General features: G+C 56.0%; 105 protein-coding genes, 1 tRNA gene and 3 pseudogenes (1 of these 109 running past the window's edge). 48 read left to right on the forward strand and 61 right to left on the reverse strand.

Annotated elements, in window-relative coordinates; genetic code table 11:
• Window positions 1-885: 885 nt before the first annotated feature.
• The 4 genes from CKW19_RS11185 to CKW19_RS11200 all read right to left on the reverse strand — a co-directional run bounded on the left by CKW19_RS11185 (window position 886) and on the right by CKW19_RS11200 (window position 5912).
• On the reverse strand, window positions 886-2472 hold the full coding sequence (locus tag CKW19_RS11185; protein ID WP_095057940.1) for a GMC family oxidoreductase: 1587 nt from the start codon (window positions 2470-2472) through the stop codon (window positions 886-888).
• A 144-nt stretch (window positions 2473-2616) separates the two neighbouring features.
• Window positions 2617-3501, reverse strand: coding sequence for a sugar phosphate isomerase/epimerase (locus tag CKW19_RS11190; RefSeq protein ID WP_095057941.1), 885 nt, complete (start codon window positions 3499-3501; stop codon window positions 2617-2619).
• 120 nt (window positions 3502-3621) lie between these two features.
• Window positions 3622-4635 carry a glycoside hydrolase family 3 N-terminal domain-containing protein gene (locus tag CKW19_RS11195; protein WP_095057942.1) on the reverse strand — a complete coding sequence of 338 codons (1014 nt, stop codon included), beginning with the start codon at window positions 4633-4635 and terminating at the stop codon, window positions 3622-3624.
• Between the two features lie 107 nt (window positions 4636-4742).
• On the reverse strand, window positions 4743-5912 hold the full coding sequence (locus CKW19_RS11200) for a Gfo/Idh/MocA family protein (RefSeq protein ID WP_095057943.1): 1170 nt from the start codon (window positions 5910-5912) through the stop codon (window positions 4743-4745).
• Between the two features lie 522 nt (window positions 5913-6434).
• Between CKW19_RS11200 and CKW19_RS11205 the strand changes: the two genes are divergently transcribed.
• Entirely contained in the window at window positions 6435-7301 is an 867-nt protein-coding gene (locus tag CKW19_RS11205) for a helix-turn-helix transcriptional regulator (protein ID WP_095057944.1), read from the forward strand.
• A gap of 26 nt (window positions 7302-7327) precedes the next feature.
• Here the strand turns inward: CKW19_RS11205 and CKW19_RS11210 are convergent, their stop codons facing one another.
• Both CKW19_RS11210 and CKW19_RS11215 read right to left on the reverse strand, forming a co-directional pair.
• Window positions 7328-7561, reverse strand: a complete 234-nt coding sequence (locus CKW19_RS11210; protein ID WP_095057945.1) for a twin-arginine translocase TatA/TatE family subunit — start codon at window positions 7559-7561, stop codon at window positions 7328-7330.
• Window positions 7562-7588: 27 nt separating this feature from the next.
• Window positions 7589-8692 carry a thiamine pyrophosphate-dependent enzyme gene (locus CKW19_RS11215; protein WP_095057946.1) on the reverse strand — a complete coding sequence of 368 codons (1104 nt, stop codon included), beginning with the start codon at window positions 8690-8692 and terminating at the stop codon, window positions 7589-7591.
• Between the two features lie 600 nt (window positions 8693-9292).
• Between CKW19_RS11215 and CKW19_RS11220 the strand changes: the two genes are divergently transcribed.
• The 5 genes and pseudogenes from CKW19_RS11220 to CKW19_RS11240 all read left to right on the forward strand — a co-directional run.
• Complete coding sequence (locus tag CKW19_RS11220; RefSeq protein WP_095057947.1) at window positions 9293-10453, forward strand: PotD/PotF family extracellular solute-binding protein; 1161 nt, start codon at window positions 9293-9295, stop codon at window positions 10451-10453.
• A 194-nt stretch (window positions 10454-10647) separates the two neighbouring features.
• Window positions 10648-11583: an ABC transporter permease gene (locus CKW19_RS11225; RefSeq protein ID WP_095057948.1), complete on the forward strand. Its 936-nt coding sequence runs from the start codon at window positions 10648-10650 to the stop codon at window positions 11581-11583.
• Between the two features lie 28 nt (window positions 11584-11611).
• A complete protein-coding gene (locus CKW19_RS11230) occupies window positions 11612-12403 on the forward strand; it encodes an ABC transporter permease (protein ID WP_095057949.1) in 792 nt (263 codons plus the stop codon).
• A gap of 5 nt (window positions 12404-12408) precedes the next feature.
• Window positions 12409-13488 carry an ABC transporter ATP-binding protein gene (locus tag CKW19_RS11235; RefSeq protein WP_095057950.1) on the forward strand — a complete coding sequence of 360 codons (1080 nt, stop codon included), beginning with the start codon at window positions 12409-12411 and terminating at the stop codon, window positions 13486-13488.
• A 146-nt stretch (window positions 13489-13634) separates the two neighbouring features.
• Window positions 13635-14714 (forward strand): annotated as a pseudogene (locus CKW19_RS11240) (GMC family oxidoreductase); the annotation flags it as partial.
• 430 nt (window positions 14715-15144) lie between these two features.
• Here the strand turns inward: CKW19_RS11240 and hisD are convergent.
• A complete protein-coding gene (gene hisD, locus CKW19_RS11250) occupies window positions 15145-16428 on the reverse strand; it encodes a histidinol dehydrogenase (protein WP_095057951.1) in 1284 nt (427 codons plus the stop codon).
• 396 nt (window positions 16429-16824) lie between these two features.
• On the opposite strand from hisD, the gene CKW19_RS11255 reads away from it, so the two are divergent.
• From CKW19_RS11255 to CKW19_RS11265, 3 genes are read left to right on the forward strand one after another with little or no spacing between them, the layout of a single operon-like run.
• Window positions 16825-17541, forward strand: coding sequence for a ThuA domain-containing protein (locus CKW19_RS11255; protein WP_095057952.1), 717 nt, complete (start codon window positions 16825-16827; stop codon window positions 17539-17541).
• Window positions 17538-19325 (forward strand): thiamine pyrophosphate-binding protein, encoded by a 1788-nt coding sequence (locus tag CKW19_RS11260; protein ID WP_095057953.1) that lies wholly within the window; start codon window positions 17538-17540, stop codon window positions 19323-19325. The genes CKW19_RS11255 and CKW19_RS11260 overlap by 4 nt, the downstream gene beginning before the upstream one ends.
• A gap of 17 nt (window positions 19326-19342) precedes the next feature.
• Window positions 19343-20953, forward strand: coding sequence for an FAD-dependent oxidoreductase (locus CKW19_RS11265; protein ID WP_095057954.1), 1611 nt, complete (start codon window positions 19343-19345; stop codon window positions 20951-20953).
• Between the two features lie 54 nt (window positions 20954-21007).
• On the opposite strand, the gene CKW19_RS11270 is transcribed toward CKW19_RS11265, so the two are convergent.
• Both CKW19_RS11270 and CKW19_RS11275 read right to left on the reverse strand, forming a co-directional pair.
• Entirely contained in the window at window positions 21008-22102 is a 1095-nt protein-coding gene (locus CKW19_RS11270; protein WP_095057955.1) for a LacI family DNA-binding transcriptional regulator, read from the reverse strand.
• A gap of 62 nt (window positions 22103-22164) precedes the next feature.
• On the reverse strand, window positions 22165-23292 hold the full coding sequence (locus CKW19_RS11275) for an MFS transporter (protein WP_095057956.1): 1128 nt from the start codon (window positions 23290-23292) through the stop codon (window positions 22165-22167).
• 305 nt (window positions 23293-23597) lie between these two features.
• Here CKW19_RS11275 and CKW19_RS11280 point away from each other — a divergent pair, with 305 nt between their 5' ends.
• A complete protein-coding gene (locus CKW19_RS11280) occupies window positions 23598-24869 on the forward strand; it encodes an MFS transporter (protein WP_095057957.1) in 1272 nt (423 codons plus the stop codon).
• Here CKW19_RS11280 and CKW19_RS11285 read toward each other — a convergent pair.
• Both CKW19_RS11285 and CKW19_RS11290 read right to left on the reverse strand, forming a co-directional pair.
• Entirely contained in the window at window positions 24866-25069 is a 204-nt protein-coding gene (locus CKW19_RS11285; protein WP_143498389.1) for a hypothetical protein, read from the reverse strand. The genes CKW19_RS11280 and CKW19_RS11285 overlap by 4 nt on opposite strands.
• A gap of 16 nt (window positions 25070-25085) precedes the next feature.
• Window positions 25086-26804, reverse strand: a complete 1719-nt coding sequence (locus CKW19_RS11290; protein WP_095057959.1) for a diguanylate cyclase — start codon at window positions 26802-26804, stop codon at window positions 25086-25088.
• 699 nt (window positions 26805-27503) lie between these two features.
• Between CKW19_RS11290 and CKW19_RS11295 the strand changes: the two genes are divergently transcribed.
• The 4 genes from CKW19_RS11295 (at window position 27504) to CKW19_RS11310 (ending at window position 31069) form a co-directional block, all read left to right on the forward strand.
• The gene (locus tag CKW19_RS11295; RefSeq protein WP_095057960.1) at window positions 27504-28409 is read left to right on the forward strand and encodes a LysR substrate-binding domain-containing protein; all 906 of its coding nucleotides are present in this window, start codon (window positions 27504-27506) and stop codon (window positions 28407-28409) included.
• A 247-nt stretch (window positions 28410-28656) separates the two neighbouring features.
• Window positions 28657-29403 carry an SDR family NAD(P)-dependent oxidoreductase gene (locus tag CKW19_RS11300; RefSeq protein ID WP_095057961.1) on the forward strand — a complete coding sequence of 249 codons (747 nt, stop codon included), beginning with the start codon at window positions 28657-28659 and terminating at the stop codon, window positions 29401-29403.
• 11 nt (window positions 29404-29414) lie between these two features.
• On the forward strand, window positions 29415-29708 hold the full coding sequence (locus CKW19_RS29500; RefSeq protein WP_095057962.1) for an antibiotic biosynthesis monooxygenase: 294 nt from the start codon (window positions 29415-29417) through the stop codon (window positions 29706-29708).
• 104 nt (window positions 29709-29812) lie between these two features.
• Complete coding sequence (locus CKW19_RS11310; protein ID WP_095057963.1) at window positions 29813-31069, forward strand: serine hydrolase; 1257 nt, start codon at window positions 29813-29815, stop codon at window positions 31067-31069.
• Window positions 31070-31310: 241 nt separating this feature from the next.
• Here the strand turns inward: CKW19_RS11310 and CKW19_RS11315 are convergent, their stop codons facing one another.
• The gene (locus CKW19_RS11315; protein ID WP_095057964.1) at window positions 31311-32369 is read right to left on the reverse strand and encodes a 3-keto-5-aminohexanoate cleavage protein; all 1059 of its coding nucleotides are present in this window, start codon (window positions 32367-32369) and stop codon (window positions 31311-31313) included.
• Window positions 32370-32686: 317 nt separating this feature from the next.
• Here CKW19_RS11315 and CKW19_RS11320 point away from each other — a divergent pair.
• Window positions 32687-33222 (forward strand): annotated as a pseudogene (locus tag CKW19_RS11320) (transposase); the annotation flags it as partial.
• A 113-nt stretch (window positions 33223-33335) separates the two neighbouring features.
• Here CKW19_RS11320 and CKW19_RS11325 read toward each other — a convergent pair.
• From CKW19_RS11325 to ppk2, 10 genes are all read right to left on the reverse strand, one after another.
• Window positions 33336-34082: a 2-keto-4-pentenoate hydratase gene (locus CKW19_RS11325; RefSeq protein WP_095057965.1), complete on the reverse strand. Its 747-nt coding sequence runs from the start codon at window positions 34080-34082 to the stop codon at window positions 33336-33338.
• Window positions 34079-35515: a dihydropyrimidinase gene (hydA, locus tag CKW19_RS11330; RefSeq protein ID WP_095057966.1), complete on the reverse strand. Its 1437-nt coding sequence runs from the start codon at window positions 35513-35515 to the stop codon at window positions 34079-34081. Before hydA ends, CKW19_RS11325 begins: the two co-directional genes overlap by 4 nt.
• Before the next feature lie 110 nt (window positions 35516-35625).
• The gene (locus CKW19_RS11335; protein WP_095057967.1) at window positions 35626-36759 is read right to left on the reverse strand and encodes an aminotransferase class V-fold PLP-dependent enzyme; all 1134 of its coding nucleotides are present in this window, start codon (window positions 36757-36759) and stop codon (window positions 35626-35628) included.
• A 177-nt stretch (window positions 36760-36936) separates the two neighbouring features.
• Complete coding sequence (locus CKW19_RS11340) at window positions 36937-37833, reverse strand: allantoinase PuuE (protein WP_095057968.1); 897 nt, start codon at window positions 37831-37833, stop codon at window positions 36937-36939.
• A 52-nt stretch (window positions 37834-37885) separates the two neighbouring features.
• A complete protein-coding gene (locus CKW19_RS11345) occupies window positions 37886-38746 on the reverse strand; it encodes a MurR/RpiR family transcriptional regulator (protein ID WP_095057969.1) in 861 nt (286 codons plus the stop codon).
• Between the two features lie 36 nt (window positions 38747-38782).
• Window positions 38783-40018, reverse strand: coding sequence for a cysteine desulfurase-like protein (locus CKW19_RS11350; protein ID WP_095057970.1), 1236 nt, complete (start codon window positions 40016-40018; stop codon window positions 38783-38785).
• Between the two features lie 20 nt (window positions 40019-40038).
• Window positions 40039-40773, reverse strand: a complete 735-nt coding sequence (locus tag CKW19_RS11355; protein ID WP_095057971.1) for an amino acid ABC transporter ATP-binding protein — start codon at window positions 40771-40773, stop codon at window positions 40039-40041.
• A complete protein-coding gene (locus tag CKW19_RS11360; protein ID WP_095057972.1) occupies window positions 40770-41447 on the reverse strand; it encodes an amino acid ABC transporter permease in 678 nt (225 codons plus the stop codon). The genes CKW19_RS11355 and CKW19_RS11360 overlap by 4 nt, the downstream gene beginning before the upstream one ends.
• Before the next feature lie 64 nt (window positions 41448-41511).
• The gene (locus tag CKW19_RS11365) at window positions 41512-42288 is read right to left on the reverse strand and encodes a transporter substrate-binding domain-containing protein (RefSeq protein WP_095057973.1); all 777 of its coding nucleotides are present in this window, start codon (window positions 42286-42288) and stop codon (window positions 41512-41514) included.
• 353 nt (window positions 42289-42641) lie between these two features.
• Window positions 42642-43559 (reverse strand): polyphosphate kinase 2, encoded by a 918-nt coding sequence (gene ppk2, locus CKW19_RS11370; RefSeq protein WP_090454573.1) that lies wholly within the window; start codon window positions 43557-43559, stop codon window positions 42642-42644.
• Between the two features lie 234 nt (window positions 43560-43793).
• On the opposite strand from ppk2, the gene pstS reads away from it, so the two are divergent.
• The 6 genes from pstS (at window position 43794) to CKW19_RS11400 (ending at window position 49025) form a co-directional block, all read left to right on the forward strand.
• Complete coding sequence (gene pstS / locus CKW19_RS11375) at window positions 43794-44825, forward strand: phosphate ABC transporter substrate-binding protein PstS (protein ID WP_090454571.1); 1032 nt, start codon at window positions 43794-43796, stop codon at window positions 44823-44825.
• A 70-nt stretch (window positions 44826-44895) separates the two neighbouring features.
• Complete coding sequence (gene pstC / locus CKW19_RS11380) at window positions 44896-45861, forward strand: phosphate ABC transporter permease subunit PstC (protein WP_090454569.1); 966 nt, start codon at window positions 44896-44898, stop codon at window positions 45859-45861.
• Window positions 45861-46754 carry a phosphate ABC transporter permease PstA gene (gene pstA, locus CKW19_RS11385; RefSeq protein WP_095058097.1) on the forward strand — a complete coding sequence of 298 codons (894 nt, stop codon included), beginning with the start codon at window positions 45861-45863 and terminating at the stop codon, window positions 46752-46754. The genes pstC and pstA overlap by 1 nt, the downstream gene beginning before the upstream one ends.
• 2 nt (window positions 46755-46756) lie before the next feature.
• The gene (gene pstB / locus CKW19_RS11390; RefSeq protein ID WP_371856345.1) at window positions 46757-47590 is read left to right on the forward strand and encodes a phosphate ABC transporter ATP-binding protein PstB; all 834 of its coding nucleotides are present in this window, start codon (window positions 46757-46759) and stop codon (window positions 47588-47590) included.
• Between the two features lie 101 nt (window positions 47591-47691).
• Window positions 47692-48390 (forward strand): hypothetical protein, encoded by a 699-nt coding sequence (locus tag CKW19_RS11395; protein WP_090454566.1) that lies wholly within the window; start codon window positions 47692-47694, stop codon window positions 48388-48390.
• Window positions 48390-49025 (forward strand): hypothetical protein, encoded by a 636-nt coding sequence (locus CKW19_RS11400; protein WP_095057974.1) that lies wholly within the window; start codon window positions 48390-48392, stop codon window positions 49023-49025. Before CKW19_RS11395 ends, CKW19_RS11400 begins: the two co-directional genes overlap by 1 nt.
• A gap of 296 nt (window positions 49026-49321) precedes the next feature.
• Here the strand turns inward: CKW19_RS11400 and CKW19_RS11405 are convergent, their stop codons facing one another.
• The 5 genes from CKW19_RS11405 to CKW19_RS11430 form a co-directional block, all read right to left on the reverse strand.
• On the reverse strand, window positions 49322-50575 hold the full coding sequence (locus CKW19_RS11405) for a saccharopine dehydrogenase family protein (RefSeq protein WP_095057975.1): 1254 nt from the start codon (window positions 50573-50575) through the stop codon (window positions 49322-49324).
• A 29-nt stretch (window positions 50576-50604) separates the two neighbouring features.
• Window positions 50605-51702: a carboxynorspermidine decarboxylase gene (locus tag CKW19_RS11410; RefSeq protein WP_090454561.1), complete on the reverse strand. Its 1098-nt coding sequence runs from the start codon at window positions 51700-51702 to the stop codon at window positions 50605-50607.
• A 204-nt stretch (window positions 51703-51906) separates the two neighbouring features.
• Window positions 51907-52140 carry a hypothetical protein gene (locus CKW19_RS11415; protein WP_095058098.1) on the reverse strand — a complete coding sequence of 78 codons (234 nt, stop codon included), beginning with the start codon at window positions 52138-52140 and terminating at the stop codon, window positions 51907-51909.
• Window positions 52141-52565: 425 nt separating this feature from the next.
• Complete coding sequence (locus tag CKW19_RS11425; protein ID WP_090454558.1) at window positions 52566-52979, reverse strand: arsenate reductase ArsC; 414 nt, start codon at window positions 52977-52979, stop codon at window positions 52566-52568.
• A gap of 142 nt (window positions 52980-53121) precedes the next feature.
• A complete protein-coding gene (locus tag CKW19_RS11430; RefSeq protein ID WP_367316918.1) occupies window positions 53122-53838 on the reverse strand; it encodes a ParA family protein in 717 nt (238 codons plus the stop codon).
• Between the two features lie 982 nt (window positions 53839-54820).
• Here CKW19_RS11430 and CKW19_RS11435 point away from each other — a divergent pair.
• The 16 genes from CKW19_RS11435 to CKW19_RS11515 all read left to right on the forward strand — a co-directional run bounded on the left by CKW19_RS11435 (window position 54821) and on the right by CKW19_RS11515 (window position 79638).
• Complete coding sequence (locus CKW19_RS11435) at window positions 54821-56275, forward strand: site-specific integrase (RefSeq protein ID WP_095057976.1); 1455 nt, start codon at window positions 54821-54823, stop codon at window positions 56273-56275.
• 874 nt (window positions 56276-57149) lie between these two features.
• Window positions 57150-58160, forward strand: coding sequence for a YafY family protein (locus tag CKW19_RS11445; RefSeq protein ID WP_048377502.1), 1011 nt, complete (start codon window positions 57150-57152; stop codon window positions 58158-58160).
• A 185-nt stretch (window positions 58161-58345) separates the two neighbouring features.
• Window positions 58346-59083 carry a VWA domain-containing protein gene (locus tag CKW19_RS11450; protein WP_095057977.1) on the forward strand — a complete coding sequence of 246 codons (738 nt, stop codon included), beginning with the start codon at window positions 58346-58348 and terminating at the stop codon, window positions 59081-59083.
• Window positions 59083-59352 (forward strand): WXG100 family type VII secretion target, encoded by a 270-nt coding sequence (locus tag CKW19_RS11455; RefSeq protein WP_048377498.1) that lies wholly within the window; start codon window positions 59083-59085, stop codon window positions 59350-59352. Before CKW19_RS11450 ends, CKW19_RS11455 begins: the two co-directional genes overlap by 1 nt.
• A gap of 16 nt (window positions 59353-59368) precedes the next feature.
• Window positions 59369-60679: a hypothetical protein gene (locus CKW19_RS11460; RefSeq protein ID WP_095057978.1), complete on the forward strand. Its 1311-nt coding sequence runs from the start codon at window positions 59369-59371 to the stop codon at window positions 60677-60679.
• Window positions 60676-61017: a hypothetical protein gene (locus CKW19_RS11465; RefSeq protein ID WP_095057979.1), complete on the forward strand. Its 342-nt coding sequence runs from the start codon at window positions 60676-60678 to the stop codon at window positions 61015-61017. The genes CKW19_RS11460 and CKW19_RS11465 overlap by 4 nt, the downstream gene beginning before the upstream one ends.
• Entirely contained in the window at window positions 61010-61240 is a 231-nt protein-coding gene (locus CKW19_RS11470) for a hypothetical protein (protein ID WP_048377735.1), read from the forward strand. The genes CKW19_RS11465 and CKW19_RS11470 overlap by 8 nt, the downstream gene beginning before the upstream one ends.
• Window positions 61237-64002 (forward strand): FtsK/SpoIIIE domain-containing protein, encoded by a 2766-nt coding sequence (locus CKW19_RS11475; protein ID WP_095057980.1) that lies wholly within the window; start codon window positions 61237-61239, stop codon window positions 64000-64002. Before CKW19_RS11470 ends, CKW19_RS11475 begins: the two co-directional genes overlap by 4 nt.
• Entirely contained in the window at window positions 63999-65792 is a 1794-nt protein-coding gene (locus CKW19_RS11480; protein WP_177408802.1) for a Card1-like endonuclease domain-containing protein, read from the forward strand. Before CKW19_RS11475 ends, CKW19_RS11480 begins: the two co-directional genes overlap by 4 nt.
• Entirely contained in the window at window positions 65789-66259 is a 471-nt protein-coding gene (locus CKW19_RS11485) for a VWA domain-containing protein (RefSeq protein ID WP_048377044.1), read from the forward strand. Before CKW19_RS11480 ends, CKW19_RS11485 begins: the two co-directional genes overlap by 4 nt.
• Window positions 66256-66975 carry a PP2C family serine/threonine-protein phosphatase gene (locus tag CKW19_RS11490; protein WP_095057982.1) on the forward strand — a complete coding sequence of 240 codons (720 nt, stop codon included), beginning with the start codon at window positions 66256-66258 and terminating at the stop codon, window positions 66973-66975. Before CKW19_RS11485 ends, CKW19_RS11490 begins: the two co-directional genes overlap by 4 nt.
• Window positions 66968-68311, forward strand: a complete 1344-nt coding sequence (locus tag CKW19_RS11495) for a serine/threonine protein kinase (protein WP_048377042.1) — start codon at window positions 66968-66970, stop codon at window positions 68309-68311. Before CKW19_RS11490 ends, CKW19_RS11495 begins: the two co-directional genes overlap by 8 nt.
• Complete coding sequence (locus CKW19_RS11500) at window positions 68308-71766, forward strand: DEAD/DEAH box helicase (protein WP_095057983.1); 3459 nt, start codon at window positions 68308-68310, stop codon at window positions 71764-71766. Before CKW19_RS11495 ends, CKW19_RS11500 begins: the two co-directional genes overlap by 4 nt.
• A complete protein-coding gene (locus tag CKW19_RS11505; protein ID WP_177408803.1) occupies window positions 71760-73715 on the forward strand; it encodes a hypothetical protein in 1956 nt (651 codons plus the stop codon). The genes CKW19_RS11500 and CKW19_RS11505 overlap by 7 nt, the downstream gene beginning before the upstream one ends.
• 3 nt (window positions 73716-73718) lie before the next feature.
• A complete protein-coding gene (locus CKW19_RS11510) occupies window positions 73719-76274 on the forward strand; it encodes a chromosome partitioning protein ParA (RefSeq protein WP_241485576.1) in 2556 nt (851 codons plus the stop codon).
• A complete protein-coding gene (locus tag CKW19_RS11515; RefSeq protein ID WP_256580324.1) occupies window positions 76210-79638 on the forward strand; it encodes a DNA-binding protein in 3429 nt (1142 codons plus the stop codon). The genes CKW19_RS11510 and CKW19_RS11515 overlap by 65 nt, the downstream gene beginning before the upstream one ends.
• Before the next feature lie 147 nt (window positions 79639-79785).
• On the opposite strand, the gene CKW19_RS28720 is transcribed toward CKW19_RS11515, so the two are convergent.
• The 14 genes from CKW19_RS28720 to thrS form a co-directional block, all read right to left on the reverse strand.
• Window positions 79786-79956, reverse strand: a complete 171-nt coding sequence (locus CKW19_RS28720) for a hypothetical protein (RefSeq protein WP_160012833.1) — start codon at window positions 79954-79956, stop codon at window positions 79786-79788.
• Window positions 79946-80281: a hypothetical protein gene (locus CKW19_RS28410; protein ID WP_143500324.1), complete on the reverse strand. Its 336-nt coding sequence runs from the start codon at window positions 80279-80281 to the stop codon at window positions 79946-79948. The genes CKW19_RS28720 and CKW19_RS28410 overlap by 11 nt, the downstream gene beginning before the upstream one ends.
• 42 nt (window positions 80282-80323) lie before the next feature.
• On the reverse strand, window positions 80324-83110 hold the full coding sequence (locus tag CKW19_RS11525; protein ID WP_095057985.1) for a DEAD/DEAH box helicase: 2787 nt from the start codon (window positions 83108-83110) through the stop codon (window positions 80324-80326).
• Window positions 83107-85050, reverse strand: coding sequence for a phospholipase D-like domain-containing protein (locus CKW19_RS11530; protein WP_095057986.1), 1944 nt, complete (start codon window positions 85048-85050; stop codon window positions 83107-83109). The genes CKW19_RS11525 and CKW19_RS11530 overlap by 4 nt, the downstream gene beginning before the upstream one ends.
• Window positions 85047-86429, reverse strand: coding sequence for a hypothetical protein (locus CKW19_RS11535; RefSeq protein WP_095057987.1), 1383 nt, complete (start codon window positions 86427-86429; stop codon window positions 85047-85049). Before CKW19_RS11535 ends, CKW19_RS11530 begins: the two co-directional genes overlap by 4 nt.
• A 921-nt stretch (window positions 86430-87350) precedes the next feature.
• A tRNA-Pro gene (locus tag CKW19_RS11540) sits at window positions 87351-87427 on the reverse strand.
• Between the two features lie 88 nt (window positions 87428-87515).
• On the reverse strand, window positions 87516-87872 hold the full coding sequence (locus CKW19_RS11545; protein WP_003179985.1) for a MerR family transcriptional regulator: 357 nt from the start codon (window positions 87870-87872) through the stop codon (window positions 87516-87518).
• The gene (gene ihfA / locus CKW19_RS11550) at window positions 87853-88155 is read right to left on the reverse strand and encodes an integration host factor subunit alpha (protein ID WP_002553164.1); all 303 of its coding nucleotides are present in this window, start codon (window positions 88153-88155) and stop codon (window positions 87853-87855) included. The genes CKW19_RS11545 and ihfA overlap by 20 nt, the downstream gene beginning before the upstream one ends.
• Before the next feature lie 3 nt (window positions 88156-88158).
• On the reverse strand, window positions 88159-90540 hold the full coding sequence (gene pheT / locus CKW19_RS11555; protein ID WP_095057988.1) for a phenylalanine--tRNA ligase subunit beta: 2382 nt from the start codon (window positions 90538-90540) through the stop codon (window positions 88159-88161).
• 26 nt (window positions 90541-90566) lie between these two features.
• Window positions 90567-91583: a phenylalanine--tRNA ligase subunit alpha gene (pheS, locus tag CKW19_RS11560; RefSeq protein ID WP_007905876.1), complete on the reverse strand. Its 1017-nt coding sequence runs from the start codon at window positions 91581-91583 to the stop codon at window positions 90567-90569.
• A gap of 109 nt (window positions 91584-91692) precedes the next feature.
• Window positions 91693-92049 (reverse strand): 50S ribosomal protein L20, encoded by a 357-nt coding sequence (gene rplT, locus CKW19_RS11565; RefSeq protein ID WP_007905879.1) that lies wholly within the window; start codon window positions 92047-92049, stop codon window positions 91693-91695.
• Between the two features lie 28 nt (window positions 92050-92077).
• Entirely contained in the window at window positions 92078-92272 is a 195-nt protein-coding gene (rpmI, locus tag CKW19_RS11570) for a 50S ribosomal protein L35 (RefSeq protein WP_002553160.1), read from the reverse strand.
• A 60-nt stretch (window positions 92273-92332) separates the two neighbouring features.
• Entirely contained in the window at window positions 92333-92884 is a 552-nt protein-coding gene (gene infC / locus CKW19_RS11575) for a translation initiation factor IF-3 (RefSeq protein ID WP_172435341.1), read from the reverse strand.
• Window positions 92884-94806: a threonine--tRNA ligase gene (thrS, locus tag CKW19_RS11580; protein ID WP_095057989.1), complete on the reverse strand. Its 1923-nt coding sequence runs from the start codon at window positions 94804-94806 to the stop codon at window positions 92884-92886. The genes infC and thrS overlap by 1 nt, the downstream gene beginning before the upstream one ends.
• A 374-nt stretch (window positions 94807-95180) precedes the next feature.
• On the opposite strand from thrS, the gene CKW19_RS11585 reads away from it, so the two are divergent.
• Both CKW19_RS11585 and CKW19_RS11590 read left to right on the forward strand, forming a co-directional pair.
• Window positions 95181-95483 (forward strand): hypothetical protein, encoded by a 303-nt coding sequence (locus tag CKW19_RS11585; RefSeq protein WP_095057990.1) that lies wholly within the window; start codon window positions 95181-95183, stop codon window positions 95481-95483.
• 292 nt (window positions 95484-95775) lie between these two features.
• Window positions 95776-95988, forward strand: coding sequence for a cold-shock protein (locus CKW19_RS11590; RefSeq protein ID WP_003179963.1), 213 nt, complete (start codon window positions 95776-95778; stop codon window positions 95986-95988).
• Between the two features lie 71 nt (window positions 95989-96059).
• Here CKW19_RS11590 and CKW19_RS11595 read toward each other — a convergent pair whose 3' ends face one another.
• Window positions 96060-96380, reverse strand: coding sequence for an I78 family peptidase inhibitor (locus CKW19_RS11595; protein ID WP_095057991.1), 321 nt, complete (start codon window positions 96378-96380; stop codon window positions 96060-96062).
• Window positions 96381-96545: 165 nt separating this feature from the next.
• The gene (locus CKW19_RS11600) at window positions 96546-96851 is read right to left on the reverse strand and encodes a hypothetical protein (protein WP_095057992.1); all 306 of its coding nucleotides are present in this window, start codon (window positions 96849-96851) and stop codon (window positions 96546-96548) included.
• Between the two features lie 131 nt (window positions 96852-96982).
• On the opposite strand from CKW19_RS11600, the gene CKW19_RS11605 reads away from it, so the two are divergent.
• On the forward strand, window positions 96983-97195 hold the full coding sequence (locus CKW19_RS11605) for a hypothetical protein (protein ID WP_095057993.1): 213 nt from the start codon (window positions 96983-96985) through the stop codon (window positions 97193-97195).
• Window positions 97196-97229: 34 nt separating this feature from the next.
• On the opposite strand, the gene CKW19_RS11610 is transcribed toward CKW19_RS11605, so the two are convergent.
• From CKW19_RS11610 to CKW19_RS11640, 7 genes are read right to left on the reverse strand one after another with little or no spacing between them, the layout of a single operon-like run.
• Window positions 97230-98258 (reverse strand): nucleoside hydrolase, encoded by a 1029-nt coding sequence (locus tag CKW19_RS11610; RefSeq protein WP_095057994.1) that lies wholly within the window; start codon window positions 98256-98258, stop codon window positions 97230-97232.
• A 36-nt stretch (window positions 98259-98294) separates the two neighbouring features.
• Complete coding sequence (rbsD, locus tag CKW19_RS11615) at window positions 98295-98699, reverse strand: D-ribose pyranase (RefSeq protein ID WP_095057995.1); 405 nt, start codon at window positions 98697-98699, stop codon at window positions 98295-98297.
• The gene (rbsK, locus tag CKW19_RS11620; RefSeq protein ID WP_095057996.1) at window positions 98696-99613 is read right to left on the reverse strand and encodes a ribokinase; all 918 of its coding nucleotides are present in this window, start codon (window positions 99611-99613) and stop codon (window positions 98696-98698) included. Before rbsK ends, rbsD begins: the two co-directional genes overlap by 4 nt.
• Before the next feature lie 21 nt (window positions 99614-99634).
• Window positions 99635-100654: a LacI family DNA-binding transcriptional regulator gene (locus CKW19_RS11625; protein ID WP_095057997.1), complete on the reverse strand. Its 1020-nt coding sequence runs from the start codon at window positions 100652-100654 to the stop codon at window positions 99635-99637.
• 3 nt (window positions 100655-100657) lie between these two features.
• A complete protein-coding gene (locus CKW19_RS11630; protein WP_095057998.1) occupies window positions 100658-101635 on the reverse strand; it encodes an ABC transporter permease in 978 nt (325 codons plus the stop codon).
• Complete coding sequence (locus tag CKW19_RS11635; RefSeq protein WP_095057999.1) at window positions 101632-103185, reverse strand: sugar ABC transporter ATP-binding protein; 1554 nt, start codon at window positions 103183-103185, stop codon at window positions 101632-101634. The genes CKW19_RS11630 and CKW19_RS11635 overlap by 4 nt, the downstream gene beginning before the upstream one ends.
• Window positions 103186-103239: 54 nt before the next feature.
• Window positions 103240-104196, reverse strand: coding sequence for a sugar ABC transporter substrate-binding protein (locus CKW19_RS11640; RefSeq protein ID WP_095058000.1), 957 nt, complete (start codon window positions 104194-104196; stop codon window positions 103240-103242).
• Between the two features lie 626 nt (window positions 104197-104822).
• Here CKW19_RS11640 and CKW19_RS11645 point away from each other — a divergent pair.
• From CKW19_RS11645 to CKW19_RS11655, 3 genes are all read left to right on the forward strand, one after another.
• Window positions 104823-105911 (forward strand): asparaginase, encoded by a 1089-nt coding sequence (locus CKW19_RS11645; RefSeq protein ID WP_095058001.1) that lies wholly within the window; start codon window positions 104823-104825, stop codon window positions 105909-105911.
• Window positions 105912-106091: 180 nt separating this feature from the next.
• Complete coding sequence (locus tag CKW19_RS11650; protein ID WP_095058002.1) at window positions 106092-106361, forward strand: DUF1654 domain-containing protein; 270 nt, start codon at window positions 106092-106094, stop codon at window positions 106359-106361.
• A gap of 4 nt (window positions 106362-106365) precedes the next feature.
• Window positions 106366-107055: an endonuclease gene (locus CKW19_RS11655; RefSeq protein ID WP_095058003.1), complete on the forward strand. Its 690-nt coding sequence runs from the start codon at window positions 106366-106368 to the stop codon at window positions 107053-107055.
• A gap of 81 nt (window positions 107056-107136) precedes the next feature.
• Here the strand turns inward: CKW19_RS11655 and CKW19_RS11660 are convergent, their stop codons facing one another.
• Window positions 107137-107502, reverse strand: coding sequence for a penicillin-binding protein activator LpoB (locus CKW19_RS11660; RefSeq protein ID WP_095058004.1), 366 nt, complete (start codon window positions 107500-107502; stop codon window positions 107137-107139).
• 250 nt (window positions 107503-107752) lie between these two features.
• Between CKW19_RS11660 and csrA the strand changes: the two genes are divergently transcribed.
• Window positions 107753-107944, forward strand: coding sequence for a carbon storage regulator CsrA (gene csrA / locus CKW19_RS11665; protein ID WP_053161267.1), 192 nt, complete (start codon window positions 107753-107755; stop codon window positions 107942-107944).
• A 166-nt stretch (window positions 107945-108110) separates the two neighbouring features.
• On the opposite strand, the gene CKW19_RS11670 is transcribed toward csrA, so the two are convergent.
• Window positions 108111-108566: a DUF2214 family protein gene (locus CKW19_RS11670; protein WP_095058005.1), complete on the reverse strand. Its 456-nt coding sequence runs from the start codon at window positions 108564-108566 to the stop codon at window positions 108111-108113.
• A 153-nt stretch (window positions 108567-108719) separates the two neighbouring features.
• Window positions 108720-108902: a hypothetical protein gene (locus CKW19_RS11675; protein ID WP_095058006.1), complete on the reverse strand. Its 183-nt coding sequence runs from the start codon at window positions 108900-108902 to the stop codon at window positions 108720-108722.
• Window positions 108903-108956: 54 nt separating this feature from the next.
• On the opposite strand from CKW19_RS11675, the gene CKW19_RS28420 reads away from it, so the two are divergent.
• The 3 genes from CKW19_RS28420 to CKW19_RS11695 all read left to right on the forward strand — a co-directional run bounded on the left by CKW19_RS28420 (window position 108957) and on the right by CKW19_RS11695 (window position 110427).
• A complete protein-coding gene (locus CKW19_RS28420) occupies window positions 108957-109190 on the forward strand; it encodes a hypothetical protein (RefSeq protein WP_143500331.1) in 234 nt (77 codons plus the stop codon).
• Between the two features lie 359 nt (window positions 109191-109549).
• Window positions 109550-109756 (forward strand): hypothetical protein, encoded by a 207-nt coding sequence (locus CKW19_RS11685; RefSeq protein WP_095058008.1) that lies wholly within the window; start codon window positions 109550-109552, stop codon window positions 109754-109756.
• 461 nt (window positions 109757-110217) lie between these two features.
• Window positions 110218-110427 carry a hypothetical protein gene (locus tag CKW19_RS11695; protein ID WP_095058009.1) on the forward strand — a complete coding sequence of 70 codons (210 nt, stop codon included), beginning with the start codon at window positions 110218-110220 and terminating at the stop codon, window positions 110425-110427.
• An 80-nt stretch (window positions 110428-110507) separates the two neighbouring features.
• Here CKW19_RS11695 and CKW19_RS11700 read toward each other — a convergent pair whose 3' ends face one another.
• The 5 genes and pseudogenes from CKW19_RS11700 to CKW19_RS11715 all read right to left on the reverse strand — a co-directional run.
• Window positions 110508-110750 (reverse strand): hypothetical protein, encoded by a 243-nt coding sequence (locus tag CKW19_RS11700; RefSeq protein ID WP_095058010.1) that lies wholly within the window; start codon window positions 110748-110750, stop codon window positions 110508-110510.
• A 207-nt stretch (window positions 110751-110957) separates the two neighbouring features.
• Window positions 110958-111383, reverse strand: coding sequence for a cell wall hydrolase (locus CKW19_RS11705; RefSeq protein ID WP_095058011.1), 426 nt, complete (start codon window positions 111381-111383; stop codon window positions 110958-110960).
• A 75-nt stretch (window positions 111384-111458) separates the two neighbouring features.
• Window positions 111459-113513, reverse strand: coding sequence for a hypothetical protein (locus CKW19_RS11710; RefSeq protein ID WP_143500334.1), 2055 nt, complete (start codon window positions 113511-113513; stop codon window positions 111459-111461).
• Between the two features lie 51 nt (window positions 113514-113564).
• Window positions 113565-113693, reverse strand: a complete 129-nt coding sequence (locus CKW19_RS29055; RefSeq protein WP_256580325.1) for a hypothetical protein — start codon at window positions 113691-113693, stop codon at window positions 113565-113567.
• Between the two features lie 154 nt (window positions 113694-113847).
• A pseudogene (locus CKW19_RS11715) lies at window positions 113848-113940 on the reverse strand (cell wall hydrolase); the annotation flags it as partial.
• A 79-nt stretch (window positions 113941-114019) separates the two neighbouring features.
• Between CKW19_RS11715 and CKW19_RS28425 the strand changes: the two are divergent.
• On the forward strand, window positions 114020-114238 hold the full coding sequence (locus tag CKW19_RS28425; RefSeq protein ID WP_143500337.1) for a hypothetical protein: 219 nt from the start codon (window positions 114020-114022) through the stop codon (window positions 114236-114238).
• Window positions 114239-114363: 125 nt separating this feature from the next.
• On the opposite strand, the gene CKW19_RS11720 is transcribed toward CKW19_RS28425, so the two are convergent.
• The 3 genes in view from CKW19_RS11720 to CKW19_RS29060 are tightly spaced (each overlapping or abutting the next) and all read right to left on the reverse strand, a layout consistent with a single transcriptional unit that may run on beyond the window.
• Window positions 114364-114729 carry a phage tail protein gene (locus tag CKW19_RS11720; protein WP_095058013.1) on the reverse strand — a complete coding sequence of 122 codons (366 nt, stop codon included), beginning with the start codon at window positions 114727-114729 and terminating at the stop codon, window positions 114364-114366.
• Complete coding sequence (locus tag CKW19_RS11725) at window positions 114726-115070, reverse strand: hypothetical protein (protein ID WP_095058014.1); 345 nt, start codon at window positions 115068-115070, stop codon at window positions 114726-114728. Before CKW19_RS11725 ends, CKW19_RS11720 begins: the two co-directional genes overlap by 4 nt.
• Window positions 115070-115343, reverse strand: partial view of a hypothetical protein gene (locus CKW19_RS29060; RefSeq protein WP_256580326.1) — the final stretch only. The gene runs 665 nt beyond the window's last position; only the last 274 of its 939 coding nucleotides appear in the window; the start codon falls outside the window, past its right edge; its stop codon occupies window positions 115070-115072. Before CKW19_RS29060 ends, CKW19_RS11725 begins: the two co-directional genes overlap by 1 nt.

Raw genomic sequence — 115343 nt, forward strand, 5'->3', positions numbered from 1 at the left:
GGAGTAACTTGTGATGCTGATAATCTGTTGACTAGCAGTCTGACTCCACAAGCACCCACACGAATTGCTTGATTCAGTTGTTAAAGAGCGGTTGGTTAAGATCTTTCGTCTCAACCGAGGCGCGCATCTTACAGCGCACCTTTTCAAATTGCAACCTTAAAAGTTTCTGATTTTTCAATAAAATCAACTACTTAAGCCAAGAGCGACATCACGTTGCTCGTTAGCGGGAGGCGAATAGTACAGCATTAAAATACATGGTCAACCCCCCTCTAGAAGTTTTTTCCTTTATCAAAGAGTCAGGTTGCCACTGTGAAAACTTCCAAGGTCTGTACAAAACATCAGGGCAGCAGGCTACCCAGATGTTTGAGTGCCCCGAAGGGATGCTCAACAGTCCGCTTTCGGACTCGCATCATCTCTGGTGCCTTGCTCAGCCGTAGCTGCTCTCCTCCAATACGTCTTCCTGCTACCAGCGTCGAACTCGTCGCTCCGCACTCGGTCGATTGAGCCCTTTACGGCCCCCATTATCTGCTGATTGCGGGGCATCCGGCGCAGACTGAATGGCACGGAGCTTGCCTCGCAGAAACCGGGGGATGTTTTACCCCCCTGATTGAGCAAAAACGACCCGAGGGTATACGCCATGCATAGCCTATTTTATGCAACAGCTCATATGACCAGAATTCGTGTACGCCCCGTCGATTTGCTGGAGAAACCTCGCGTTGCAAGGACATCGCTGCTCAACCTTCAGGCAAGCATTTGCACCGGGATGTTGCTTTTCGCGATGGGGATTTCGTTCTCGCTGTGGTTACTCGACAGCTAGAACCGAACACAAAAAGCGCGGCAGTCAAAGGTTGCCCCCGTTACTGCCACGCCTTTTTACATGGCGACCTAGTGCCCGTGTCTGATCATGTCAGCAGCCTTTTCGCCAATCATGATGCACACCGAGTTAGGGTTGCCTGAAATCAGCGTGGGCATGACCGATGCGTCGGCAACGCGCAGCCCTTCAATACCATGCACACGAAGATCCGGGCCTACGACCGAAAGCTCATCCACCCCGATGCGGCAGGTGCCGGAGGGGTGCAGCGCGGCGTGTGCTTCTTCGTGGCAGAATTTTTTCATCTCTTCCCGGGACCTGACCGCCCCGTCCGGCACATGACGCCTTGCAATGAACGGCTTGAAAGCGGCCTGGGACATGATTTGCTCACCCACCAGACAACCGTCCACCAGGCTTTCAATATCGTATGGGTCAGAGAAATAGTTGGGCACGATCCGTGGAGGTGACATCGGGTCGGCTGAGTAGAGTTCTACATACCCTCTGGACCTTGGACGTATCTGCCCCAGGTTCAACGTGCACCCATTGCCCCCCGGAACAGAGTCAACCCCCTCTTCAATGCCGGCACCCACCACCATGAAGTACTGGATATCCGGATGGGCTGCTGCCTTGTCGCCCCACCAGAAAGCCCCGCCTTCAATGAGGTTCGACGCCGCCGGGCCTTGCCTGAACAACGCGTATTGCAAACCGGCCATCATTTTCCAAAGGGGCTTTTTGTACCTGTCGTAGCTATGCGGTCCCGTCAGCTCATACACCAGCGACACCTCGATATGATCCTGGAGATTCTGGCCGACACCGGGCAAATCCTTGACCACGTTGATGCCATGCTTGGTTAGCTGTGCAGCCGGACCGATGCCGGACAGCATCAACAATCGAGGCGAGTTGATGGCGCCGGACGATAAAATGATTTCCTTGTCGGCGTGCATCACGTGACGCACGCCCTTCTCGATGTATTCCACACCGATGGCTTTGTTGCCTTGGGTCAAGATGCGGATGACGCGACAACCCGTCTTCACCGTCAGGTTCTTGCGCGATTTGGCGGGTGCCAGGTAGGCCACAGCCGCACTGCTGCGAAAGCCGTTTTTGGCGGTGATCTGGTACAGACCGCAACCTTCAGGCGTACCCGAATTGAAATCCTCGTTGTACGGCAGGCCGTATTGCTGGCAGGCGCGCAACCAGACTTTGGTCAACGGATGGACATTGATCGGATCGGAAACCCCCAACGGCCCGCCAACGCCATGGGCGTCGTTGCAGAAGCGTTCGTTGTCTTCGGCTTTTTTGAAGTACGGCAGGACGTCTTTGTAAGACCAGCCGGTCGCACCCTGCTCGGCCCAGCCATCGTAGTCGGCCGGGACACCGCGGATGTAGATCATGGCATTGACCGAGCTTCCGCCCCCCAGCACGCTGGCCTGAACCATCGTGGGCGTCTCGGTCCGGCGTTGATCTTCGGTAGGCTCCCACGCATAGCGTTTGAGCAGCGGGCCTTGCGCCGTTTTGTAGTAGGCGCCGGGAATGTGGATATAGGGGTTGCGATCGCGAGGTCCCTCTTCGAAAAGGACGACAGAGGCCGTAGCGTCTTCGCTCAGTCTTGAAGCCACGGTGCAACCTGTCGATCCACCTCCGATTACGATGAAATCCACCATGACGACCTCAGTTTCTTTTTAGTGTTGAGAACAAGGCTGCCGAGCGATGGCAGCCCATAACCATTGCAAGCATTGACGTAACCCTGCACAAAAAAGCGCAGGACGGAATCAAACTTGAAAACGTGTGCTTGTTGAAGAAGCTGCTTATTGACCCACAAGCCGGGTCAAGAGTGACTTCAGCTCCTTGGCGACTTCGTAGCTGTTTTGCTGTTGCTGCTTCTTGCAAAACAACTCGCAACTCCACCAGCCCTGGTAACCGGTGGCCTTCACCGCAGCCGTCCACTCGGCAAGGTTCAACACCCCACTTCCCGTCGGCACATCCCTGAGAATTTCTTCGTTGGGGATACCCCCTTCAAACGGCAGCGAGTCACACACATGCACGCCGTAGATGAGGTCCTTGTTCATCCTGGCAATGTCTTGCGGCTGCACGCCGGAGGTAAAGCAATGCCAGTAATCGATGACCATCCTGACGTTATCGCGCTCGGTGCGATCGATGAGCTGAAGTTGATGGTCCAGGCTGTTGAGCGGAGTCCAGGACAGCGCTTCGAGATAGAGAAGCACGTTGTACTGCTTCGCCAGATCAGCCAGCAAGGCGAGGTTTTTTGCGGTCAACACGTACTGTGTCGCTTCATCTGAACCCAGCAGACCCGAGTAAAAGGGGCTCTTGCCGTGCTGCTGGAAATCAATCACGGCCTGAACGTTGATGGGTCCGGTGAGCACCTGCACGCCTTTGGCGCCTGCCAGGTTGGCCAACTGGAAAAGTCGCTCGGCCTCCTTGAGCAAGTCATCGCGCTCAGCCCCCTGGCGCTCTATATCCCTCAGGTAACCAATGCCCGTGACCGGCACATCATTGAGCAGGTGTTTCAGTTCCGGTTCGCTATACCCCGCCTGCAGCCAGGCTTCCAGTTTTGCGCTGTTGATCTCCAGCGCATCGAAACCCACAGCCTTTGCGATGTCGATGTCCATCGCAAGGGTCGAGTGCTTTGCAACCGTGGAATGCAGGGCCAGGATATTGTTTTTAGTGTTCATGGGACGCTCCTACCGTTGTCATTCATTGTAGAGAGATCAGGTTCAGGTAGAGATTTCGCAGTCACGTAAAATACGGCGCGAACTGACGCAGTCACTGCGTCAGCTTTCGATGGCTGCCCCTCAGGCGTCCGCCAGTGAGGCCAACGCCCGTACCTTGAACGCGGCGGCCAATAGAACCTGGCGGTCCAGCCCCCCCTCATGGACGGCCGCAACAATGGCTTCGGCGATGGCATCAAGACCAGACTCACTGGACACCAGCAATAGATGCGCGCCTGCCTTCAGTGAAGCAACGGCCGTGTCCGTGATGGAGTTACCGCGGAGGATGGACACCGCATCGAGATCATCGGAAATGATCAATCCATCGAAGCCCAGGGTGTCACGCAGAATGCCAATGACTTTTGACGAGGTAGAGGCTGAATGCTCAGGGTCGATCGCCGGAAAAACTGCTGGCCCCGGCATCACCGCTTTTACACCAGTGGCAATGACGTTCTGGAACACTTCAAGGTTGTCATGCAGCAATTCCAGTGGCCCGGGAACCGTGGCTTCAGCAATCGCCGGATCTTCTTCAGTGACGTAATGGCCAGGAAAGTGCTTAGCCGTCGCAATCACTCCAGCACGTTGAACCCCACGGATAAAGGCACAGGACACCCGACTGACCTCAGCCGGATCGGCACCCAGGTGCCGATCGAGCAGCCAGGGGTTGGGACCGGTCACCACGTCGACAATCGGTGCCAGAAACAGATTGACGCCCAGGCTTCGGGCCGCTTTGGCCATCTCGAAGCATCGATGTTCGATGTCCTGCGAACTCAATTCCTTGAGTTGCTCTCTCGACGCGATTGCAGGGACCAGTTGATGAAGGCGTTCGATGCCGCCGAGTTCCTGATCCACTGCAATCAGCAAAGGCGCACCCGCCAAAGCGGCTGCTTGCCGCACGATGTTGATAAAGTCTGCCGGGGTTTCCGCGCCCTTTCGAGCCTCGCTCATGGCTCTGCCCACGTACTCGTCCCGTGTCTCGCCCAGCAAAAGGGAAACGCCACCTCGGCTCAGATAACGACGGACATTGTCATCCAGGTTCAAATCCCCGAACGCGGGCAGTAGCACCGAATAGGCAGCTCTATAGAGTTCGCTAAACATTGATTGTCCTCAGTTCCGTAGTGTTGAGCACAACGCTCACTTTTTTGCTGCGTGCAAAACCCTTGTGTCGCCAAACGAGTCGATAACCCGCTGCCGAGTTACGGGTGTCAGCTGTATGGAAAAGGCACCCAGGCACGCCGTCGGCTGGACTCGACACACGCCTGGGACAGGGCGACGCCGCGCACGCCTTCGTGGATGTCAGGTAGCGCGATGGTGGTCGCCGAGCGCCAACCGGCGCCGGCATCAAGTGCCTCGGCGAAATCGGCATAGAGAACGGCAAGCGCTTCCAGGTAGCCCTCGGTATTGCCGGCGGGCAAACTGGTGAAGTTCAGCGTCTGGGCGGCGTTATCACTCTGCCCACGGCGGTAGAGGCGTTCGGCGCCGTCGACAGGCGTAAACCGGAGTATTTCCGGGGACTCTTGACACCATTCGAGCGAGGCCTTGCTGCCGATGATCTTGAAACGCAGGCCATTACGATGACCAGGCGCTGCGAAACTGGCCCACAGCAAACCGTCTACGCCGCCTTCAAACTCCAGTTGCACCACACAGGTATCGTCCAGTCCCCAGCCGGGTACGACCGTGGTCAACTTGGCATTCAGGCTTGTGCAGCGACGCCCGCACAGGAACTCCAGCATGTTGAAGGCATGCGTCCCGATATCCCCCACGACACCGGTCGGGCCAGCCTTCTGCGGGTCACCGCGCCAGGCAAGGCTTTTGCTCAACGTCGATACACCCGGCGCCAACCACTCCAGCAAGTACTCGACATACATGAAACGAATGTCGCCAAGTTCTCCAGCCTGAATACGGCTGCGAGCATCCCTGACCATGGGGTAGCCTTGGTAGGTATAGGTAAGCGTGAAGAACGTATCGTTCTGATCGGCAATGCTCGCCAACTCAATGGCTTCTTGTGGGCTGTTGACCAATGGCTTGTCGCAAATGACCGGGATTCCCGCCTGCAGAAACAAGCGACAAGGTTCAAAGTGCAGGTGATTGGGTGTGACGATGACGACCGCCTCTATGGGGTCGGAGCGACGCGACTCGGCAGCGGCCATTTCCTCGAATGACAAGTAAATCCGCTCTGGCTGGAGGCCAAGTGCCTCACCCGCTTCCCGGCACTTGTCAGGGCTCGACGAGAAGGCCCCGGCGACAATGTCGAAGCGATTTGAAAGGCGCATGGCCGCCCGGTGATAACTGGCGAAGTAAGCGCCCTGCCCACCGCCAACCATGCCTACCTTGAATCGCCTTTTCCCGGGAATGTCGCCGGTTAACCTTGCCATCGCTTAAAGACTCCAATAGTTAACGCTCACTCGCGCACGATCTGCAAATTGAGAACCCCTCTCATCTCCAGCTTTCGAATGCGCGGCGCTAAGTATCGACGGCGGCTTTTCTCTGCACCATTTCGCACACTATCGATACATGACGCGGACTGACGCAGTCGCCAATTGCACCAGAAAGCAAAGGTCATGTTCGTAATCTGGAAATTCCCGTTCAACACCGACGGCTACAGTTGTTACCGGGGCCAGGTGAAGTGTTGCTTTCCGGGCGGTACGGGGGCATGCGTCAAAGCGCTTACAATCTGACGCATTGACTGATATTGACAGGTTGAACTTAAATATCATGATTGGGCATGGAACATGCTTATTCAAAACATTGAATACTCAAGTGTTTCTCGGCACAGAGCTATACAAACAGCTATTTCGATAACTGATTTATAACTTATATAACCTATATAACCTTCCGCTCTTAAATCCAGGCCAACATCGAGATAAAAAATGCCCAGCCGAGGAGATTCGTCCCCCATGTCATTAACTGCTGCCACCTCTCACCCTGAGCGACAACAGGTTCGCAGTGACTTGCAAGCCAACGTGCAAAAAAACCTGAGTACGCTGGTTGAGTCTTGCCGCTCGGTTGCAGACATGTGCCGCAAAGTGGATGTCAATCGCCAGCAGTTCAACAAGTACCTGGTGGGCCAGCACGTACCCTCACAGAAAATCCTGCAGAAAATCGGCCGGTATTTCATGATGGAGGCCGAAGATCTTTTCCGGCCGCCCGCCGAGTTCAAGAAGTTTTATGAAGGCTACGAAAACGAATTGCCGACAGATTTGCGTGCCTCGGCGCAATTCAATCATTTCCTGCCCCTGGCGAAGCAGTCAGCGGATCTGCTCGAAGACTACCTGGGCGTCTATTACCGGTACCACAACTCATCTATCTATAAAGGCCGAATCCTGCGTTCGGTCACCTGCCTGTATCGGACCGATTCGATGGTCCAGTACGTCACCGTAGAACGCTTCCCCTTGCTCGATGGCAGTGGAAAGATCGGCTATTCGTTCACTTATCACGGTTTCTGCCTGTTGCTGGGCGATCGCCTGTTCATGGTCGATTTTGAGGGCAAGCAACGCAATGAAATGACGTTTTCGATTCTCACGCCGCAGCATCGCCGACCGATCCGGTTCCTTTATGGGTTAGTCACCGGCGTGGCGTCGTCCTCTTTCCGTCAGCCCTTCTCTACCCGTATGGCGCTGGGGCTGGTGGACAAAGGCAAGATCCGTAAACATCACTTACGCAATGCAACCGCTGTGCTTCCCAGCGATCAGTCGTTACCGCTGGAAGTGCGCGAGTACATGACCGGCGACAACGCCACTATTGTCTGGGGCGGTCAGGACTGAGGCGGCTGAGGCTGCCTGCGCGCTGCTCAGGCCTGGCGATGCTGGCCGTCGATGACCGGCGGCGCATCAACAGCAGTGCTGGCCTGCTGCACCGAGGCCGGCGGGCGTTCGCTGTCCGCGCCCTCGTCATTCATTGCGTTGCGAAAACCCTTGATGGATTCGCCGACATCGGTGCCCAGGTTTTTCAGTTTTTTGGTGCCGAAGACCAGCACAACCACCACCAGAATGACGATCCAGTGTTTCCAGTCAAAAATGCCCATTTTGTGATTCCTCTGCTGAAGGCTTGATTAATTTACCCGTGAACCGCGGGCGGTAATTATCTCGACCAACGAAGGCCCTTTGCTGTTCAGCGCCTTGATGAAGGCTGGATTGAGTTGCGAAGCATGTTCGACTCTCCACGCGTCAAGACCAAAATTTCTGGCGATGCCCGCGAAGTCAGGCGAGTAAGGTTTGCCGTCCGGCAAATTGAATTCCCCGGTCCGATGTTGCCCCACGAGCGAAACTTGCACATCGCTCAACGACTCAGGCCCGCTGTTGTTGAACACCAGGAACACCACGGGGAGACTGTGCATGACGCAGACCGCCATCTCCTGCATCGACTGCAAAAAATCCCCGTCACTGATGGCACACACGACTTGACGTGCCGGCATGGCGAGCTTCGCGCCAATGGCCGCTGGAACTGCCCAACCCACCGTACCGACGTTAGCGGTGCAGAAATGACCTCGGTGTTGATAATCCGGGAACATCTCACCGACGGTCTCCTGGAGACTCTGCGTCCCGACCATCAGCAGCGCATCGCCTTCCAGGACCGAGCTCAGTTGCGCCAAGGGCCTGGGAACCATCAGTGGCGGGATCTCGCTGGCGCCGTTCGCCCGCAAGGTGGCGGGTGGCAAACTGGCGTCAACCCGGGCGTTCTGAACAGCCGTCGAGATATCCAGGCAGACAGGGCCGATGCGACCACTGAACATCGTATCGAAGGCCTGGCGCAGGGTCTGCGGTAACTGCTCAATCGACGAAACTCGCACATGCTCTTTGGTGATGCCAGTGGCGGTGAATTCAGGCCAGTCATCGCCGCGATCGGAGTCGCCGCCACTGATCACCAGCATGGCCGAGGAATCCGCCAACGCAACCGCGATCCCGCCCAGGGCTTTCGAGATGCCTAGCGGCGCCGGCAGGAGAACAGCCATCGGACGACCGCAGGCACGAAAATAGCCGTCGGCAAGATGGACTGCGCTTTGCTCCTGTATGACATGAATGAACGGGATGTCGGAGCCTGTCCTCAGCAATGCTTCCACCAAGGCCCACGAACCGTCACCTGGCACACCGGCAACATAGTCGACTCCGTTCGCTTTCAGCGCTTTCGCAACAATCTGACCACCCGTGAGCTTCACAGAAAAAACTCCCATCGAATACACGCTGGCGCAAGGGCGGATGCACCTTGCTTCGTCTCAAGACCGTCATCGGAGTATTCGCCTGGAACAAACACGGCTCAATTTCGCACCCCCCGCAAAAGAGACGCACGTTGACGCAGGTGAACACCGCCCGTCTCCCGTTCAGGCGGGGCTATGGTTATCAGGAGCCTGCTGCGCCGATTAGGTCACTTTGATGCGTCAGAGTGCGTCGCTTTTAAAGGGGCTGCGAAATTGAGTGCCCTGCCCGCCAGGCCAATACTCGACCCATGAAAACAACAAGCCGAGCCTATCAAGCGCTGGGCGCGCCACGTGAAGCCTTCACCTTGCTACCTGAGGAAAGCGGCGCGCAACCAGCTAGGGAAGAGTCAATCGGACCAGTGGAGGCCAACTGCGCAATGCTCTGTTTACCAGGCAGCAAAGCGCCACAACCTCCCCAGCAGCATGGAAACAATGCTGGCCATAACTCTGCCGATGTACAGGACTGCATGCATAAGGATGTGCCCGGCTAAACCCGCCGAGCCCAAGCCACTTGCAGGTCGCAAATTGTTTGCTAACAACCACCCTAGGCAGGAACTCAAAATGAAAAAAGAAAAAGAGACGGGTTATGGCTCAACCGGCATCAACCTGGATTCGATCAGCCTGAACCGGCGCACCTTTATGCTGGGGGCAGCAGCATCTGCCGCGGGGTTGTACATCAGTTCGTTCGTGCCAAGTGCGTTCGCCGCGTCTTCCGGCCATCTGGAGATTCTTGGCTGGGAAGGTGAAACCGGTGATGCGGAGCTGGCCGACTGGCGTAAACAGCGGGGCATTACCGTCCGTTCAAGCTATGCCAGCAACCAGGACGACATCACCGCGCGACTGGCCGGCTCCGACCCTGTGCAGCTTGACTTGACCATGTATGCGTTGGGCTACGAGACCATCTATCAGGAAATGGGCCTGCTCAAGGCGATCGACACCTCGAAGATCCCGAACTACTCGGCAGAGAATACCGTCCCGCTGTTCTACAAGGGCAGCCGCTGGTACTGGGATGGCAAGCAGTGGGGCATCCCGCTGTTGTGGGGCATGAACACCATCGTCTACAACCCCAAGAACGTGAAGAAACCAACCGAGTACAAAGACCTGCTTGACCCGAAATTGAAGGGCCGTCTGACCTTTGTCGATGACGGTACTTCCAACTGGTCACTCATCGCGATCATTGCCGGTTATGGCGACAAGTTTCCTAACCTGACCCGCGCCGAATTCGACGACGCCTTTGAAAAACTCAAACCGTATCGTGATCAATGCCGAGTCTTTGCAGCCTCCTCGGGTGACGCCGTTTCGCTGTTGGTATCGGGCGAAGTCGACGCGGTGTTTTCGGCGTCGGCCAACACCCCCAGCGAGACCAAGAAGCGCGGCGTAGTCACAGAACTGTCGGTGCCCAAAGAAGGGGCTGCCCTTTGGTGTGACGCCCTGTTCATTCCGAAGACAGCCAAGGATATACCGCTCGCGCTGGAGTTCATCAACAAGACGCTTGAAGCGGATACCCAGGCGAAGATGGCAACCACGATGTTCTCTGGCGTGGTCAACAGCAAGGCTGTACCGCTGCTCCCCGAAGAGCTGAGAAACACTTTCGACTACGCGAACCTCGACAGCTTTTTCGAGAAGTCGAAGCTCTACGGCCAACCGCCCCTGAGCTCCGACAAGTACGTGACCTATGCTGAATGGATCGATCAGTGGGCGAACTTCAAAGGCTCGTTCTAACCCCCGCGGCAAACCGGTGGGGTGAAAGAACGGCTTGAGAGGACTGTACGAGTGAGTGGGTGCCTGCGGGCACACACTCCTCTGCTCGATGCCGGATGCTGTCCGTACCGCTCAGGCAGAGCACAGGTCACAACGTGCATGCGCCCGGCAAGGCGCCTTCGTTATCGAAACAAAAAAGCAAAGGCACAAAAATAATGAACGTAGTCAACAACAGCGAGCCCATCCTCCTCGATGACAGGGATTCCAAGGCTGGCAAACACATGAAAATCGACAAGAAAACCCTCAGCGGGTATCTGTTGGCGTCGCCTCCACTGTTCTTTCTGGTGGTGTTCTTCCTCATTCCGTCGCTACTGTTATTGGTCGCGAGTTTCTGGACCGCCAAAACCTTCAGCATGGAACCCGCCGCAACACTGGCCAACTACGCCAAGGCCTTGAGTGCCACCGGGTTTTACGACTCGCTGTGGATCGCCTTGCAGAACGGTTTCTGGACCGCCGTGCTGTCGACGGTCATCAGTGCGCCGGTGGCCTACTACATTGTCTATCGGACGCGCTCCAATGCCGTTCTGTACCTGGCCTTGGTCTCCTGGTTCTCCAGCTACCTGGTACGGGTCTACGCCTGGCGCTCGATTCTGGGTACCAACGGCGTGATCAACTCCACCCTGATGCACCTCGGGCTGATCGATCAGCCGCTGGAATGGCTGGTGTTCAGCAAGTTTTCGGTGGTGTTGACTCTGGTGCACATCATGCTGCCCTTCACCCTGCTGCTGTTGGTATCGGGCTTGCGCGATATCAAGAAGGACTACCTGGAGGCCGCGGCGGACCTGGGTGCCGGCGGCGCCACAATCCTGTGGCGCGTGATCATGCCTATGGCGCACAAGAGCATCGTCAGCTCCTTCATGTTCACCTTCGTCCTTGCCGCCAGTGACTATGTCACTCCCCAACTGTTGGGCGGCAGAGATGCGATGACCACGGGCCTGGTGATCGCCAACCAGTTTCGATCGGTCGGCAACTGGCCACTGGGTGCTGCGATGGCCTACTTGCTGCTGCTGGTTTTCATGCTGGTCTATGCGCTGTTGCTGGGTGTGTTGCGGGCTGCAAACCTGGCACCCGGCAAGCGTTACCACGACTGATGACCGCCCATAAAAAAGGTAACTCGCCATGATCAGGCTCTTCACTTACGTCTACATGCTGTTTCTTTATGCGCCCATCGCGATCATCGCGCTGTTCAGCTTTCATTCGTCGGCTTCGCTGTCGTTCCCGTTCGAGGGCTTTTCGACTCAATGGTACGAGGCGCTGTTCAGCAGCCTGGACTTCATGACGGCATTGACCAACAGTGCCATCGTCGCCGCGGGCTCGACCATTCTGACCACCTTGCTGGGGACCTTCTCAGCCCTGGCGCTGATGCGCATGAAGGGTCGGTTCAAATCCATTTTCGCCTTCATGAACTTCGCTCCCATCGCCTTGCCCGGTTTGTTCCTGGGGATTGCGCTGGTGATTTTCTTCTCGTTGATCGGCCTGCCACGCTCACTGCTGACGGTGATCATCGGCCATACGTTGTTCACCTTCCCATTCTTTGTCGAGTCCGTACGTTCTCGTCTTGAGTACTTCGATCTGTCGTTCGAAGAAGCCGCTCGCGACTTGGGTGCCTCACCGCTCAAGGCGTTCTGGCTGGTCACACTGCCCATCATAGGCCCGACGATTGCCGGTGCCGCGATCCTGGCGATCGCACTGTCCCTGGACGAATTCCTGATCACCGTGTTTGTCACCGGCAGCGACACCACGTTGCCACTCATGATTCTTTCGATGATGCGCCGCGCTGTCAGCCCAACCATCAATGCCGCCTCGGTATTCATGCTGGTCGTGACCATTGCCATCATTGTCATCGCCGGCCTGGTCATGACCCTGCGCCGTCGCCGCCTCGAACTTGAACGCGCAGAAACTGCAGAGTAATCGCCATGACCAACAGCATCGAACTGACCGGAATATCCAAGAGCTACGGTAATCTGACTGCCCTGGGCAAAGTCGACCTGACCGTAAAGCGCAACGAAATCCTGACGTTGCTGGGCCCAAGTGGCTGCGGCAAGACCACACTGATGCGCATCATCGCCGGCTTCGAAGAGCCCACCACCGGAAAAGTGGTGATCGATGGCAAGGACTCCACGGCGCTGGCGCCGGAACATCGCCCGGTCAACATGGTGTTCCAGAAGTACGCCCTGTTCCCGCACCTGGATGTTTTCGACAACGTGGCGTTCGGCTTGCGCCTGAAGAAAAAACCGCGGGATGAAATCAAGCGTGAAGTGACCAAGGCACTGGAACTGGTGCAACTGGAAAGTTTCAAGAATCGCTGGATTTCCGAGCTCAGTGGCGGCCAGGCGCAACGGGTCGCCCTGGCTGGGGCCTTGGTTAATCGCCCCGCCGTGCTGTTGCTCGACGAGCCACTGGCGGCACTTGACCTGAAGATTCGCCACCACATGCTCAACGAGATCAAACGGATCCACGAAGAGACCTCGACCACCTTCGTTTACGTCACCCATGACCAGGACGAAGCGATGATTCTCTCCGACCGGGTGGTCCTGCTGAACAAGGGTGGCATCGAGCAGATCGGTGGTCCGCAGGAGATGTACTGGTCACCCCGCACCTTGTTCGCGGCAAAATTTTTCGGCGACACCAATATCGTCAATGGCACCTATGGACCGAGCGATACCAGCGGTGGTTATGTCGAGTTGCCGTTCGGGCGCTACGCACACACAGCCAAAAACAGCCTGAGTGCCGGGCCGGTCAATGTCTCGATCCGTCCGGAAACCATCTGCCTAGAGCCAGCCAAGGGCAACCCGCTGGCAAACGGGGCCTTTATCGGAAAGGTCAAAGACACCTCGTTCATCGGCAATCGGGTCATTTACCGCGTCGCCGTAGCCGGCGGAACCATTGACCTCAAATGCCAGCAATTGCCCACCCCCGGCAGCCTCACACTGCCGCCGGGTGCGGATGTCGCCTTGACCTGCAAACCGGACAGCTTCGTGGTGATACCCGCCTGAACAGCTTTCGTTTGAACGACAATCCCTGCTGCATTTCGCGCAGGGTCTGCCAGTAACGCCAACGCTGGATCACCTCTTCACCAAGAGTCTGATCCGGCGTTTTTTTTGACCTGAACGGTGAACAACAATGGTCCAATACATCGTGGTCGGGGGTGCAGGACGGTTGCGGGCTGTATCAGATCAACGCCAGCAACGGCCTGCGATCGAGCACTTCGGTGGCCTATCTCAAACCCGCGCGGCGGCGCTCCAACCTGACGGTAAAGACCAATTGCCGGGTGCTGCGAATCCTGGTCGAGAACGGTCGGGCCACTGGCGTTGAATACCTTGAGAAAAACCGTAGCCATGTGCTGCGGGCCGATTGCGAAGTGATTGTCAGCGCCGGGGCGATCAACACGCCAAAACTGTTGATGCTGTCGGGCATTGGTCCCGCGGCTCACCTGCACGACAAGGGTATCAAGTGCATCCATGACCTGCCGGGGGTCGGTCAAAACCTGCAGGATCACATCGAGGTGTCGTTGATCAATGAACTGCGTCGCCCCTTGAGCTACGACAAGTACAAGACGCCGCACTGGAAGATCGCCGCCGGCTTGCAGTACGCCTTGTTTCGACAAGGCCCGGTGACCTCCAACGTGGTCGAAGGTGGCGCGTTCTGGCGTACTTCTCTGGCCGAGAACCGCGCGGACGCCCAGTACTGTTTCATGGCCGGGGCCGGCGTCGAGGCCGGTGTAGGTTCTGTCCCCGGTGGCAACGGCTGCACCTTGAACGTGTGTCAGACCCGCCCCCGTTCCAGCGGATTCCTGCAACTGCGCAGCGCAGACCCCATGGACTTGCCCCGCATCGAGCCTAATTACCTGACCGACCCGCTCGACGTGGAGTGCATGGCACAGGCCACTGAGTTTGGTCGGCACATCATGTCCCAGGCTGCATTGGCCGGCCACATTCTGCGCGAGCACGTGCCCGCAGAACCCTTGCGCACACGTGACGACTATCGGCGCTTCGTGCGCCAGCACGCCCACGCCGCGCTGCATCCGGTGGGCACCTGCAAGATGGGTACGGACGCCATGGCGGTGGTGAACAACGATCTGCGGGTACACGGCATCAATGGCTTGCGGATCGCCGACAACTCCATCGCACCGAGCTTGTGCTCCAGCAACACCAATGCACTGGCAATCATGATCGGCGAGAAAGCGGCTGATCACATTCAGCGTGCTGATCAGACCCTGTAGCGGCCAACCAATCGCTGATGACGGTCTATTTGATGGAGGCTGAACTCAAAACGCTCTGCACGCCGAGCACCGCCTGGGACTGGAGCTCAGCCTGGAAGCAATGGCTGCGCCACGCACATGAAAGCGAAATACCTGCTCTGATCCAGTTCGCCAAACGGCTAAAGATTTACTGCCGTCTTTTTCATGAAGATCAAGAGCGTCTTTCCCGGTAATCCGTGAAGAACCCAAAAAAAAAGCTCCCCGATTGGGGAGCCTGAAAACACTTGGCAAGCGGTAAGAGTGACCCGTAGTACCGAGAAACGACCCTTTTTCCCGCTACCCACTTGCCAAGTGTTGCAAATAACCCGTGACCCGGTGAGATCCGTCGGTTCGATGTTGGAGAACGAACGCTCTCACCCAGACAAACGTTGCGCTCTATAAACGGCAGACATCAGACTGGCTGCTTGTAACGGCGAATGCGGATATCAGCCTGTTCCTTGTGCCCGGCAAAGCCTTCCATGCCGCACAGGCGCGAGCAGTACTCGCCCACCAGCACAGAGGCCTCGTCCGTCAAGACACGTTGATAAGTGCAGGTCTTGATGAACTTGCCGACCCACAGGCCGCCGGTGTAACGCGCCGTCCCGGTGGTAGGCAGTGTGTGGTTGGTGCCGATCACCTTGTCGCCGTAAGAGACGTTGGTTCGCTGGCCGAGAAACAGCGCACCGTAGTTAGTCATGTGCTCCAGGAAATACAGCGGGTCGCGGGTCATGACCTGGACGTGTTCGGAGGCAATGCGGTCCGCTTCCTGGACCAATTCGTCCACGGTGTCGCACAGGATGATCTCGCCATAGTCACGCCAGGCAACGGAGGCGACCGGCGCGGTCGACAAGATAGCCAACTGACGCTCGATTTCCGCCGGCAAGGTTTCTGCCAGTTCAGCGCTGTTGGTCAAAAACACCGCTGGCGAGTTGACGCCGTGCTCGGCCTGACCCAGCAAGTCTGCGGCAATGATTTCAACGTCGGAACTGTCATCGGCGATCACCAGTGTTTCGGTCGGGCCGGCAATCAGATCGATGCCGATTTTGCCGAACAGCTGGCGCTTGGCTTCGGCGACAAAGGCGTTGCCCGGGCCGACGATCATATCGACCGGTTTGAAGTCATCGGTGCCCAATGCCAACGCAGCAATAGCCTGAACCCCGCCCACACAATAGATTTCATCGGCGCCGGCGAGGTACATGGCCGTCACGATGGCCGGATGAGGCTTGCCGTCGAACGGCGGAGCCGCTGCCACCACACGCTTCACGCCCGCCACCTTGGCGGTCAATACGCTCATGTGTGCCGACGCCAGCAATGGGTACTTGCCGCCGGGGATGTAGCAGCCCACCGAGTTCACCGGAATGTTGCGATGCCCAAGGATCACACCCGGGAGTGTTTCGACTTCGACATCGTGCATTGAGGCTTTCTGCACTTCGGCAAACCGACGGACCTGTGCCTGCGCAAATTTGATATCGCCGATTTCCTGTTCCGAAAGACTCGCGACGCACGCGGCGATCTCATCGTCGGTCAAGCGGAAGGTAGCAGGCTCCCACTTATCAAATTTCTTCGAATACTCCCGAACGGCTGCATCACCGTTTTTGGCGACATTGGCAATGATCTGCTCGACCGTATCGCGCACTTGCGAAGCGATTTCGGCTTGGGCTTCGACGGGCTTACTTTTTTTCAGATAACGAATCATCAATTTGCTCCAGGTGGTTCTTGATGCACGCAACATGCACTCAGCCTTGGCAAACATCTTTTCTCACCCCCCTGCTCCCGGCAATTTCGCAGCGGCTTTATTGCTGACGCGATCTGACGCAGCACAGACGCAAAGTTGAAGCACTGGGGACAGCACTGACGCTCTGGCACAGGCCATTCCGTTATTCGTATAACCTTTTCATATCAAAAGCGCCGCCAACAAAACCGTTCTGTAGTCTGTAGCTATTCTCGCGACCCCCATGAAGCTCCCGGTCTGATTGGCCACTTCCATAAAAAATACATTCAAGGCATTGACAGCGCCATTTTGAGTGTTAGCTTAAATAAGCAGTTATACGTATAACCTAATAATCATAACCAACCGAAGAGGTGACCAACCGTGAGTCGAGTCTTGTATCTATACGGTGGCTGGCCCGGCCATTTCCCTTATGAAATTGCCGCCTGGGCCCGGACCGTTTTCCAGGAGCTGGATTTCGACGTTGAAGAGTCCACGGACATCTTCACCTTGGACAGGGATTTGACCGGTTACGACCTGATCGTGATTGGCTGGAACAACGCGGTCACCACTGAAACGCTGACTGCCTCGCAGGAAAACCGCTTGCTCGAAGCGATCGAAAGTGGCACCGGCCTGGTGGGTTGGCACGGTGCGGGCGCGGCCTTTCGTGCAAGCCTCAAATACCACTGGGTACTGGGCGGCTCCTTTCTCGAGCATCCGATGGGCGAAGGCTTCCCCCATCCCTACCAGGTCAACGTCATCGACCACACCCATGAGGTCACTCAAGGCGTCGAGGATTTCGAGGTCCGTTCCGAGCAGTACTACATGCAGGTGGATCCGAACATCCATGTGCTCGCCGAAACCACCTTCGACGGCAACCCGTTCCCATGGATCAAGGGCCACCGCAGCCCGGTCGCTTGGGTACGCCAGTGGGGTCAGGGGCGCGTTTTCTATCACTCCATCGGCCACGACACCAGCAACCTGGCTGACCCGAACATCCGCCGCCTGACCAAGCAGGGCCTGAACTGGGCAACCCGCGGCCGCGAAGCAATCACTGGCAAAACTACCCCGCTTTCATCAACCCAAGGAGTCCTGTCATGAGCAAATTGACCGGCAGCCAGATCGTGGCACAAACCCTGAAAAACTACGGCGTCGAGTATGTCGCCGGCATTCCCGGCCACGGTATCTGGACACTCACCGACGCCTTTCTCGAAGAAGACTCGAAACTCAAGTTCATCCAGGTCTTCCACGAGCAGAGTGCCGTGCACCTGGCAGACGGTTACTACCGGGTGTGCGGCAAGCCGATGGCGGCTGTCACGTCCATCGGCGCCGGTGCCACCAACACCATCATTGGTCTCGCCACGGCCTTCACCGACTCCACCAGCCTCATGCTGATCACCGGTGGGCCGCCCACCCACATGCGCGGCCACGGTTTGCTGCAAGAACTGGAGCGCTACACCGATAACGATTTCCCGAAAATCGCCGAAGCGGTCACCAAGCGCCATTGGGTCGCCACACGCGTCGAAGAGCTGCCGTTCATGATGCACCGCGCCTGGAGCGCGATGGTCACCGGCCGTCCTGGCCCGGTGCACATCGAAATTCCGATGGACGTGCAAGCCGAAGCGGCTGAAGTGACGTTGCATGACCTCGAAGAGCGCACCCCGATCGGCAAGTCGTTCCCAGACCCGGCGGCCACCGCCCGTGCCGTACAAGAACTGCAAGCCTGCCAGCGCCCGGTGCTCGTGATCGGTGGCGGTGTGATTACCGGTGAAGCGCACGCCGAGATCCTGGCCCTGGCCGAAGCGTGGAAAATCCCGGTGGTCACCACCTGGAACGGCAAAAGCGGTTTCCCCGAGGACCATGAATTGTTCGCCGGCAGCGTCGGCCAGACCGGCACGATGTGCGGCAACAAAGTGGCTTCCACCGCCGATGTGATTATCGCCGTGGGTTGCCGCTTCACCGACTGGTCATCGTCCAGCTATGCCAAGGGCGTGACCTTTGCGATTCCGCCGTCGAAGCTGATTCACATCGACATCGACCCGCACGAAATCGGCAAGAACTACCCGGTGACCGTAGGCATCTGCGCCGACGCCAAGTACGCCCTCGCCGCCATCGTCGAAGGCCTCAAGGGTCAGACCGTCGATCGCGAAGCGTACCTTAGCGATCTGCGTGGCTATCAGAATGAATGGGAAACCAAGCTGGCCGGTCGTCGTGATTCGGACCGTTTCCCGTTCACCTCTCAACGTCCACTGGGTGCGCTGCGCAAGATTTTCCCGCGGGACACCATCGTGGTAGTCGGCTCCGGCAATACCCAGGGCGCGGTCAAGCAGACCTTCCCGGTCTATACCCCTCGCACTCACCTGACCTCCGGCGGGTTCTCCTCCATGGGCTGGGCCGTACCTGCCGCCATCGGCGCCAAGCTGGCTGCACCGAACCAGCCGGTGGTGTGCATCCTGGGTGACGGTGACTTCCTGATGACCTCGCAGGAAATTGCGATCTGCGTGACCAATAACATTCCAGTCGTGTTCATGATCCAGAACAATGCCGGGTACATGTCGATTCGCGGTGGCCAGCGCAAGCAGACCAGCCGCCATATCGGCACCGAGTTCAACCATCCGGACGGCACGCCATACAGCCCGGACTTCAAGGCGGTGGGCGAAGCCTTCGGCCTGAAGTCCTACCGTGTGGAGCGCCCGGAAGACCTCGAGCCGATCCTGCAGGAAGCCCTGGATTTGAACGTGCCGGTGCTGATCGAGGTCCCGACCGACCGCGACGCCGCGGGCCCTTGGGTACCGGGCTGGTGGGACTTCCCGATTCCTGAGTACATCACCGATGAGCGCCAGGACGAATACCGGGAACTGCGCAACTCCGAACAACACCTATAAGAACTGGAGCGGCTCAAATGAGTGATGCATTGATTACGCATCATGCAGAGCTGAATCCACAATCGGGGGCGTCGCGCGAACCGCGCGCCCTCGACGTGGTGACACCTGATGCAGATGGCAATATCAATTGTGATGTGGTGATTATCGGCTCGGGCATGGGCGGTTCGACCTTTGCCCATGCGCTGCGTGACAGCGGACTGGACATTGTCATCGTTGAACGCGGTGATTTCCTGCCGCGAGAAATACAGAACTGGAGCACCGAATCGGTCTTCGGCCAAGGCCGTTATCGCAATGCCGAACAATGGCTGGACGAATCCAACCGACCCTTTTCACCAGGCGTTTTTTATTACGTCGGCGGCAACACCAAATTCTACGGCGCGATGCTGCCACGGTTTCGCGAAGCCGACTTTGCCGAAATCCAGCACGCCGAAGGCCTCTCCCCGGCCTGGCCGATCAGCTATGCGGACCTGGAGCCTTGGTACGCCGAGGCGGAAAAACTCTACCGCGTGCATGGCGCGGCAGGCGTAGATCCCAGCGAGCCCTGGCGCTCAGGCCCCTATCCAAGACCTGCGCTCAAACATGACCCTGCCCTGGCCTCCCTGGAGCAGAGCATGCGCCGGTCCGGGCTCAAGCCTTTTGTGATGCCGGCGGCAGTGGACTATGGCGATGGCGGTGACTGCGTACTGTGCTCAACCTGCGATGGGTACCCTTGCCTGCTGGACGCCAAGGCTGACGCAGAGACCAGCGCGTTGAGACCGGCCTTGCGCAGTGCAACCGTCAGGCTGTTGACCCGCACCACGATCAACCAACTGAAGACAGTGGCAGACGGGCGGACGGTCACTGAGGCCCACGGCCTGATCGAGGGTCGTGCCGTGACGCTGCGTGCCAAGCGCTTCGTACTGGCCTGCGGAGCCGTGAACAGCGCGGCGCTGTTGCTCAAGTCGGCCAACGATCAGCACCCCGAAGGCCTGGGCAACAGCTCAGGGCAAGTGGGTCGCAATTACATGGTGCACAACAGCACGTTCATGCTGGCGGTAGACCCCCGACGCAAGAACAAGGTGGTCTTCCAGAAGACCCTGGCCCTCAACGACTGGTACAGCGCCGGTGCGAACAATGTGTTCCCCCTGGGTAATGTGCAGATGCTGGGGAAAATTCGCGAACCCATGATCAGTTCCATGCGTCCGTGGCTGCCGAAATTCGCCTCGCGATACATCACCGATCACAGTGTCGACCTGTACCTGACGTCGGAAGACCTGCCCACCCAAGACAATCGGGTCACCTATGACGCGCAACGGGGTGCGATCAAGGTCCATTGGACACCCAACAACCTCAAAGCCCATGAAGGCCTGGTGAACAAGACCAGCCGTGTCATGCGAGCCGCGGGCTATCCGCTGATCCTCAAGGCGCGCATGGGCATTGCCACCAACTCGCATCAATGCGGTACGGCGGTCATGGGCAAGGACCCGGCGTCGAGCGTGCTGGACCTCAACTGCAAGATGCACGACCTGGACAATGTCTGGGTGGTCGACAGTTCGTTCTTCCCGTCCTCGGCCGCGGTCAATCCGGCACTCACCATCGCCGCCAACGCCCTGCGGGTCGCGGCGAACTTCAAACACGAAGTGTCCTGAGCGGCAAGCGCTGCGGTGTAGTGATTACACCGCAGCCTGATGCCATGAGCGCGGTTAAACGCCCGGTACCTTCTGGGTTGAACCACGCACGATCAGTTTGGTGGCGAAAATCTTCTGCTCAGGCTCAAGCCGGGTGTCGGCCGGTGCATTGAGCTGCTCGGTCAAAAGCCTCGCGGCGTAGACGCCCTTCTCCACCATGGGTTGGCCAATAGTCGTCAGGCCCAATTGCACCGCTTCGGGAATGTCGTCGAAACCGATCACCGACAGGTCTTGCGGAACCTTGCGATTGAGCGCGTGAGCCGTCTTCATGCAAGCGATCGCCATCACATCGGAACAGGCCACCACCGCCGTGACGTCGCTGGACGTCAGCAGGGTGAACGCGGCCGCTTGCCCGGACGTCGAATCCAGTCCACCTGCTTCGATAATGCTCAGGTCCTCGAATGCCAGGCCCGCCGCATTCGCCGCCTCGACGTAGCCGGTCAGCCGCTCCCTGACAATGCGCTCACTGGCATGCTTGAAACGCTGCGGATCGATCGGACCGCGATAACCATCAGGGTTCAGACGGTCAATGATGATCCCTATTTTGCGGTGCCCCAGATCCAGCAAGTGCTGCACCTGAGTGCGGGCGGCCCCACGGTCATCGATCCCGACAAAAAAAGCACCTTCCACCAGCGGCGAATCGATCACCACAAACGGAATGTTCTGTTTCACCACCGCCAGTACCGCAGGGTGGTCATCGGGCAGGGTCGAGATGATCAAGCCATCAACCAACCCTCGCAGCGCCAGGCTGCCGTGATTGGCTGCCGGTGTCCGACCGACCAACCGGTTGTTGTTGAGAGGGAACAACGTCAGCGCAACGTTCTCCAGTTCGCCCACCTCGCTGATCCCGCGCAGCAAGGCAACGGTGCAAGGGTCGGCGAACGCCAGGGACAACTTGTCCATCATCATCAACCCGATCGCCCCGATCTTGCCCGAGCGAAGGCTCCGGCCAAGCACATTGGGTCCCGGGTAGCCCAGCGACGCGGCTACGGCAAGGATATGCTCACGTTGGGCCTCGGACAGCTTGGATGGGCGATTGTAAGCGTAAGACACCGCAGGCTGAGACACCCCCGCCGCCAGTGCTACATCTTTCATTGAAACGGATGCCATCGCTTGCTTCCCAACCTTGTTGAAAACCTCGTGCGAGGTCAGTGATAAAAAACGCCACGCGCTCAGTGTAACTGTTGAGGCGAAACCTTCGGAACCAGTCGAGTGGCAGTGACAAGGACCGCGATCATCAGCGCGGCAACGACGAGCAGCGCCAGGGGCAGGCTGCTGGCATGGGCGACAAACCCGATGGCGGCCGGGCCCATTAAAATCCCGAGGTAACCCAGGCTGGTGGCAGCGGCAATGGCCAGTTCGCCAGGCATGGTCTTTTGCGCACCTGCCAGCGACAAATAAACCGGAGCGATGTTGGCCAGACCGGCGCCAATCACCGCAAACCCCACCAGGTTCAACAGCCAGTCATTGGCCAACACGACCATCGCGAACCCCAACATGACCACGAGTCCACCGCCAATCAGCACCACCCGTGCCCCCAGCTTCAGCAGTATCCGGTCACCGTTCAATCGCCCCAGCGCCATCATCACTGCAAACACGGCGTAACCCAGGCCGGCCAGAGAATGCTGGACGCCTCGCTCGTCAGCCAGGAACACCGCGCTCCAGTCGAGAATCGCCCCTTCGGCCAGGAAGGCGAACAGACACAGCATGCCCAGCAGTAAAACCTTTCGGGTCGGCCGGACAAAAATCGGGCTGCCTTCGTCACCGCTGCGCCCCAGCAACTGACGGCCATGGGTCAGGACGAAGGCGACCAGGATTACCATGACCGCACTGCTGGCCATCAACGGCGTGGCGCCCAGCCATAACAACGCGGTAATACCTGCCGCACTGATAATCGCGCCGAGGCTGAACAGGCCATGGAAACCGGACATGAGTGAACGTCCCGTCGCGCGCTCGACCATCACGCCCTGAACGTTCATGGTCACGTCGACCGACCCGCACCCTGCCCCAAATACCACCAAGGCGAACATCAAACCGATAAAGGAATGAGTCGTCGCCAACAAAGGCAAGGTCAGCAGCACCAGCGCAATGCCCACGTGCATCGTAAAACGACAGCCCCGGCGCGCGTTGAGAATGCCGGCCAGTGGCATCATCACCAACGAGCCCAAGCCCAGGCACAGCAACAGCAGCCCCAGGGCCGCGTCGTCAACCCCAGCCCGGCTGCGCGCATAGGGCACCAGGGGCGCCCAGGCACCCATACACAGCCCTGACAACAGGAACGTCGATCGATAGGCCAACATATGAGGCATGGCGCACGGCAGTAGCAATTCTTGAGACGACACGAAAACCTCTGTGCTCGGATCAATTCAAGTTATACGTATAACCCAAATTGACCTGTTCGACCACAGGCCACGTTAAAAACTGATCGCCCCGCCGAGCATATCTGCATGCCAGATGTCACCTGAATGGCAATCGCCTCCCAGAAACAGTTGACATCAATGCCGTCACCGATGTTATTTTTGAATGAGTTATACGTATAACTCTAGTACGACTCAGCTTTTGCATGAACACCCCCCACAAAAACAACAGGGACAAATGCAGCGTGATGAATAACGTTCAAAAAACACCGATCCCCACACGCATCCGCAAGGCGCGTATTGCGACCTTCCTCGGCTTCATGATGATCGGCGCAATGATGTACATCTGGTCGACCGGGGTGAGTGTCTTCAGGACACAACTGGGTTTTACCGGTGAGCTGGGTGATGCCAACTTCGGCCTGATCGCGCTCGGGGTCGGCGTCGGCTCAGCGGCGGGAGCCCTGCTGGTCGGCCGTTTGCTGGACAGCTTCGGTGCAAAACCGGTGATCACCTTCTGCGCCCTTGCCTACCCTCTGTCCATCATTCCGTTGGGTTTCGTCAGCGGTTTCTGGTTTGCAATGAGTTTTGGCGTGGTGCTGGGTTTGCTGCGCGGCGCGCTGGATACCGCGTTGAATGCCCATGGTGTGCAAGTCGAGCGGTTTTATCGGCGCTCGATCATGTCCGGCTTCCACGCGTTCTATTCGCTGGGTGGTTTTCTGCTCGGGATGGCCTGCAGTTGGCTGACGGGTTTCTACACCGACAGCGTCAAGGTGCCGTTTACCGTGCTGGGCATCGCCATGCTGATCGTCGGCTGTGTGTTCAGCCGCTGGCTGCTGGGCAAGCATGACGTTCCCGACGCGGCTTCAGGCGACTGGCAAACAGACGCTCAGTCAGCGGAGGAAATCGGCAAGGGTCCATCGACCAAAACGCTGTTGGTGATGATTGCACTTGGCGCACTGTTGTTGGGCAGCATGATGGGTGAAAACGCGATTGCCGACTGGGGCCAGGAATACATTCGCCGCGAGTTCTCGACCTCGACGTCCACCGCAGGCATGGCGGTGTCGATATTCGTCGGTGCGGCGTTCATCGGGCGCCTGTTCGGCGACCGGCTGGCGGCGGCCTTTGGTAACGCTCAAGTGGTGTTCGCCTGCGGCACAGTCTGTGTACTGGGCATGACCCTCACCATCGTTGGCGGCACGGTCGTTACCGGCATTCTCGGCTTTGCGTTGTTCGGTCTCGGACTTTCCTGCATCGCGCCGCTGATGATTTCCGCAGCCGGACGCCGGGACCCACAACATGCCGGTCGCAACATCGGCATCGTCAATTGCATCGGCTTCTCCGGCATGCTCGTGGGACCCGCCGCCATCACCGTGATCGTCAGCCATTTCGGCCTGGAGTCACTGATGTTTTTCCCATTGATCATGCTTGGCCTGCTCGCAACATTTGGCCCGCTGCTGATGAGAGCGCCAAAAACCGCCAAGGGCGTCAAACAGTCCGCCGCAAGCACCACCCGCGCCTAGATCATCGGCGAACTGCTGACGATACGCAGCGCCGGGGGGGCTATCTGCCGACTGACCGCAATATCGTCGGCGCCACGATGAATCCAGCGGGTATCGCCATCGCCCTTCAGGTGCTTTTTTGCTTCAGGGGAATACTGGCGGTATTCCGCATCCAGCAAGAGGTCTTTATCAAGATCAAAGGGCAGCGCCCACAGGCTCATGCCGTTGCACCACATCCTATGCTGCTTCCGGCGGCAGAGGGGCAAACACCTCGACGGCATTCCTGCCGCCCTTCTTGACGCGGTACATGGCTTCGTCGCCATAGCGCAGCAAATCGCGCAAATTGTCAGCCAGGTCGGGAAATATCACCACGCCAATGCTTGATGAAATGGAGAGTGTTACACCGTTATCCATGACAAAAGGTTGTTCAAGTACCAGGCGGATTTTCTCGGCGACCACAACGGCATCTTCTGCATTTCGGGCATCCGGCAGGAGAATGACGAATTCATCACCGCCAATGCGCGAGGCGGTATCAGACTCGCGCAGCACAGACCCCATACGGGATGCGACCTGGGCCAATAACCAATCTCCGGCCTCATGCCCGTGTTGGTCATTGACCGCCTTGAACTTGTCCAGGTCAATAAACAGTAACGACAGCTTGCGTTTTTCCCGCTTGGCGAGCGCGATCAGTTGTCCCAGCCGATCTTCCATCATTCGGCGGTTCGGCAAACCGGTCATTCGGTCGTAGAAAGCCAGTTTGCGGATGGCTTCCTCAGCAACCTTACGCTCAGTGATGTCCATGGCGATGCCAATCATTGCGGGTCGACCGTTAAGAGACATACTCGATCCGTATACCGCCAGATCGAACAACGATCCATCTATCCTGCGGGCTCGGTATTCGCTGGCCAGGCCCTCGATCCCGCCATCTGGGCTCAAGCGTTTTTGCAGATTGTCATTGAGTAGATCGTGATCACCTTCCGCCACCAGATCGAACACGCTCAGCGATTCAACGAGTTTATGTTGCTCAACGCCGAACATCTGAGCGATTCGTGTATTGGCAAACACTAATTTGTGATCCTGGATGATGTAGATGCCGACTGCTGAAGTTTCCGCCACGCCGCGAAACATCGATTCAGCACGCATGAGGTTCAGGTGTTCCTGCTCGAGGTTGCCAACCAGGGTACCGATCCGCTTTGCGGAGTCATTAAAGGCATCCGCCAACTGACCCACCTCATCATTGGGCCAGTGTTCGATATGGACTTGATAGTTGCCGTTTGCCAGTTCGCGACTGCCCTGCGCGAGCCTCAGCACCGGACGAACGAAGCTTCGCCGGACAATCAGCCACGTCCCTCCCAGGAACAGTATGTCTATCACCAACAACAGATAAGCTATATTCAGCTCGACTTCCTGCTCGCGGTGCATCTCCTTTATCAGTGAGATCATCAGCTGATCGACATCGTCGAGCAAACGTTGTGAATTCTCGGCAAGCGCGCCTATCTGCCTTGCCTCCGGAGGGAAGTTACCGTCGCGCAGCAGCGCCGACTCGATATCTTCGCGGTAGCGCTGCCAGGCGATGCTGATCTCTTCTAATTTGAGCTGCTGTGGCGGTGTCATTTGCCGTATCTGATCGCTATTTGTGTTTCCTCGGTGCATCAGCGTACTGACCGCATCCTCATAGCTCTTGATGTCTGACATCGCAGCCTCCTTGCCGGGAGACCATCCGTTCAAAAAGCTGCTGGTGTTGAGCGCCATCCGGTGACCCAGGTAACGCATTTTGCCCGCAACCCGCATCGTTTCGTCAAAACCGGTGAATTCCGCGAACATGGCGTGCACGACCAGGATGTTGCCAAGCCCGAGCATCAGCAGCGCCAGGAACACAATCCCGATTTTCTTGCCAAGTCCAAAACGGGGCACGGTGGAGGGGCTGGAAGGGCTGGGCTTAAGTTCTTCTGTCATGTTTTTTTGACTCGTTCTCAAGCTGGCTGGACTAGCACCTGAGAGGCAGTTCGTTCATCCCTATGAGCCAGAAACAGGTACTGAAAATAGATATAGCACTTAGCCAGCAAACCACCAAACCAAGACGGCGTTTATCAGACGTAAACAGACGTTGCGGCAGGCCACAACCTGTCAGCTGACATCACAATTCTCGCGCTCCTCTTACCGTTCTGCGTCGGCTTAGCCAAGAGCTGCCATAGTAGGGCATCTATTCAACAAAACCGCTCTGAAATAGGTTGAGTCGCCCGCCGATGAACGATGAAAAACGCTGAAAATTTATGAAAGGCCCCCTTTAAACGCCGCCCCTTACTTGTCTCACAGCCCACCGGGGCTTGGTTCAGACTGAATCGCCCCGGGTTTCGTAGACACCTCCACGCCTCAAAATGAGGCCAATTAGGAGGTGCCATGAGCAAACCGCGTTACCCCGGCCCCGTGCATATCCGATCAAAATGATTACCTATGCCTGTTGCCAAGCACGCGTGCATCGCAATACGTTTGTGCAAGCCGTTCGTGGCAGGTCCCGCAAACGAGGAGAGCCAGAGCGCAGCAACCGAAAAGTACCTCTCCAATTCACATAGACAGGCATCACTCGCAGGATCGCTTTCAGTGCGGGCCCTTTGACAGCGGCTGCTGAACCTACATTCTTTTATCGAGATACCGATGCTTGATCTCAACGACCTGTACTACTTTAAGCTCCTTGCAGAACGTGGCAGCTTCACTGCTGCGGCGGAAATTCTTTCCATACCGACCGGTACACTAAGCCGCAGGCTGAAAGCCCTGGAAAACCATCTCGGCCTGCGCCTGATTGACCGCACCACTCGCCGGTTCGCTCTCACCGAGGCCGGCGAACAGCTCTATCTCTACGCCCGGAAAATTGTCGAACAGACCGAGTCGGCCGAAGCTCATCTGCGCGGCGTGTTGGGCGAACCCGCAGGGCGTGTCCGGATGACCTGCCCGCAAGGGGTCCTGCGTTCGCTGCTTGCGCCACTGCTGCCGGAATTCCTTGCCCGCTATCCCCAAGTCAGCGTCGACATCATCGCAAGCAGCCGTTACACCGATCTAATTGCAGACGGCTTTGATCTTGGCCTGCGTTCGCATGAACAGGACCTGGTCGAGTCGTCGATGGTCGCGCGCCAACTGGCCACCTTGCAGATGGTGCTGGTAGCCAGCCCCCACTACTTTGGCGAGCGTCGGACTGCCAATCCTACAGATGTAGATGGAGTCGACGGTCTTCACCTGGCGACGCATAGCAGCTTAAGCGTCTGGACGTTGCGGGGGCCGGGCGAAGAACAGGCCACGGTACGGTTAAAAAACCGTCTCGGCTCAGACGATGTTTCGCTGCTCAAGGCAGCAGCTATTGCAGGCCAGGGCGTTGCCGTCGTGCCACTGCATACCTGCCGGACGGAACTGGCCGATGGAACGCTCGTGCGGGTCCTTCCCCAATGGGAGGTTTCTCGACGAACATTGAGCTTGATCCTGCCCTCCGCCAGAGGGCTGATGCCAGCGGTTCGGGCCTTTGCCGATTTTCTGATCGAGCGTTTGCCCAGCGCGGTTGAAGGACCGTAGCCGTAATGTCAAATCGGGGGAGATTTCTTCCCTAGGGAAAAAATCTTTCTCGTTTCCCCGTCTTATTCCCATTACATGTTCAAACGTACCCTACGGGCTCTTTCATTCTGGATGCCGGCGGATCATAGAGTCATCGCCGTTGAAGTCCGGTGAATTCCCGATGCGCTAGCCATTCCGTTGGCCCCTTGGTCTTGGTTGTATCCAGCGCATAGATGAGCCAGAAGCAACCTATCTTCAGGAGCAAATGATGAAGCTTGTAAACAGAATTGCGGTTGTTACCGGAGGCTCACGTGGCATCGGCGCTGCCATCGCCCGAAAGCTCGCAGCTGAGGGCGCAATCGTTGCGGTTGTCTATCAATCCGGATTCGATCAGGCACAGTCGGTGGTTCGGGCGATCAGGGAGGCGGGGGGAGCGGCAGAGGCTTTTGCTGCGGATGTAGCGGACGCATCCGCTGTGCGCAGTGCTATCGACATGATCGTCGCGCGTTTTGGCCGCATCGATATTCTGGTGAACAACGCCGGCATTTTCGAGGGACGCAATTTTGCGGACATCGATGCGGACCATGTGAGCCGGCTCTTTGCCGTCAACATGAGTAGCGTATTGCACATGATGCAGGCAGCGGTTCCGCATTTTCCGTCCACCGGCGGGCGCGTTGTGAACGTCTCGACTAACTTGATCTATTCCCCCCGTCCAGGTACGGCCATTTATGCAGCCAGCAAGGCGGCAGTGTCCGTATTGACAAATGGTTTTGCAAAGGAACTCGGCGCGCGTGGGATCACGGTGAATGCGGTAGCGCCCTCGATGACCAGCACGGACATGACTGCGGCGACGCCCGACGTGCGTCGGCAAGCGGTGATCGCAGCGACACCCGCAGCGCGTATCGGTGAGCCCGAGGACATCGCGGACGTGGTCGTATTCCTTGCTTCGGACGAATCGCGCTGGATCACGGGGCGCACGCTCCTGACCGATGGCGGCTTGACTGACTCACTTTGAGTTGAACAGTTATGTATGTTCTCACGGTAGAGCTAAAGATCCGGTCTGAGCGTCTCGCGGACTTTCTGCACGAGCTGTCGAATTTGCGCACGCTGATCGAACGTGAGCCTGACTGCCTGGGGTTTGACGTGCTGCAGAGCGAGGATTGTCCCCATCATGTGTTACTCGTTGAAACATGGAGTAGTCGAGCATATTTTGAAAATGTACAGATGAAACGTCCCTATTACGCCCTCTATTTTGCGCGAGTCCATCCTATGTGGAACGCGGAGCGTCAACTGCATCACTGGTCCGCGGTCGCCCCTTGACGACGTGATCCCAGGGTCCGCAGGCCGCCGGGGAAGCGTTTTTTAGCATGTTACTTGCGGATGTTATTTGTTCAACCACAAAAACCATAATAAGGAAATCTTTCATGTTGCACTCTGATCATTCATCAATCGCTGAGCGACGCCGTGTTCAGGCGGTGACGTGCGTTTCGGCACTGGTGCTGTCGTTAATAGTTTGTTCGAGCCACGCGGATACAACGAAGCCCTACCGCCATGCACAGGAGCCGATTGGTGACGTCGAGACTATGTACAACGGCAAGCTCAGCGAAGACATGGCCGTTAACACCTTCCGCAACATTGATCGCTTGTTCCCTGTGCGCACCATCAAGGCCGGCGGTCATCCCTTTCCATTACCGCGCAGCGGCCAGCCGCTCGGGCCAGTTGCCTTTGACTACAAAGGTAAGCAATACAGCCTCGATGACTACGTCACGCTTAACCATGTAACGGGTCTGTTGGTGCTCAAGGACGGTAAAGTCGTTACTGAACGCTATGAAAAGGGCAATACCGCGGACACCCGGTGGATGTCGATGTCGGTGGCCAAGTCCATCACCTCGACGCTGGTGGGCGCAGCGTTGCAAGACGGTTCGATCAAAAGCCTGGATGACAAAGTAACCAAATACCTGCCTTCACTGGCTGGCAGTGGTTACGAACAGGCGACGGTACGCCAGGTGCTGGCCATGCGCTCTGGGGTCAAGTGGAGTGAGAAATACGCGGATCCGACCTCAGACCGGCGAATGATGCTCAAGCTGCAAATCGCGCAAGTACCCGGCTCGGCACTCAAGTACATGGCCACACGGCCAAGCATCGCGACCCCAGGTACGCTGACCAACTACAGCACCGGGGAAACACAAGTACTGGGGCAATTGGTCAGCGCCGCCACGGGCAAGCCATTGGCGAATTACTTGAGTGAAAAAATCTGGGCACCGTATGGCATGCAAAGCGACGCCAACTGGTGGCTCGACGGCCCCAATGGCAATGAGGTGGGCGGCAGCGGTATCAGTGCGACGCTTGAAGATTACGGGCGCTTCGGACAGTTCGTACTCAGCGGCGGCAAGGCCGGCGACAAGCAGGTACTGCCCAAAGACTGGATGAGTTTCGTCAGTACAACCACTGGCGCGGATGCGGCATATGGCGACTTTGCTTCCATGTGGTGGCCTGCCTGGACAGAGGCTTCGAAGGCAGATAAAGCGTTCACCGCTGCCGGCATTTTTGGTCAGTACGTCTACATCAATCCAACCCACAATGTGGTGATTGTGGTGTGGCAAGCACAGACCAAATCCACCGGTGGCGAGGTCATCGACGACATGGTCGCCTTTGACGCCATCACCAAGGCCGCTCAATAAGCGCAATGCTGTTCGCTTAAGGATTGAATCCGGTAAGCGAAGTGAAACCCTTGTGGCAGTTGTCGAGCCTCAGCGAGGCTGCAATAGCGGTGGGCAAGGCAACATCTATGTTTGCCACGCCAGCCCCATCGCAGCCTGGCTGGGGCTCGACAACTCCCACCTTTTGTTCATAGTTCATGAGCGAATGGGGCCGGACTCATCCATCCAGTCCAGCCCCATATTCGCGCCCTCACAAAATGGCTCAGACCTTCTTGCGCAAGAACCCTTGCTGGGCACCGTTGCGGTTAGGCGCGAAGCCATTGGCCTCCAGGCTTTCTTCCACAGTGTCATAGAACACGCCGATCTTGCTGATCTCGCGCGCCTGCTGGGCGGTGGCGATCGGGCGACCGAACTCGCGGGAAATGCGCACCAGTTGCTCGATCTGCTCAACGGTGGACATTTTATCCGTTTGCGCCTGGTTCCAGAGGTTATCCTCGATGCCGCAGCGCACGTGCAGGCCCATCGCAATGCCCATCATGTTGACCGGCAGCACGTTACGCGTCGAGCTTTCCACGGTAAGCACTGCGCCGTCCGGCACGGCACGCACGATGTTGGCCAGGCTGTAGATGTTAGGCACGTCCATCCCGCCGCCGATCGCCACCCAGTTCATGACCAGCGGGCCCTTGTAGATGCCGCGGCGCATCAGGCGCTCGACCGAGTCGAAGCTATTGATGTTGTAGCACTGGAAGGCACTCTGGATGCCCGCGGCCGTTAGGCGTCGCACGTGCTCTTCCACCCAGCCCGGCTGCGCCGGCACCGTCATTTCCTTGTAGGCGCTGTAGACAGCAGGGTCTTCCATCGAGGTGCCCTTGATGTCGGCGTCATCCCAGTGCTCGACGACGTTCATCTGCGAGGTGTTCACGGTGACCGTAACCTGGTCCGGCTTGGGATCGAGTTCGGCCAGCATATGGCGCGTATCGTCGCTCAACCACTTGGCCGCGGCGCCCTCGGTTTCCGGCGCAAAGCTGATCGAGCCGCCGACTTGAATAATCATCTCTGGAACGGCTTCACGCACACCGGCGATCAGTTCGTTGAACTTCGACAGGCGCTTGGAGCCCTTGCCGTCCAGTTCACGCACGTGCAAATGCAGCACGGTAGCCCCAGCGTTGTAGCAATCCACGGCCTTCTGCACCTGCTCGGCCATGGACACCGGAATGTCCTCGGGGAAATCTGAAGGCTGCCACGACGGTGCATACGGCGCTGCAGTGATGATCAGAGGCTGCTGGTTCTCGACAAAGAGGTGGCCATCAAGGAAGTTCATATAGGGGTCTCTAAAATACTTATTATTGTTGAGCGGAACGTCAGCAAGGCTTGGTGCCGATTATGGTGGCGCGTTCCATCTTGCGATGACAGGGTAGGTATGTTGGCTGATTGGACTGTAAGCCGAGGGCCTGATCAGTCGCTTTTCATCAGGCGACAATGGCATTTCATTTCATGACATATGTTGCGAAAAGTGAATTTCTAGCATGGGCGCCGGTGGACCGGTTTTTAGTGTGGATTCAACCGGTGGGCGCAACACAACTAAATTCTGTGTAAGCAGAAGGAGTGTTGCAGATGAAGCAGAGACCTCGGATCTATTACAACTACGGCACTCGCTCAGAGCGGCGGTTACGCGAAGAGGCCCATTTGAACCTGGCGTATCACTGGTTTTGCCGGTTGAGCCTTTAAGACGAAGTACCCAATCACTCGACCTTTTCCAATAACCGCCATGGCCGTTTTCTGGGCAGTGATCTGTTTCGCTGGTTATTCAATGAAGTGCTGCGTCGCTGCATGGACGCTGGCCTTGTCAAGGGTGAAGGCTGTGCTGTGGACGCCTGCATCATCAAGGCGGATGAGAGTCGGCAGCGCGGCATACCGGGCGATGAACAGATCAACGGGAGCGATCCGGCCCTGAGCAGCCTCGCTGTGCGTGAATATCTTGAGGCACTCGACGAAGAGGCTCTGGCCGAAACACTGCCGAAGTGTTTGTCGCTGAATGATCCACAAGCCTGCTGGACCGCAGCTCCAGGTGGGCCCGCGTTCTACGCTTACTCCACGAATATCTGATCGATACCGAGCAAGGCGTCATCTTGGATGTGGAACCCACACCGGCTCATCGCACGGCGGAGGTCGAGAGAGGAGCCTGAAGGAGTGCCCCTAGGCAAGCCTCAAAAATCCACGCCTTTTAAGCAGGAGCAATACGTCGGCTCGCTCCGTAAACTGGAAATCAGCAAGCCGTTGAAACGCATCACGTCGACAAGGCAACCCGTCCTATCCCGGCAAACTCAACTTCCACTTGCACCCCGGCCGATGCCCAGTAGATGCCGGTCCAGCTACCAGTAGCCACCAGATCACCGGCTCGCAACGGGCTGCCCATTGCTGCAGCGTGACGCGCCAGCCACGGCAGCGAACTCAGCGGCTCACCGAATGGATGGCTGCCTACGCCGACGAACTCAGGCTCCCCGGCCACCCGCAACGTCACCTGTTGTCTTGACCAATCCGGTATTTCCCCCAACGTTTGCGGTGCACCAAGTATCAGCGCGCGGTTGAGTTGCTGGTCGGCCAGCCGAAGCAGTGGCGCGGCCTGGTCACCCTGCAGCCAGCGCGTGCCACACAGCTCGATGCCCGGCATCCACACATCGACCGCCGCACAGGCCATGGCCAGATCAGTGTGTTCGTCGAGGTCGCGGGACAGGCGCACGATCAGTTCTCCCTCGATCCCGAAACCGAAGGCATCGCCCGGAGGAACCTGCCAACCCGACGGGTGTACCGCCATTGCAGGTACTCCGGCGGTGCTGATCAGCCCTCCGGGCGCGCCGCCCAGTTTCCAGGCCGCTGGTGGCCCGGGGGCGATCCAGCCGAGGGCATCCGCTACCTGGTGCTGCACGGCATAGGCTTCGGCTTCGCTAGCCAGTTCCAGGGTTGGCAACGGTTGTTGGCGACCCTCACGCCAACCACGAATCAGGCTGGCGGCCACCTGCGCGACCGCACTCACAAATCCAGCTCGGTCTTGCGTCGGCGCAGTTGCGCGGGCGCCGGGCGCTCGCATGGCAGAAACCGGCCGCGACCCGCCTCACCGCGCGGCTCGCCGTCCCAGACCACCTCACCGCGAGACAGGGTCATGGCCGGCCAGGCGCTCAGCGTCATGCCGGCGTAAGGCGTGTAATCGACGTTGTGGTGCAGCATTTCGTTGCTCAGGTGAACCGACTCACCTTCGTTCCAGATCACCAGGTCGGCATCAGCACCAATGGCGATGCTGCCCTTGCGCGGATACAACCCATACATCTTGGCGGCATTTGTGGAGGTCAGCGCGACAAAGCTTTGCGCGGTGATGCGCCCACTGCGCACGCCTTCGGACCAGAGCAGTGCCATGCGGGTTTCGACACCGGGAATGCCGTTGGCGATCTGGTCGAACGACACCTCTTCACCGTGGGCCTTCTTGCCATCCGGGCCATCGAAACGAAAGGGTGCGTGGTCGGACGAAAAAATCTCGAACGAGCCGTTCTCCAGGCCATCCCAGATCACCTGCTGGTTTGCGGCATCGCGCGGCGGCGGGCTGCAGATGCACTTGGCACCTTCGAAGCTGTCGTCACACCCCAGCGAGTCAGCGGTCAGGAACAGGTACTGCGGGCAGGTTTCGGCGTACACCTTCAGCCCCAGGCTCTGGGCCCAGCGAATCTGTTCCACGGCCTCGCGACCCGACACGTGCACGATCAGGATCGGCACATCCACCAACTCGGCAAGGGCGATGGCACGATGGGTCGCCTCGCGCTCCACCAGCATCGGCCGCGACGCGGCGTGGTAGCGCGGTGCAGTCAGCCCGGCCGCCAGTAATCGCTCGGTGAGCCAGGCGATGCAGTCGCTGTTCTCGGCGTGGAGCATCACCATGGCGCCCTCACGGCGCGCGACCGACAACGTCTCGAGAATCTCCCGGTCGCCCAGTTTCAGCGCATCGTAGGTCATATAGATTTTGAACGAGGTATAGCCCTCGGCAATCAAGGCCGGCAGTTCTTCACGCAGCACCTGCGGGGTAGGGTCGGTGACGATCAGGTGGAAGGCATAATCGATCACCGGCTTGTTACCCGCCCGACGATGGTAGTCATCGACGGCAGAGCGCAGGCTTTCGCCCTTCTGCTGGCAGGCGAACGGGATGACAGTGGTGGTGCCGCCGCAGGCCGCCGAGACCGTGCCGCTGAAGAAGTCATCGGCCATCACCGAGCCGTCGCCCGTCGGCTGGTCGAGGTGCACGTGGCTGTCGATGCCACCGGGGGTGACATGCCGGCCTGCCGCGTCGATTTCCTGGAGACCATGCGCCAGATCCAGGCCAAGGGAGACGATGCGCCCATCACGAATGCCGATATCGCTGGTGAACGTGTCCGCGGCGGTTACCACGCGGGCGTTGCGAATCACCGTATCAAAAGGTTGCATACCAGCCCTCCTCCAGAAGTAACCGGCCCCGGCCGGTCAGGCGGCGCATGTCTACGCCCGTGTTTTTCAACATGTCCGGGACCACGGTGGTAACGGTGTCGAATACCCGCTTAGCTAACCATCACCTCGTCCAGCGCCTGCTCGAGGGTGCTGACGGTGCACTCGATATTGTGCAGCTTTTCGAGTCCGAACAGACCGATGCGGAAGGTCTGGAAGTCGGCCGGCTCGTCGCATTGCAACGGCACTCCAGCGGCGATCTGCAGGCCGTGGTCGGCAAATTTCTTGCCGCTCTTGATGTCGGCATCATCGGTGTAGCTCACCACGACGCCAGGGGCCTGAAAGCCGGTGGCGGCCACGCTTTTGAAGCCTTTGCCGGTCAACATTGCGCGCACCCGATCGCCCAGTGCCTGTTGCTCGCCGCGGACCTTGTCGAAACCGTAGGCTTGGGTCTCTTTCATCACTTCGTTGAATCGCGCAAGGGAATCACTGGGCATGGTCGCATGGTAGGCATGTCCGCCCTGTTCGTAGGCCTGCATGATCTGCAGCCACTTTTTCAGGTCGCAGGCGAAGCTGCTGCTTTGCGTCTGCTGAATGCGCTCGAGTGCCAAAGCACTGAACATCACCAGGGCGCAACAAGGGGAGGCGCTCCAGCCTTTCTGCGGTGCGCTGATCAGCAGGTCGACTGCGCATTTGTGCATATCAACCCAGATCGTGCCTGAGGCGATGCAGTCCAGCACGAACAGGCCACCCACCGCATGCACGGCGTCGCCGACGGCCCGCAGGTAGTCGTCGGGCAGGATAATCCCTGATGAGGTTTCAACGTGGGGGGCGAAGACAATCTGCGGCCTCGAAGCGGCAATGGCTGCCAGCACTTCGTCCAGAGGGGGTGGGGCGTAGGCAGCCTGGCGACCCGCGTCGATCGGTCGGGCTTTGAGCACCGTAGTGGCCGCCGGGATGTTGCCCATCTCAAGGATCTGGCTCCAGCGATAACTGAACCAGCCGTTGCGTATCACCAGGCATTGCTGGTCGGTGGCGAACTGTCGCGCCACCGCTTCCATGCCGAATGTGCCGCTGCCCGGGACCACCGCAACAGCCTGGGCGTTGTAGACCTGTTTCAGGGTCGTGGAAATGTTCTTCATCACACCTTGAAAGGACTGCGACATGTGGTTGAGCGAGCGGTCGGTGTAGACCACGGAGTACTCGACCAGCCCCTCAGGATCGATACTGGGATATAGCTTTGACATGGGGTGACTCCTTTGGCAGAGATGTCAGTGGTATCGACCCTGCCCTAAGCCTTGGCAAATGACAAGATTGCTCGGGATTGAATGGCGACTTCTGTCGAGCGGCTGGCTGTTCCCCCTGAACTCTTTCACCACAGTGGGGATAGCATCATTTTTTGATCCGGCGTGATTGCCACGCAATCACGCTCGTTCAAGCCAGGCACGGGCAATTTCTTCGCGCGTGGCAAACCAGACACCGCCGTGTTGCTTGGCAAACTCGATAAATTGCTTGATCGCCCTTACCCGCCCGGGACGGCCCACCATACGTGGGTGCAGTCCAATCGACATCATGCGGGGTCCGTCAGCCGACTCCTCATAAAGGACCTCGAAGCTTTCTTTCATGTATTCGAAAAAGTCCGATGCCTGCGAAAGCCCCGGAGAATTCCAGTAGCGGAAATCGTTCACGTCGGCGGTGTAAGGCACCACCAAGTGACGCTTACCTTCAACCTCGACAAAGTAGGGAACGTCGTCGTTGTAGGCATCGGAATCGTAGAGAAAACCGCCCTCTTCCGCGACCAGCCGTCGGGTGTTGACGCTGGCGCCATAGCGGCAATACCAGCCCACAGGGCGTTTGCCACAGGTGCGCTCGAACGATTCGATTGCCAGGCGCATGTGCTCACGCTCCTGTTCTTCGGTCAGGCGAAACACTTCCTCCCAGCGATATCCGTGGCTGCAAATTTCATGACCACCGGCTACCGCCGCACGGGCGACATCGGGGTTCTGCTCAAACGCCACTGCGCAGGCATGAAACGTCGCCCGAACCGATTGCTGGTCGAGAATATCCAGAATTCGCCAGATTCCGACGCGGGAACCGTACTCGTACATCGATTCCATTGCCAGATTGCGGGTGCCGTCGGGTATGGCGTAACTGCCCCATTCGGTCATCGACTCCTGGTCCGGGTCGCCCATGGCCAGCGAACGCTCGGAACCTTCTTCGTAGTTGATGACGAGGCTGACGGCCAAACGCGCACCATTTGGCCAAGTGCCTTGAGGGCGTTTTTTACCGTAACCGATCAAATCGCGGGCAGGTGAAACCATCGGAATGTACTCCTGAAATTCTGACTATTGGATCAAGGGTAAAAACAGGGGTTTAACAGTCGATATCGTTCAACCGGTCATGACTCAGGGAACCCCACTCCCGAAACGCCAGCCCCATGGCCAGGGTTTGGGCAATGCAGAACGAAGCTGTGAGAGAACGAAAGCCCAGCAATTCGGCGTCGTTGACCTCAATCACCGTATCGGCCATCTGCCCGATAGGACTCAGAACGCTGTCAGTGATCGCCACCAGCGTCACACCCGCCTCCCGTGCCTGGCGACAGGCTTCAACGGTGTCATGGGCGTACGGCGGGAAGCTTATAGCTATCAACAAATCATCATCGGCTATGGCACTGACCTGCTCCGGCAACGTGCCGCCAGCACCGCTGATGTGCACGGTACGTTGACCAATGCGGCTCAATGCATAACTGAGGTACGCCGCCACCGGAAACGCGCGACGCATGCCGATCACGAAGGTGGTACGAGCCACTTGCAGATGGGCGATCGCGGCTTCGATATTGGCCTGTTCGCCGCCTTCAGCCAGGTGTTCCAGAGAAACGATGTTGGCCTGGCTGAACTCCCGCAAAATCCCGCCGACGTCACTCGGGTCCTCCAGCAACGTCTCACCGCCATAGTGCCGAATACGTTCGCTGTGGGTGTCGGCAACCTGTTGCAGCGGTGCGCGAAACAATCGTTGCAAGTCCTTGAAACCTGAAAACCCAAGGGCCTGAGCCAGCCGAATATAAGCGGAAGGCGCGATGCTTGAACGCTTACCCAGTTCGGCCACCGTATTGAGTGCAACCTCATGCGGGTTGTCGATCAGGAATCGTGCAGCATCGCGCAGGCGACCTGTCAGTTGTTCGTGCTGGGCCGCAATACTGTCACGCAGCTCTGCAAGGGTTTCAGGTAAGGCCATGATCAAGGCTCGTCAAAATGGAAGTGTGTACGCCGGTCAACGCAACGCATTGATGGTTTGATCCAGCGCCGTGATGAGGCGGTCGACTTCTTCCAGCGTGTTGTAATGCGCCAACGACACCCGCACTACCCCACCAAACTGGGCAAGCCCAAGGGCTTCGATAAGGCGCCGCGCATAGAAGTCACCAAAACGAATGCCGATCCGGTGCTCATCGACCCTGCGCACAACAAACTCCGAGCGAATGCCTTCAACCACGAAACTGATGGTTGGCACTCGATTGGGGGTATGCGCTTTGCCAATGATCCGAACACCCTCGCGCTGGCGCAAAAACGCCAGTAGACGCTCGGCGAGCAAATCTTCCTGCACCTCGAAGGCATCGAACGCAGCCTGCATGCACTGGCGCTCGCTGCCTTGTGCTCCAAGCCGGGTGCCGATGTCGAGCAAGTAGTCGGTAATGCCAATGCAGCCGAATGACAACTCGTAGTTGACGTTGCCCGGCTGCAATTTGTAAGGCACAACGTCCTGGCCGATGAAAAAGTGATTGAGGCTCGGCAACTCCAGCAACAAATTACGGCGCCCCCAGAGCACGGCAAAGTGCGGGCCGAACGTTTTATAGAAGCTATAGACGTAGAAATCGGCGTCGCTGGCCTGAACATCGACCAGACGGTGTGGCGCATAAGCGACGGCGTCCACGCACAGCTTGGCGCCCACCGCATGGACACGCCGCGCAACCTCGGCGACGGGATTGACCGAGCCGAGAATGTTCGAGGTGTGGGTCATCGCAACATAGCGGGTTTTGTCATTGAGCAAGACCTGCAGGTCATCGAGCTCCAGCTCACAACTGTCGAGATTGACCTGCCACACGCGCAAGGTCGCACCACGGCTTTCGCACAGTTTGACCCATGGGCCGATGTTGGCCTCGTGATCGCAATTGGTGACGATAATTTCATCACCCGGAACGATTGACGGGGCGATGGCGCGACACAAAATTTGCAACAAGTGGGTGGTCGAGCCGCCCATGATCACTTCTTCGGGATGTTCAGCATTGATCAACTGCATGACCGAGTGGCGCGCCTGCATCACTCGCTCGCCAGCGACAACGGAAGGCTGGTAAGAAGCGCCCAGTTGCACACTGTTGTTCAGCAGGTAATCACAGACCCGCCCAGCCACGGTGCCCAGTACCATCGAACCACCGGCGTTATCCATGTAGACATAACCATCGGCCAGTGCTGGAAATTGCTTGCGAACATAATCGATATCGAGAGGATTCACTCTACTTTCTCCAGCCTGAGTCAATGGTGCAAGATGGCCTGAAGGAACGCTTGTGTGCGAGGTTCCTTAGGTGCGGTAAAAAACGGTTCCGGGATGTTCTGCTCAACAATGCGTCCACTTTCCATGAAGATCACCCGGTCGGCGACCCGACGGGCAAAGCCCATTTCGTGAGTGACCACGACCATCGTGACGCCGGAGCGAGCAAGGTTCTGCATGACATCGAGGACCTCGCCAACCATTTCCGGGTCCAGTGCCGACGTCGGTTCGTCGAATAGAATTGCGCGAGGTTCCATGGCCATGGTGCGGGCAATAGCAACACGCTGCTGTTGGCCGCCAGACAATTGGCTCGGGTATTTGTGCGCGTGATCGCCCATACCGACCTTCACCAATAGCTCCTTGGCCCTGGCGTGCGCGTCACGCCGACTCAACCCGCGAACACGGATCGGCGCCAGCGACACATTGTCGAGCACAGTGAGGTGCGGATAGAGGTTGAAACTCTGAAACACCATGCCCACTTCACTACGGATGGCGCTCAGTCGCGGACCGTTTTCAACCCGCTCACCCCCTACACGAATATCGCCTTGTTGGTAGTCTTCAAGCAGATTGATGCAGCGAATCAAGGTCGATTTTCCCGAACCTGACGGGCCAAGAATGACCACCACTTCACCCTCTTCAACCTGCAGGTTGATATCGCTTAACGCCTTGAAGTTGCCGTAGTACTTGTCGAGTTTTTCAATGTCGATCAACGTGCTCATGCAGTTTTTCCTCCAGAGGCATTACGCCGCTCAACCCAGCTGACCATCTGCACCAACGGCAACAGCAGCAACAGGTACAGCAAGGCAGCCCCTACCAGCGGTGTCGGGTTGGCCGCCAGTGCCTGAGCCTGGGTGGCCTGCTTTAGCAAGTCAGGCATCGCAACCACCGAGGCAAGCGCGGTGTCTTTCATGACGTTGATGCAATTGCTGGTCATGGGCGGCATTACGATGCGAATGGCCTGCGGCAAAACGACGTCGCGCATGGTGTTGAAAAAGCTCATGCCCTGAGAAGCCGATGCTTCGAACTGGCCACGGGGAATGGCTTCGATGCCCGAACGAAAAATCTCCGCACTGTAGGCGCATGAGACCAAAGAGAGTGCACTGGCAGCAGCAGCAAAAGACGACAGTCGAATGCCGACAAAAGGCAGCGCGTAATAGATCAGCACCAGCAAAACCAGCAACGGAATGGAGCGCATGATATCGATGTAGATGCGCGCAAGTGCTCGAACAGGTGCGTAGGAGTACAACCGCAGCAACGCCAGCAAAAGCCCGCCCACCAAGCCCAGGGCAATACTCACCACCCCCAGCACAATGGTCACGCCCAGACCGCGCATCATCAGCGGAAGCGACTCGACGAGTACGTTCCAGTTAAAAAATGTCTGCAAAAGATCCATGGGATACCTCGGTCATTACAAGTGGCGAACAGGTGTCGCCACTTACATGCAGCATCGGCAGGGCTTACTTGAGGACCGCGGTCACTTTCATGGTGCTCGAATCCTTATCGGCTTCGGTGCCAAACCACTGTTTGTGGATCTTTCCAAGTGTGCCGTCTTCTTTCATCTTGCTGATGATGTCGTTGACCTGATCAGTCATTGCCCAGCCTTTGGCGTGCATCAGCGAGTAACGTTCACCGGTGGGAATACGCGCGACGATGGTGTATTGCGGCTTGTCCTTGATGTAGTAGAGCAGCGCCGGAATATCGCTGAGGTAGCCATCGATGCGCCCGGACGCCAGGTCAAGCATCGCTGGCGAAAGCCCTTCGTATCGCGAGACATCGGCGAACTTGTATTCGTCCTTGTGTTGGCCGATCCACATGTCGCCGGTCGAGCCGGTATCGACGCCAACCACTTTGCCGTTCATGTCGGTCAGGCTCTTGACCTTGGACGTGGTCAGTGCGGTGAGGGACTGATCACTGTCAAAGTAAGGCTGTGCGAAGGCAACCGATTCCAGGCGTTTCGGGGTGATGGTGATGGATGAGATAGCGATGTCAACACGCTTCGATTGCACGGCACTGAACAGGCCGTTGAAGGGAATATTGACGAACTCGACGCTTTTTCCGGCTCGTTTGGCGACCTCTTTTACGACATCAACTTCGAAGCCGACAAACTCACCTTTGGAATCCTGAAATTCCCAAGGCACGTTGCCCACGTTAGCACCTACGGTCCAGTCCGCGGCCCAGGCTGGCAGTGCAACTGCGGCGGTCATGAACAATCCCAACATCACTTTCGCTTTCATGTTTGCTCCCGATTGTTTGTTTTTTAGGTGCTAACAGCGGTTGATCTCGTACAACTAGGGACGAGAGTAAATCACTGGAGTATTTATTTCAATGCCTTTTATCTGTGGATTTTTTACTCCAAAATCGTCTTCAGCTTTCCTTAAACGTCACGTCCAAAAGGCTAGTTACGGTCAGAACCCTCGTAAATCATTGCGATACGGCTGTCGCGCTGGGTCTGCTTCCAGGGTTTAGCGTCGCGGAGCGAGTGAGGGAAAACGCCCTAACGGCCCGAAAACAAGGCGTCAGGCAAGACCATCTGACATGCGAAAAAATGCTGCTCTCCAATCGAAGGGCGCCTCGCTCCAGCCTCTCTTTAATAGACTTGAGGAACGATGAGTTCCGGTGGCGTCGGACTGCGGGAGTAATCCTCCTGTCTTACGCGTTGCGGTAGTTCGATCACCGGTAACTCTACTTCTTCATAGGGCATCTGCCCGAGCAGGTGGTGGATGCAGTTAAGTCTTGCTTTCTTCTTATCATCGGCTTGCACCACCCACCATGGCGCTTCGGCGATGTGGGTGCGTTCCAGCATTACTTCCTTGGCCTTGGTATAGGCTTCCCAGCGCCGACGGGACTCCAGATCCATTGGGCTGAGTTTCCACTGCTTGAGCGGGTCGTGAATGCGACTGAGAAAGCGCAGGTGCTGTTCCTGGTCGGAAATGGAGAACCAATATTTGATTAGCTGAATGCCGGAGCGTGCAAGCATTCTTTCGAACTCTGGCACAGTGCGGAAGAACTCTTCGTACTGATCGGCGTTGCAAAAACCCATCACCTGTTCGACGCCTGCGCGATTGTACCAACTACGGTCGAAGAGCACGATCTCACCCGCTGCCGGCAGGTGTGAGACGTAGCGCTGGAAGTACCACTGAGTACGTTCGCGGTCATTGGGTGCAGGCAACGCGGCAACTCGACACACGCGAGGATTGAGCCGTTGGGTAATGCGCTTGATGACACCACCTTTGCCCGCGGCATCACGACCTTCGAACAGAATGACTACTTTGTGGCCTGTCTTTACCACCCAGCTTTGCAGCTTCACCAATTCGCCTTGCAGGCGGAATAGTTCGCTGAAATAAACTCTTCGAGCTTCCTTCTCACTTCCTTCCTCTACCTGCTCATCGAACAGAGCATTCAGGTCAGTGCCGTCTTCGGATAATTCCAGTTCCAGCTCTTCGTCACTGTGATCAAGCAGCTCGCGGCGGATGCGCTGTATCAGTGTGTCTTCGGTTGATAGCATAGGAGCAACTCGCGTCGGGAAGGGCCTGACTCAGTGTTAGTCGTACTTGGTTACGAAGTAATTACAAAAACTTTTGCTTCAAAGCAGGCCCGTATCAAGGGCGGCTACGGGTGCAAGGCGATATCGAGCTGGCAGACAAGTCAATCAGCGAGATCTTGTGCCATCGGACTTTCATAAAGGCGTAACAAGATTGTTGCAGAGTTTCGGAGCCCGCTATCACAAGGAGTTCCTTCGATGAAAAATTTGATGAAGTCTGTTGCGCTCGCCATTACGGTTTCTCTTTGTGCAACCTCAGTGTCTTTCGCTGCTGAAAGCGTTCGACTGACAGGTTCCGGCGCCAGTTTTCCGGCTCCGATTTACCTCACTTGGTTCAAGGATTTCAGCAAGAAAACCGCTGGCGTCACCGTGGATTATCAATCCAAGGGCAGCGGTGCAGGTGTGCAGGACTTTTTGAACAAAACGGTCGATTTCGCCGCCAGCGACTCGGCGATGAAAGACGAGGACATCGCCAAGGTTGCCGAAGGCGCGCAGTTGCTGCCGATGACAGCGGGTGAAATCGTCCTGGCCTATAACCTGCCAGGCAGTCCTAAAGGGCTGAAATTGCCACGCGATGTTTACTCCAACATCTTCCTGGGCAAGATCACCCAATGGAATGACCCGCAGATCGTCGCGGCCAACCCGGAGCTGAAACTGCCTGCTACACCGATCACCGTTGTCGTGCGTGCAGATTCCAGCGGCACCACCGCGGTATTCACCAAGCACTTGGCGGCAATCAACCCGGCGTTCAAGCAGGAGTTAGGTGAAGGCAACACCGTCAACTGGCCAGCCAGCGACAAATTCATCAAATCGCCTAAAAACGATGGCGTGACCGCTACCGTACGTCAGACCCCGGGCGCCATTGGCTACATCGAGTACGGCTTCGCCAAGTTGGCCAAGGTCGACTTTGCCCAATTGCAGAACAAGGCCGGTCACTACGTTGTGCCGAATGCCGAGAGCGGTGCCGAAGCTCTGGCTGCGGTGAAGATGCCTGAAAGCCTGGTGGCCTGGCTGCCTGATCCGGATGGCGCCAAGTCCTACCCGATCACTTCCTACACCTGGATGATCTTCCGCAAGCAGAACGAAAGCCCGGCCAAGGCCAAAGCCATGCGTGAAATGGTTGAGTACAGCCTGACTGAAGGTCAGAAAATCGCCGATTCGATGGGCTACATCCCCCTGCCGCAATCGGTCGTCGATCAGGTTCGCAAAGCTTCCGCCAACATCCAGTGACGCTCGCGAGACCTCTCGGCGTGTGCTTCCAGCCTCGCCGAGAGCGTTCTCCCCTACGCCGGAATAGCCCATGAACAAGCCATTTGTCGTACCGGTCAATCCGGATTCCGCCTGCCGTCCACCGTCTGCAAAGGATTTTCTGGTTGATCGCACCTTCCGCGCACTGGCGCGCATCGGTGTGGTTCTCGTTCTGGCGCTGGTCTTTGCCTTGGTGTTCGAGGTGGGACGCAAAGCACTTCCAGGCATGGAGAAACACGGTTTTGACGTCCTTTTGGGAACCGTGTGGGACGTGAACCAGGGCAAGTACGGCATCCTGCCGGCCATTTGGGGCACGCTCTACAGCGCCTTCATCGCCTTGATGATCGCAGGCTTTTTCGGCGTCAGCATGGCGATTTTCCTGACCCAGGATTTCCTGCCCGCGAAACTGGCGGCCGTTTTTCGCACCATTGTCGAATTGCTCGCGGCCATTCCCAGCGTCGTTTATGGCCTGTGGGGCATCTACGTGGTGATCCCGGCCATTCGTCCCCTCACGGATTGGCTGAACAGTGAACTTGGCTGGATCCCCTTTTTCGGCACGACCTTGAGTGGCCCGGGGCTGTTACCTGCCGCGCTGGTGCTTGCCATCATGATTCTGCCGACCATTGCCGCTGTTTCGCAGGATGCCCTCACCGGCGTTCCGATGAAAACCAAGCAGGCGGCCTATGGCATGGGAACCACCCACTGGGAAGCGATTCTCAAGGTCATGGTGCCCTCCGCTGCCACCGGCATTTTTGGCTCGCTGGTGCTGGGTCTGGGTCGGGCCTTGGGTGAAACGATGGCCCTGGCCATGTTGGTAGGCAACTCGAACAACATTTCCCTTTCTCTGTTTGCACCCGCCAACACGCTCGCGGCCTTGTTGGCGCTGAACTTCCCCGAGGCGGGACCGACCGAGATCGAGGTGTTGATGTATGCAGCACTGGTCCTGATGCTGATCACCCTGATCGTGAACGTCATCGGCTCCATGATCATGGTCTATGCCCAGCGTGGTACTAAATGATGACTGACATCACTTCTTCGACAGCCGCTTTGCCCAGTCTGCAGCGCAAGTTTGAAGGACGCGCCCTGCGCAGCCTGGTGTTAACTACGCTGGTCTGGGCTGGCGCCCTGCTGGCCAGCGTGCCCCTGATTTCCGTGCTCTACATGCTGATCACACGTGGTGGTGCCCGCCTCAGCGTAGAGGTGTTCACCGAACTGCCGCCGACCGGCTTCGAGACGGGTGGCGGCTTCGGCAACGCGATGGCAGGCACCTTCGTTATGGTCGGTATCGCCGCTGCCATCGCGGTTCCGGTCGGCATCATGGCGGCCATCTTTCTGGCTGAGCTTGGGCCGGACAGCAAGCTGGCCAACGCCGCGCGCTTTGCCGCCAAGATGCTCACCGGATTGCCTTCGATTTTGGCGGGGGTTTTTGCCTACGCCCTGGTGGTGATGACCACGGGCACCTACTCGGCACCGGCAGGTGGCGTGGCGCTGGCAGTATTGATGCTGCCCATCGTTGTGCTGACGGCTGAAGAATCGATGAGGATGGTGCCCAAGATCATGAAGGATGCTGCCTACGGTATGGGCTGCACCCGATCGCAGGTGATCTGGAAAATCGTACTGCCTACCGGCCTGCCAGCGATCCTGACCGGCGTGATGCTGGCGGTGGCCCGTGCAGCCGGCGAAACCGCGCCGCTGTTGTTTACCGCCCTGTTCAGCAATTACTGGATCTACCACGACGGCAGCCTGGCGGTGATGAATCCGACCGCATCGCTCGCCGTACTGATCTACAACTTCTCCGGCATGCCGTTCGACAATCAGCTTGAGCTCGCATGGGCGGCCTCGCTGGTGTTGGTGATGATCGTGCTGATCGTGAATATCGTCAGCCGAATCTTCGGCAAGCCAAAGTTTTAAGAATGGGAGCACATAGTGTGAATGTATTATCTGCGCAAAAAGTTGCCCCGCTCGAGACACAGGTCCCTGTGGTCATGGACTGCAAGCTGGACAAGATTTTCTACGGCAATTTCATGGCGGTGCGTGACAGCCATGTGCCGATCGAAAAAAACAAGATCACCGGATTCATCGGTCCTTCGGGCTGCGGAAAGAGTACCGTACTGCGCAGCCTCAACCGGATGAATGACCTAGTCAAAGGCTTTCGCTTCGAGGGTCATGTGCATTTCCTCGGGCAAGACGTTTATGGCAAGGGCGTTGATCCCGTGGTCGTGCGCCGCTATATCGGGATGGTGTTTCAACAACCAAACCCGTTCTCGATGAGCATCTTCGATAACGTCGCTTTTGGCCTACGCCTCAATCGCTACCAGGGCGATCTGGGCGACCGCGTCAAGCACGCCCTGCAGGGCGCCGCGCTGTGGGATGAAGTCAAGGACAAGCTCAAGGTCAGCGGTCTGTCCCTCTCAGGGGGCCAGCAGCAACGACTCTGTATCGCCCGCGCCATCGCCACCGAACCGGAAGTCCTGTTGCTGGATGAGCCGTGCTCGGCACTCGACCCGATTGCCACCCGCCGCGTCGAGGAATTGATGGTCGAGTTGAAGAAGGATTACACCATCGCTCTGGTCACCCACAATATGCAGCAGGCGATCCGTGTCGCTGACACGACGGCATTTTTCTCGGTGGATATTTCACAGGGCACGCGTACCGGCTATCTGGTTGAGATGGGTCCCACGGCCCAGATATTCGACAATCCGCGCGAGCAAATGACCAGCGATTACATCAGCGGAAAATTCAGCTAGGCAAAAACCGTCCGGTCAGACCGAATGCAGCCAAGGGCCAAACGACATTGGCATGCATTTGGTCGTTTTACCTTCCCACCCCTCTTTCATCAGGATTGCCAATGTCTGCAAAGCGTCGTCTTGATTTGTCTGCGATTGAACGTGCGCTGCGTGAGGTGCAAAGTCGTTTTGCTGAGCTCAGCAGGCACTTCACCGAGCCACGAGATCCCTTGACGGACGAAGTGCTTCAGAACGTGCTTGATGGCTATGCCCTGATTGACGACTACATTGCACGTGGCGTCGACCTGTTTGATCTTCAGCAGTTGAATCTGATGCTGGAGATCAATGCCACGGTCCTGTGCGGTCGAGACCCGGCGCGCCGGCTGGAATTCGCTCAACACCTTGCTGCCACCGAGGAACACTTCTTCAACAACGTGGAGGGTGGAATCAAAGACTTGTTCAATTGGTACAGCGCGTATCGCAGTGAATCAGTCTGGAAGCGTGCCGCGGGTGTGTACGTGCGCATCCTGAGCAAGCCGCAATTGTTCATAGAAGGCAACAACCGCAGTGGGTCGCTCATCGTCAGCTATTTGCTCATGCGCGCAGGTTTACCGCCGTTCGTGCTGACGCTGGAAAACGCCGAGGGCTATTTCAACCCATCCTCAGTCATACGCAACTCCGCCAAGCATGGAATCAAGGCGCTGTACGAACTGCCCAAGATCAAGAAAAAATATGCAGCCTTCCTGGAAGAACAGGCGCCTGATCCAATGAAGTTTTTTCTCAAAGACAAGCCCTTGCCCGTCCATCAGGAAGGCCGTTGATGAGCTGGCATCCAATGCTCGCTAAATGCCGAACTTTCGGCAGCCGTGTATGGCAAGCCATCCAGTGTGCCATCCCGATGCCCGTGTTCAGGCGTCCGCGCATACGGATTTCGTTCGATATCGATGACACGCTGGCCTGCCAACTCCACCAGTGCGCAGTAGAGAAAAACCAGCTGCCGGCCTGTGTCCACCGTTGGCTGGGTGAGCCGTTGCGTATCGGAACACGCTCCCTGACCCGAGAGTTACGTCGCCAGGGCTGCAGTATCTGGGTCTACACGTCATCGGGTCGCACGCCTTCCTACATCCGGCGTTGGCTATTACTTTACGGTATCCGCGTCGACGGCGTGGTCAACAGTGTGCGGCATAACCATGCCCTGACGATGCATGGGCTGTCGAACTCCCCTTCGAAATTTCCGCCAGCATTCGATATCGACTTGCATGTCGATGATTCCGAAGGTGTGCAGATTGAAGGTCATGACCACGGTTTTCGCGTGGTTGTCGTACATCCGGAAGACGAGCGCTGGGCACAGAGAGTCTTGGATGCAGTAGCTGAACTCCAGGCGCAGCTAGCTTGGCAGCAACCGCTCAGACACAAGGCGCCAGCGCAACAACGCTCGGAAGTTTTTTCCTCCTGATTTTTAGTACATCTGAAATATTTAGATCGCTCGCTGAGCGATCACCAATTCACACTGGGCGTAGTTGAGCTCAATTGGAATCGATGAAAAAAACCAGTCAGCATTAGGCAGTCTTTGGCCTTCTGCCTGTATCTACAGTTTTTAAGAACGGTGTTAGATGCCGCTCCAGTACGAAGAGCCGGAACAAAAGCATAGGTTGTGAGCTCTCTTCGGCGTATTCAAAAAAGTCACGTACAAACAAAAACGCCGCTTATTGAGCGGCGTTTTTGCAGCAGGCAATGAAGCTCAGTTGTATGTTACGAGCCTTCGGCGTTACCGCTCCAGGGGCGGTCTCCATTCTCATCCTTGATGCGGGTCGGCAGGCCCATCACGTCCAGCGCCCTGAGGAACGGCATAGCCGGCAGCTCTTCGACGTTGGCCATGCGTTGCACGTCCCACTCGCCGCGGGCGACCAGCAGCGCTGCAGCCACTGGCGGCACGCCAGCCGTATAGGAAATGCCTTGGCTGTCGGTTTCTGCGTAGGCTTCTTCATGGTCGGCCACGTTGTAGATGAACACCTCGCGCGGCTGCCCATCTTTGGTGCCCTTGATCAGGTCGCCGATGCAGGTCTTGCCAGTGTAGCCAGGCGCCAGCGAGCTCGGGTCAGGCAGCACGGCCTTGACCACTTTCAGCGGCACGACTTCCAGGCCTTCGGCGGTCTTGACCGGTTGCTCGGAGAGCAAGCCAAGGTTCCTGAGTACGGTGAACACATTGATGTAGTGCTCGCCGAAGCTCATCCAGAAACGCACGTTGGGCACGTCGAGGTTTTTCGACAGCGAGTGCACTTCATCGTGGCCGGTCAGGTACAGGTTCTGCGCGCCTACGACCGGCAGGTCATCAGTACGCTTGACCTCGAACATAGTGTTGCTGGTCCACTGACTGTTCTGCCAGCTCCAGACCTGTCCGGTGAACTCGCGGAAATTGATTTCCGGGTCGAAATTGGTGGCGAAATACTTGCCATGGGAGCCGGCATTGACGTCGAGAATGTCGATCGAATCAATGCGGTCGAAATACTGTTGTTGTGCCAGCGCCGCATAGGCGTTGACCACACCCGGGTCGAAGCCCACACCGAGAATGGCGGTGATGTTCTTCTCTTGGCATTCCTGCAGGTGGTTCCACTCGTAGTTGCCATACCAGGGCGGCGTCTCGCAGATTTTGCCCGGTTCTTCGTGAATGGCGGTGTCCAGATAGGCCACGCCGGCATCGATGCAGGCGCGCAGCACCGACATGTTTAGGAAGGCGGAACCGACGTTGATGACGATCTGCGATCCGGTTTCGCGGATCAGCGCCTTGGTCGCTTCGACATCCAGGGCGTTCAGCGAGAATGCCTGGATTTCGGCGGGCTGTTTGAGGCTGCCCTTAGCCTTGACGCTGTCGATGATGGCCTGGCATTTGGAGATGTTGCGCGACGCGATAGCGATACGACCAAGTTCGTCGTTGTGCTGCGCGCACTTGTGGGCCACCACCTTGGCGACACCTCCTGCACCAATGATAAGAACGTTCTTTTTCAATTGCTTTACTTCTCCTTTATCTGTCCGTTTCAGGAAAGGCTGGACAGATAGTCTTCAAAATCGAATTGACGAACCACCTCGACGGTACCGTCGAGTTGTTTCACTGCGATGGACGGCATTTTCAGGCCGTTGAACCAGTTCTTCTTGACCATGGTGTAGCCCGCGGTATCGACGAACGACAGGCGGTCGCCGATGGCCAGCGGTTTATCAAACTGATACTCGCCGAAGATGTCCCCGGCCAGGCACGACTTGCCGCACACCATGTAGGTATGCTCGCCGTCGCTCGGCGCCAATTTGGCGTTGAGGCGGTAGATCAGCAGGTCCAGCAAGTGGGCTTCGATGGAGCTGTCCACCACCGCCAGGTGCTTGCCATTGTACAGGGTGTCGAGCACGGTCACTTCCAGCGAGGCACTGTTAGTGATCGCCGCTTCGCCCGGCTCCAGGTAAACCTGCACGCCATATTTTTGCGAGAAGGCCTTGAGCCGCGCGCAGAACGCGTCCAGCGCGTAGCCTTCGCCGGTGAAGTGAATGCCGCCGCCCAGGCTCACCCAGTTGACCTTGTGCAGCAGCTCGCCGAAGCGTTCTTCGATGGTGCACAGCATTTGGTCGAACAGGCCGAAATCGCCGTTCTCACAGTTGTTGTGGAACATGAAGCCAGAGATCTGATCGATCACGCCTTCGATCTTCACCGGGTCCCACTCGCCCAGCCGGCTGAACGGGCGCGCCGGGTCGGCCAGCAGGTAGTCGGAGCTGCTTACTTGCGGGTTGACCCGCAGGCCGCGGACCTTGCCTTGCGAGCGCTCGGCAAAGCGTTGCAGCTGGCTGATGGAGTTGAAGATGATCTTGTCGCTGTTGTCGAGCATCTCTTCGATCTCGTCATCGGCCCAAGCCACGCTGTAGGCGTGGGTCTCGCCTTCGAACTTCTGACGACCGAGCTTGAGCTCGTACAGGGACGACGAGGTGGTGCCGTCCATGTATTGTTGCATCAGGTCGAACACCGACCAGGTCGCGAAGCACTTGAGCGCCAGCAGGGCCTTGGCCCCCGACTGCTCGCGCACATAGGCGATCTTCTGCATGTTGACCAGCAGCTTCTGTTTGTCGATGAGGTAGTACGGCGTTTTGATCATTTCAAGGCCTCCTGCAAGGCCAGCCAAAAAAGGATAGGCATTGTGCCTTCGCTGACTACATATCGAAAGAGCTAGAAGGTACAGCTCACTGAGTCTATATATCCACGTGATTCGAGCGTCCAGAACGTGACTTACTACGACGCGTAACTCACGGATATAAAGGCGAATGCAAGCGAGGGCAGTCAGCTTTAGACAATAGACACTTCATGGCACCAAAAGCGCTTGGTCGATCTCAATAGATGGAATGGCTACTTCCTTGCGTTTACTGGCCAGCCAAATCCTTGTTTTGCTCACATCAAAAATTTGCCCCTGCTCCATCAGTGCCAACACGAGCGCATCGGAAACTCGATAGTGGCCACAGGCGGGACAATCTCTTTCCTCCCACGGGCCACGGCACCGAATGCGTTCAGCGACACCTGCACAAATAAGACAGCTCATGGGATCACCATTGTTTTTTTTCCAGTCTGTACCTATAAGTTGTTGGAAGGTGTAAACAATGAGCAATCGTTCATCGGGTTTATCGGAGCTCTTGGTTCTGATTTTACCAGTGAGCGTATCTTGGAGCAGACGATGTCATTATCTCCCTATGGACCAGGCGCCGGGGATCGGAAAATGGATCTGTGGATACGTTTTTTGATGCAGCGGCTACTGGAGCGACCGCCAGTAGCAAAAGCTAAACGTATGGCTGCGTTGTGCAGCAATTTTGCTTGCTGGTAAGTTTTATGAGTGAGCGCAAGCTTTCCTTCAAAGTGAATCGAGAAACTCATTCAGTCCGCTGCTGGCCGCTTGAATCCACATGCCAATAGCGGTCATTGGAATGCAAGTCTAACAACAGTTTGTAGTCGTTTTCACTGAATCCAAGCTCACTGCCTTGTCTTCACTGTGACAAACATTTTGATGCGGTCGTGAATCTCTTGGAGTGCATGGCGGAAAGGCTCATGTTTCTCACTGGTCGTCGGGTCCTCAAAACACCACACGATCACCTCACCGGAGGACGGCATCCGTGAAGCGTCTTCCGAGGATTTATCACACAGTGTGATCACGTAGTGAAACTGCTGCCCGTCAAATTCATTAATCGATTTGCTACGCAGACCGTTGGTCTCTATGCCGATATGTTCGAGAGATTCTACGGTTCGAGGATCAACCTCACCGGGCTCAAGGCCAGCGCTGAAAGCTTCGAAGCTTGAAGAGTCAGTGTGGCGAAGCATAGCCTCGGCCAGCAACGAACGGACGTCATTTTTAGCGCAGACAAACAGCACCCGAATTTTGTCAGCCATTTCTTTCTCCTCGCTCGAACAGTGATCCGAGAAAACGCCCTGTTCAGTTAAGCAGCGTTTTGATCGCCCACCTTCAAGTCGATAGAATGCATTATTTCCAGATCTTTCAATTCTCGGCAGCCGCCGGCCGTAACAGTAGCGTTCACTCAGTTGCCGCCTCCAGCACATGCAAGAGATCAACGAACTGGCCTGTCAGCTTGTGATGCCTGTCGAGGTAGATCAAGGGCAAGCACCGCTCATGAGATTCACGCATCTTGACCGAGCTGCTGAGATACACCGGAAGAATCGGCAGCCCTTCCCCGATGAGTTCCTCGACCAGATTGCGGTGAACGCCAGTGGTGCTGACGTAGTGATTGATGACAATTCCTTCAACGGCCAGTGATTCATTATGGTCAGCCTGAAGTTCGGTTTCCTGTGCCAGCACCTGGTACAACGCTTGGCGAGCGAAGGTATCGCAATCAAATGGAATCAAAACCGCATCGGCGGCGATGAGCGCACTGAACGCATAGAAATTCATCGCCGGCGGCGTATCGATGTAAATCCGGTCGTAGTCTTGTGAAATGTCATCCAACAGCCGGCGCAGCTTGTTTATCTTGAACTTCGCTTCCAGCTTGGGCTGTAAATCCGAAAGCTCGTGGCTGGCAGTGATGAGGTGAAGATTGTCGTAGGGTGTCTCAACGATATGAGCGCGACATTTTTTGGCTGCCGGCCCAGAAGACAGCGTTTGCTTGAAAAAGTCCGCAATACCCACCGAAATATCATCCCCGGTCAGGCCGGTGAGGTAATACGTGGAGTTGGCCTGGGCGTCCAGGTCGACAACCAGCGTCCGGTACACACCGCAGTAGCGGCGCCGCTCAATGCCGTTGTCCTGTGAGTTAGCAGCGGATTTGGCACCGACCAGGACCTTGCAAGAGATTCCGAGCTGACCGCTAGAAGCCGCGGCCGACGGATCTTTCGAGGGTTCAGCGGCACTCAATCGGTGCCAACTACCTGCAAAATGGTTTGTCACCAAAACAGCAAGAAGTCGGGTGAATTTGCGGTCTGTTTGGCACTGCGGTTGGGGCCCAAAAACGTCGAATTTGGAGGTATAGGTCAGGCTCTCGGACGCGATGGTTTGATTCCAAATCGGCCCCTGGGCCTTGTGATCAAAGGGTCGTCAGAAGGCCCACAGCCCGTCAGCAATCAATTCGAATAGGATGCGCCCTCCCCGCGCTCTGTTCCGTTTCCCTAGCGCACAATCGGAAGTCCGGCTTTCGCTGCTTCCGTTTGTCTTCAAAGGCACGGCCCGCGTGACGTACAGCCGGTTTCGCTGATTTAGGATGGTGACCTTTAAGAACGAAGAATCGGAACTGAGCTTCCAGGGTTTAGCGCCGCGGAGCCCTGAGGAAAAACGCCCTAATCGCCCGGAAACAGTGCGCTTTCCAAGGCTATCTGACATGCGAAAAAGCTGAGAAAGGAAGAGAATTATCAAACAGGATTGGTGCCAAAGGCAGCGCGAAAAAGGGCCAAAAACGGCGTGAACTCACACTTTGTATCAGCCAAAGATTCCACCCAGAGCCAGTCGTTTTGTAGGGGTAAAAACGATAAAAAATAAAAAAGGGTCGCGAGATAAAATCTCGCAACCCTTTGAATTATATGGTCGGGACGGAGTGATTCGAACACTCGACCCCTAGCACCCCATCTCCTTTTTCATACTTCTTGAAAGACTCCGAAATTTCACTCTGGATTTTTCTAAGCTAGTATTTACTTGAGCTCCAGCGGTGTTCTGCTCTACGAGAGTCCAGTAACGTCCATCAAGAGCCGACGTTTTTGTGGGGGTAAAAGTAGGGGGAGTCCATTTTATGGCCAAAATCACCATCAAAGAACTCGAGTCGCTGACCGCCAACGATGCCGGACGCATCCTCCGGGAAGATGGCAATCTCGCAGGTCGAATTTCCCTGCGTAAGGACGGCGTGTCGGTCAGCTTTTTCTATCGCTATCGGTGGGGCGACCAGAACAAAGAATACGCCTGCGGGTCTTGGCCACGCAAATCCCTGACGGACATCCGTAAGGCGCGTAACCAGGCCCGGGCACTCATTGATGAGCAGATCAATCCCAACGAGCACAAGAAAACCGCCAAGGCACAGGCTCATGCCGCGACGAACGCAAAAGCCGATCAGGAAAAATCGACGAAGGTCCAAACTCTGACCGTCCAGGATCTGGCCAAGGCCTGGCTGCTGGATGGCGTCGCGCGTAAAGACGGCAATGCCGAGTTGCAACGGCGCCTTAACAAGGACCTTTTGCCAGCCCTCGGCAAGACCGCGGTGAACAATGTGTCCGAGCACGATATTCGGGCGCTGATCCGCACCGTGGTCAACCGCGGCGCTTACCGACAAGCCATCAGTTTTTTCGCCGACCTCACCCAGATGTTTAGTTGGGCCAGAAAGCGTCAGCCCTGGCGGGCCTTATTGATCGAGGGCGATCCGACTGAACTGGTCGACATCTCCCCCCTGATCCCTGCCGACTACGAAGCGGAACGAAGCCGCATCCTTTCGCCGGCGGAGCTGTTGGAACTGCACAACCGCTTCCAGCAAATGACCGCCGATTACAGCGCCCTCCCCGCCGGGCAAAAGTACGAAGGCATTCGGCCATTGAAAAAAGAAACCCAACTCGCGCTCTGGATCAGCCTGGGCACCCTGTGTCGGATTGGCGAGTTGCTGCAGGCCGAATGGAAAAATGTCGATCTGGACCAGCAGACCTGGTTCCTCCCCAGTGAAAACGTCAAAGGCACCCGCGGCAAGAAACAGGACCACCATGTTTTCCTCTCCCCCTTCGCCCTGCATTTCTTTCAGGAACTCAAGACCCTGACAGGACATTCACAGTGGTGCTTTCCCAACAAGCAGGATGATGGGCATGTGGACGTGAAAGTGGTGAGCAAGCAGGTGGGCGACCGCCAGGCCCGGTTTAAAAACCGCAAAGCCCTTTCAAGACGGCGCCATGACGATACGCTGGTGCTAGCCGACGGCCAGAACGGTGACTGGACGCCGCATGACCTGCGCCGCACCGGCGCGACCATGATGCAGGCCTTGGGCGTTAGCTTGGATGTTATCGATCGCTGTCAAAACCATGTGCTGGCTGGCTCCCGGGTGAGACGCCACTATCTGCATCACGATTATGCCGAAGAGAAGAAGCTCGCCTGGAACCTGTTGGGCGATCGACTCAGTGCCGTTCTTTCCTCAACCTACGAGCACCCACCGATCGTGTCGATGATGTCTTTTCCAGCGTGTACCGCGACCGGATCCCTACCGCCTTCATAAGTCGGTGTCTTTAGTGCTGAGTCCTTATAGTTTCGTGGAAATCGCCGAGCGTTTTCTTCAGATCGATCCCGGCCTGTTGACGCCAATGCCGAATTGCCCCACGTGGCTATGTGAGACGAACCCACCTCAAAATCAGCATTAATCTGGAAGAGGTAACGGTGCGAGGAATCAGACTGGGTCAGTGAATCTCTCCCACCAGGCCAATTTGGCGTCGGCACCGACAATCTACCCACTGAAAGTCAATCCAAGCGACACACTTTGACGCACCCACTCGGCAACCTAGCGCTATTGGTCACCAGCAGGATAACGCTATGCCAGTCTCTCCGCGTCCGTTCACCCTCGTCTGTGCTTGCTGCTCTTGGAAGGAAACTATCCTGCCTCATAGCCATTTGGCAGCGCTCAGCCAAGACACATGTATGAGTTGCCCCGAGTGCCGCAACCCTTCGCTTGAGCGCCGAGAGGCGAGCCGTCATGAAGTTCTCAGAACCCGCCTCGATGAATTTCTCATCCTCAACAAGTGAAGCTTGAATGTCGCGACACAGGTTTTCGCTCCATCGTGGAAAATGAGCAAAAAAGCCTAGGGGAACCCGACTATGAAAAACCTGTTTGCTGTCATCGGATTGTGTGTGGTGCTGAAGAAAAGCTACGAATTTTACCGGGAGTACAGCGAACTCAAGCGCGACAGGCAACGGCCCCCGTCTTCGGCCTCTTGAGTCAAGGCACCGGGCCACGATCATTCTCAAGTTCCATACGCCGCTGCTGAAAGACTTTGGTCTTATGCAACCCATATATAGATGGCACATAGCTATCCAAGTGAGTAGCATCGACGCCAGCTTGATGTTCGTCAATTGAGATGCAGAACAAGGAAGTCATCATGTCCCAAGCGAAAGACACGCTACTCAGGCTATTCGCATTATTGCGCCTGATCCCCACCGAGCCGCAGCGTATTGCAACACCTACCCTGCTCGAAAAGCTTCGAGAACGGGGCTTTTCCGTGACCCTGCGTTCAATTCAGCGCGACTTGAACCGGTTGTCGATCCCCTTCTCGTTACAGTGCAACGACAGCGAGGTTCCTTTCCGCTGGAGCTTCACCCGTGATGCGCCATTGAAGCTGGAAGACATGGATGCCTCCACGGCATTGGCGCTGTATCTCTCGGAAAGTCATTTGAACAACCTGCTGCCCCAGACTGTTTTGGCCCAGCTAGGTCCACAGTTCAGACGAGCGCGTAATTTCCTTGGTGATCTCGGCCACAACGGATTGGCCGATTGGGCGCGACGGGTTCGAGCGATCCCCAACGGAAAAACCTTACTGCCTGCTGCGATTGCTCCCGAGGTGTGGGCGCAGGTGTCTGCTGCCTTACTGGAGCGAAGGCAACTGGAGGTTTCCTATCGGAGCCGAAGCAAAAGCGAACTCAAGCAGTTTCGCTTGCATCCCGCCGGTTTGGTATCGCGGCATGCCATCAGCTACTTGCTGGCATCCGTGGATGGCTATGACGACCTGCGTCAATTCGCGCTGCATCGTATCCAGCATATGCACGTGCTCGACGAACCCGCGGTGCTGCACGCTGGCTTCGATGTCGACGATTACATCGCGAGTGGCATATTCAGCCATCGCCAGACCGACACCCAGGTGGAGTTGGTTGCGGATGTTCATCCGCAGATTGCCTTCCTCCTCGACGAGACACCACTGAGTCACAGACAGACGCTCAGCGATATTCCTTCCAACACCTGGAAACGCCTGCACGCGTGGGTACCACTGGATCGCGAAACGCTGTGGTGGATCTTCGGCTTGAACGACAACATTCGTGTCCATGCCCCGCAGGTCTGGGTCGAGGAAATCCGTCAACGAGTGAGCGCGATGCTGACGCTCTATCGGGAGGCCTAGTTGACCCGCATTGGACACCATCGTTGCTCATCCGATAACGCTTCAAGGATTACACCTGAGCAATCCCCATGGATAAGCCTCGGGAAATCCTGCCGTTACTTGTTTCTCTGGGTGCCTGGCAGTGAACAACGTGGCGGCATGGCGACCAGCCAACCCATTTCATTAATTCTCAAGGAGTCTTGTCTATGAGCAACACCCCATTCGATCCGTCGAAATTCACGGTACCGAAAGCCAAACCGGTGCCGGTAATTCTGTTGCTCGATATCAGCGGCAGCATGGAGAGCGAAGGAAAAATCCACAGCTTGAATGATGCTGTACGCGATATGCTCAATGTGTTCCAGGACACAGAGAGCGGTGAGACTGAAATCTGGGTTTCGATCATCACTTTCGGTGCACAAGTCGAGCTGCATCAGCCGCTGATCAGTGCTGGCGACATCCGTTGGCAGGACCTTTCAGCGGGTGGGATGACGCCGCTCGGTGTCGCCCTCAAGATGGCGAAAGCGATGATTGAGGATAAGGATGTCGTGCCATCACGCGCCTATCGCCCCACGGTTGTGTTGGTCTCCGATGGGCAGCCGAGCGACGATTGGGAAGGCCCGTTGAATGCGTTCGTCAACGATGGACGCTCCGCAAAATGCGACCGCATGGCGATGGCCATCGGTGCCGGTGCAGACGAGGCTGTACTCGGAAAATTCATTGAAGGTACTGCGAACGGTCTCTTCTACTCCGAGAACGCTAAACAGCTACGGGATTTCTTCAAGTTCGTCACCATGTCGGTGACCATTCGCACAAAGTCACAGACGCCGAATATCCTGCCTGATGCGAGCGTCATTGATATCCAGCCAGCCACGATCGACGCTCGGCAGGAGCATGTAAAATCGGTGACACCGAAATCCTCGGATGAAGATGGAGGATATTGGTAATGGCACAGGCAATCGCAGACCCGGACGAACTCGAGCGCTTTGCGTATTCGTTGCAACAGTTCACTGATTCACTCAACGATGCCGTCAGCAGCCTTAACGGTGCATTCGCTTCGCTCGGTGACACTTGGCAGGACGATAAACGAGCGCAGTTTGAAGAAGAGTACAACGCGCTCCTCCAGCAGCTGCATCAGTTCGATGCCAACGTGACAGAGCAGGTTCCGTACTTGAACGCACTTGCCTCACGCCTGCGCGATTACTTGCAAAGCTAGGGGCGCGGGAGTCGCAATGGCACAGGTTTCAATTGGACAAGTGGAGAATCTGGAAGACCTCGTGCGCGGATTGCAGTCCGTACTCGAGGTACTGGAATCCTCATGCCGCGAACAGATCGCTTTTGCGGAACAGAAATCCGAAGAAGCTCGCGACGAAACACAGAACAGCGAGAGCTTGTTGGACAGTGCCACCCGGCAAGAGCAGGCAGTGCAGCAAGAAGTTGATGACGCTCAGGAGGCGTTGGCCAGCAGTCAAAGTGCGCTCGATTCCGCCCAATATTCGCTGTCGGCCTGCCTTTCTCAACCGAGTGATGATGATGAAACTCATCCCGACTGCTCCGATGAGTACGCTTGCGTTGCTGACTTCGAAGCCGATGTCGAGCAGGCTCAAGGCATGCTGGAACAAGCAAAAGCAGATTTCGAGCTAGCCACGGAAAATCGTCAAGCGATGGAACAGCGCCTGGAACTCGCGAGACAGGCGCAAGCGATGGCGGAACAAACGCTGGTACAGGCTCAACAGGAATGCAATGCACGGCTGGCATCTGTCGGCCGGGCTGTTGAAGTTGGCACTGCTCGGTTGACTGCCGCACAACAGGCACTGAATGCATACCTGGCGACGAATCCGTCCGCTGGACAGTTTCATGCCTGGCTGAAATGGGACCCCACTCAACAGGGCGGCCCCATCACACCGGACATATTGCGAGACCGGATGAACCTGTCGTCAGAACATCAACGGATGCTTCAGGACTATCTATACGACCGCAACCCTGGGTATCGGAAACTGGTTGACCGCTATCGCGGCCAATGGGCAGACGCGAAGGGCGACGCCGAGCGCAACATCGTCGCACGCAAGGCTCGTATACATCTGAGTGGTGAATTTGGGGAGCAAATAGCGCGGCACGCACTTGCACCTCTGGGCGGACGAATCGAGACACAAGGTCGCACGTTCGTTGGCGACGATGGACGCTACACAAAAACAGATCTACTGATAACCGACTTACGAGTCCCGATCATTTTGGGACGTGGCGAGGGCATGGGAGCTCCTGTGGGAGGCTCGATGGCGTTCGAGGTGAAATGCGGGAAGGCGCAGTACCTCTATTCGCAGATGGATCACATGGTTTTCCAGTCCCAAGGACACAAGCAGGCGGATGCGCAATGCACGCTTTGCTCGCGAGATATCCAGGACCTTTCACCAGAGAAGCAGAAAGAATTGCGCGATACCTTGCGCGAAGCAGGTTCGCCGATGGTGGGAATGTTGCCCAGTAAGAACGAAATAGATAAGTCCTGCCTTGATTTCATCCGCCCAAACGAGGAGGAGCAGCCATGAAAGTGCGATACGCAATTATCAGTCCAGACACTCTCGCCCAAGTCCGGACGGAGATTGAAAGACTTCAACAAGCGGTCAACGCCGGGGATATGGACGGCGTGGATGCGGCCACGGCGCAATTATTGGAATTGACGGCGCACTGTCAGTCGATCGATTTGTCCGAGGAAGATTGGCGAGCGTTTCTGACTCGAGTCAGGAGCATGAATCCTGAGTTTAAATCCAACTATCTATTGCCAGGCGAAGTTTGCGCCTCGATTTTTCCTTCCATCACCGCTGACGACTCTGTACTCGAGCTTCCTATTGATGGTGATACGGCGGAGGAAGAGATCGATGTTTGACGATGTTTTTGGAATGGCGATTTTGTGCGCCGAAAACTTTCGCGAAGCAGCACACGATTCATTTGGTCTTTCCATTTCCACCGAGGTGCTCGAGCCGATTCTCAAGGAAATCGATTCGCTGCGCATTTTCAATGAGGAATTCCAGCGCCAGGCACTCAATCTTGATAAGACCCTGGAGAGCGCGCGACTCATCCAGAGCACAAATCCTGGGAATGAAAAATGAATGGAACTCAGCGATTGTCCAAAACTACGATGACCGCGATAAATAAAGCTGTCGCTGATTATCAAGAGGGTCTGGCGCGCATTGACCGCGAGTTCGATGCCCTCTCCCACCGGATAGAACAATCGATTCTGGACTTGTCTGGCGATGCAGCGAACCATCGAAGCAAATTGAACGAAGAGGCAATGCAGCACCTCGCGTACGAAAGCAAGCAAGCGAGCGGCAACCGGGAAAAGAGGACATTGAATTGGCAATCGACCTTCGCTCGAGAATGGGAAAAAATCGCCGCTGAAACCGGACGTTGGGGTTTTCAGCTTCGCCGACAACAGCCCGCGTTTGTGGATTTCGGGCCAAATTGCCCTTTGATGGCATCGGATATTCCGACACATCTATCGTTTGGTTCGCATCGAGTTGCCTTTGAGGAACTCTCCTGCGTTGTCCCGCACACCCCTACATTCCCCCTCGCACGCGCCCTTGTCCTATCGGAGGACAACGCAGCACACAAGCACTTGATACATCAACTCCTGTTACGGTTACTGTCAGCCCTGCCGCCGGGCCGGTTGGAGTTAACGCTCATTGACCCTCTGCAATTGGGACAATCGATCGGACCGTTTCTGCCGCTTCTGAAAGTGCCGCAATTGGTGCCGCAACAACGCGTGCTGACTCGCGCAGACGAAATCGAAGCAGCCCTTGGCAAACTGCAAGACGAGGTCGAGGAGCTGATTCAACATCGGTTCACCGACCAGTCACCCAACTGGTTAGAGTACAACGCGCACAACGTCGACAATCCCCTGCGTTACAAGGTCGTATTGCTTTTTGACGCTCCAGAACAACTTTCGGACAAGAGCCTCTGGTTCCTTGAGCGGCTCTGCGTGAACGGTCCACGCTGCGGTGTACTGCCCATCCTCGCGATTGACGGGCATCGCATGGAAGACCGGCGATATGAAAAATTTCGCACCACGCTGGAAACATCGACCATGGGCACTGACGCACTGTTGCGTGGTGCTGACTACGGATGCAACGGGCTGTCGTTGACCTACCAGCCAGAACAATGGCTCGCGCAAGACTTTTTGGCCGGATTCATCTCCACGGTTGCCGAGCATTACGCCGCGACGGCACGCTTGCGCAAATCAATGCCTGACCTCTGGACGAATTTCGGGAAAGGCGCGACCACCCGCAGCGGCTTCAGTATTCCAATCGGATGGACGTCCGTCGGTGAGCAGGTGCCACTGATCCTGGGTGCAACGACCTCCGAGCATCACGCACTGCTTGCAGGTAAAACGGGCTCTGGCAAGTCCAACCTGCTCCATGTGCTGATTCAAACGCTGTGCGAGAAATACTCGCCGGCAGAAGTTGATCTCTACTTGCTGGATTACAAAGAATCTACGGAATTCAATATCTATGCAGACCCACCACTTCCTCACGCCCGTTTGGTCGCCACGGAAAGCGATCCCGAATACGGCGTAACGGTGCTGAGGCATCTCGTGGATGAGCTGGAAGAACGAGCGCGTATTTTCAAGAAAGCGGAAGTTCGTGATTTTGCTGAATACCGCGCGGCGAGCAGCGAGCGACTACCACGGATTCTTTTGGTCGTAGATGAGTTCCAGGTTCTCTTTGCAGGGCAGCGCCAGGTCGCAGAGGCGGCAGAACAACTGCTCTCACAGTTGTTAAAACAGGGCCGCTCATTCGGTATCCACATCCTGCTTGCGACGCAAACCCTGAAAGGCATTAATGCACTGTCAATCGCAAGCATAATTACCCAACTGGGATGCCGTATCGCGCTGGCGTGCGGTCAGGAAGATTCCGCGATGATCCTCGGTGCAAACAACTGGGCGGCGGCTGAACTCAAGAGCCCTCCCGAGGGCATCATCAATAATGCCAACGGTGCGAAATCCGGCAATGTAAAGCTGCTGATTCCACTGGCAGAAAACACACTCTGCCGCGAACACATTGCAACATTGGCGGGATATGCGACACAGCATGGCATGGCCGGCAAGACGCGAATTTTCAGCGGAGCCAATCTGCCGCAGTTGCCTTCATCCAGTGAATATCAAACGATTTGCGGACAAGACGACACCCTGCTTTTAGGTGAGCGGCTGACATTCGATGCCCAAAGGCTGACGATCCCGCTCACCCGACGCTCAGCGTTCAATGTCCTGTTCAGCGGCTACAACGACCAAATTCACGACGGGTTGTTGGCCGCTACGCTTTGCAGCATTACGTTCCAAGACAGCTTCGATGAGATTGTCTATTTCAATGGGCGTGGTGTTGCACCAGGCGGTGGATTTTCCGCCGCAGCGCAGGCGCTCGGCGCACGTCTAAAGATGTTTGACGACATTGCCGCGCTACCACTGCAGGCGATAGCCGACGGTATCGGGACGCGCCGCGTCGCGTTGATCATCGATGGTCTCGACGCCGAGAAAGCACTTCATCCGTCATCCGCATTCAGAGCCCCCAAACCTGGTGACCCCCCTTCACCCGCTGACCTGCTGAAGCGCCTGGCTGAAGAAGGACCACGCAAGGGGATATTCGTATTTGCATTCGTTGACCGTTGGCAACGCTGCGCTGGTGCTTGCAAGGATCTCTTCGCATCTTTCGAGTTACGCGTGGCGTATTGCATGAACGAGGACGATGGGGGATCACTCGTGAGTGGTGGTATTGGCAAGTTCAAAGGCATCGAAAAGCCAAATCGCGCCGTTTTCGTCAACAGAATGACAAACGAAATCGCATGGTTCCGGCCCTACATTCAAAAGAACTCTCAATGAAAAAGTTTCTGCTCACTTGGTATGGCATCACGGATTTTCGCGCATCGTTAGGCTTTGAAAGCACAGACGGCCCAATCGCCGCGGCACTCGCTGCGCAGGACTATTCTGATGTCGTTGTTCTCTGCTACACACGGTCGGACGAGACAGACAGACAGAGTCTGGAGACCCAGGGCGCCTTCAACGTAGCGTTAGCATCAATCCATGACTCGAATCAGCAAAAAGACTGGAAGTCGACCAGCGATTTCGTTTCCAGATTCGCCAATACTGCAGCAGCGCACGAACATTTCGTCCGCTGGTTAAACGGCAAGTTTCATACTGCCGGCAGTAGTCCGAAAATCAGCTTCAAGAGCGAAAAACTACGCGAACTCAACGACAGTGAGGGGATCTACGCTTGCGCTATGCGGGCTCTGGATTCTGTTGCAAAAGCGGCCGGCGAGAAGCTTGTCACGCTCTATTTGAGCCCTGGTACCCCTGTGATGGCCTTTGTCTGGGCCTTGGCGGCACTAGGACATCCGAATCTCAAAAAGAGACTCCTCGTATCACCTGTTGTTGGAAAACCACCCGAAGCCATCACCTTACCCGTGGAATGGCTTGAACGGCATGGTGCAAGCCAGAGAGCGACACGCAACGCGGTAGACGGATTTGATGTGACATACCATCTGTTTGGCGAGCAGCGCATGCCGGCGTTGCTAGGCATCAGGCAGTTTTCATCAACCCGGCATATTTTCGTGAACTCGAATGATTTCCCCGCAGCCTGCATGCAGGCATTCATTCACGATGGAAACCTGGAGGAACTCGCCGTTGATCCCTGGGATGCCCACGACGCTCATGAAAAAATCATCGGTCATGCCAGGAGCCTGCCGGCAAACGCGCGAATTGGCGTCAACCTGACTGGCGGAACAAAATTGATGTTTGCCGGTGCGCTCTCGGCAGCCCGGGCGCTGGGCGCTGTTCCCTTTTACTTTGACAGTCGCAATCAGCGCGTGACGTTTGTGGACAGTCTTCGCCGCGAAGCCATTAGACCCATTGATTCGGTCGAAGCATTTTTGCTCCTCAATGGGGATGGGCTGAAGTTATCGACGACTGGCGCGATGGAAGGGATATCGTCAAATCGCCGCCGTCTGACCGAAACGCTCTGGAAGTATCGAAGCAAGATCGCAAGTTGCTACAAAAAACTATGCGAACTCAATAACAACCACGAAAAGCTGCGCAAAAGAGGAGCAGAACTCACGCCGTTCTCCGTTGAATGCAACGGCTTCCTTTTCGAGTTTGGACAAGACAATGTCGCATCGGTCGTTGGCTACGGACTGGATCTGCGTTTCAAGAATTGGGTTGATTTCGCAAAATACCTTTCCGGCGGATGGTTTGAGGAATACGTATATTTGCAATGCAAACCATACGAAGACAGGGGAATCATCAAAGATTTGCGTATCAATCTCACGCTGCAACTTGATGGTGAAAGCCAGGCAGGATCATCCACTGGGGATGCCCAGCATAACGAACTCGATGTCACGTTCACGGATGGCCACTCTCTCTACATCGTGGAATGCAAGGCAGGAAATGTAACGCAGGAGCAAGTCATGAAGTTGCAGAACCTGGTTCGTTTCTACGGTGGCGTCGAGGGCCGTGGCATTGTCGCTTGCTGCTTCTCACCAAATTCGGAGTCGGTTCGAAAAAAAATCAAGGACGCACGATTGACGCTCTGTTGCGCAGGAGCATTTTCCGAACAGTTGCGTGCGTTGATGAATGGCATCGAAGCACGCACCAAATCAATCGGGGAGTCCCTATGAGGCTCTACCTGGTTTGTGATACCTCCGGCAGCATGAGGGACGGGGGCAAGCCGTTCATCATGAGAACAACCGTCATGGCTATCGCCCAATGGGTGCGCTTGGGATATGGAAACGCACAAATCAGGTTGTGCGCGTGGGCATCCGAAGCATGCCTCGTCCCTGATTGGAGCGAAAAGCAAGAGTACCCGGCACAACTGCTCGATTGCCAAGGAACTTCAAATTGGAAGGCCTTGATTCAGTTGCTTGGGGAACAGCCCGACGGCAAGGTTTTGCTGTTTTCTGATGGGTTTTGGTCGCGGGCCGATGCGAGGTTATTCAAGCAATGGAAGGAGTTCCTGCCGCCGGATGCACTGCGCATTGTCAAAACGGGCGCCGATGCCAATCCACAACTCAAAGGGCCGGATGTTTTTGCAGCTGAAGATTTATTCGCCGTACTGGACGGTTGGCTGGAAGCCAATTCAGCATGACGCTTTGGAAGAGTTTTGGCTCAAGTGTCCAAGGCCCAGGGCATGTAGTTACAGGTACCACCAACCAGGACGCATGGGGATCGTTCCACCACGCATGGGGGGACGGCATTGTTGTTTCCGACGGTCTCGGCTCAAAGCCGTTTTCCAACTTCGGAAGCGATGCCGCCTGTCTGGCAGTGAAGTATGCGGCTCGCGCCTGTCGTGACAAATCTGAAATGGACCACGACCTCCTGTTCCAGCGCATCACATCCAATTGGTTAACCCTTGTCAGGCCACTTGCACCACGCGATTGCGCAGCCACTTGCCTGTTCGCGTTCCGGCTTGGAAATGGCGTAATCCACCTGGGAATGCTCGGCGATGGCCTGGTTGCCGCAGTCAGATCCAATGGCTCTGTCGTGTCTCTGTCCGAGGATAAATCACAGGGTTTTTCAAACATCACTGCTGCACTCTCGCCGAATGTTTGCGCGAAAGACTGGCGGCATGCATCGCTGCCAGAGGAAGACTGCGCGGCCATCCTGCTCTGCACCGATGGCGTGGCGGACGATCTGGAGGATGTCGACGGGTTCGTGAGGGGCGTTATCGAAGCACACCGGCCCCTTGCCGCCATAAGCGCCAACCGACGTATCCACGAGATGCTCGAAAACTGGCCGACGCCAAAGCACAGCGACGACAAGACTATCGCCTGCCTTTGCCGCGAGGAGATCACGAATGGATAAATCCGAAGAACTGAAGCATTCAAAGCCGCTTTGCGATGAATACGGCAATCAGCACTACCTGGCCGAAGAGCTCGCCAGAGGAGGACAGGGCGTAGTGTTTCGCACCAGGGATGCTGATTTGGCGATCAAGCAGCCAATCGATAAATCGGGCGGCCTGGACAAAGATGCCAACCTGCTTGAACGCTTCAAGAACATCCGCCTGCTGCCCATGCCTTCGCGCATTCCTGTTTCCCTGCCGCTAGCCATTCTGCGCGACGAGCCGGGTTATGTGATGCGCCTTTTGAACGGGATGCAACCGTTTGGCGTTTTCGAACACGATGGCAGGACGAAGAAGCCGCAGGAAGATTGCAATCCTGTACTCCCCGAGTGGCTTGCAAAAATTACGGACAAAGAGATGGCGTTGCGGCTCTTGCATTATGCCAAAACGGGCTCAACCCGCCGCCGCTTGTTCGCTCTCTCCAAATGCGCATCCATCCTCGCCCGCCTCCACAGCGCAGGGTTAGTGTATGGCGACATTTCGACGAACAATGCGTTTATCGCAGACGGCTTAAGCGATGTCTGGCTCATTGACGCCGACAATATGCGCTTTGAAATGCCCGACGGCGGCACTTCTGTCTATACGCCAGGCTACGGCGCGCCAGAAGTGGTGCGTGAAACTGACTCCTCGCGCCCGCGCTCGGATTGCTGGGCCTTTACAGTGATGGCATTCAAGACATTAGCTCTGTGCCACCCATTTATCGGCAAGAAAGTGCTGGAGCCAGACGAAGACGAAGGTGGCTGGGACACCGAGCCGGTTGCAGACGCCTCCCCCGCCGATTTGGACGAGAAGGCCTACGCCGGTTATTTGCCTTTTATTGATGACGACGATGACGATTCAAACCAGGGCGTTGGTGGCCTGCCCCGCGTGTTGGTAACGACGCCGGGTCTGCGCCGGCTTTTCCAGGAAACTTTCTGCGGCGGAAAAGAGCAGCCGCACCGCCGTCCGGCGATGGCGTTCTGGGCACTGGAATTGAAGAAGGCATTCGACCTATCGCTGCAATGCCATGCGTGCAGCATGAGCTACTTTGTCGATGACCATACTCAATGCCCTTACTGCCATGTCGCACGCGCTTCCTTCATCCGCGCCATAACTCCGCGCGGGAATATGGTGATTCCCGGCAGTGCCACAGAGTTCGCGCTCCCAAACCGGCTTTTTCACCCGTTTTCATTCGAGCATGACGACGCGCAAGAATACGAAGCAGTTCTGGACTTTAAAGCGAAAACCGCATTCCCCGCACGAGGCACGAAGACGTTCCCCGACACGCTGGCTTTCGAGTTTGTAGGAGGAACGAAATGAAGTTTCAAGAAATCCCGGCCGATATCTTCACCATCCGCATCAAGCGGACTGACAACACAACGGATACCTTGCCAGAGCAACCTGTCTTTTCGATTGAGAGCAGTCCGTTGCGACCCGAGGAATTTGAACTTCGCCTCAAACAGGCGCTTATCTGCGTTCGAACCGTGCATGCCATTGACACCCGTCGCCTCAACGCAGAACTCGCCAGCGGTCGCGCCATGCTTGCTCAACTGGTCAATTTCGCAGCTGACGGCAGCATGGAACTGCAAATCGCCTTCTTCACGGGCGAGTGCCTTGAGATGGGTGAAGTCGAAATCGGCGTGGACGAACATGTGGAAATCAAGATTTCGAAGATTGAGCCTCGCAGGGGTGAACTAAAGGGAACGCGTCTTTACGAGCGGCTTGTTGAACATTGCTGTTTCCGACAAGACGAGAGCGAATTCTTCTTTCTGACTGCCGGCCCGGCAATTGATGAAGCATTGACGCCAGAAAAAGCCCGAAAGCAGGCTGAAGACCATGACGACGGAACCGAAACCCAGGAAACGGCAATTGATGCCGAGTCGAATGCGGTTCCTAACAATGTAACGCACACCGCAAACATACGGCCGACCCGCAACAACTCCTTCTGCATCACCGGCGCGGGCATTCGCTTTGTCGCCACTGAGACCTCGTTGCCAGAGGGCAAATCCATCTTCATGACCTCACGCCTGACCGAAATCAGACGTCGAACCGATCGTGCATTGCGCTTGGTGAAGGGCACACTGCGCTTTACTGACTGGACGCAGGCCGGCCAGATTCGAATCCTCGCACAAGCACAACTGACCGCGCTGACCCAGGACGATGTCAGTTATCTGAAAAAATGGGACGAGTTTGGTGATCTGGAAGGCGAGTTACTGCTCAAAAGAGCCCGGGTCGTCGGTGCCTTGCAGTTTTCCAATATGGCTCCAAAAAGAGATGGAACAGTTTCTGTTCGTATTTCCCAAGCCAGCGATGCTGCCTTGAGTGCATTGGCAGGGGGGGTGGTGCCCGAAGTCAAGATGATTGACGAACTACCCGATTACCTGAGAGACGAATCCCTGCGTTTCAAGGATTTCGCGAGCGGAATCGAACGAGCCATGGAGAACGAAAAACCTGCCCAACGCAATGAGCGACAAGACGCGAAGGCGAAGGTGAAGACGAATTTCGAGGTATCTGATTTTGACAAGGAATCAAGGACGCTCACGCTCAAGGCTGAAACATTGCCGGGGGAATCAGGCACGCTCATTCTTTCGTTGGCAGGCGAAATTGCTCAGATCAAGCGCCGGTTATCCGCTCGCCGCTCGATCCTGGAAGGCCGCGCAGCCAACCCCCAGCTTGGGCTGCTGATTGAAGAAAAAGCGACAATCGCACCAACACGCAAGCCACCGGAAATCGCGCCACTGACAGCATTTGTTCGTAATAAAGTGTTCAAAAATCAGCCGACGGAGAAACAGCTGGACGCGATCAAGTACGCATTGGAAACACCGGATATTGCACTTATCCAGGGCCCACCCGGCACGGGCAAGACCACAGTCATCGCGGCGATTCTCGAACGGCTGAACGAGATGGCAGATAAGCGTGGCGCGAACGTCAAAGGCCAGGTTCTGCTGACAGGTTTCCAGCATGATGCGGTCGAAAACATGATTGAGCGATTGTCGCTCAACAGTATTCCCGTTCCGAAGTTTGGCAAGCGCTCCAACACGCAGGTAGACGGCTCCAGCCTCTTTGAGAAGCGGCTGGACGAATGGTGCGCAACACTCGCGACTGAATTGCGCGAGCGAAATCCGCGGATTGCCGACATTGAGCAGGAAATGGAAATCAAGCATCTGTGCCTGCAATACATTCAGACCCCGACGCGCGCGCTGGGCGCGCGTCTCGCCGGGGAAATCGCATCACTTGGCGTAGCGATTATCGGTGAAGAGTACGCGCGACGTGCCGTAAATCTCAAAAACAAGATGTGCCTTGAAGAAAAGCTCAATGACGACACCAACCAGTTGCTCGGCGCCGTGCGTCGTCTGCGTTGTCATGCGCAAAGCTTCGCAGATGACGGGGCTGAGCGAGCGGCTGATGCACTGAATGATCTGCATGAGCTACTTGAAAAGAAGGACCGCGATTTACTGGACAACGCCAGCCTGTGGCGCAACGAAGATGGGCCCCCGTCATTCCTGAAGGAGTTGACGGTACTGAAGAAGACACTTCTTGCCCGTTTCACCGCTCCTCCGGTCTTTCGTGTAGAGAAGCAAAACGATGAAGTCGTAACGCTGGCAATGCGCGCTATCGAACGCATCAAGGCTGCAGGTCACTCCGCCAGGGACAAGAAGTCTGTCGCGCTTGCCGAGTTTCTGGCCGAACTTGAAAGCAACCCTTTCGCTATGTTGAACGCGGTGTCTGAGTACAGTTTCGCGTTCGCTGCCACCTGTCAGCAAAGCGTGAATCGAGGGATGCAGATCCAGAAAGGCATCAAAGGGGGTGATGCCAATCAGAACCAGCAACGGATGGAATACGAGTATGTGATTGTCGATGAGGCCGCGCGTGTCTCGCCTCGCGACCTCATGGTACCGATGGCCCAAGGCAAGCGCATTATCCTCGTCGGCGACCACCGTCAATTACCTCACATTATTGACGACGAAGTTGCTCGTCAGATGGAGGCAGGCGAAACAGAGCTGCAAGAGTCGGACTGGCTCAAAAAGTCGATGTTCCAGTATCTGTTTTCAGAGCGTTTGAAAACGCTTGAGGACAACGACGGCATTACCCGCCGCGTTACGCTGGACAAGCAATACCGCATGCATGAACTGCTGGGCGACTTCATCAGCCGTAACTTCTATGAACGTTTCGCCCCATCGGAGAGATTTGGCTCTGGTCGGCCCGCAAGCGATTTTGTTCATAATCTCCCTGACACGGATGGCAAACACGCTGCCTGGCTGGAGGTACCTGTCGACAAAGGCAAGCATCAACGTAGCGGAACCAGTTGGATACGCCCTGCGGAGGCGACCGTCATCGTTCGCCAGTTAAAGAAGTGGATGGATTGCGAAGCCGGCAAGGATCTGACGTTCGGCGTCATTTCGTTTTACAAGGCGCAGTCTGAGCTCATCAGCAAGCAACTCGGCGCGATCGCGGACAACGACAAGAAAATTCGTATCGGCACGGTGGACTCCTTCCAGGGCATGGAATTCGATGTCGTCTTTCTGTCAACGGTGAGGACATTGCCACAGCACTGGAAGCCCGAAGACGATGACCGCGAGAAACAGGCACGAACGCTGTTTGGTCACCTCTGCCTCTATAACCGCCTGAATGTTTCGATGAGCCGCCAGAAAAAACTGCTGGTGGTGGTGGGCGATTCAGGTTTGCTGAATGGAGAGCTTGCCGCGGATTTTGTTCCGGGTCTGGTTGATTTCCACAAACTCTGCCAGGAACACGGAGTCATGCTGAAATGTTGAATCTCCTAGATTACGGTAAACCAAACCCCTTCGGTGCAACCATTGGCAGGCCACGCAATCTTTCCTGGCCCGTCAGCACCTATCGCGTAACCCTGCCCAGACCATCCGAGGACGGCGAGAGCCTGAACCCGTTCGAGCATGTCATCCTCAAACTGCTCGATGCATCAGGCGCGATGGAAGCTCAGGCGCTGGCAGATGAAACCTGCATTCCGATCGACTTGGTCGAAAGTATTCTCTTGCGTTTGCAGGACAAGGCTCTCATTGACGAGTCCAAAGCCATCATTGAGCAAGAACGCGACAACGGCGGCAGTGATGTTGAAAAAACGCCTGTGTATGTCACCGCGCTTTTGTTTCGTGAACTCGTCACCGGCAAAATCCTCCCGTTCATGCATTGGCTGGACGACGCGAATCCATTGCAAAAAAAGCAGGGTCAGGAGGGGCAATTTCGAACGATTCGTTGGAACAATGCCCACAAAAACAACCCACCCACTCAGCGAGATGTCATCAGTATATTGCGGATGATGCAGAGAAGGTCGGCGGCCTTCGGGAGGGACGAACCAACGCTCAGCGTCCAAAAGGTCATGATCGTTGAGCAACCTGAGATGCATTACCTTGACTGCCCTATTGCAATACAGAAAAGCGATGGTGAGTTCCGCATCGCGGATCCGTTTGGCACTGGATTTTCGTTGATCCTCGAAGGAGCATTCGAGCACTTGCTTGAACAGGACGAAAAGCTGTGCGAATGGCTGGAACAGTGGAAAGTCTCACTGAGCAATCCGCGCGCAAAAAACCTGGAAGCAAAGCCCAAAGAGCCGTTCGACACCGACATCAATTGGGGGCACTACCCGAAACTCATCTCCAGTCTGCGCCTGCAGTCGAATGCCGCCTTTCACTCCATCGCTCAGGTTTACGCCTCAGTTGAATGGGCACTGTTCTACGCTTGCGGCAGACGCCCCTTTGAGGATGCAATTACAAGACTGAGATTCACCGCGCAAGCAGAACATTCCGCGCTACTTGCGAATGCCTCGAATGATGTAGGGCTAACCTTGCCGCACTTTGGATTGCGGCCAATTCGAGAAGGAAAGCTGCTGGATTTCCAGAACGGAAAAGCGGAGCTGGAGACGCTTCTGTCCATTGCAATTTTGCAAGCACAAACCGATGCATCCCATCCCTTGCAACGCATCGCGGTTTTGCACCCGACGCTCATCAGCCATTTATTTCGTATCAAGAAAACGCGCGATGAGAAGGGACATGGAAAAGGCAGCGTTGACGCACCGGACGTGGAGTTGTCGGATGCCCCTTTCATGCGCGAATTGGTCCACGCACTGCTTCCGGAAATCTTGTTTTCCGACATAGCCGTCTCGACGCCTGACAGCGATGCCCATGCCGACTCCCTGCTGGATGGCCGCACAAGTATCCAGAGCGAATTTGGCTTCAAGACATTCAACCGCCTCGGTACGAACTTGAAAGAGCGCCTCATTCATGCAGAACGCTTCTTTCTGTTCTGCAAAGACGGGGATGACGCACTCGCTTTCGTTCGCGATCTGTATGCAGCGCTGCAATCGGTGTTCGAGATGTCACTGGCCAGCAAATTACCGCCGGATGTCAACGATGCGCAGCTTGTCGAGTCCGCTGGAAGCAGAGCCATCTGCGCCGGTTTCTGCAATGAACTGCCTGAGGGCCTGCGCACCGTCAAAGCTTCAGCTGTCCGGCAAACGCTGCAGGGTACCGGACAATCGCTCGGGGCCTGTGTGCTGGCATTTCTGCTTATGTCCGATGCCGACACCCTCGACTCAATCGCGGGCTCGCAGCCGTCGTTTGTGGACGATGTGACGGATGTCATTACCCGGCGAGGGCACGGTAATGAGCCGCTGCCGCTGCCAAAGGCGGAAATCGCAAAGCTCCGTAAAGAATCCTACAAAACTATCAAAACACTCATTGAGGTATAGGGAATGGAACACGTTGGCGAATTGGAAGATGCCATGAAGCAGGATGCTACGAACCATGCGGTGCGCGAAACCGACATAGCACTTCGGGAGCAGGTTCTCGCCGGGCTTGAACGATCCATGTTTGAACGCGAACAGCGCATTGTCGAGGAAAGTCGCGCGCTTGTAGAAAAAAAGACCCAGCTCACCCAGCGTGAACAAGCGCTTATCGGCGACGAACAAAAGCGCGACGGGGGCTTCGCCGACGAGCGTGCCATCCTGAATGCCGAATTGCGCGATAAACGCATCGATACCGAGCGCGAGATTGCAGATAGCCGCGAGCAGAAGCTTGCCGCCCTTGACGATGAAGTCGCCAGGCTAAGAGCCAAACGCCTGGCAGATATTTCCAGCGCTGAAAACATTGAGCGCGATCGCATCCGTGCCGATATATCCAGAGAGCGCGAAGCATGGGACAAGCGCCAGGACGAGGCACGACAATTGCTCGACGCTAAACACTCCGAACTTGCAAGGCAAAAAGGAGCGCTGTCGGCCCTGCAAGGCGAAATCGAAGGGCGAAAACTGGAGCTTGAAAACTCCGAACGGGCTCTGGAGCGCAAGGATCAGCGGCTGGAGCAGCAATCGCAGAGGCGTATCGAGCAACTTGATGAAGAACTCGGTTTGCGCCTGGAAGAAGCACGTAAATCACTGGATGCGCAAAAACAGTCGTATGTGGAGGAAAACAACCGCCTGCGACAAAGCCTTGCAGCACAAACCGGCCTGCTTGGCGCATTTGAGCAGTTGAAGCGGCAACTCGGTGGCAAAGAACCGGTCGAGATCCTGCGCGACCTGAACAGTCAAACCGATGAGCTGAAGCGCTTGCGTGAAGAACTGGCGACGCGGCCCACCGAAGAGATGCGCGAGCGGCATCAGGCACTTGAGCTGGAAACTAAACATCAGAAGGCCCGTGCAGACGAGGCTTCACGGCAATTAGAAAACAATAGAGCCGCTGCCGCGGAAGCTGGCGATCTACGCCACAAAAATTCCGAACTTGGCGCGGCAATTAAGTCTCTGACGCAGCAGGCTTCTATCTTTGAGGGATCGGCCAACGAGGCACAAGCCGAACTCAATCGCCTGCGTGCTGCTTATGAACGTCCCGCTGAAGTCCAGGCGCGGCACAAGGAAATCGAGATCCCGCACTTCAGCGCGGAAAAAGCCAAGCCGCCAGTCAAAGCCGAAATTGACGAAATGACATGGCTCACAGGTATTGGCGGTGCCTGCAACACATATGGTTTGCACTTCAATCCCCGTATCCTGAAAGCATTCCATACAGCGCTAAAAACGGCCGAATGGTCTCCCCTTACCGTGCTCTCGGGCGTTTCCGGCACCGGCAAATCCGAATTGCCTCGCCTCTACTCACACTTCGGCGGTATTTTCTACGAGCCGCTTTCAGTCCAGCCAAACTGGGACTCGCAGGAGTCCATGCTTGGCTTCTTCAATTCGATTGACAACAAATTCGACGCCCAGGCGGTGTTGCATTTTCTGGCGCAAAGCCAGAAACGCTGGAGTGATGATTATCCGGGGTTGTCAGATGCCGTCTGCCTCGTTCTTCTTGACGAGATGAACCTTGCCCACCCTGAACTTTATTTTGCCGAATTCCTGAGCAAGCTTGAGCTGCGGCGCGGCAGGAAAGGCGAGGATGTACCGTTCCTGCCCGTAAAAGTCGGTGCTGGAATGCAACCCTACAAGCTCCCACTCGGCCGTAATGTCCTGTGGGCAGGAACGATGAACCAGGATGAAACAACCAAGTCACTCTCCGACAAGGTCATCGATCGCTCCATCATTATTAATTTCCCGCGTCCTACCGAACTTAAACGTCGCCTGAAACTAATGCCACTTGATGACTCCAATCGTGGCCCTGCGTTACATAAAACATCTTGGCAGAGCTGGGTGGTTCAGGGCAGCAGTTTCTCGGAAGAAGAGATCAAGCCATTCAAGGAGTTCATTGAAAAAATGAATGACGCGCTGTCGGTTTCCGGCCGCGCGCTTGGCCACCGAGTCTGGCAGTCCATTGAATATTACATGGCAAACTACCCGGATGTTCGGGCTGCTCAGAGGGCAAAAGACAAGCACCTGCTGGCGAAAGCGATGCATATCGCTTTTGAAGATCAACTGGTGCAAAAGGTCATGCCCAAGCTTCGCGGCATCGATACGCGAGGAAAAAGCCAGACTGAATGCCTCGACAAAATCAGGGGCCAGATCGTTGCCGGCATTGGCGGCCAGAGCTTCAATCTTTCCGAAGATTTCGACCTTGCCTGCGAACTGGGCTACGGCCAGTTCATCTGGCAGTCCGCAAACTATTTGAACAGTGCCGACACAAAAATAACAGTTCTCAGTACCGAGGCGCTCGCAAACACGACCTCTGACAATGACGAAGAACCCCATCCGTTATTTCAAATAAACGAGCAGGACCAGAATAAACGCCAAAAAGCATGGAACATGAAGCCCGCTAATAAACGGAATGAACTACGCAAGCAACTGGACGAAAATGCGAGGGCTGGAAAAATTGTCGACCATGATATCTGACCCTTCCCAATGGGTGAAAATCAAGCTGCCAGATCTCTATGCCAACTACCGAGGCGTTGGAGAATATAGTGACGTAGCGCGGATATTGTTCGAGCAATCAGACTGGTTTTGCTATGCCGTCGACTTTGATCCCAAAAGCGGACAGGCGTTGCCTCAATCGCTATCCTCAGTGCTTTCGAAGATTGCCAGGTACGCGTCACCAGAAACAGGCGCACTGGTACGCGATCGCCTCTGGCGCATCACTGAACATAGTCGCGCTTCAGTAGAGCGGCTTTTCCGTGCACTTAACGAAACACCACGTCGTGAACAGGCGATGCTGCCTGTTCACGCAGTGCGAGAACTCGACGCAACCAGTTTCATCAAGCTTAGCAATCGCCCGGGACGCACTCTCCGGGAAAAGCTCTCAGGGAACCCTTATCTGCAGGCCGTCCGTAGGTTCCAATCCGTCGACCTGCCGGAGAACCGCCTTCTAAAAGCGTTTGTTGTTCGCCTTGCGCAACTGCTCGAGTTACGCAGAGATTGCCTCGGTCACGAGGACGACTTGCTCCCAACAATCCACATGTGGCTGCGCTGCGACGAAGCGCGGAATATTGCGCGATGGGACAACCTGCCGCCTAACAACACCCTCCTATCGCACCGTGATTACCGACGCGTATGGGATGCGTGGCGCTGGCTATCGACTCTGGATGACGACACCGCTGGTGACCTGTCAAAACTGAAGGAGCGCAACCAGACGCTGCGCACCTGGACCACATACGCGAAAATGTGGACCGAAGGAGCGCACCGCTTCGCGGACATGCCCATTTTTTTCGATTTCGAAACATTCGAAATTCGTCCGTGGCTGCCAAATGTTGCGGTTCAGCAAACGCCAGAAAAAATCCATCGGAACGTCGGCGTTCAAGGAATCTCCACTCCGGTTTGCGTGGATCTCACCCTGTTGCGTCCACGCTATGCCGCTGCTACAACCGCCAAATCCCTGCCCGATACTTTCCTTTGGCAACAGTGGAAAAACGATGACGATGCAGTGGCTATCGAACTCTTCAACGCCGATGCCGCCTACCATCATCCCCATGTGTCAACGCTTTCCGTTCCAGACCTTTTTTTCTCCAAAACCACCTCCGAGCATCTGGACCGTGCCGCACGCGCATTTGCCTCCAGGCTACACGCCGTGTTCAGGAGCAATACGCTTGTCTGGTTGGTTCCCGACGTACTCAACGACTTCGAACTCGATGTCGTGCGCCGCAATCTCAACGCACGCTTCCCGGACGCTGAACCTCTCCCCCGCAGCGTTGCTGCCGCCTTTGAACGAGTTGATTACTCAAAAGTAAAAGATGGTTTCCCCATCGTGGTCATTGATACCGTAGGCGGCAAAACGTGTGTCACCAAACTTCTTGCCAAGTTCGACCCCGACATTAAAAGAAGCCTGCCCGAAACCGGTGGCTTTTATTGGGAACGGCACCCCCCGATAGTCATCGCAAGCGCGGAATCGGAGATACCTGAACAAAAAAATTCCGATATTGCTTCCGTTGACGCGCAAGGGAAGTGGTGCGATGCGACTCGAGCAGTGAGACCACCTGTCATTGATGCATCGACCCTGAAACGTGATTCACGCATAGGGCCATTTGCATTCGCGATCAACTTGACGGAAAGCCCGGTGACCGGAGGCATTCGCCTCCACAATCTGCAACAACGCGCCGGAGCAATTGCCCTCTGGCGCGACCAGGTTCCCGAGCTGTCGATCAAAGTACTGAAAGATGGACGCCACCAGCGATTCCATCTCGTGTCGCGGGGTACAACCGTCAAACCAATTCGTGGCCGGCCGGTCATCATCCACGTTGGCGAAGATTTCACGCTTCCGGCCGGAAAACCGTTCTATCAATTCCCGCTTTTCCTGGGTGAGAGTTCCGAAGATCTCGGTTACTCGGCCCGCCTCGACTCCACTGCATTTCCATTGAGAGAAAACACCGTTTGCAAACTTCACCTAACTTTTGAATACGGTGTGGACGACCCCTACAAACTACTCTTCATACCCCACGACGACACTTTCCAACCGGTCCGTGCCACATGGCAGCGTACGCAAGAGGTCAGCATCACTGATAACGCTCCTGCTCCGGAGTACCCTGCTCCCGTAACATGGGCGGACTTGCGCCGCGTGCCAAAACCCAACAGCAATGAGACATCTGATTTGCCTAAATGGGTAACAAACGCAATCGGCCGACTAGACCAGGATTTTTACACCCGCCCCAAAGCCAGGACGATCGGCGTAATAAAAATGGACTGGTGTCTTGATAAAAAAGGAGGGCATTTCACCTTTGCCGATAGGGACACCACCGAGGGTCAGGTCTTTATTCATCAGAATAATTTAATTCACGGACTGAATCATGCTGACTTTACCCAGGGAGATAGCATTTCATTTGAACTTCAAGAAAAAGAGGGAAAACACTACGGTCGTAAAGTGGCCGCGCAAAATCATACAGAAACAGAGCGTCTGAAGGATTTAGACGAAGCATCAACCAGAAGCATGGTCAAAAAAATACGCAGCGGACTCTATTATCCCGTCATACAAATCTGGTGCGACGGACGTTCGATCGACGACCCGGAATGTCCGAAAGAGTTTTCCGAGTCAACCCGAGACGATATTCGGTATCTCGTTGCGTTACTGAATGAAAGCGCTCTTCCAGAGCCTATAAAAAACGAAATATTTTTTTTAATGTGTTGCATGGGCAAGGACGCACCCGACGAGTGTGTTCAGTGGCTAAACGAACAGGTCGCCAGGGAGAATGTTTTCAACCCACGAGCACTTGGTTTTTCGCTGGGCAGTGTATCCGAGCCGTGGCAGAAACAATTATTGTCGAAGCTTATGGAGCACGCCACGGAAAGCGCTCTCCGGGCTTTTGCTTATGCGGTTTGGCGAGACCAGCACTTCATTGAGAAGTTTGATTTGGCACAGCTCAGGTCAATGCTTGATTTGCTGAGCGCGAAGCTGAGTCAAATCAGATCGTGCCCACCAAGGCAAGGCGAAAATGACAAACGGGTTACCGTCAACTGGACTCGCGCTACAGCAGAATTACTCGAGCTTCTACTGGGTTTGCTTCGCGTTCGTGATTCCTCAGACGCTGAAATCAAGATGCTCCTTCAGCCGCATCAGAGGATTACCAAGGAACTGGCTAATAAGGTCGAACGGGTGACGGAGTTAGTCGCGCAGTCAAGGGTCGGTCTCTTTTCCCGGGTGCAGATCAACATCGAGAAGCCCGACGGTGACCACACCCCTGACCTGCTTTTCGCCCTGCGGCTCTATCTCACTGGCGACGATGGCGCAAACGCGATCCACATCACCAGCATCTCCGATAACCTTGAGGAATGAGCAACAGGGATCCGACATCAAGCGCCTCCGAACCCACCCGCCCCGGCAAGACTTTACGCCATACACGGAGTGGGATCTAACGTATGTTCATTTGAGTCATGCACATGAAAAAGAGTGGTGCCTGGGTTACCCCGCAGGCACTCCCCCCTACGCGGGAAGATGCTTGCGGGTTCCAAAATAACCGGCAACGTCCGGGATGAGCTCCGCCGCTTCCCAGTCCGCTGGGATTCCCTGCTGAATCTCACCACTCGCCGTCTTCCTCAGGTCAACGGCAAACAGTGGATCAACAACGGCATCAGCCTCGCGTTTACGCGCCATGAATATTTCGATCTGCTGGCGCTCCAACATGTTGCTTAAATGTGGATAGTGGACTTCCAGCCACGGTGGCGCTTGCGCGCCGTTGCCCGTCTGTATCAGACGGCGTTCTATCTGCTGAAATAGCGGTTGACCCGGCCAATGCGCTGTTCAAGATCGCCAGACGTCCACGCCACGCCACGCCATAGTACATGGCCCGATCACAGAAGAGGTGCAGATTATCGACTTCCCGAATGGTATCGGTGCCAATCATGACGTAAGGCAATCCGGGAGTATTGAATTGCTGGATCGGACGTTTATGACCTTGGCTGTTACCGGTAATACCCACGACCGGATCCAGCTGATGCAGGAAATCGAAGTCTTCACTGGGTCAGTTTTCGGTCAGCGGCAACACCTCGAGGATAGATTCGAAATAAGGCTCATAGTTTGTGGACAGATCGCCCTGCGTAAAACTGGCTCCGTAGGGGTCATTGATTAATGTGCGCCCTCGATCAACCGGCGTCTGCAAGAACTGCTTCCACTCCTGCGTATTGCTCAACCGCACCTGCTTGTCAAAAGTGGCCTGAACGCAGGCATCCATCTGCTTTTCAACTTGATGTTTGCGCGCGATGAACGAAGCGACCTGGTCCTCATCAACGGACCCCTGCAGAAAGGGATAATGGATGCTCAGATCAGTATTACCGGCATGTTTCAGACGCTGGTTGACGCAACCGAACAATCGATCAAGGCGCCCGACCCGCTGCTCATTGTCACCGGGTGACCCAGCCAGCCCGTAGTGATGAATCTGATGACACTGCATGTGCAGATTGACTCCCTCCTGGAGCACAGAAGTAGACACCAGCACATTGGGATAGAACGGACTGTTGAAGCCAAGGATCAACCGCTGCCGACTATGACTATTCTCTCCACTGGCATACAAGCCCGGGCTGGTGAGACCTTTAAGAATTCGCCACTCATGATCCCAGTGATTGAGACCGTGATCAATGATCTTGCCGCACAGCTGATCGAAGGTTTCAAGCGCAGCAATGAAGTAGCGCAGCATCAACGACCCGTCAATCCTGCCGCTCACCCACTGATAAAAACTCCGGTAATTGCCATGCACATTCCTGTCGCGCCTACCGCGTCGGAACTCAACAAACCACCCATAAAGCTCGACAATCACCGGGCTCGCATGCAGGAAGCCAGCTTTGAGATAATTGCCAAAATTTTCCGCAACCGCCTTATCCGACTCAGCCCAACACTTGAGTTTTTGTCGAAGCAAATCGGGTAACCGGGGTACCAGAAGCGACCAAACGCTAAACATGGGTTGATCGAACTTGCCGTCCGGCTGTACACGATCACCGATCGCCAGCTTTAGCTGTTCCTGATTGCCCCAATGTTGAAAACGAGCGAATTTAGCGGCATTGGCATAGTCCGCCCTCTTCGCATCTGCCTGAGTGTAATAGCCGGTATAACCCGCCTCCAGATAGTCAGATGCAGGCTCCAGAAACAATGAAAATACACTTTCTGGCTTGCTGAAGCGCAAACGTGAATTGACACAGTCGATCTGGCCACCCAGCTCCTTTTTAACCACGAACAGTTCAGCAATACGCGATGCCAGTTGGCCGCCATGCTCGTCGCTGTCCTCGTCGTCGCCAACAATGTCCGCAGCCTCGTCCGTGACAAACGCATGATCAAGTCCGGAAATGAGCTGATCATAAGACGCCCGCGACCAGCCAGTCTTGCGCCAAACGCCCACCCGAGGGTCATTTAAGGGTATGCCCCAGGCCTGAACAATTATGCCTGCCAGTAACTCGTCATAACGCTCATTGACCCGTTGAGTCAGTTCGCGGACCGAGGGAATACGCCGCACAAAAATCAAATGCTTATGGTCATGCAGCATCTTGTCCTGACCATACAGGTCCTCGGGCACACACTGATCAATCAACGCACCGTATTTGGGGTGGTCGGGAAAGGTACCAAACTGCTTGCGGTAATCCCCCGTCAGCTCGCGTAGAAGCTCTGTATCACTGGCCGTGGAAAAGTCCTCGGCAGCTTTGTCCACAATTTCTATAACCTCGTCATCATCGCTGCTCTGAGCCAAAACCGGGAGATGGCCCATCGACTCAAAGCCCTCAAGATAACCATACATAAGGCTCTTGTTTTCTTTCTGCTTGCGCAGATCCGCCACCAGCCTTTTCTGATAAAGCGCGAAGAACATCTCCGCATTCGGCCGCCCCTCAAAGCCAGCGGGTATGGCTTTCTCATGCCGATAGTGGCGCTTACTGTACAACCCCCCAGCGCCTTCCATCAGCCGCAGTCGTCTAAGGGCATACTTCTCCAACAATGCTTTGGTTCTAGCCGAGCCACTGAGCGCTGCCAGCTCGCCTTCGGGGTCAATCTCAGTGAAGTAGCTGAGAATACTCTGCACATCGATCAACCGAGAGTGACTCGGAGTTGCCGTCAGCAGTAAATTCTTCGCCCCCAGTCGATGTCCTTCGGCACCAAAAAGTGCACGCGCAGCACTGACCCGCTGGGACCCACCATTCAAATTCCGCAGGTAATGCGCCTCATCGACGATGATCAGATCGAAGCCGGACTCACCCAGCTTGTTTTTGAGCCGCTGATGAATGATCCCGGCTGCAACTTTGGCCGCACCCGCTCCATCGGACTTGTCCTTTTTCGCCACCAGCCCACTGAGGGAATGAATGGTCGTCAGGTATAAATGCCCGGTTCCCCGCTCAACCTCATTCACCAGATCATCCAGTCGATAACATTCTTGTACCGAGGGCACCGGTCTACCGTCGACACTGCTTTTCACACTGTGGTCGGCCTCGCGGTAATGCTCACGTACAAAAGTTTCGAATTCACGTCGCCAATGCCGGCAAATATCCCGGCCTGGGGCCATGACCAACACACGCGCTTGCGGCTTCAACTTCCACAACAAAGCCGCCACACCAAGCGCCTGAAAGGTCTTCCCCATGCCGACCTCATCGGCCAGCAGTGCAACGCCATTGGCAGCAAGCAAGTTCCATAGGTAAGCCACGCCTTCGGTTTGTTTGGCCGCCATCGATTCACGATTATCCGGCGCATAATGCCAAGCGGGGTCATTGCGCTCAAAGTTGATCCAGTGCGAGACACGCTGCGGGTCTAACCCGCCCCAGGTTGGCGAACTCATTGTGTGCCCCACTTGCCACTGATTAGCTGATACTCCTGCTGCAAGCGCTGACGATAAGCATCGTTGGCGCCAGCCGGTAATTCAGGCTCCGTAATAAACAATGCCCGCCATCGCGACAGCGGCACGGACTGCCCATTTTTGGGTAAGCGTTGACGAATACGAACTGCCAATTCACACAGGCCATTAACTTCCTGAGCCAGAAACCAGCTGAACACATCGGCGCCGTTTTTTCCGATACGTTCAGCCGCTTTCCCTACCAACTCCTCCAGGCAGCCCGGCCGACTAAAGACCCAGCGTTCGAGCGTATGAATGTGCTCAATCTCATGAAGTCGCGCGGCATACTGGTAGCTGGCAGAAAACAGCCGGAAGTAGCTGATCTCGCCTGAATCTCCCACAGCTTGCATCGTATTGCTCCCATCCCAGGTCGCCCCGTCCAAAAGCAGCTCGCCGCTCTCGGTTTCTCGCACCCGGTAGCTTGCATCTTCCAGCGAAGGTTCGTTACCGGCATACGTCATGGCGTCAAACAGACTTTTTAAATCATCGTACTGCTGGGCGCGTCGATGCTGCGTGTGGGTTTCGATCAGCATGCCAACGTGGCAAAGCTTGTCCCCCCTAAACACTCTGAAGCAGTGGTCGGTGAGTAGTGCGCGCACTGTACCTATGGGCAGATCAGAGATCTGGAGGGCTTTTTTCTGCGGCATCCAGTGCAGAGGAAGTGGCTTTTCATGGTCAGGCAAGCGCAGGGTAAAGTCCTGCTCCGGCGAGCAAGCTGCATGCCACTGACCTTTAAAACAGTAGGTCTGGCTGGCCCAGTCAAACGTTACGGCAATATCAAACGGCAGGGGTTCAGGCGCCACAAGCGCCTCGGCTGCCAATTGTTCATCCGTAGCAAACAGGCCGTCATGTGCATCCAGCACCTTACCCAACAGCGGATCAATCGGACTGTTGTCAGCAATAATAAAGCCCGCTTCGATGTTGTTGTGGCGCCCGTCAGCCTGCCCGCCGACTCGTGCATTGGCCCCCGCATGGGTAAAGTTCCAGGAACCGATCGCCAGGTGCCTGGAAGTCTTCCAGAGTTTGGCGTGGCACATGGACATCCGCTCATCCAGCGCGCGCGGGTTCTGGCACAGAATCAGTTCTTTGTCCTTGAACAGTTGCCCCAGCGCGTCACTCCACTGGGTCCGCAGGTACTGCCCATCCACTCGGTCCGCCACCAAGCTGACCTTCAGCTGGGGCTGGTTGAAGTTCTGTTTCAGATCACGAATAAACCCTGCAAGGTCTTTGGGAAAATACGGCGACCACACCGCCAGACGCTGCAACGATTTACCACCGAATAGTTGGCTGATGAATGCCTCACTCTGGAAGCTGTGGCAGAAATGCACGGGAGACTCGCTTCGAGCAAAAACTCTACGTTTTTCTAAGGGGCACTCCTCGCCCACATTGGCAAAAACAGCCTGAAAAAACGCTTTCAACGACTGGTAAAGCGCCAGGGTTTCCACCGATACAAAATGAAAGACTTCCTGATTGCGCCCCCAGCCACTGAGCGTCAGGTTGGCACTGCCCGCACCCAACACGCGGCCATATTCCCCCTCCAGATAAATCACTTTGGCATGGAAAAGGCTGTCTTCGGTGATCCCCAGGCGAGTCAGCTCAACCTTGTTGCCCGGCGATACTCCATATACCGGTATCGAAGTGCGCTTGTTCTGATCGGCACCAATAAAGCGCCGATCGCAAAACACCCGAAAGTCAATGCCGCTATCATTCAGCACCAACTGCAAGGCCTCATAATCCATACGCGTGCGTGGGATCTCTGCCCCCAGTATTGTGGGCAGCAGGTAGGTTTCGATAAATTCGATATCAATATTGAAGCTTGTCAGCCACACCCGCTTCAGCTTGCCGCAGACTTTGATCTGTTCGGCAAAGGCATTCAGCAGTTTCATGGCTGCCCCCCCCGGTAACCAGCCACCAGATTTCGGAACTGCGGGATGTAATAATTATTCACCCAACGCCCGGCTGGCCATTTTTCAGCGGTCGGTAAAGTCGTAGTGCGGGCATTGACTTTAATCCGCTCAAAATCCTGCGCTTGCACCCAAGGCTGCTGCCCACGACCACGCATCACCCCTGCGTGATAATCGAGCAACCCGCGCAATTGCTCGGCAAAACTTCCTGTACGGGACAGCTTCAGTAAATATCCCAGGCGTTTTTGGCCGGTGCCGGTCAACACGGAAGTCAGCGACGGCAGTTCTTCTATCTGGCTAGCAGCGGTTGCCAGGGTATTGGCATTACGACCAAGCGCCTGCCAGTGGGCCTCGATCTGCGAAATACTCTGATTCTTGGCATGACGCGCCAAGGTAAACATCAAATCGGCTTCCGCCAGCAGAGGCTCCAGAGTTTGTACGTGAAGCAGTTTTCGCTGCTCCACGGGATCGCAACAGTGCTGACGACCCAAAGAAAACAATTGTTGTATGGGCAAAGGTAACTCGGGCGACTGCTGCGCCTGTTTATCGAGCACACTCAACAGAGCACCCGCAGCGCCGCTAGCCAAGCCGGTAATATCCAGCCAGAAATCACGGGTATCCGCACCCACTTGGCTTGGGCTTGGTAGCGCCTTGCGGTAGGCATCCAGCAGGCTGACCGGCAAGTCATCGAAGGAGAACGTAGACTTGCGCCGATAGCCTTGCAGCAACTCCATCAGATGCGCCTTGGCTTCCTTGTACAAAGCTGCCAGTCGTTCACAGCCTTGGATCAGCAGGTGGCTTTTGTCCCACAGCTTGGCCGCTTCGGGCTGATGGTGGTAGTTGTAGGTCGCGTTGAAAAAGCCCATTTCCATAAAGGGGGTCTTGTAACGCCCACTCACGCCTAGCCCCAACTGGCGTAAGAGTAGGTAGCCTGCTTTTTTGTGGGTAAATTGAAGCTTTGGATTGCCTTGTGCCTCTAGCCGGGCACGGGCCTTACTGGCCCCCAGAATACCCAGGCTTTCCACCCCTGCATTGGCAGGTGCAGCGACCATTGCATAGGTAAAAAGGTTTTCCAGGTAGACCAAACAAGCTTGACGTAACGCCAGACTGTGTTTATCGCCTACCTCTTCGACCAGCGCCTTGCTGGGTTGCACGGCATCGTCGTCGCACAAGTCGCGAATCAACGTATGGTGCAGCAGGTTGAGGGTGTAATTGCGCACGTCGTTGGAAATGGAATTGACCCGGTTGCGGAAGATCTGCTGGCCAAAGGCCGACCAGATCACCAGCACGCCTAGAGGGTCGATATAGCTGTCGCCGCTCAGCTCGTCATCGTATTCAGTCAGAAACCGGTTTAACTGCATTGCATTCCCTTGTTTGAAGCTGGCCCGTTATATCCCCCACATCCCGTCAAGAAAATTTTCCAGCGCATCTCAAGCGGAGCCACTTGAGTGATGTGGGGTAAGCGACTTGAGCCTTCGGCTCAACACGAACGATGGGATGAAATATCTTCGATATACCAAAGGCATAAAGCCGCCACGGCCACCATGACTACACGCGGAGCCATTAGCTGAGCAGTGCTGGCGTCATCCCAAAATTTTAATAATGTCGAAAAATCCACATTTCAGCCTTCAAGTTAGCTTTTATGAGCTATCAACGCTTACGCAGGAAGAAACGCAGGACATCCCGGCAAGCTTGTTCCAACGATGTTTTTTAGGAATGTCTGGATGCCTGATCCTTAAGCAGGATGCTAAGGATATGCAGCGTAGAGATGGGCGCTCAGAGAAGAAACGTCATCCTTGCGAGGCAAATATCTATTCATGTCCTTTTGCCAGCACGATACGCTTCATCCCTCCGTACGGCAAAGCCATATGCGAACGTCAGCCGACCAAGCGTGTCGCTTAGTTAAGCACATGAAAACGACAATCCGACTCTGAGGATCCTCATGCCCAGGGCGCGAATCACGTGAAGTCGAGCTCAGCCCCCATTCAACATCTCTCGAACACTTCTGTCTGCGCACTCAGCCCTATCAGTCCAAGCGAGAGTATTGTTCGCGATTTTCAGAGCAACGATTAACTGATCAAGAACGGACAGCTCTGCGTAAACGTCCGTTCGGCCTGAAGGTCTGACTGGACGCATTGACGTGCTGCTTGTGCCTTCCGGGACAAACTCTGGCCTTTGTATCAGCCGAAGATTCCACCCAGAGCCAGTCGTTTTGTAGGGGTAAAAACGACAAAAATAAAAAAGGGGTCGCGAGATAAAATCTCGCAACCCCTTGAATTATATGGTCGGGACGGAGTGATTCGAACACTCGACCCCTAGCACCCCATGCTAGTGCGCTACCGGACTGCGCTACGCCCCGACTAGGCGTGAAACCGTCCTTCACCTCGAAGGACGCTCAAGAATATATCGCAAGCTTTTGAAAACTGGAAGTATTTAAAAGCAGGAAATTATTTCTTGAGAACCACCAGAACATCTTCCAACTCAGCGATCATCTGGCGAATCATTTGCTTGTATTGCGTGGTGTCGTCTTTGGCTTCATCGCCGGACAAACGCAAGCGTGCGCCGCCGATGGTGAACCCTTGATCGTAAAGAAGCGCGCGGATCTGCCGGATCATCAGCACATCCTGGCGCTGATAATACCGGCGATTGCCGCGGCGTTTGACGGGGTTGAGTTGAGGAAACTCCTGCTCCCAATAGCGCAGCACATGCGGTTTGACCGCACAAAGCTCGCTGACTTCACCAATGGTGAAGTAGCGTTTGCCTGGGATGACGGGTAGCTCGTCGTTATGACTTGGTTCCAGCATAAGCCTCAACTCGGGCCTTCAACTTCTGCCCTGGACGAAAGGTGACCACACGGCGAGCCGTGATCGGGATTTCTTCTCCCGTTTTCGGATTGCGGCCAGGCCGCTGGCGTTTGTCCCGAAGGTCGAAATTGCCGAAACCGGACAATTTGACTTGTTCGTTGTCTTCAAGAGCGTGCCTGATTTCCTCGAAAAACAGCTCAACCAATTCCTTGGCTTCCCGTTTGTTCAGGCCCAACTCTTCATACAGACGTTCCGCCATCTCAGCTTTCGTCAAAGCCCCCATACGTCACTTCCTTAACGTGGCGTCCAACCTTTTTTCGAGCGAGGTGAGGATGTTTTGCGTCGTGGTATTCACCTCATCGTCATTAAGAGTGCGCGATGGATGCTGCCAGGTCAAGCCAACTGCAAGGCTTTTTCTATCAGGATCAATGCCTTTACCCTGATACACGTCAAATAGCCTTAGGTCTGTCAGCCATTCGCCTGCATTTTCACGGATTACGTCCAATACAGCCGAGGCTGCGACGTCTTTGTGCGCGATCAGTGCCAAGTCACGACGAACTTCAGGAAAGCGCGATAACTCGTGGAATTTAGGCATTTTGCCCGAGGCCACTTCCGCCAGAACCATCTCGAAAACAAACACTGGACGATCCAGACCCAGGGTTTTCGACAACTCAGGGTGAATTGCGCCGATGAAGCCAACCAGACGCCCGTCACGTTCGATGCGCGCGGTTTGACCCGGATGCAACGCTGGGTGTTTACCAGGCACGAAAGTGAATGCACCCAGCGCACCGGCGAAGCCCAGCACCGCTTCCACGTCAGCCTTGACGTCGAAGAAGTCGACGACATCGCGACCTTGCGCCCAGCCTTCCGGCAGGCGGCTGCCGCAAACGACACCGGCCAGCATCGGCTCTTGCTTCAAGCCCTCGAGCTGACCGACGAAGCGCAGACCGCTCTCGAACAGACGAACGCGATCCTGCTGACGGTTCAGGTTGTGCTGAAGCGCCTTGACCAGACCAGGCCACAGCGACGAACGCATGGCAGCCATGTCGTTGGAAATCGGGTTAGCCAACAACAGCGGTTCAACACCCGGGTTAAACAATTCGAACTGTTTCGGATCGATGAAGCTGTAGGTGATCGCTTCCTGATAACCACGAGCAACCAGCAGACGACGCAGTTCCGGCAAGTCGCTACGGGCTTCCGCCTTGGCTTGCGGCGCCAGACGCGCTTGCGGATAACGAACCGGCAAGCGGTTATAACCATAAAGACGCGCCAACTCTTCGATCAGGTCGACTTCCAGGCTGATATCGAAGCGATGGCTTGGCACTTCTACGCGCCACTGCCCTGCCCCGTCAGCGGTAATGGTCAGGCCCAAAGCGCTGAGCAGACGCTCAACTTCAGCCGAGTCCATTTCCATGCCCAGCATCTGGGTGATGCGTTGAGCCCGCAGGGTAATCGGGGCGATCGACGGCAGGTGCTGCTCACTCACGGTTTCGATGATCGGGCCGGCTTCGCCACCGGTGATTTCCAGCAGCAGGCCAGTGGCGCGCTCCATGGCTTCACGGGCGAGCTGCCAGTCCACGCCACGCTCGTAGCGGTGCGATGCATCGGTGTGCAGGCCATAGGAACGGGCCTTGCCAGCGACGGCGATCTGATCGAAGAACGCGCTTTCCAGGAAGATATCGCGAGTGGTCGCGGTGTTGACGCCGCTATGCTCGCCCCCCATGACGCCGGCAATTGCCAGTGCGCGGGTGTGGTCGGCGATCACCAGCGTATCGCTACGCAGGCTAACTTCCTGACCGTCAAGCAGTACCAGCTTCTCGCCTTCTTCAGCCATGCGCACACGAATGCCGCCATTGATTTCGGCCAGATCGAAAGCGTGCAGCGGTTGACCCAACTCCAGCATCACGTAGTTGGTGATATCGACGGCGGCGTCGATGCTGCGCACGTCAGCACGGCGCAGACGCTCGACCATCCACAGCGGTGTAGGCTTTGACAGGTCGACGTTACGGATCATACGACCCAGGTAACGCGGGCAGGCCGCCGGCGCCAGCACCTCAACCGATCGCACTTCGTCATGGACCGCTGGAACGCTTGCAACCACCGGACGAGTGACTTGAGCGGCATACAGCGCGCCAACTTCACGGGCCAGACCCGCCAGAGACAGGCAGTCACCGCGGTTCGGGGTCAGGTCGACCTCGATGCTGGCGTCTTCCAGGTTCAGGTATTCACGAATGTCCTGACCCACCGGCGCATCTGCCGGCAGCTCCATCAGACCATCGTTACCTTCGCCCACTTGCAGCTCGGCTTGCGAGCACAGCATGCCGTTGGACTCAACGCCCCGCAGCTTGGCTTTCTTGATCTTGAAGTCGCCCGGCAATTCGGCGCCGATGGTGGCGAACGGGATCTTCAGGCCCGGGCGCACGTTGGGTGCACCGCATACAACCTGGAAGGTCTCCGAACCGTTGCTGACCTGGCAAACGCGCAGCTTGTCGGCGTCCGGGTGCTGTTCGGTACTAAGCACCTCGCCCACGATCACGCCACTGAAAACACCGGCGGCCGGCGTTACGCTATCGACCTCAAGACCGGCCATCGACAGACGAGCAACCAGCTCGTCGCGACTTACCTGCGGGCTAACCCAGCCACGCAGCCATTGTTCACTGAATTTCATCCTGCTCTCCTAAGAATTCGTTACGACTAGCGAAATTGCGCGAGGAACCGCAAGTCGTTGTCGAAGAACAGACGCAAGTCGTTCACGCCGTAACGCAGCATGGCCAGACGCTCAACACCCATGCCGAAGGCAAAGCCCGAAAACTCTTCCGGGTCAATCCCGGACATACGCAGCACGTTCGGGTGAACCATGCCGCAGCCCATGACTTCCAGCCAACCGGTCTGTTTGCAGACACGACAGCCTTTACCGCTGCACATCACGCATTCCATGTCGACTTCAGCGGATGGCTCAGTGAACGGGAAGTACGAAGGGCGGAAACGCACGGCCAACTCTTTTTCGAAGAACACCCGCAGAAATTCTTCGATGGTGCCTTTGAGGTCGGCGAAATTGATGTCGCGATCGACCAACAGACCTTCGACCTGGTGGAACATCGGCGAGTGGGTGATATCCGAGTCGCTACGGTACACACGGCCTGGGCAGACGATGCGGATCGGCGGCTGTTTTGACTCCATGGTGCGGACCTGTACCGGCGAGGTATGGGTGCGCAGCAACATGTTGGCATTGAAATAGAAGGTATCGTGCATCGACCGGGCCGGGTGGTGGCCTGGGATGTTGAGCGCTTCGAAGTTGTGGTAATCGTCTTCGACCTCAGGGCCTTCGGCGATGCCGTAGCCGATATGGGTGAAGAATTGTTCAATACGTTCCAGAGTACGAGTAACCGGGTGCAGACCACCGGAGGTCTGACCACGGCCAGGCAGGGTTACGTCAATGGACTCCGCAGACAGTTTGGCAGCCAGGTCGGCTTCCTCAAACAGTGCCTTGCGTGCATTGAGAACCTCTGTGACACGCTCCTTGGCAACGTTGATCAGCGCGCCGACTTGCGGACGCTCTTCTGCCGGCAAATTCCCCAGGGTCTTCATCACCTGAGTCAACTCACCCTTCTTGCCAAGGTAGTGAACCCGGATTTGCTCCAGGGCATTGATATCTTCAGCGCTTTGCACAGCCTCTAGTGCTTGAGAGACGAGCGCATCCAGGTTTTCCATGTACAGACTCCAGATACAAAATAGGGGAAGAGCTTGAAGGCTCTTCCCCTATTTATGACGTTTAACACCTGACCCCACAGATGCGAGGCCGGGTGACTGTCGGGGGTACTTAAGCCAAGGTGGCTTTAGCTTTCTCGACAATCGCAGCAAACGCCGCTTTTTCGTTCACTGCCAGATCAGCCAGAACCTTACGGTCGATCTCGATGGACGCTTTTTTCAGGCCGGCGATGAAACGGCTGTAGGACAGACCGTTGATACGAGCACCAGCGTTGATACGAGCGATCCACAGAGCGCGGAACTGACGTTTTTTCTGACGACGGTCACGGTAGGCGTATTGGCCTGCCTTGATTACCGCTTGCTTGGCAACACGGAATACGCGGGAGCGTGCGCCGTAGTAGCCTTTAGCAAGTTTCAGAATTTTTTTGTGACGCTTACGGGCAATGACGCCACGCTTTACACGAGCCATGAGTTACTTCCTCTATTCTTGACTAAAATTAACGAAGGCGCAGCATGCGCTCGACTTTTGCCACGTCAGACGGATGCAGCAAGCTGCTACCGCGCAGTTGACGCTTACGCTTGGTCGACATTTTGGTCAGGATGTGGCTCTTGAAAGCGTGCTTGTGCTTGATACCGTTAGCAGTTTTCAGAAACCGCTTAGCAGCACCACTTTTGGTCTTCATTTTTGGCATGTTCGGATACTCCGCATTCAGTTGATAAACATAATCAGAAGGCCTGCCGTGCCCTGTTGATTACTTCTTCTTTTTCGGGGCGATGACCATAATCAGTTGGCGTCCTTCCATCTTAGGATGCTGTTCGACCGAACCGTACTCGAGCAAGTCACCTTCAACTCGCTTGAGGAGTTCCATCCCCAGCTCCTGGTGGGCCATCTCACGGCCGCGGAATCGCAAGGATACCTTGGCCCTGTCCCCATCACTCAGGAAACGTACCAGGTTGCGCAGTTTTACCTGGTAATCCCCTTCCTCCGTCCCTGGACGAAACTTGATTTCTTTAACCTGAATCTGCTTCTGGTTTTTCTTGGCCGCAGCAATCTGCTTCTTCTTTTCGAAGATCGATTTGCCGTAGTCCATCAGTTTGCAAACAGGGGGTACTGCATCGGCGGAAATTTCCACCAGATCCAGCTTGGCCTCTTCAGCCTTAAGAAGCGCGTCTTCAATTGACACAATCCCAAGCTGTTCACCTTCAGCCCCAATTAACCGAACCTCGCGTGCCGAGATATTCTCGTTGATCGGGGCTTTCGGTGCAGCTCGTTTATCTTGTCTCATTTCACGCTTAATAATAATTACTCCGAATCTGGGCGACCACGCCGGGAAACCGCTTGCGCGAGAAACTCAGCGAACTGGGCGACGGGCATCGAGCCCAGGTCAGCACCTTCACGAGTACGCACAGCGACAGTCTGCATCTCGACTTCCCGATCTCCGATAACCAAGAGATAAGGAACCTTGAGCAAAGTATGCTCGCGGATTTTAAAGCCGATCTTTTCATTTCTCAAGTCAGACTTGGCACGAAATCCGCTTTCGTTGAGAGTTTTTTCAACTTCGGCGGCAAAATCTGCCTGTTTATCAGTGATGTTCATGATCACTGCCTGGGTCGGAGCCAGCCACGCGGGGAATGCCCCTTCGTAGTGCTCGATCAGGATTCCGACGAAACGTTCGAAGGAGCCCAGGATCGCCCGGTGCAACATTACCGGGTGCTTGCGACTGTTGTCTTCGGAGACGTATTCGGCTCCCAAACGGACAGGCAGGTTAAAATCGAGCTGCAGAGTACCACACTGCCAGACACGGCCAAGGCAATCTTTCAGCGAGAACTCGATTTTCGGACCGTAGAATGCACCTTCACCTGGCTGCAGATCGTACGGCAGGCCCGCACTATCAAGGGCTGCGGCCAATGCAGCTTCGGCGCGATCCCACAGCTCGTCGGAACCGACGCGTTTTTCCGGACGAGTGGACAGCTTCATCTCGACATCTTTAAAGCCGAAATCGGCGTAGACGTCCATGGTCAGCTTGATAAACGCAGCGGATTCAGCCTGCATCTGCTCTTCAGTGCAGAAGATGTGAGCGTCATCCTGAGTGAATGCACGGACGCGCATGATGCCGTGCAATGCACCCGACGGCTCGTTACGGTGGCATGCGCCGAATTCGGCCAGACGCATCGGCAACTCGCGGTAGCTTTTCAGACCTTGATTGAACACCTGCACGTGGCAAGGGCAGTTCATTGGCTTGATGGCGTAGTCGCGGTTTTCCGACTGGGTGGTGAACATGTTGTCGGCGTAGTTGGCCCAGTGCCCGGATTTCTCCCACAGGCTGCGGTCAACGACCTGAGGTGTCTTGATCTCAAGGTAACCGTTGTCGCGCTGAACCTTGCGCATGTACTGCTCAAGTACTTGGTACAGAGTCCAGCCATTCGGGTGCCAGAACACCATGCCCGGCGACTCTTCCTGGGTGTGGAACAGGCCCAGGCGCTTGCCGATCTTGCGGTGATCGCGCTTTTCAGCTTCTTCGATACGCTGAATGTACGCAGCCAGTTGTTTCTTGTCGGCCCATGCGGTGCCGTAAACGCGCTGCAATTGCTCGTTCTTGGCATCGCCACGCCAGTAGGCGCCGGACAACTTGGTCAACTTGAAGGATTTCAGGAAGCGGGTGTTCGGCACGTGCGGACCGCGGCACATGTCGACGTATTCTTCGTGATAATACAGGCCCATAGCCTGCTCGTTCGGCATGTCTTCGACCAGGCGCAACTTGTAGTCTTCGCCTCGGGCCTTGAACACTTCAATCACTTCGGCACGCGGAGTGACTTTTTTGATCACGTCGTAATCTTTCTCGATCAGCTGCTGCATGCGCTGTTCGATAGCGGCCAGGTCGTCCGGAGTGAAAGGACGCTCAAAGGCGATGTCGTAATAGAAGCCTTCATCAATGACCGGACCAATAACCATCTTGGCCGTCGGATACAGTTGTTTGACTGCGTGACCGACCAGGTGGGCGCAAGAGTGGCGGATGATCTCCAACCCCTCTTCATCCTTGGGCGTGATGATTTGCAGCGTGGCGTCGCTGTTGATGATGTCGCTGGCATCGACCAGTTTGCCATCGACCTTGCCTGCTACAGTGGCCTTGGCCAGGCCGGCACCAATGGATGCGGCGACCTCGGCTACGGAAACCGGATGATCGAATGAACGTTGACTGCCGTCGGGAAGAGTAATAGTTGGCATGGCGCCTCCTCTCCTAGTGGTGACCCCTACCAAAGGTCACGTGGGTTGGGATGAGCCAGTACAAGATCCGATCCAGGCCATTCAATGACGAACGCCTGCCTTACAGCGGCAGGAGCCTTGCGGCCAACCGGAAACCGAACCAGAGTGACTGGGGTTCAAATCAGGGTTAATCGTGCTTTAGCCGCTGCCGGGACTGAAGGTCAACCGGAGCCTGCAAACGCCCGAGCGACGCATGCTAGCACAGATGAACGGTTGCCACGGCGTGCAGGTTTTGTAGCTGGGTAAAATGGCTGTTTTTATGCCAGAGTGCTGAACTTGAAGTGCACTATCGCTCTCAGATAACAAGACATTTGACCCACAAGGAGTATCTCAGCATGCGTCTGAATCGTTTATTCGCAGTCGTCGCCCCCGTCATTCTCCTGCTGCCACTGGCCGCCCATGCAGAATGGCCGAAAGGCGAACGGGAGAAATACATGGCTCAGTGTGTTCCTGCCGCTGCCGAGAAGATTGGTACACCCGCAGCGAAATCCCACTGCGCCTGCGGTGCCGATGCGATCAAGTCGTACCCTGCCGCCGATATTCAGTCCCTGATGAACAACACGGCCAGCGACACTTTGAAGCAGCAGGCACTGAGCAAAATTGCAGCCTGCAAGGCCACCAACAAAGAGCAAAAATAAGCTCGCCCTCGCGCTTTCAACCCCTGAAATACTGTTAAAAAGCTGCTGAAACAGGCCCTTTCGTACAATTTATTCAGGTTTTTCAGCTTTTTTTATCGCCTTAACTTTCGACTGAAAGCCTTATAGATCGGGGCTTTCAGCCGCCAAAGGACACAAAGAAAACACGACTGGTTGGCAAACAGTGCGTCCGGGGGGCTCCCAAAGCGAACATTTCGACTATGATACTCGGGTGTGCCCAGTTGGCCTGAGCAGCACAGTACTACTGAAAATATATGTTTCTTGGAGATACACCATGTCTAATCGCCAAACCGGCACCGTTAAATGGTTCAACGATGAAAAAGGCTTCGGCTTCATCACTCCTCAAGGTGGCGGTGACGACCTGTTCGTACACTTCAAAGCTATCGAAAGCGACGGTTTCAAAAGCCTGAAAGAAGGCCAGACTGTTTCCTTCGTGGCTGAGAAAGGCCAAAAGGGTATGCAAGCTGCTCAAGTTCGCCCAGAGTAATTTCCAGGCGCACTAAAAAAACCCCGTCCATGTGACGGGGTTTTTTATGGATGAAACAAAAGCGTGAGTGGTCAGCCGCAGTTGACGCGGGTGACGACCCGATTGGCATCGGTGTTCAGATTCAGTCGATCGGAACGGTATTCCAGCGTCACCATATCGGTTGGCAAGAGGAACCGTGCATTTTGTGCCCCGGCGCGAGTACGCGCCTGCTCCAAAAGTTCTGGCGATGCCTTTTTGCCAATGGTGAATTCGGCAGCCTTTGCCTCACAACGGCTGTGACCCGTGTCAGTTGTCGTAGCAGTGCCTGCTGTCGACTCCGTGGAGGTAGTGTTGCAACCGGCCAGTGTGGCAGCGGCCAACAAAGCACCCAATGACGCGAGCTTCCAAGGCATGAAGCCTCCTTATTCAATGATTAAGCTGAGATCGTGCGACAACCAGGCTGGCGTTTGGTTTCACAAGGAGCACTGACACCGCGCCCCTGATCCGGACGAGCCGCGATTCTGCCTGAGTGCCGCCCTCCCCTTAACCATTCAATCGTGACTGAATATGAACGACGGTCAATAAACGTCAATGTAGTCGTACGCAGGATTTGGCCAGTTATCTTTCAACGCATTGAAGATTTGCATGACCCAGACTTCATCGCTAGCTGCAACCAGCCCGACGTAGCCTGAACCCTTGGCCCACGTTTCGAGACGAAACAACAACCCGTCGATATCGGTGCCGCCCACGACACCCGAGGAAATATAGGCAACCCCTCCCTTGGTGACCCGCAATTGGGTATGTTCATCGTCACTGGCACCTGCCAGCATCTGACGCACAGCGTCAAGGGTCAGGCCATCTGGGGAGTTCAAATCGATCTGCACGGCACGTTCCTTGAATTTTCGTCAAAGACCAAGTGTCGCATAGCGCTCCAATCATGCCTAAGTCGGAGTGCCAAACGCCCCGCAAAATGCTTAACTCGACGCTCAATCCCCCAGACTTCACGAGCGCCATCATGACCACTGTAAGCATCGACGCCGACATCAAGGCCAAGTGGCAGGACGGCCACAGCTCATACAGCCCCGGCAGCACCGAAGAGCTGGCCATTATCGGTATCGATCTGTTGGTCAGGGACCTGGGAGCCGACGCCGCCCAATCGTTTATCGAACAGGTTTTCGAAAAGCATCTGGCAGACCAACGGGCCGCAACGGATATCGGGCGGGGGTAAACCCCGCAGGGCCAGCACCTGCGGGCGCTAAAACCTATTTCAATCGCGCCAGGCGCTCGCTCAACAGATCGAAGAAGCCTTGAGCGTCTCCGCTTTCAACCCAGAAAGCGTTCTTCGGCGCCTTGAGTCCGTCATACCAGTCAACGATGGTTTGACCGAACGTCGGCCCCTCGCGACTATCGATCACCACATTGACCGAGCGACCGCTGAACAACTCGGGCTTGAGCAGGTAGGCGACGACCGTGGCATCGTGCACCGGACCACCCGGAATGCCGTAATGCTCCATATCACCCTTGACGTATTCATTGAGAATGTCGCTCACGAGCTTGCTGGCCTTATTGTTCAGGACGGCTATTTGCTGCAGTCGCGATTCGCTGGTGAGAATCTTGTGGGTCACGTCCAGCGGCAGGTAGGTCAGTTTCACGCCACTTTTGAGTACCACTTCGGCAGCCTGCGGGTCGGCGAACAGGTTGAACTCCGCCACGGGCGTGATATTGCCACCATTGAAGTGTGCACCACCCATGATCACCACTTCCTTGATGCCCTGGACGATTTCAGGTTCCTGGATCAACGCCAGGGCCAGGTTGGTCTGCGGGCCCAGCATGGCAATGGTGATGCTATGGGGCTTGGCCGCCTTCAGGGTCTCGATCAGATAAGCCACCGCGCTGCCCTGGGCCAAGCCCTTTTTCGGCTCATGCACGGTGACACCCGACAGACCTTCCTTGCCATGGATGTCCTCGGCGTAGATCGGTGTGCGCATCAGCGGTTTCGGCGCGCCCGCATAAACAGGCACCTCTTCCCGCCCGGCCCACTCCCGGGCGAGCCGTGCATTGCGCGAGGTTTTATCCAGACGAACATTGCCTGCAACAGTGGTCAACGCACGAACATTCAGTTCATCCGGCGAAGCCAGCGCAAACAGCAAGGCGACCACGTCATCGGCCCCCGGATCGGTGTCGATGATCAGGTCGATTTTTTCCGCCGACTGGGCGTTTGTTGCAGCAATAACGGACAAAAGCAGCAGACTCCGGAACAAATGGTGCAGTTTCTTAGCATAGCGGTACATGGCGCACTCCTTGTGCATTGGAAAATCAAAAGCGATTCAGAACGTTACTCCGGCAATCAGAGCAATATTGCAGTACGGCTGACATTCACCGGTCCGAACAATCGCCCTCGCCTGGCGACTGAGGGCTTTGAACTGCTCATGACTGAGCCACTCCCGCTGGCCCAGCGCCCCTTCAGCGCTCAGCTCATCAAGCACAGCCAGCGCTGACGGTTTTTTCTCGAGAATCTCCTGCGCCAGTACATGCCTTTCGACCTGCATTTCGCTGAGCACAACCTTCAAGGTGCTGACAAAATCCGGAATACCCTGGGTCAAGGCCAGGTCGATCAGCTCCACACCCGGCGGCACCGGCAAACCGGCGTCAGCGATTATCACGATGTCGCCATGCCCCAATGACGCGATCAGCCGCGACAGCGCAACGTTCAACAGCGGTGTCTTTTTCATGAGGTTTTGAACACCGTGACTTCGGACAGGGTGGGAATCGAGGGTTGTGCACCAGCACGGGTGACCGACAGCGCTGCGGCGACCTGTCCGAAGCGAATCGCTTCGGCTTCGCCTTTGCCAGCCGCCAACGCTGCAGCAAAGCCGCCGACAAACGTATCCCCAGCCGCCGTTGTATCAACCGCTTTCACGACAGGCGCCAGGAAGTGTTCGAAACCATCACCACTCGCGAACAATGATCCTTGGGCACCAAGCGTGATGATCACCTTGCCAGCTCCCATTGCTATCAGTCTGGTCGCGGCGGCTTCAGCGCTTTGCAGAGAATCCACCGGCAAACCACTCAAGGCCGACGCTTCGCTTTCGTTGGGAATCAGGTAATCGATCGAGGCATACCAATCAGCCGGCAGCGGCTGACTGGCCGGCGCCGGGTTCAGGATCACGGTTTTGCCTAACTCACGACCGCGCTTGAGCGCGTGGCCGACCGTGGCGTCCGGCACTTCAAGCTGACAAATGATCACATCGGCAGCTTGCAGTACGGCATCAAAACAACCGATCAACGCGGGTGTCAGCGCACCATTGGCGCCAGCGACAATAACGATCGCGTTCTGGCTGTTATCGTCGACCACGATCAACGCCACGCCACTGGAGCCATCAACCGTGCTGACCGCCTGACAATCGATCTGTTCAGCCAGCAAGGCTCCACGCAACGCTTCGCCGTAGGCATCGCTCCCCACGCAACCGACCATCGAGACTTGAGCCCCCAGTCTTGCCGCGGCCACGGCCTGGTTTGCGCCCTTTCCACCGGAAACCGTAGCAAACGATTCGCCGATCAAAGTTTCACCACCACGCGGCAGCCGTGGCGCCCGAGTGACCAGGTCCATGTTCAGGCTGCCTATTACCACTACGTTTGCTGGCATACAGTACTCATTCATTCAGTTTCAGCGGTATTCGTCGAACACGCCGGGCAACGGAGCCGTCGATTCGCGCACAACAATGCTCGGCGTCACGATCCGTTGCTCAGTGACCAGATCCGGCGTGGCAATGCGCCGCAAAAGCACTTCTGCGGCCATCTCGCCCAGCTGCAGGATCGACTGTCCCACAGTGGTCAACGCCGGATAGACGTAGCGACTCATCTGAATATCGTCAAAGCCAATCACTGACAGCTGCGTCGGCACACGGATGTTGCGCTCGGCGGCGGCTCGTAACACGCCGATACCGATCATGTCGTTGCCCGCAAAAATGGCGCTGGGCGGGTTCTGGGCCAACAGGATTGCCGCGGCGTTGTAACCGCCGGTGCTGGTGAAGTCGCTTTCCAGCATGCGTTCGCGGGGCACTTCCACGCCTGCGTCTTTAAGGGCCCGGCAAAAACCGGACAGACGCATTTGCGCCACACTGGTGGTTGCCGGGCCGCTGATCGTTGCGATATCTCGATGCCCCAACTCCAGCAAGTGCCGGGTCGCCAGATAAGCACCATATTCATGATCGATTCGCACCAGATCGGCATCGACGCCTTCCAAGCCTCGGTCGACGATCACCATCGGCGTGCGCACACCCGCCAAACCTTGCGCCAGGCTACTGTCTCCACCGGCCGAGGCGACGATCAGGCCGTCGATGCGTTTTTCCAGCAATACGCGCAGGTAGCTGCGCTGCTTTTGCGGGTTGTCGTCAGAGTTGCAGAGGATCACGCAGTAACCATTGCGCTCACAGTAATCCTCGATGCCCCGCGCCAGTTCGGCGAAATACGGGTTGAGACTGTTGGGCACCAGCAAACCAATGGTCGCCGTAGTTTTGGCCTTGAGTGAGCGGGCCACGGCACTGGGTACGTAGTCGAGGGTCTTGATCGCCTCTTCGACCTTGATCCGTACGTCCTTGCTGACTGGCCGGGTGTTGTTCACCACATGGGAAACCGTGGTGTAGGAAATTCCCGCGAGCGCAGCCACATCTTTGATCGTTGCCATGACTCAGGACCGCCGGCTTGCGCGCTGACTGCGATAAGTATCGAGCACCACCGCCACTACGATTACCGCACCGGTGATGATGCGCTTGGTCGGTTCAGTGGCGCCAATCTGCGCCAGGCCGGCCGCCAATACGGAAATGATCAATACACCAAAGAATGTGCTGATGACCGAGCCGCGTCCACCCATCAGGCTGGTCCCGCCGATCACGACCGCTGCGATCACTTGCAGCTCCAGACCGGAACCGGCATTGGGGTCCGCCGCCTCCAGGCGCGAAATCTGGAACAGTGCAGCAACACCGGCCAACAGCCCCATGAGGCTGAACACCAGAATCTTGTAGGGCTTGGGATTGATCCCAGCCAGACGCACCGCCTCTTCGTTGGTACCGATGCCAATGAGATAACGACCGAACACGGTACGGGTCAACACCGCCTGGGCGATGAATATGATCAGCAAAGCGATGATGAACGACGGGGAAATGCCGAAGGCGATCGGGTTGGATAACCAGGCAAACGCGTCGCCGATGTAGGCCGTGCGCGAACCGGTCATTTGATACGCCACACCCCGGGCCATCTCCAGCACACCGAGGGACACAATGAACGACGGAATGCGCCACGCCACAGTGATCGAACCGGTGACGGTCCCGGCCAACGCCGCCGCGGCCATGCCGAGCAACGCTGCGGGCAGGACGCTCCAGCCCCAGCCGAGAATGGCCACGCTGACCGTCGAAGCCGCGAGCGCCAGCACTGACCCTACCGACAGATCGATACCGCCGATGATCAGCACGAAGGTCATGCCGACCGCCAGGACCATCAAGTCGGGAATCTGATTGGCCAACGTGCTGAACGTGTCGTAGGAGAGGAAATGACTGCTCAGGGTCGAGAACAGCACCACCATCGCCAGCAAGGCCCCGGCCAGCCCCATGTAGGTGCCGAGGCCGTAGAAGTTGCCGCTGCGGTTGCCGGCGGAAGAAGCGGTTTTCATGGAAGATCCCTAGGCGCAGCTTCGTTGAGCAGCGCATCGTGTTTTTGGTAGCCGGCGAATGCAGCGGCAAGCAAATCATCCTGAGTCCAGCTGTCGCGTTCGAACGTCTCGATCAGACGCCCCGCCGACAACACACCGATCCGGTCACAAATCAGCATCAACTCACGCAGGTCACTGGACACCACCACCAGCGCCTTACCCTGGCGGGTCAGTTCACCCAGCAGGTTGTAAATGTCGAACTTGGCGCCGACATCAATGCCCCGCGTCGGCTCATCGAACAGCAGCACCGAACAATCACGTTCCAGCCAACGGCCAATCACCACTTTCTGCTGATTGCCGCCAGACAACTCGGACACCAATTGCCCCGGACCGGAACTTCGGATGCGCATGGCATCGATCTGGCGCTGAGCCAGCGCATGTTCATCGTTGTTGTCGACGATGCCGCCACTGGAGATAACCGGCATGTTGCCCAATGCGATGTTGGCGCTGATCGATTGGGTCAAGAGCAAGCCCTCGCCCTTGCGATCTTCAGTGATCAACGCGATACCGTGACCAACTGCATCGACCGGTGAGCGAATGCTGACAACCTGCGCAGGCGAGCCCAGTGCCACCGTGCCGCTGTCTGCCAGATCCGCCCCGAAAATCAGGCGCAGCAACTCGGTGCGCCCTGCTCCGATCAACCCTGAAATGCCGAAAATCTCACCGGTGCGAACTTCGAAAGACACGTCGCGAACCTTGTCGGAACGGCTCAGTCCCTTGACCGTCAAGGCTGGAGCGCCGATTTCGCGCGCGCCCATATCGATGTGTTCGACGAGCTCACGACCGACCATCAACGTGACCAGTTGTTCGCTGTTGTAGTTGGCCATCGGCTCGACGCGAACCAGATGGCCATCGCGCAGCACTGCGATGCGTTGAGCAACGCGGGCGAGCTCTTCGAGGCGGTGGGAGATATAGATGATGGACACGCCGCGCACCTGCAGCCGAGTGATCTGCTCGAACAGCATCTCGACCTCGCGCGTCGTAAGCATCGCGGTCGGCTCATCGAGAATCAGCACATGGCAATCGCCGATCAGGTTGCGGGCAATCTCGACCATTTGCTGATGACCGATACCCAACTCGCCGACCAACGTGTCGGGGTCGATCGAGTCAAGCCCTACCTGGGCCATGGCTACGATGGCTGCCTTGCGCAGTTGCTTGCGGCTGATCCACCCACCAATGCCGGGCAGGTTGTCGAGAAACAGGTTTTCCGCCACCGACAAGGTCGGCAACAAATTGAGCTCCTGCATGACCATGCGGATGCCCATGCCTTCCGCCTGTGCCCTGCTGCCCGGACGGTAGTCCTGCCCAAGAAACTGCATCTGGCCGGTCGTCGGCGTAGCCAAACCGCCAATGATCTTCGACAGCGTGCTTTTGCCGGCACCATTCTCACCGGTCAGCGCCAGTACTTCACCGCGCCTGAGCGTCAGGTCGATCCCGGTCAGGACCGGTTGCGCGTAAGTCTTGCCGATGCCACTGACCGTGAGGACAACGTCCGGAGTGGAAACTGACATAAAACTCTCCACGCGCCCGCCCGGAAGGACGAGCGCTTTTGTGTCGTCAGAGGATTACTGGGTAACCAGCTCTACAGGCGTTTCAATCACGCCGTTGGCGCCGCTGTCGACCTTCTCGCCCTTGAGAATCTTGAGCGCAGTCTCGATGCCGAATACTGCTTGCCTGGCCGCGAACTGGTCAGCGGTGGCGAGCACTCGACCATCCTTGAGCATGGGTTTGATGGCATTGATGTTGTCGTAGCCCACCACTTGTACTTTGCCGGTCTTGCCCGCCGCACGCACGGCAGAAACCGCCCCCACCGCCATGCTGTCGTTACCGGCCAGCAGGGCTTTGGTTTGCGGGTATTCGCTGAGAATCGACGCGGCGACCTTATTGCCCTTATCGATCTCCCAGTCACCAGACTGCAAGGACACCACTTTGATCTGCGCCGCCTCCATCGCATCCTTGAAACCGGCAGTGCGCTGCTGGGCGTTGGTGGTGGTGGACACGCCTTCAATGATGCCGACCTCATCACCTGCCTTCAGTTGCCTGGCCAGGTAGTCACCCACCAGACGCGCGCCCTTGCGGTTATCCGGGCCCACGAATGGCACGCTGATGTTTTTGCTTTTGACGACGGCCGGATCCAGTTGGTTGTCGATGTTGATCACGGTGATCCCGGCATCGATGGCTTTCTTGATCACTGGAACCATGGCTTTGGAGTCCGCCGGCGCAATGACCAGCGCATTGACCTTGGCCAGGATCATCTGCTCGACGATACGTGTCTGGCCCGCGGTATCAGTCTCGTCCTTGATACCGTTGGAGATCAGGTCGAATTCGCCGGAATGGTCTTTCTGATAGGCCTTTGCGCCATCTTCCATGGTCAGGAAGAATTCGTTGGCCAGGGATTTCATGACCAGCGCGACTTTGGGTTTTTCAGGTGTTTCGGCGAAAGCCGAAGAGACAGGCAGAGAAGCGGATGCGGCAACCAGCATAGCGACAGCAAGAAGGTGTCCAGCGAATGGCAGCTTCATGGGTTCACTCCGATCTTATGATTATTGTGAGCAACGCTTGCACTGGCGTCAGCAACACGGCTTCGACAAGCGCCGTCGCCGGAGTCGCGCAAACGTTTGCGTGAACCGAACTATGCGAATCTTGCCGAAACTTGTCAACGACCGAAAAAACGTATTCAACGCAGAATGGGGAACACGGCATTCACTTCATACCGTCGTGTTAACGACCGATCCGGTGCTGGAACCCTTGGCCAGCTCCTTGATCAGACTGACGCTCACCTGAAGGATGGTGCCGCTGGTATCGGCTATCTGCCCTTGAATGGCGACATGTGAACACCTTGAAAAAGTCCTATGAAACAACATCGGCCAGTGCGGGAATTTCTTTAGCGCCCAAGCGCTGTTTCTGTTTCGGTGAGCCGAACGGAGAAGCCAAAAATATTCGGAAACCCGGACAGAGGCAGACAACATCGACCCAACAAAAAACACACAATAATGTTTAAAATCATAATGTTACGTGTTTTATTTAAACGCTCCGTGTAACTGGTACATATCCTGCTCTTCTCCTGCACCCCGAGCGCTCAGATGCGCTTGGGTCGAATCTAGATGATCTTGCATCAGCACCGTCTCACAACTAGAAGAGAAGAATAATGACACTTGCACTCAAGACCTTTGTTCCGGGCGCTTTAGCCCTTCTGCTGCTCCTGCCTACCGCCCTTCAGGCAAAAGAAGCCGAAACCCAACAGAAACTGGCGAACGTGGTGATCCTCGCTACCGGCGGCACCATTGCCGGCGCTGGCGCCAGCGCCGCCAACAGCGCTACGTATCAAGCGGCGAAAGTCGGCATCGATAAATTGATCGCCGGCGTACCGGAACTGAGCCAAGTGGCCAACGTTCGCGGCGAACAGGTCATGCAAATCGCCTCTGAGAGCATCACCAACGAAAACCTTCTGCAGTTGGGTCGCCGCGTGGCGGAGCTGGCCGACAGCGACGACGTCGATGGCATCGTCATTACCCATGGCACCGACACCCTGGAAGAAACCGCGTACTTCCTGAACCTGGTGGAAAAAACCGACAAACCGATCATCGTAGTCGGCTCCATGCGCCCGGGCACTGCAATGTCCGCCGACGGCATGCTGAACCTGTACAACGCCGTGGCCGTCGCCAGCAGCAAAGAAGCTCGCGGCAAAGGCGTCCTGGTCACCATGAACGACGAAATTCAGTCGGGTCGTGATGTGAGCAAAATGATCAACATCAAGACCGAAGCGTTTAAAAGCGCCTGGGGTCCTCTCGGCATGGTGGTTGAAGGCAAATCGTACTGGTTCCGTCTTCCAGCCAAGCGCCACACCATGGACTCGGAATTCGACATCAAAACCATCAAGAGCCTGCCGGATGTTGAAATCGCCTACTCCTATGGCAACGTAAGCGACACCGCCTACAAAGCCCTGGCTCAATCGGGCGCCAAAGCCATCATCCACGCTGGCACCGGCAATGGTTCGGTCTCTTCACGTGTCGTTCCGTCCCTGCAAGCCCTGCGTAAAGATGGCGTGCAAATCATCCGTTCTTCCCACGTCAACGCCGGTGGCTTCGTGCTGCGCAACGCCGAACAGCCGGACGACAAGTACGACTGGGTTGTGGCTCATGACCTGAACCCGCAGAAGGCACGCATCCTGGCGATGGTCGCACTGACCAAAACCAACGACAGCAAAGAGCTGCAACGGATGTTCTGGGAATACTGATTCACTTCGCCCGATCGGTTCCGATCGGGCGCCTCCAGCACCACTCGCCAGCTTCGGCGAGTGGCTTGCTCAAGTCTGACAAAAAATCTGCAGTTGTCTTACACCAAACGGGACAAACCGCTGTCAGAGGATTTTCTTGAATTTTAAGCAGTTGCGAAAAGCCCTACAGTTAAATACTGTATGCACGTACAGCTTAATAAGGATAATCCTGTGGACACTACCTCTGCCTCCCCCGACACCTATGTACGCATGGGCGTTCGCGTTCAGAAAATCATCAACTCCCCCACTGCACAAAAAGCCAAAGCAGCGCTGATCTTCCGCCTTCCGGACGAGCCCGTGGATGAATGGGAGCGCTTGCTCGAAGAAATCGATGAGAACGACAACGTCACCCTCGCCTATCGCGACGATGGTGGCGTGCAGATTTTCTGGGTTGTGCCGAAGGAAGATTGAGTCAATGAGTGTCCGTTGTTTAGCTTTGCTGTTTTTGTTTTTCGCCGTGGAGGCTCAAGCCGATGCCCCGCGCACTTTCAACGAAGCGAAGAAAGTCGCCTGGAAACTTTATGCCCCGCAATCCACCGAGTTCTACTGTGGCTGCAAGTACACCGGCAATCGGGTGAATCTTGAGGCCTGCGGGTATGTACCACGCAAAAACGCCAAACGTGCCTCCCGCATTGAGTGGGAGCACATTGTTCCAGCCTGGCAAATCGGTCATCAGCGCCAATGCTGGCAAGAGGGTGGGCGCAAGAACTGCTCAAGTCACGATCCGATTTATCAGAGAGCCGAGGCCGATCTGCATAACCTGGTGCCCAGCATCGGAGAGGTGAATGGAGATCGCAGCAACTTCAGTTTTGGCTGGTTGCCGGAGCAGCCGGGTCAATACGGCTCATGCCTGACCCAGGTTGACTTCAAGGCCAAGAAAGTCATGCCCCGGCCTTCCATTCGCGGGATGATCGCCCGGACTTATTTCTACATGAGCAAGCAGTATGGTTTGCGCTTGTCGAAGCAGGATCGACAACTCTATGAGGCCTGGAACAAGACATACCCGGTCCAGGCATGGGAGCGTCAACGCAATCAGAGCGTGGCGTGCGTCATGGGCCGCGGCAACGAGTTTGTCGGGGCAGTCGACCTGAAAGCCTGCGGCTGAATCTGAAACGACACCGAATATACAAAGGCCTCGAGGTTTGCACCCCGAGGCCTTTTTTCGATGCCCGCAACAAACTGATTGTTACTGAGCGGCAGGACGCTCAAGCAGCAGTACTTCAATGTTCTGTTTTTTCGCCCGGGTCAGTGCTGCACGGACTTCGTCCTGCTTGGCCTCGGCTTCGGCTTTCGAGGTGAACGGCCCCAGCAGAATTCGGGTTTTGCCGTTTTCCTTGACCACGCTGGACATGAAACTGTGCTCGATCAGCCAGCCACTGAGATCGCTGACCGCCTGAGGTGTTTCCCCTCGCACTTCAAGATCCCACTGTGGCCCCGACACCTGCGCCGGCGTGGCCGCCACGGCTGGCTGCGGCTTTTGCGCATCGACACTTTTGCCTTCTCCGCATCCCGCCAGCGCCAATACAACGAACATCCCGACCATTTTGCGCACAGCGTTTCCCTCAAAATGCTTAAAGCAGTGATTTTAACACCCATGATTCCTTCGCGAGTGCCACAAAATGGGCACAAAACAGCGAGAATGATGGTTGCGGCCTCTGTATAGTTACGCCTTGGGAATTAATGCTGCATCTGCACGTCAGAAAGAGGCACCCAAATTGTGAGACTTCGCACTAATCTATACATACCACCGACCTCTGCACTGTCCGAATCAGGTGCCCCATAAAGCAATCAAGGAGAAGACCATGCTGATACTCACCCGCAAAGTCGGTGAAAGCATAAACATCGGTGATGACATTACGATCACCATCCTGGGCGTAAGCGGCCAGCAAGTCAGAATCGGCATCAACGCCCCGAAAGACGTTGCGGTTCACCGCGAAGAAATTTATCAACGCATTCAGGCCGGCCTCACCGCCCCGGAAAAGCCACAGCCCTGAATCCTGTTGCAGTCAGTAGCCAGCCCGTTCATTCCGGAATCACGGCTGGCTAAAGATTCAAGCGCTGTACCCGCCTTGCACCTCCCTACAAGCACGTTGCACGCCTGATACTACCGGCAAGCGCCGGCCCTGACTGTCAGACGTTTCCTGTTTACCCCAAGCAGACCTAACCGAGCATCACGCCACGCGCCATCCCGGTAGCGGCCACCACCATCAGCAGCACCAATAGCGCTTCGATATGACTGATCCGTGCGAACAGTCCCACACGATTCTTATCGATAGCCTCTCCCCGCGCCAAAGCCATCCGCCACTTGATCAGCGTCACCATTGGCGCAATCTCCAGCAGCAAGATCAGAACGAAAAGCGTCATTTTGAGGTGGAACAGCGGCTGATGCAGATAATAGTCCGTGCCTTTCTCATACCCGCCAAACGCTCGCACCCCGCCGCTGATCAGCAGCGTGATTGCGCAAACACCCCACACATTGTCCGCAATCAGAACACTGCGCGCCTCGCCCGTGCCGTCGCCCAGACGCCGAAGCGCCACGCCACGCGCCAGCACCGCCCACAATCCCAGGGCAACCGCCAGAAGATGAACCGCCGCAAGAAACCAGTGAGTCAGCATCGGAAAACTCCTTTCAGGACGAAGTTGAATCAGCCAGTCAGTAGTAGTCCATGAACGGGCAGCTTGCATGTCTACAGACTCTGCGTACTCATTGAGCGCAGGAATCGGCTCAGCCCCAGACGCAAAAAGCCCAGCGCGAAGGCTGGGCTCTGGTTATTTTCGGTTTACCATCATTTTGTCAGCGAGGGCTTTTGCTCTCTCGATCAACAGGTTCTGCCTGTCTTCGTGAGTGGCCCCACCGACAACCGGGGCCGTCAGATTGCTCTCGGCAATCAATGCAGCGCAGAAGTATTGATCCCAAACAGCCCTGTCTCTGTTCATTTGATCGTCGTTCATGTGCGGCTCCTTTTGATGAGGTAGCACCGCCAGTTTACGCCCGAAAGGATGCACATGAGCGCAACTGGCCCGAACTCATCCGCGTCTTTTAAACAGCCTGACAAACGAATTTTCCGGGAGGATCGCCTTCAATATCGCCAGTCCACCAGCCGTTATTACGGCGCCGAGACCGAACGCGACCAATCGCTGATGCCATTCAAGCCCCATCTCAAAAGCTGCCGTGAGCGCCATGACACCCAAGCTGAACAAGGCGATTATCAAAAATGTCGCGAGCATCCACACCTTTAAGTACAGAGCCCGCCAATACCACTGGGCTCGTTTAGCGTCGGAGTTTTTCTGAAGGGGTCGGGAGTTTTCGTTTGGCACTTCCATGGCCTCTTAGAGCGCTGTTTCAACAAAGAGGCCACGATGCATTGGCCCCAACATCCAAGCAGTTTAAACGATGGCTATTTGGTATGTCCGAAAAGCGCTCTGCCACTCGCCACTCGTCGCTTCTAATGACTCGATGTCACATTCCTGACACGCAATGGCTTAAGGATTGCACAGGACGCTCGTAGCAGCCAGGAACGACATAATTCTGACGCAGCGACCTCTAATCAACGCTTAAAAACTCCAGCAAGCGCTGGGCAGTCACCAGGAGATGTAACGTGTCAACGCTCAATGAAATCGCCATGAACCACGCGAGATTGGCCAAGCAAAAGGCTGAAGAGATGACCGATTTGAGCGACCGACGTGTGCACATCGTGGTGAGCTTCGAAGTAGCACCACTTGGTGCGCAACAGGACGTTCCATTGCACTTGATCGCGAGCGCGCAGGACAGTCACAACGTCCATACAGTCGGTTACGCGCCCTGACCGGTTGCCGAAGCTGCGATCACTTGCTGACTGGACTCTGCCGCACGTGATCGCCTACCTCCGCATATATAGGCACCTGGAGATGGGTGCCGATCTGGCGTTCTGAGGTGGGTGCTTTGCAAAAGTTTCGCAAATCGCACACAACAAAAAAGGGCCCACCTTTCGGTGAGCCCTTCTAGACCGCCCAGCAGAGCGGATTTTGTTTGGTAGGCGCGATTGGACTCGAACCAACGACCCCCACCATGTCAAGGTGACCCCGAAACCGGCGCAAGCAATTGATTAACAAAGGAAAATAAGTAGTTTAGACAGGGTACGAAACAGAGGTATCACCCTATATGAATCAATAACTTAGCGTTGTATATTCCTACAGTAGTTCCCATCCCACGGCATCCTGCCGACCGTACCTACCATCTTTTACGATTGACCACTGCTACGCTGAAATCTCCACGGAGGATTTCGCGATGCCAAATTCTGACCTGCTCCCTTCCCTGCTCTTCAAAATCAACGAAAACCAGCTCGCCCTGGAAGCCGCCATCATGGAGCTTTCGAATTGGGTCGAGCAGCGCGGTGCGGCCGACGTCGCCGACAACGTGCGTGGCGCCATGGAAGCGATCGACAAGAACGAAGAATTCATCAAGATGACGCTCGCGGTAATGATGGCACCGGAGTGATGCATTCACGCTGAAGTAATCGGCGCCTCGGCTGGCCAGAGAGTCCAAAGCTCAGTTTGCTGGTGCCCTTCGAAGGATTGTCATGTCCCCAATCTCACATGCAAAAGAAGCACATCAACCATAATGTGGTGCTCGTAGTCGTCTAGTTTTTTGCCCGCCTTTAATTTTTCAGCAATCCCATTCAGGAAGTCATCGTCTGTCTCACTGATTATGCTGAGAGCAAATTCCAGAACCTTCCCTTCGAGAGGCTCATCCTGATTGAGCCGGCGTTTTACATGACCGCACATAGCGCTTATCGATTTCATTTGTCCACCCATTGCCATCAGAAGCTTCAGCGACCCTAGCACGGGCGAACATGGAGGAAAAATTATGAATGGAATAGGCCAGATGACACAAACTAAAAATAAATTTGTCCGCCCAATAAAAATTGGTTCAAGCGGTAGCGTTTTGGGGAAGAAACCTCAGCAACAAATCCCTCCACGGCGTCCTGCCGACCGAACACAATCCCTATATAAAGGAAGGGTGCGCAGTCATGGCACGTCCTTGAAGAAAATGTGGTGACCGAGCCTCAACGTCTCTTTGGCGCCTTTCACCCAAGCCGGCGGCTTCGGCATCGTGTTCGAGTAGTAATGGGTGGCCCCATCAGTGGGATCCGACACCTTGCCCGCCATCACCTGGTCTGCAGCGATCTGTGCTTGAGCTAACTCACGTAACGGGATCGGCTTCACGCCACTCAGGTAGGCGAAGTTCGGGTCGTTCTTGTTCCAGCAGCTGAACTGGTACGGCTTCTGGCACACACCGGCATAGCCCTCACCCCACCATGACTTGGCCTTGCCGTCATTCACACGGTTGCGGATAGTCCAGGCCACGGCGATCTGCCCGGCCAACGATTCGCCACGGGCCTCACCCCACAGCGTTCGGGCGAGAATGTCGCGCTCTTTTGCGGATTCGGTCATAACTTTTCTCCAGACGTAAAAAAGCCCGCACATGACGGGCTTTGTGATATGAAAATCTAGATGCTAGGGTATCCCCTATTTTTGCAGCCCTGCTGTAGGCGCAGGCTCAAGCAGAAGCATGGTCCCAAGTGGACTCTTAGAGATGACCGGGTATTTCGCCTTCAGTGCCGAATCATTAACATCAACAAAGGTTATAGATCCATCAGTGACGCCAAGGTAGATGCATTCCAGCTGCTCATTCAGAGCGCCTTCTACCAGTTGGTCTAGATCGCGCTGAAGTAGAGTCTCGACTATTCCAGGACCTTTCAGTGGGGACGCTATGTTCAGTTCAGCGTAATAGATTGCCTGGCGTTGAGACAAGATCAGGCAGTCTCTGTTTCGGTATGTTTCGCGCATGAACCTCAACTCATCAACGACAGTCGGGTCCTTAGCATCGCCCAGCGTGGAAATGTTGCGGAGGGCTGCGCCGGCCAACTCCTTCCCTGATGAAAGAAATGTAATGGTACCGAGCGAAACAAAAAGCACGATCGGCAATGCCAAGGCCACCGAAGCTAGTTGAGTGGATCGATGGCGAACAGCGCTGAGTATTTTATCGGCAAGAATGCCAGCAATGAAAATAGCTGGCCAACAAACCAGAACCAAGCAGTACACATGCGATCTGCCCTGATAGTAGGTGAATAAACCAAGCCCCATTATAGCGCCGCAGAAAAGCACATCATAAACACTGCTTTCTGGGTATTCCTTCCATCTTGAAAGAGCTGTTATAGCACCAGCTGCATAGATCACCAGAACTGCTTGCCATGGATCCAGTGCTACAGGCATTGGAATCATACCGAAGCCGGCCATGTAGAAAATCTTCTGGTAAGCAAGCACTTCGCCCAAATCGAGCGGGACACCGGCCTTGATGCGTAGAGCAACAAAGCACGCAACAATTGTGGAAATGGCAATCGCGCCAAATAGTGCCGCGGATACTATTCCTCGCAGGGCTGAGCGCTTAGCTATCAGCGGCTTGACAAGGAGGGTTGCGCCAATCGATACCAGAACTGGGATCCCCGTGTCGATGTTCCAGAACACAGATATGCCAGCCACGGCCCCCAACACACTAAATTTAAGTCGACCAGGCTTCGACATCTGCGAAGAGAAAAGCAGCAGCGCTACTGCTGGCCAGAAGAATCTAATCGGGAAATACTGGACGTAGATGTCCTCAACGCTGCCGTTCAAATACATGAACAGGCTCATAGGGATCAACATGGTCAAAAAAATCAACAGCGCCAGAAGCGAATTGTGGACGTACTTCTTAAGCATTGCTGCAACAGCCACAAGCCCGATTGCGTGGAGCGTCGCGAAAAATAGCGTTACGGACAGAACAGACAGGCCGAATATTTTAAAGATCGGTGCAATGATCTCTGGGTAAAATCCATATTGCGAAGGCAGGTCTAAAATAATTGTTTTGCCATGAACGACTTGGTTCAAAGCATATATTACTGCGTCCAAATGCACGGACCAAACCGTAGACAAAGTTACCGAGCTAATGGACGCGATACGGTTTGGAAGTATTTGTAACGCGATAGCCACACAAATTATCAACCACCAACTTATTGTCGCCGCATGCGTGCTTGTCTTTTTGTATAGCTGGCTATGAAAAACAACCCCAAAAGAAGTTAGCAAGCCAAATATTAATAACACCGACTTGTAGCTCTTCGCCCATACTGTTGAAAAAAACAGTATGTCGATAAAGTCAGAGAAAACAAATGTGGCGACAAAAATCACGGCCGCAAAAATTGGCAGTCCTATCTTGACGGGGGTTGGGATCGTCCTAGCACGGCGAGACCTGACACCTCCTAGATCGGCGATCCAGAAATACCCAACCAATGCAGCAGGTGCCAATGCAGCGATAACTACGAAGATAGCTCTCTCTAATGGCTCTGGCACTAACTCATAAGGCTTTCCGGTTCTATCATGTACTAACATCTGATCCACGGGCATCGAAGCAATATCGTGGGGGGCTAAAAACCAAATAGCAAAGGCCGAAACTGAAACGCCTAATATAAAGAAAAAAAGTACAATAACTCCTTTGGATATAGCGTCTTCTTTCTCGGCGATGCCAATCTCTTTCATTAACGCCGTCAATATTGTTCTTCCTTATAGCGGCAGATTTTGCCATAGACTGATACAGTTTATTCAGTGACTATAAAAGAACCGATCAGCGCCACCTTTTGGTGTCAGTGGTTCCATGCCGTTGCCGTTGCCGTTGCCGTTGCCGTTGCCGTTGCCGTTGCCGTTGCCGTTGCCGTTGCCGTTTACAGTCACGCATACAGCTTATGATGGCCGAACATCCTTGCAGCGGAAAGTAATTTTGCCAAAATCGCAACTTTTTCCCATGCGGCCTCTAGACGACAGTTCGACCGCTTAACGCCGAAAGCTCTCGCTTTCGGCAAGGCGTTTAGGGGATGACGATTATTCAGGCCACGGCGATCTGACCGGCCAGTGATTCACCGCGCGCCTCACCCCATAGCGTACGGGCAAGACCATCGCGGTCTCTTTCTGTTGTGGTCATCACTTTTCTCCAGGCGAAAAAAAACCGCACTCGACGGGACTCAATGGTTAAGCTGTGCGCTCCACGCATGGAGGCATTTATGAAGTACACAACGATTCTTCTGATTGCCGCATTGCTCGGTGGCTGCGCCTCATACAGTGAGCGAGGCACCGGTGAAGGCGGAAGGGAAATCAACAACAAAGGCTATACCGTCCGCTGTGATGCAACACCAGCTAATCAGCCAGGCTGCTACACACCTCCCCCGTCGTGGTCCTGGTGGCCTTCAAAAAACATCAAATTTAAACTGGGCGCGAACTAAATTAGCTCCGCGCCAGACTTATCTGGACTTCTCGCTGAGCGAGAGCGTTGCAGAGATCGAACATTGTTTTCTCCAGGCAAAAAAATACCCGCTCGATGGTGGGCGCGTTGTGCTGCTTGATCGCGCTAGATCAGATCTCCGACCAACTCTTGCGGGTCGGCCACGATAACAGGCGCGACCGGCTCAACCGGCCACACTGGCGCGGCGTACCAAATCGGCTGCGCGGTGACTTTGCCCAGTGCGAATTTGTACACCTTCCAGGCTTTGAGGTTGAGCAACAGCGCGGCCTGCTCGGCTTCGTCCTCTGCGGTTGCCTCGCCAGCCTCGATGCCATAACCGAGCGTGTCGATCCGATCCTGAATTCGGGCGATCTGCGTTACCGCATCGGCATTCTTCGCTGCGAGCTGAGCTTTCACTACGACAAGGTGTGCAGCCTGCACCGCTGCATCTTTCATGGACTTGGTAATCAGTTTGGTCCAGTCGATATTCATTCAATGTCCTCCGGTGCCGTCTCTATCTCTGGATCTGGAAGCGGGCCGGGAAACACTACCGGGCCATTCGGCACGTTTTCCAGCGGAACCGGGAACGCTTGCTCTGGGCTGAAATTGGCAGGCAAAGGCAAGAAGAGCGTCAGTTCAAGCTCTCCATCAACTTTATCCACGGGGCCTGCAAACCACTCTGACGTGATCGCTCCGAAGGGTAGCGTGTCGCCGTCGGCCATGCGTGAGAAGTCGAAGATCTCGCCATTAATGATGAGTGTGGCGCCAACGCGAGACACTTCCAGCGTGTCATCGCGTCGCTGCGGGGAAAGTGGGGAAAGGTTGATCTTCATTAGAACCATCTTCCTATGGCAATATAAGTATATGTATAAGTCTGCACGTAGTTCCAATACTGGACAATTTGAAACACGCTAGTCGTGACAGGGTTGGATCTGCAATAACCTTGAAACACGTTGGTTACGTTAACGCCGGTACTATTTACAGAGACCTTGTATGCCGCATTAATGAATGCGGCAGGGAGACTTATATTCGCTGAATATGCTTGAGCTGTAGTTGTTTGATCTATCCCGGCCACTGGTTGCCCATGGCAGATCATTGTCCCATCC

Source organism: Pseudomonas sp. Irchel s3f7 (genome assembly GCF_900187615.1).
In the GTDB taxonomy this organism is placed as follows: Bacteria; Pseudomonadota; Gammaproteobacteria; order Pseudomonadales; family Pseudomonadaceae; genus Aquipseudomonas.

Excerpts from the sequence above, each read along its gene's own strand:
- CKW19_RS11185 (WP_095057940.1), bottom strand. The coding sequence starts at position 2,472 with ATGGTGGATTTCATCGTAATCGGAGGTGGATCGACAGGTTGCACCGTG.
- CKW19_RS11190 (WP_095057941.1), bottom strand. The coding sequence starts at position 3,501 with ATGAACACTAAAAACAATATCCTGGCCCTGCATTCCACGGTTGCAAAG.
- CKW19_RS11195 (WP_095057942.1), bottom strand. The coding sequence starts at position 4,635 with ATGTTTAGCGAACTCTATAGAGCTGCCTATTCGGTGCTACTGCCCGCG.
- CKW19_RS11200 (WP_095057943.1), bottom strand. The coding sequence starts at position 5,912 with ATGGCAAGGTTAACCGGCGACATTCCCGGGAAAAGGCGATTCAAGGTA.
- CKW19_RS11205 (WP_095057944.1), top strand. The coding sequence starts at position 6,435 with ATGTCATTAACTGCTGCCACCTCTCACCCTGAGCGACAACAGGTTCGC.
- CKW19_RS11210 (WP_095057945.1), bottom strand. The coding sequence starts at position 7,561 with ATGGGCATTTTTGACTGGAAACACTGGATCGTCATTCTGGTGGTGGTT.
- CKW19_RS11220 (WP_095057947.1), top strand. The coding sequence starts at position 9,293 with ATGAAAAAAGAAAAAGAGACGGGTTATGGCTCAACCGGCATCAACCTG.
- CKW19_RS11225 (WP_095057948.1), top strand. The coding sequence starts at position 10,648 with ATGAACGTAGTCAACAACAGCGAGCCCATCCTCCTCGATGACAGGGAT.
- CKW19_RS11230 (WP_095057949.1), top strand. The coding sequence starts at position 11,612 with ATGATCAGGCTCTTCACTTACGTCTACATGCTGTTTCTTTATGCGCCC.
- CKW19_RS11235 (WP_095057950.1), top strand. The coding sequence starts at position 12,409 with ATGACCAACAGCATCGAACTGACCGGAATATCCAAGAGCTACGGTAAT.
- hisD (WP_095057951.1), bottom strand. The coding sequence starts at position 16,428 with ATGATTCGTTATCTGAAAAAAAGTAAGCCCGTCGAAGCCCAAGCCGAA.
- CKW19_RS11260 (WP_095057953.1), top strand. The coding sequence starts at position 17,538 with ATGAGCAAATTGACCGGCAGCCAGATCGTGGCACAAACCCTGAAAAAC.
- CKW19_RS11265 (WP_095057954.1), top strand. The coding sequence starts at position 19,343 with ATGAGTGATGCATTGATTACGCATCATGCAGAGCTGAATCCACAATCG.
- CKW19_RS11270 (WP_095057955.1), bottom strand. The coding sequence starts at position 22,102 with ATGGCATCCGTTTCAATGAAAGATGTAGCACTGGCGGCGGGGGTGTCT.
- CKW19_RS11275 (WP_095057956.1), bottom strand. The coding sequence starts at position 23,292 with ATGTTGGCCTATCGATCGACGTTCCTGTTGTCAGGGCTGTGTATGGGT.
- CKW19_RS11280 (WP_095057957.1), top strand. The coding sequence starts at position 23,598 with ATGAATAACGTTCAAAAAACACCGATCCCCACACGCATCCGCAAGGCG.
- CKW19_RS11285 (WP_143498389.1), bottom strand. The coding sequence starts at position 25,069 with ATGAGCCTGTGGGCGCTGCCCTTTGATCTTGATAAAGACCTCTTGCTG.
- CKW19_RS11290 (WP_095057959.1), bottom strand. The coding sequence starts at position 26,804 with ATGACAGAAGAACTTAAGCCCAGCCCTTCCAGCCCCTCCACCGTGCCC.
- CKW19_RS11295 (WP_095057960.1), top strand. The coding sequence starts at position 27,504 with ATGCTTGATCTCAACGACCTGTACTACTTTAAGCTCCTTGCAGAACGT.
- CKW19_RS11300 (WP_095057961.1), top strand. The coding sequence starts at position 28,657 with ATGAAGCTTGTAAACAGAATTGCGGTTGTTACCGGAGGCTCACGTGGC.
- CKW19_RS29500 (WP_095057962.1), top strand. The coding sequence starts at position 29,415 with ATGTATGTTCTCACGGTAGAGCTAAAGATCCGGTCTGAGCGTCTCGCG.
- CKW19_RS11310 (WP_095057963.1), top strand. The coding sequence starts at position 29,813 with ATGTTGCACTCTGATCATTCATCAATCGCTGAGCGACGCCGTGTTCAG.
- CKW19_RS11315 (WP_095057964.1), bottom strand. The coding sequence starts at position 32,369 with ATGAACTTCCTTGATGGCCACCTCTTTGTCGAGAACCAGCAGCCTCTG.
- hydA (WP_095057966.1), bottom strand. The coding sequence starts at position 35,515 with ATGCAACCTTTTGATACGGTGATTCGCAACGCCCGCGTGGTAACCGCC.
- CKW19_RS11335 (WP_095057967.1), bottom strand. The coding sequence starts at position 36,759 with ATGTCAAAGCTATATCCCAGTATCGATCCTGAGGGGCTGGTCGAGTAC.
- CKW19_RS11340 (WP_095057968.1), bottom strand. The coding sequence starts at position 37,833 with ATGGTTTCACCTGCCCGCGATTTGATCGGTTACGGTAAAAAACGCCCT.
- CKW19_RS11345 (WP_095057969.1), bottom strand. The coding sequence starts at position 38,746 with ATGGCCTTACCTGAAACCCTTGCAGAGCTGCGTGACAGTATTGCGGCC.
- CKW19_RS11355 (WP_095057971.1), bottom strand. The coding sequence starts at position 40,773 with ATGAGCACGTTGATCGACATTGAAAAACTCGACAAGTACTACGGCAAC.
- CKW19_RS11360 (WP_095057972.1), bottom strand. The coding sequence starts at position 41,447 with ATGGATCTTTTGCAGACATTTTTTAACTGGAACGTACTCGTCGAGTCG.
- CKW19_RS11365 (WP_095057973.1), bottom strand. The coding sequence starts at position 42,288 with ATGAAAGCGAAAGTGATGTTGGGATTGTTCATGACCGCCGCAGTTGCA.
- ppk2 (WP_090454573.1), bottom strand. The coding sequence starts at position 43,559 with ATGCTATCAACCGAAGACACACTGATACAGCGCATCCGCCGCGAGCTG.
- pstS (WP_090454571.1), top strand. The coding sequence starts at position 43,794 with ATGAAAAATTTGATGAAGTCTGTTGCGCTCGCCATTACGGTTTCTCTT.
- pstC (WP_090454569.1), top strand. The coding sequence starts at position 44,896 with ATGAACAAGCCATTTGTCGTACCGGTCAATCCGGATTCCGCCTGCCGT.
- pstA (WP_095058097.1), top strand. The coding sequence starts at position 45,861 with ATGACTGACATCACTTCTTCGACAGCCGCTTTGCCCAGTCTGCAGCGC.
- pstB (WP_371856345.1), top strand. The coding sequence starts at position 46,757 with ATGGGAGCACATAGTGTGAATGTATTATCTGCGCAAAAAGTTGCCCCG.
- CKW19_RS11395 (WP_090454566.1), top strand. The coding sequence starts at position 47,692 with ATGTCTGCAAAGCGTCGTCTTGATTTGTCTGCGATTGAACGTGCGCTG.
- CKW19_RS11400 (WP_095057974.1), top strand. The coding sequence starts at position 48,390 with ATGAGCTGGCATCCAATGCTCGCTAAATGCCGAACTTTCGGCAGCCGT.
- CKW19_RS11410 (WP_090454561.1), bottom strand. The coding sequence starts at position 51,702 with ATGATCAAAACGCCGTACTACCTCATCGACAAACAGAAGCTGCTGGTC.
- CKW19_RS11415 (WP_095058098.1), bottom strand. The coding sequence starts at position 52,140 with ATGAGCTGTCTTATTTGTGCAGGTGTCGCTGAACGCATTCGGTGCCGT.
- CKW19_RS11425 (WP_090454558.1), bottom strand. The coding sequence starts at position 52,979 with ATGGCTGACAAAATTCGGGTGCTGTTTGTCTGCGCTAAAAATGACGTC.
- CKW19_RS11435 (WP_095057976.1), top strand. The coding sequence starts at position 54,821 with ATGGCCAAAATCACCATCAAAGAACTCGAGTCGCTGACCGCCAACGAT.
- CKW19_RS11445 (WP_048377502.1), top strand. The coding sequence starts at position 57,150 with ATGTCCCAAGCGAAAGACACGCTACTCAGGCTATTCGCATTATTGCGC.
- CKW19_RS11450 (WP_095057977.1), top strand. The coding sequence starts at position 58,346 with ATGAGCAACACCCCATTCGATCCGTCGAAATTCACGGTACCGAAAGCC.
- CKW19_RS11455 (WP_048377498.1), top strand. The coding sequence starts at position 59,083 with ATGGCACAGGCAATCGCAGACCCGGACGAACTCGAGCGCTTTGCGTAT.
- CKW19_RS11460 (WP_095057978.1), top strand. The coding sequence starts at position 59,369 with ATGGCACAGGTTTCAATTGGACAAGTGGAGAATCTGGAAGACCTCGTG.
- CKW19_RS11465 (WP_095057979.1), top strand. The coding sequence starts at position 60,676 with ATGAAAGTGCGATACGCAATTATCAGTCCAGACACTCTCGCCCAAGTC.
- CKW19_RS11470 (WP_048377735.1), top strand. The coding sequence starts at position 61,010 with ATGTTTGACGATGTTTTTGGAATGGCGATTTTGTGCGCCGAAAACTTT.
- CKW19_RS11475 (WP_095057980.1), top strand. The coding sequence starts at position 61,237 with ATGAATGGAACTCAGCGATTGTCCAAAACTACGATGACCGCGATAAAT.
- CKW19_RS11480 (WP_177408802.1), top strand. The coding sequence starts at position 63,999 with ATGAAAAAGTTTCTGCTCACTTGGTATGGCATCACGGATTTTCGCGCA.
- CKW19_RS11485 (WP_048377044.1), top strand. The coding sequence starts at position 65,789 with ATGAGGCTCTACCTGGTTTGTGATACCTCCGGCAGCATGAGGGACGGG.
- CKW19_RS11490 (WP_095057982.1), top strand. The coding sequence starts at position 66,256 with ATGACGCTTTGGAAGAGTTTTGGCTCAAGTGTCCAAGGCCCAGGGCAT.
- CKW19_RS11495 (WP_048377042.1), top strand. The coding sequence starts at position 66,968 with ATGGATAAATCCGAAGAACTGAAGCATTCAAAGCCGCTTTGCGATGAA.
- CKW19_RS11500 (WP_095057983.1), top strand. The coding sequence starts at position 68,308 with ATGAAGTTTCAAGAAATCCCGGCCGATATCTTCACCATCCGCATCAAG.
- CKW19_RS11505 (WP_177408803.1), top strand. The coding sequence starts at position 71,760 with ATGTTGAATCTCCTAGATTACGGTAAACCAAACCCCTTCGGTGCAACC.
- CKW19_RS11510 (WP_241485576.1), top strand. The coding sequence starts at position 73,719 with ATGGAACACGTTGGCGAATTGGAAGATGCCATGAAGCAGGATGCTACG.
- CKW19_RS11515 (WP_256580324.1), top strand. The coding sequence starts at position 76,210 with ATGAACTACGCAAGCAACTGGACGAAAATGCGAGGGCTGGAAAAATTG.
- CKW19_RS28720 (WP_160012833.1), bottom strand. The coding sequence starts at position 79,956 with ATGGCGCGTAAACGCGAGGCTGATGCCGTTGTTGATCCACTGTTTGCC.
- CKW19_RS11525 (WP_095057985.1), bottom strand. The coding sequence starts at position 83,110 with ATGAGTTCGCCAACCTGGGGCGGGTTAGACCCGCAGCGTGTCTCGCAC.
- CKW19_RS11530 (WP_095057986.1), bottom strand. The coding sequence starts at position 85,050 with ATGAAACTGCTGAATGCCTTTGCCGAACAGATCAAAGTCTGCGGCAAG.
- CKW19_RS11535 (WP_095057987.1), bottom strand. The coding sequence starts at position 86,429 with ATGCAGTTAAACCGGTTTCTGACTGAATACGATGACGAGCTGAGCGGC.
- CKW19_RS11545 (WP_003179985.1), bottom strand. The coding sequence starts at position 87,872 with ATGCTGGAACCAAGTCATAACGACGAGCTACCCGTCATCCCAGGCAAA.
- ihfA (WP_002553164.1), bottom strand. The coding sequence starts at position 88,155 with ATGGGGGCTTTGACGAAAGCTGAGATGGCGGAACGTCTGTATGAAGAG.
- pheT (WP_095057988.1), bottom strand. The coding sequence starts at position 90,540 with ATGAAATTCAGTGAACAATGGCTGCGTGGCTGGGTTAGCCCGCAGGTA.
- pheS (WP_007905876.1), bottom strand. The coding sequence starts at position 91,583 with ATGGAAAACCTGGATGCGCTCGTCTCTCAAGCACTAGAGGCTGTGCAA.
- rplT (WP_007905879.1), bottom strand. The coding sequence starts at position 92,049 with ATGGCTCGTGTAAAGCGTGGCGTCATTGCCCGTAAGCGTCACAAAAAA.
- rpmI (WP_002553160.1), bottom strand. The coding sequence starts at position 92,272 with ATGCCAAAAATGAAGACCAAAAGTGGTGCTGCTAAGCGGTTTCTGAAA.
- thrS (WP_095057989.1), bottom strand. The coding sequence starts at position 94,806 with ATGCCAACTATTACTCTTCCCGACGGCAGTCAACGTTCATTCGATCAT.
- CKW19_RS11585 (WP_095057990.1), top strand. The coding sequence starts at position 95,181 with ATGCGTCTGAATCGTTTATTCGCAGTCGTCGCCCCCGTCATTCTCCTG.
- CKW19_RS11590 (WP_003179963.1), top strand. The coding sequence starts at position 95,776 with ATGTCTAATCGCCAAACCGGCACCGTTAAATGGTTCAACGATGAAAAA.
- CKW19_RS11595 (WP_095057991.1), bottom strand. The coding sequence starts at position 96,380 with ATGCCTTGGAAGCTCGCGTCATTGGGTGCTTTGTTGGCCGCTGCCACA.
- CKW19_RS11605 (WP_095057993.1), top strand. The coding sequence starts at position 96,983 with ATGACCACTGTAAGCATCGACGCCGACATCAAGGCCAAGTGGCAGGAC.
- CKW19_RS11610 (WP_095057994.1), bottom strand. The coding sequence starts at position 98,258 with ATGTACCGCTATGCTAAGAAACTGCACCATTTGTTCCGGAGTCTGCTG.
- rbsD (WP_095057995.1), bottom strand. The coding sequence starts at position 98,699 with ATGAAAAAGACACCGCTGTTGAACGTTGCGCTGTCGCGGCTGATCGCG.
- rbsK (WP_095057996.1), bottom strand. The coding sequence starts at position 99,613 with ATGCCAGCAAACGTAGTGGTAATAGGCAGCCTGAACATGGACCTGGTC.
- CKW19_RS11625 (WP_095057997.1), bottom strand. The coding sequence starts at position 100,654 with ATGGCAACGATCAAAGATGTGGCTGCGCTCGCGGGAATTTCCTACACC.
- CKW19_RS11630 (WP_095057998.1), bottom strand. The coding sequence starts at position 101,635 with ATGAAAACCGCTTCTTCCGCCGGCAACCGCAGCGGCAACTTCTACGGC.
- CKW19_RS11635 (WP_095057999.1), bottom strand. The coding sequence starts at position 103,185 with ATGTCAGTTTCCACTCCGGACGTTGTCCTCACGGTCAGTGGCATCGGC.
- CKW19_RS11640 (WP_095058000.1), bottom strand. The coding sequence starts at position 104,196 with ATGAAGCTGCCATTCGCTGGACACCTTCTTGCTGTCGCTATGCTGGTT.
- CKW19_RS11645 (WP_095058001.1), top strand. The coding sequence starts at position 104,823 with ATGACACTTGCACTCAAGACCTTTGTTCCGGGCGCTTTAGCCCTTCTG.
- CKW19_RS11650 (WP_095058002.1), top strand. The coding sequence starts at position 106,092 with ATGCACGTACAGCTTAATAAGGATAATCCTGTGGACACTACCTCTGCC.
- CKW19_RS11655 (WP_095058003.1), top strand. The coding sequence starts at position 106,366 with ATGAGTGTCCGTTGTTTAGCTTTGCTGTTTTTGTTTTTCGCCGTGGAG.
- csrA (WP_053161267.1), top strand. The coding sequence starts at position 107,753 with ATGCTGATACTCACCCGCAAAGTCGGTGAAAGCATAAACATCGGTGAT.
- CKW19_RS11670 (WP_095058005.1), bottom strand. The coding sequence starts at position 108,566 with ATGCTGACTCACTGGTTTCTTGCGGCGGTTCATCTTCTGGCGGTTGCC.
- CKW19_RS11675 (WP_095058006.1), bottom strand. The coding sequence starts at position 108,902 with ATGAACGACGATCAAATGAACAGAGACAGGGCTGTTTGGGATCAATAC.
- CKW19_RS28420 (WP_143500331.1), top strand. The coding sequence starts at position 108,957 with ATGAGCGCAACTGGCCCGAACTCATCCGCGTCTTTTAAACAGCCTGAC.
- CKW19_RS11695 (WP_095058009.1), top strand. The coding sequence starts at position 110,218 with ATGCCAAATTCTGACCTGCTCCCTTCCCTGCTCTTCAAAATCAACGAA.
- CKW19_RS11700 (WP_095058010.1), bottom strand. The coding sequence starts at position 110,750 with ATGGCAATGGGTGGACAAATGAAATCGATAAGCGCTATGTGCGGTCAT.
- CKW19_RS11705 (WP_095058011.1), bottom strand. The coding sequence starts at position 111,383 with ATGACCGAATCCGCAAAAGAGCGCGACATTCTCGCCCGAACGCTGTGG.
- CKW19_RS28425 (WP_143500337.1), top strand. The coding sequence starts at position 114,020 with ATGAAGTACACAACGATTCTTCTGATTGCCGCATTGCTCGGTGGCTGC.
- CKW19_RS11720 (WP_095058013.1), bottom strand. The coding sequence starts at position 114,729 with ATGAATATCGACTGGACCAAACTGATTACCAAGTCCATGAAAGATGCA.
- CKW19_RS11725 (WP_095058014.1), bottom strand. The coding sequence starts at position 115,070 with ATGAAGATCAACCTTTCCCCACTTTCCCCGCAGCGACGCGATGACACG.